We start from the raw sequence: 115,343 nt of genomic DNA on the forward strand, positions 1-115,343 counted from the left end.
TTGTTGATTGATGATGGTGATATCGTCACGGCTGGCGGGTTGATGGCGTGGACGGATTTGGGTCTGCGCCTGATCGCCCGGTTTATGAGTCCGGCACTTATGCTTGAAGTTGCGCGATTTTTCTTGATCGACCCCGGTGAACGAGCACAGAGTTTCTACAGTTCGTTTTCACCTAACCTGACCCATGGCGACAATGCGATCCTGCGGGCCCAGCATTGGATGCAGACGAATTACACCCAACAAGTAAGCGTTTCGGATATGGCGCGCCATGCACGGCTGGAACTGCGTACATTCGGGCGCAGGTTTCACACGGCAACCGGGGTCAGCCCATCTGAATATTTGCAGCAGCTGCGCATAGGGAAAGCCAAAGAGCAGTTGGAGTTGTCGATAACCAGCGTTGAAACGATAGCCCGGGACGTGGGCTATATGGACATATCTGCGTTTCGGCGCATGTTTCAGAAAACCGTCGGCTTGACGCCCGGCGAATACCGAAACCGGTTTTCGCCAGCTCAGCTACCCGAGACACCAGCGCGTGGAATGCGCGACGGTATCAACCCCATGGCATAAGTCCGCCGTATCCGGTACGCGCGCTCACGGTATGCGCCATGTGCGCCAATGTCGTCAGGTCATAAACTGGCAGTTTGAGCTCCTCCTGAATGCGGGCAGCGTAAGGCGGAAGGTCGGTGCATTCCAATACCAGAGATCGTATTTCGGGCGTGTCGCATTTCAGCCTGCGCGCGGCGTCCAGCACTTCGGCCTCGATCAGATCGGTGTCCATGCGGGTGCGCGTGTTGCGCAGGATCACCTCGGCAAACTCGCTGGTGTGTTCCAACCCCTGTACGGCCACAGGAATATCCCCTGCACCGACGCCGTCGAAATGGCGTTGTGTCAGCGCCGAGGCATCGGCGGTAATCACTCCAACAGGCGCGTTGGCTCCGGCCATGTGATAGGCCAGCGGCACCTGTATCAGGCTGGAGGCGAAGACAGGCACCGAAACGGCTGCGGCCAGCTCTTTCTGGAATAGTGCCAGAAACCCGCAACTGCCGGTAATGGCACGCACGCCTTCGGCCTCAAGCCGTTGTGCGCCCTTGATGAATGGATCCAACAATTCAGGCGTCGGGTTGTTCAGCAGTGTTGGCACTGTGATACCATCTATCATCTCGTACAGCACCGGGAACGGCAGGCTGGATGGGTTTTTGATATGCCCGGGAGGTTTGGGGAAATAGCTTTCCAGACACAAAACCCCGATGGAGGCGCCGCAGATATTCTGTCCACCCTGGTAGATCGGCATAGTGTGGTAATCCTTCTTCGAAACGGTGGCTTGCACGTGTTAAAACCGCGACAATGAATACGGGTCCAATGCGATATTGAGGCGTTGCCCTGACACCAGGTCGGCCACGAGCTCTCCGGTTTTTGGTGCCATCATCAAACCGTAATGGGAATGGCCAAAGGCGCTGAACAAGCCCTTGTGGCCTTCAACCGGACCAATTGCAGGCAAACTGTCGGGGAAAGACGGGCGTCGGCCCATCCAGAACTGCGTATCTGCAGTGTTCAGATCCGGCATCATTGCCCGCGCCTGTTCTGTCAGAAGCGACTGTTTGCGTGAATCTGGTGGCGCGTTGATGTTGCCGAATTCTGCCATACCCGCCACGCGCAGACCATCCTGCATCGAACTGGCAACCACTTTGGCGTCAACGTCCATCACCGAATTCTCTAAACTCGCCGAGGGAGTCGGGAATTGAACATGGTACCCGCGTTCGGCCACCAGCGGCACGGACATACCCAGAGGTTTCAGTAGCTCAGCAGACCAAACTCCGGCGGCCAACACGACGGTATCGGCCTGGAGAGTGTCTTGCGGAGTCGCCAATTGCCACTGCCCATCTTCTGTACGGGTTATCCTTGTGACTTCGGCCCGTACAAATTCAGCGCCTTGTTGGCGGGCTTTGTCGGCCAAAATCGCGCCAACCCGACCGGGAGAGGTCACCCGCGCTTGCCCTTTGATCAGAATGGCCGCTTTGAAATCCATGGATAAAGCGGGTTCAATCCGGCGCAGCTCCGGTCCGTCGATCCGCTCAAGTTGTCCGCCTTTTTCCTGCCGGATCAGATACCCCAGGTCATTCAGGTCAGCCTGATCCGGATGGCGAAAGGCATGGATGTAGTTGGAATCAACAATAAGGTCTTCATGCCCGGTATTCTGCAGGTGTCGACGGTAGAGCTCTATCGATGGTCGGCACAGCAATTCCATCGCATCCGAGATGTTGCGCACAGATTTCACATCTGATTTCTTCAGGAACCTCAGACCCCAGGGTATCATCTTGGGCCAGAAAGATGGCCTGACTGACAAAGCACTTTTGGGGTCCAGCAACATCTGGGGGATCGATTTCCAGATGCCGGGTGTGGCCTGCGGGATCACCGACCATGGTGAGACGACACCGGCATTGCCGAAGGAGGTCTCCTGTCCCGGTTCCCCCCGGTCGATCAGCCGGACGGCTATGCCGCGCTCCTGCAGGGAGAGCGCACAACATATGCCGACGATCCCTGCGCCGATAATGGTCACCTGTTCAGACATGTCAGGCCGTTGCTTGAGTTCGGGAACGGGCGATCAACTGTGTGACAATGACAGGTGAAGCCACCGCCAGTGCGATCAGGTCAGCTGTCAATGTAGGGGCCACAAATATGACCCCGGCAATGGCCATCAGGATGCGTGACACCATGTTGAGAGGTTGCAACCAGTAGCCGACAACCGCCGCTGAAAGGGCGATGACCCCGGCAATACAGCTGGCGGCGGTATAGGTGAATTCCCAAAAATCGAACCCAGTTGACGATACGAACAGCAAGACTGGCGCATAGACGAAAGCCATCGGCGCTATAACCTTGCCCAAACCTAGCGTAAAGGCGGACAGCCCGGTGCGGAACGGGTTGGAATTCGCAATCGCCGCCGCTGCATAAGCTGACGTGCAGACCGGAGGGGTAATCTCAGACACCACGCCGTAATATAGCACAAACAGATGGCTTGCGATGGGTGGGACACCCAACTGCGCCAGCGCGGGCTGAGCCACCGAGACAAGCATGATGTAAAGCGCCGTGGTCGGAATACCCGCCCCCATCAGGATGCAGACGATTGCAATGAAAACCAGCGAGATGAACAGTTGCAGGTCTTCCTTGGCAAACAGCTGAAAGCTGCCGAACGAGATCATATTGTATAGATCCGCCGCCAGATTGCCCGCGCCCTGTGTCACCATGAAGCCTATACGGAAGCCGATGCCGGTGGTGTTAATCACGCCCACTACGATGCCCACTGCCGCGGCAGCGGCGCCAACAGCCAGAGAATATTTTACGCCCAACTCAACGGCCTGCAGCATCTCGGGTACTTCGATTCGTTTCTGCGGGTTGAGTGTGGCGATCACCGATAGGCCGCACAGTATGGCAGTCATCGTCAGATCGAATCCACCATCCGAGTACTTCCAAAGCACGAAAGCAAGAAACGCCGCCGCGTAAACCAGAGTTGGCGGTTGCCTGAGGCGCGACATGCCCGCGATCACCGCAAGCGAGATACCGCAGAAGGCTGACATGAACGGCGTGTACCCGGTGAACAGTACGACCAGCAGGCCGATCAGTGGAACGATATTGGCCCAGCCTTCGGCCCAGACAGCCTTGAGCTGCGGCAGTTGCTCTTTGGCCAGACCTTTCAGGTTCAGCTTGCGCGCCATCAGGTGCACCACAGCGAAAACGCCGACATAGTGCAGGATGGCCGGGAAGATCGCCGCGATCACGATAGTTGTGTAGGGAACCTCAAGGAATTCGGCCATGATGAAGGCCGCGGCCCCCATGATCGGCGGCGTGATCTGTCCACCTGCCGAAGACGCAGCCTCGACACCGCCCGCAAAATGGCCGGGGTATCCAAGGCGCTTCATGTTGGGAATTGTCAGCGCGCCGGTCGAAACGGTGTTAGCCACCGAAGAGCCCGAGATCGTGCCGAAGAAGGCCGAGGATACCACCGACACTTTTGCCGGACCGCCGGTATAGCGGCCCGCCAAAATTGTAGCGTTATCGATAAAAAGTTGTCCCAGCCCGGTCCGCTGCGCGATCACTCCAAACAGGACAAAGTGGAACACGATGGTCGAAACGACCCAAAGCGTGACGCCATAGATACCTTCCTGAGGGAAGTACATTGACGATACGAAGGTTTTGAAGTTCACACCCGGATGCTGCAGCAACCCGGGGAAATAGGGACCCAGCAACGCGTATGAGATGAACACACAGATGATCAGCGGCAGTACCCAACCCAACGTGCGGCGTGCTATGTCCAGTACCAGCAGGATGATGACGACGCCCAGGAACACATCATAGTTGTTCGGGTTGCCCATGCGGAAGGTCTGTTCCTCGATCCCGAGAAACGGAATGCCGCGCCAGGCGAGACCCACGTAAAGCGCGGCCAAGATGCCAAAGCCCATGAAGACCAAATCGTAGAGAGGGATGTTACCGATGCGGAAGCGGCTGACTTTGAGAGCATAAAGGCTTTTGGCCCCTACAATCGGGATGGTGGCGTAAACGAGAATGAACAATAGGGACAGATAGATGCCCATATGCCAGTGGTCCGCAGGCAGGCCGAATCCAGCTGTGAAGAATTCATAGAATGCAAAGATCAGGGCGACGACGCGCAATACCTTGCCTGCAGAGGGCGTGACCTGCCGGACAGCGGCGCCCTCGTCGAACTGTTCTTCGATGGCCGCCAGTTCCTCGGCCGTCAGTTCGTGGTCATCAAGTTTCTGGGTCTCGGACATGATGGCCCCCCGATTTCGCATAATTCCAGAGTACGGTGCCCCGACCGGGGCACCGACGACATGTTTCAGTCAGGTGTGATTATTGAAGAAGACCGGCTTCTTTATAGAATTTCTCGGCACCCGAATGTAGCGGAACGCCCAGTGCTTCCACACCGTTCAGAGCAGTATCAGGCGTGATCTGCTTGCCCTTGGCGTGGCCGTTATCCAGCAGTTTGCGGGTGTTATCGTTCCACAAAGCCTTGGTAAGCTGATAGACCAGATCTTCGGACAGGTCCGATGACACAACCAGCATAGCGCTGACCGCTGGGGTCTTGGTTTCCGCGTCAATACCCTCGTAGACACCTCCCGGTATGGCCGAGGGGATATAGGCCGGAATGATCTCGTTGATCTTGGCCAGATCGTCGTCGCTGAAGGAATGCAGGTTCATGCCTTTGGTCGAAGACAGCTGCACCATGGCGGCAACCGGCCAGCCCGCCGCGTAGAAATATGCGTCCAACTGACCATCAGCCAGACGTTCGGCGCTCTGACTGTTGTTCAGCTCGGCCTCGTCCATGTTGTCACGGTTAACGCCCCAGGCGTCCAGCATTTGCAGCACTGCCACCTGAGTACCGGAACCCGCCTGTGCGATACCGACGCGCTTGCCTTCGAGATCACTCAGATCGTTGATGGTCTGACCCGCAGGCAGAACCAGATGCAAGTCTTCGGGGAACAGGTTCGCGACAATGCGCAGCTTTGGATGAGGTTTGCCTTCGAACTTGCCCTCACCCAGATACATCGAACGGGTTACGTCTGCAGCGGCCAGACCAGCCTCAAGCTCGCCGTTTTGCACAGCGGCATTGTTGAAGACCGACGCGGTTGTCGACTGTGCAATCGCGATCAACCCAGGCACGCCACACTGGCCACCCTCTTCGCAGGGGCGCGACCCCGGAGGGGCGGAAATCCCGTTAGCAATAGTCCCACCGATCGGGAAGTAAGTGCCTCCCGCGCCGCCGGTGCCAATGCGGAAAAAGGTTGGGTCCTGCGCAAACGCAGGTGCAGCCAGTGCACCCGCCAAAGCCAGACCCGTCAGGCATTTCATCAGTTTCATCATAAGCTCCCAGTTTTGGATCGTTGGATTCGGTTCGTCCGAACTCTGATCTGATCAGCCTAGGGAGAATTATCATAAATACAAATTTGTTATATTTAACAAAACGAAAGTTTTGCTTATACATAGAGAATGAACCTTACTCAATTGACCGTTTTTCGTGAGGTGATGGAGACAGGCTCTATCTCTCAAACTGCAAAGAAACTGAACCGGACGCAGCCCGCCATCAGCCTTGCGATCAAGAACCTGGAAAGAAGCCTTGGGCTGACGCTTTTTGAGCGCAAAGGACGGCGTTTGATACCGGTACCCGAGGCGCATTACCTTTTGGCTGAAACCACGGGTGTTCTTGACAGATTATCAACTATTTCCAGCACTATGCATGGGCTTCTTAAAGGGAGTTCCGGTAATTTGAACATTGCTGCCATGCCGGGGCCTTCCATATTTGCCTTCCCGAATTTCATTAGCCGCTCGGTTGGTGGAAACCCGGACATCCGGGTCACGCTGTCGACCCGCAGTTCGCCTCAGATAATGGAGCTGGCAGGTACTCAGAACATTGATTTCGGGTTCGCCGATTTCGAGCATCCGGTCGGAAAGAAACCACAGTTCTCAGCAGAGATTATCAGTGGAGATTGCTTTTGCGCGATGGACCGAGACAATCCACTAGCGCAAAAAAAGTCCCTGACAATTTCGGATCTTGATGGGGTGCCAATGGGCGGTCTGTACGACACCCACCCGTTTCAGAAGAAAGTGCAGCGTGCATTTCAAATGGTTTCGGCCACTTACAGGCCAAACGTGACGTGCCAGTATTTCCTTCCGCTCATTCCCTTTGTCGGATCGGGACAATGCTGCACAATTGTCGATCCTTTGACTGTCGCAACAGAACGAGAACTCAACATCTCAAACGACCGCGTCGTTTTCCTACCCTTCAAGGACCCGCTCAGATATGAATACGCGATTCTTTCCCCCGATCATCGTCCGCCTTCGCAATTGGCGTTGAAAATCAAAGCGGGTTGGAAGGCTGAAGTCGTATCGATGCTGGATCAGACCAACGCCAATCCCCGGACTGAGGACGTTTGAAAGAAACATGGCTGACTGAGTTGCTGCTAAAACGACAACCGGCAACACTCACTTGTCGCGTACAACAGAGGTTTCCAGAGCTGACTTGAGCAGTTGCGGATCAATCGGCTTGTAAAGAAGGGGCAGCTTGGCTTGCTTACACTGCTCGACAAGCTCAGGGGATCGATTGGCTGAAATTATGCATCCGGGCAGATGCCCAAATTTGCCCGTCAGAGCGCGCATGGCGTCAGTACCTGTTTTCCCGTTGCTCAGTTGATAATCGGCGATTACAAAATCCGGGAGTATACCGATTTCGCGCAGAAGATTCACAGCTTCGTCTTCGCCTTCGCATTCAAGAACTTCGACGCCCCAGGATTCGATGGTCATGGTTAAGGCGCTGCGCAGGTTTTCATCGTTTTCGATCAACAAGGCGATGGTGTTGCCAAGCACCTTGGAGCTTGGTTTTTGTGCCGCTGAGGAGCAGAGTGGAATCGCCGATTCCGCCTGCGCCAAAGGTACCTCGACCGAAAATCCTGTCCCCTTCCCTACTTCGGAGTGCAGATGGATTGGGTGTTGCAGCAACCCGCAGGCCCGTTCAACAATTGCAAGACCCAGCCCCATGCCTTCGGCGGCACTGGCATCTGAATGCAGGCGTTGAAATTCCTGAAACACAATGTCTTTTTGATCTGATGCAATGCCGATACCCGTGTCCCAGACCTCCAGGGCAACTGCGTTTTTGCGGTGCCTGACACCGACAAGAACTTTACCGGCATCGGTGTACCGGATCGCGTTTGACAGCAAGTTTTGCAATATACGCCGAAGATAGCTGGCATCGCTGGTGACCAGAGCCTTTGTGTCAACAAAACTCAAATCCAGACCTTTGGCCTGAGCAACAGGCCGAAAGGCGTCTTCCATCTGAGAGAAAAGCTCGCCTACGCACACCGTGGACAAGTGCGCCGTGGCCCGCCCGGAATCCAACTTCGAGATGTCCAACAAAGCTTCAAGAATGTGTTCAACGCTGTTCAGCGCGCTTTCGGCCTTTGCGGCCACGGTCTGAGCGTCACTTTTGCCCAAACCGCTTCCCAGTGACGCAACATAGAGTTTTGCGGCAGACAGGGGCTGCAGCAGGTCGTGGCTGGCGGCTGCAACAAAGCGCGATTTTGACGCATTCGCACGCTCAGCCTCGTTCAGTGCATCCGCAAGTTCCATTGTGCGCGACGCTACACGCTGTTCCAGCAATTCCTTGGCCTCATACAAGGCCTGAGCGGATTTTCGTTCTGCGGTCACATCGGTAAAAGAAATCACAAAGCCCCGGTCAGGCATTTCTTGGGCATAAACAGACAGAATTTTCGATCGCCCCCGATGCATCTGGAATTGAAGTGGGCGGCGATAGGTCTGCCGGATGACCCAATCCAGCAGGTCCGCTTCGGTGATCCCTTTCTGAAAGCTGATATTGGCGCTGAGGCGATTGGACAGGGTTTCAAACCGCGTACCCATCTGAAACTGCGTGATCGGAATGGCCAGAAGCTCACTTGCGCGGTTGTTCCAGCCGATCAGGCGGTGTTTGTTGTCAAATATGCAAACGCCCTGATCGATGTGTTCAAGTGTGGCGCGGATCAGTCTTGCTTTGTCATCGAGAATTCGATCCCTCTCCTGCCGTTCGATCCGCATGATATCCGTCACGTCGGTTTGCAGGATCACGGTGCCACCGTCGGGTGTGCGGTGTTCGGACACCTGCGACCATCGATTGCCTGCAAGACGGACATTGAACACCACGTGGTCGTCCGCATGCCGATCCAAGCGGCTTTTGGCCCAGTCCTTTGGGGTCATTGCCTCTGGCAAAGACAGGAACCCGGATTGGCTGACCAGTTCTACATATTCGATAAACCGCAAGCCGGGACTCAGTTTCTCCTGAATGTCGGGCATATGCAGGCCGAACCGGCTGTTACACAGCACCAATTCTTCGTCGCGATTGAAAAGGGCGAACCCTTCCTGCACTGTTTCGATTGCATTCGCCAAATCCGCCCGCGCCGCTTCGGTTTCCTTGTTGGCCTGCGCCAACCTGGCGTTGGAGTCATTCAAAAGCTCAAGTGCGCGTTCAAGGTCATCCGTTCGGGCACGGACCTCTTGCTCAAGCACCGCGGCCCGTTGAAACTGCGCATAGGCCGCGCCCGAGGCATCAGTGGATTCTTCGACCCGCCGCATCAGGGCCTCGACGATTTTCCTCAGCTTTTCATTCTGACGATCAAGCGAGTCTGAGGGATCTGTGAGATGCTCGATCATGCCTTACTCTTTCTCGGGAGGGTAAATCGCAACGCCGGTCAGGGTCTGGTTCACATGGATCGAGTTGTATTGTTCTCCGTAGGTCGAGAACCCGACCACGTGATTGTGCGACAGAATGTTCGAGATATCGCGCGTCTTCTGCTTTTCCTGTGCTTCCAGCCGACGAAGAATACAGTCACAGCCCAAAATGGTGTCGGGTTGCTGTTTCTCGGTCAGAAGGTCGATTTCTTCCTGCAGGTGTTCGACCATGTCCCGAGGTTCGGCCAATGTCAGAACCAAACCTTCATCGATGGCCGAGAAAAAGACCAGATCCCCGTTACCTGCCACCTGCTGAATAGCGCGGACATGGTGCTGCCCGCCGATTTGCACCACGACAGGATGCGCCGCGAATGTGAATGTCGTGAGTTGTTCCGGGTCCTTGCCGAGGATACGGGCATATTCGCGGGCAGCGGGTTCGGCATTGATTTCCTGAACGATGCGTTTGGCCGGGTCTGCCTTGGTCACCACCATGCGACGGGCGGCGGGGACGAGGTGATCGGTTTTGAACACTTTAATCGGGCACCGCGTTCGAACCTGTGTCAGTATGGCGGCATTGCTCTGTGCCTGCCCCTGATGCAGAACATAGGTGCGCCGGAACTGGGTTCCATCCCCTGCCGATCCACCGAACAACGGCACCGGCCCCAGGCCGACAGCCAATTCCGACGTCAATTCATCTTCTTTTGTCGATAACCCGTCAATCATCAAGAAGGTGAATTCATGGCCCCACTCGGGCGAGGTTCCCATCATTGCATTTCTGTTGTGGATCATCTCTTTGATGATGCTGTCGGCGTCAAAATCGTTCAGGTCCGGCACAAGAACCGTTCGTATGTCGAAATGGGATTGTGGCAGGCCGATCGCAACGATCTGATCCTCGCAGTAGCCACTATCCGCCAGTTCTCCAGCCGTGGTGCAGCCAACGACCGGAGTTGGAGCAAAGGCGTGTGCGGCTTCGGCAATCACGGCGGATGCATCTGCGTTCGGGCTGACAAAAAGAATGACAAGCGCAAGTGGACCATCACCCAGTTGGCGCTTGAGTGTCTCGATTGACTGTCCGGTGTCGTGTTGCGTAAAAGCCGTTTTAACAATGCCTGGCGCACGGGCCTGGACTGTTGCCGACCCGATTGCTTGGTCCATCGTGCCTCCTCCCTAAAAGCGCGATAATGACGTGAGAGTATGACGCTTAACCTTGGTCTTGCAAGACGCTGGCAAAGGATGCTTTTTTGGCGATCAAAACCGCCTGCGTTCGGCTTTGCACGCCCAGTTTCCGCATGATTGCAGTCACATGCGCCTTGACCGTTGTTTCCGCAATTGACAGGTCATAAGCGATTTGCTTGTTCAGTTTGCCTTCGCAGATCAGTTGCAGGATGCGTGCCTGCTGATTTGTCAGCGTCGCAAGGCGATTTACCGCGTCGCTGTGTTCGTCCTCTTCCTCTGCATCAATCAAAACGCAGCCTTCAGGCACAAAGACATCACCGGCATGAACTGTCTCAAATGCAGTACGGAACACGTCGCGTTGGCTGTGCTTAGGGACATAACCTGATGCACCGGCCTGTATCACCTGACTGACAACACGGTTGTCGGCCAGCGATGACACCACAATTACCGGAGCGTTCGCTGCAGCCTTCAAGCGGACAAGGCCATCCAAGCCGTCTACATCTGGAAGGTTAAGGTCCAGCATGACCGCATCGGGTTTCAGCCCGCTTGCCAGCAGATCCATCGCGCCCTCCAGCCGGTCTGCGGTGTGGATTTCTCCGATCTGGGCAACACTTTGCAGGGTCATAGACAAAGCGTCGCAAAACAACGGATGGTCATCAACGATCAGCACGTTTTCGAAGTCGTTTCGTGCGGCGGATTCAGCAAGCATTCGGTATAGCCTTTTGCGTTCAAATGGTCTCCAGCCTAACCAATCCTAGCAACGAAATAAAACCGCGCATACTGGCGGAAGGTCGTATAAAAACGCGCACCCGGATAGGGGCACGCGTCGGAGGTTTGTATTGTCCAGGGTTAATTCGCCGAAGCCAGTTCTTTTGGCAGGCGGAAAGTCCACAATGTGCCACCCTGGTTCAGGTAGTTGACCTTCTTGGCCACCTCACCGCCCCAAAGCGGAACAGCGCCGCCCCAACCGGAAATGATCGACACATACTGTTCGCCGTCCTGTTCCCAGGTTACAGGCTGCCCGACGATGCCCGAACCGGTCTGGAACGACCAAAGTTTCTCACCGGTTTCGTCGTCCAGCGCAATGAACTCGCCTTCGGGTGTCCCAAAGAACACCAGCCCTCCGGCCGTTGTCATCACACCTGACCAAAGCGGAGCGTCGTTCTTAAATTCCCACTTCCATTCCCCGGTATCCGGATCGATGGCCTTGAGCGAGCCGATGTAGTCTTCATAGTTGGGCTTGATGGTGAAGCCAGCGCCCAGATAAGCAGCACCTTTTTTGTAGGTGATCGGTTCGTTCCAGATATCCATGCCCCATTCGTTGGACGGTACATAGAAATTGCCAGTCCGCTGCGAGAAAGACATCGGCATCCAGTTCTTACCACCAAGGAAAGAAGGGGACGCAAAGATCACTTCACCCTTCTTGCCATCCGCCGCTGATGCCGGATCGCCAGGGCGGTTTTCTTCGACAAAGATCGGACGGCCGGTCTCATCGACGCCAGAGGCCCAGGTTATGTCTTTGACAAACGGATTGGCCGACACAAAGGCGCCATCTTCGCGGTTCAGAACGTAGAAGTATCCGTTGCGATCTGCGGTTGCGAAACGTTTGTTTCCTTCGCGATCGGTATAGGCAACGACCTCATTCACACCGTCATAGTCCCAACCTTCGCGCGGTGTGGTTTGGAAATGCCACTTGATGTCGCCGGTCTTCGGATCAATGCCGATACGGCTGGCAGCATAAAGATTGTCTCCGACATTCCCTTCGGTTGGTGTTCCTGCATTGCGCAGCCAAGAGTTCCAAGGCGCCGGGTTCCCTGCCCCGAAAACAAGTGTATCCGTATCTGCGTCATAAGAACCACCCAGCCAGGTCGCGCCACCACCGGTCTTCCACATGTCGCCTGGCCAAGTTGCGTTCAACTCGCCCGTCATGGTGCTTTCTTCACCGTTCAGCGTACCCATATGGCCTTCGATCACCGGGCGTTCCCACACCAGATCTCCGGTGTTTACGTCGCGCGCCTGCACGGCACCAACGATGCCGAATTCACCGCCGGAATTTCCGGTAATCACCAGCCCATCGACGATCAGCGGAGCAGCTGTATAGGAATACCCTGCCTTGTAATCCGCGATCTTGTCACGCCACACAACGTCACCGGTGTCCTTGTTCAAGGCCACAATTCGGGCGTCAAGCGTCCCGAAAATCACCTTGTCACCGTAAATGGCGGCACCACGGTTTACCACGTCACAACAGGGCAGGATGCCTTCGGGCAGCCGAGCATCGTATTGCCAAACCTCTTTCCCGGTCTCCAGATCTATTGCATACAGGCGCGAATACGACCCGGTGATATACATCATGCCGTCATAAATCAGCGGCTGGGTTTCTTGCCCGCGCTGTTTTTCACCACCAAGGCTAAACGCCCAGGCAGGCAACAGGTTTTTGACGTTGTCCTTGTTCAACATGTCCAGCGGGCTGTAGCGCTGCAAATGGCGCCCCATGCCGTTCGTCACAATCTGAGTTGTGATGGTTTGGTCGTTGGCCAGATCGTCCTCGGTAACTTCTGCATAAGCCGCGCCCGCTGCAATCACACTTGCGACCGTCGCCATGATAAACCGGTTCATCGGTGTCCTCCTTAGACTTGTGTCTTCCCTCCACGCCGAATCCCCGACAGGTCGGAGCTGTTGGCGTGGGTATTATTCGCAGGAGGGTCTATTGGTGAAATTGCACAATGGTCGTAGGGGGCAATTCACGGATTTCAACTAGTGTAACGCATCTTTTTGGGGCGTGGAAACAATGCAGAAAGCTATCGCGAGGGTTATTATTCTGGAGGGGCTCGTTCGTCTGCCTGCCAGCACCGATCCACTGTACGGACAGAAGCAGGTATTTCTGGTTTAAGATGCGAGAAGAAAATCTCCGATATGGTACATTAAGTTTCTCCTGTAAAGTTCTATTTATTATTGTGAAATCGACGCTTCTGCTGAACTGTTTACAGAGCATTTCTTGTCCTTGCACCCGTTTCGGTATTTGGAAGGGCCGGTCAAGCATTGGTGTCACATACCCCACCCATACGTGCCGCAGCTTCAGGTGCCAGCCGGTAATCTAACCGATCTGGAATACGATCTTTTGTTCATCCACAAAGACGCAACCGAATACGGCATCGTTATGTGGAGCGGGGTTTACTATCAGCTTCAGATCGAAGGTGATCGACTGATCGGACAGCTGCACGAGATGGATATGGGCTTGCTGGCAGTCCCGCCTGCTGAGGGCGAACTGAGGCCTGTCGCTGCCAGAGACACTCATGAAGCCGACCCAGACAGCAACTGGCTGCCACAGCCTGTGATCGAATAGCCCTACCGAGTTGAGATACTGCCCAGATAAGCCAATATGAAATCCTGCACTGTGCGATCTTCGATCCCGACGTGGCGCATTTTCGTGCCAGGCATGAAACCGTCGTTATCCTCCATCCATGCTCGCAGGGCGGCGGGCGTCCAGACGATCCCGGACCCGGCCAGTGCTTCGGAATACTCATATCCTTCAACAGTGCCTGCGGCCCGGCCCACGATATTGTCCAATGCTGGACCATAACTTGGATCGGTAGAATCCGGTGCGTGGCAACGGCGGCATTCCGAGAAATACAGGGTTTCCCCTGCTTGGACCTTGACCTTATCGAAAGCGCTTTCGGCACTTGCCGGCGGTGCAATGCAGATTTGTGCAGCCAGACCGAGGGAAAGAAAAATGTGTTTCATTTGGTCCTCCGACGTTTGCGCAAAGATACCTGTCGCACATCCGGAGCTGGCTTGACCTACATCAAGAAAATCGGAGCCGAGCCTTATCCTTTGGTCGTAGAAAATTGAAAAAAGTCAGCTTCAGAACAGAGGCGCATACTTCCGCTCATCCGCATCAGGGGTCACTTCGTTTGGATCATAGCCCGATTCCTGCAGCCGTATCGCGATTTTCAACCCGTGCTGAGCCGCCTCGTCGACATAGGCGCGCCCCAGTCTTTCGTCTTTCGCAACGCCATGCCCTCGTAGCAGATTGAGCCCATAGTTGAATTTGCCCACAGGATCCCCCAGATCAGCCGCGCGTTTGTCCCATTCGGCAGCGGCATCAGGATCGTAGGGACCGCCCAGTCCGTTATTGTCCAGTTGCCCCATCCAGGTCATTGCGCCGGTATAACCGGCCTCTGCACATGTTCTGAAAAGGTTACGTGCCATGTCATGACGGCCGGACTTCGTCATGTAATAGCCCGTCGCGCAGGTTGTCATATCGGTGACGCCGTTCTCGATATTGCGCATAACTTTGCCCCACCCCGTGTCCTGGGGATTGAGTGTGCCGTACTCGTCCTCAACCGTCTGCGCCGAAACGGCCGTCGCGAATAATAGTGCGATAGTGGCGATGCGGAACATGACAAACCCTCGGTCTCGTGCGCACATTAACGCATAAGGGTCAGGAATTCACGCCTGCCATGGTCGTAGACGCAATCATCCTTTGGGGCGTTTCATCCCGCGCGATGGATCATACCCCCAGAGCGCCATGCCCAGAAACACAGTTCCGGCAAAGATCGTCCATCCCAACGCCGATGCGTTGACCTGCCCGTAAAGGGCGAACCTGATCAACTCGACCGCGTGAGTGAAGGGATTGATTGCGCAGATATCGTGCAGCAGGGCTGAGCTTTCGGCCATTTTCCAAAGCGGATAAAGCGCGGAAGACAGAAAGAACATCGGGAAGATGACGAAGTTCATCACGCCCGCAAAATTCTCGAGCTGTTTGATCGCAGACGAAAGTGCAAGTCCAAGTGCACCCAACATCAACCCGCTGAAAATCAATGCAGGGAATACAAACAGATAACCAGCCAACGGCATGTCTATTCCATAGATCGCTGCTATTGCCAAAAAGGTATAAACCTGAAGGATTGAAATCGTCGTGCTGGCCAGCAACCGGCAAAACAGCAGCCACCAACGCGGCAAAGGGCTGGTCAGCAGCAGCCGCATTGAGCCCATTTCGCGGTCATACACAAGACTAAGAGAGCTTTGCATCCCGTTGAACAGCATGATCATTCCGCAAAGGCCGGGTACGATATAGATCTCGTAAGTGATGTAGGTTTGATACGGCGGAGTTATCGACAGCCCCAGCGCAGCGCGAAACCCGGCAGCAAAGACGATTAACCATACCAGCGGACGCACCAATGCCGCGACAAACCGGCTTCGCTGACGGACGAAGCGCAATGCCTCGCGGATAAGAATGGCGCGCAGCGCGATTAATCCGGCACTCATGTCGGTGCTCCGGTCATCGAAAGGAACACTTGCTGCAAGGGCTTTCCTTTTGTGATCTCAACACAAGTGCCCTGCTTAAGAAGGCGGCCACGATGCAGGATAGCGACTTGGTCTTCTGGCTCGATTTCGTCTGTCAGATGCGTGGCCCAGAGAACGGTCAATCCATCCTGAGCGGACAAATTATGTACGTGCCTGGTAATCGCACTGCGTGCAGCGGCATCCAGGCCGACGGTAGGTTCGTCCAACAGCAAAACAGACGGTGCATGGATCAGGCAGCGCGCGATTTCCAGCCGCCGCCTGTGGCCGCCGTTTAAGTCGCGCGCACGTTCGCGCGCGCGTTCAGCCATGTCCAGTTTTTCCAGAGCTTCGGCGATACGGGTCTCGGCCTTTCCACCGGAAAGCCCGTGCAGCGCCGCAAAATAGCTGAGATTTCGGTGTACTGTCAGATCCAGATCCAACGTGGGCTGTTGAAAGACCACACCTATTGTTGCCAGCGCCTGGCGCGGTTGCTTCGAGATATCAAAACCCGCGACTTCGATCGTTCCCTGCGCTGTGGTGAACAGTCGCGTAAGCAGGGAAAACAGTGTCGACTTACCTGCACCGTTAGGACCTAAAAGGGCGCAAAACGCGCCTTGCGGGACATGAAAGCTCACATCGTCAAGGGCGCGTTTTTCGCCATAGGCATAGCTGACATTTCGGACGGAAAGCCCTGTCACTTAATGGTAATCTCCAGCCGCTGCGTTTCCCCGGTACTTCCCGGAACCTTCAGATAGTATCTGCCGGGTTTGATCGCGACAAAGCCTATTTCCATCTCACCAGCTTCGTCGAACTCAACGGAATCCAGACCCAGGGGACGGATCTCAAGACCTTCGACGACGATTTCGTCGATCCAGATGGCCCGAAAGAACTCAGGCCCTACCAGAGCCAGTTCCTGACTACCGTCGCCCAGAATTTCGAATTCATAGTACGTGCCGGACTTCAATTTCCAAGGGGCCTCGGCCAAAGGCACACCTGCAGACAAAGTAATCGGCGGCAAGTCTTCCTTGTTTTTGGCTGAGAGAATGCCAGCAAGGCCAAAGCCGTTGTCATCGTCGTCATTATCTGCTGCCAATACGGTCGGTGAAAACACCACAGCCAGCATGGCAATCAAACGGGTTGGGCGGATCATTTCAAAGACTCCTCACCTTGCCTTAATTCGTCGGGCGGAAAGCTGCGCCCCAAGGGAAGCGCCCGACCTTGATCGTTTTGATGGGTTCACGTTTGGCGACGTCGATAACGGTCACATCCCCGGACACACCGTTTGTGGTGAACAACAGCGACTTGTCCGCGTTAAAATCCATGTGCCAGACACGACGGCCAACCAGGATGTAGTCTTCGACCTCAAAAGTTTCAGCGTTCACGACCGCAACGTGGTTTGAAGGACCCAAAGCGACAAAGGCGGTTTCATCCCCGTTCGACAACTCGAACCCGACGGGCTGCACCCGATCTGGATGGACGCCGTCAACCTCGAACTCGATTTTGGCCTTCTCGTTCTGTGTCGCAACGTCAAAAACAGTAATGGTGCCGCCGATTTCAGAGCTGACCCATAGCTCGGTTCCATCTTTGACAAACTCAGCGTGCCGAGGGCGCGAGTCCACCAGAGTGTTGGCGAACAACTCCTGCGTTTCAGTATCAATCCAATGAGCCATATTGGTGGTCTCGGATGTGGTAATCGCGGTCTTGCCATCGGGAGAGACCGCCATGCCTTCCGGTTCAATGCCCACGTCAATCTGGGCAATCACGGTCCGCAATTCCGTGTCAACGACGGTTGTGATCGCGTCATCTTCGTTGGCTATGTAGAGGTGCTTATCATTTGGATGTAGCACAAATTGTTCAGGGTCTTCACCGGAGGGCAGATCATGCAGGATTTCTCCGGTTTCGGGATCCATGACCTGTACAGCGTCGCTATCTGACGCGCAGATGTAGAGAACCGAGAAATCCTTGGAAAACGTGATCCCACGTGGACGTTCGCCGGTTTCAAGGGTTCGGATCACTTCCAGTGTTTCGATATCTATAACGCTGAGCGTGTCGTCCTTTTCGTTGCTGATCCAGATTTCATCCGCTTGGGCCAAAGTGCCAAGAGCCATTGCGGCCAGAAGAACAGCGAACCTCATCAGTTTTCCTCCTCAAAGGCCGTACATTGAGTCTCTGGTTCATCAAGGCCCAACGTGTCGAGTTCAGTGCGCTGATGCAGGAACCCATCTAACGGGGCCATCGCCACCACGGCGCGGTCGGTCACCAAAGGGATCGGCTGACGCAACTGACCGTTCCATGCCCGGAAACTCATGGCCCGGCCCTTGAAGCCTGCCAATTCGAATTTATCCGACAGGATGTACTCCTGCAGAACAGTAGGATCATCAGATTGCGTTCGGGTCACAGCCTCACCCAATGACCGAAACGCAGCCCATGCTGCGTAGTCGATTGGCCTCATCGATCGTCCTGCTTGATTGGCGAACCGGCTCTGTAACTGAACCGCCCCCCATTGCTCGACCACAGGCGACCATGCCACCGGTCGCAACCCTTCCGAACCCGCGACAGGCCTTGATTCCCACGTGTTGAACGGGATGTAACGGGCGAAGTCGTCCAGCTCATCGGCCACCAGCAAGATATCGTAATCTCCGAAATCTTGAGTAAAAAGCGGAACTTCTTGCGCTGCGTTACGCCTGAGGTCGGCGTCAAAGCGCCAGGTCTTTTCTGCCTGAAGTTCCAGCCCGAACTTTGCCAAAGACCGTTTCATAGCATCTGCAAAGGCCATGTCTGGCGGGTGTTCTCCGGTGATCAAAACCAGATCGTCCCAGCGCCGTTTGACCAGGAACTGTGTCAGAGCATCCGCACGCATCGCGTCTGTCGGTAAGGTGTGCAGCAGGTTGGAACGACAGGTGGCGTCTCTTAGGTCGCGATCGGCGGAAGAGACGTTGAACAATAGTGCCCCGGCAGCCTCCGGAAGGTCAGCAACCCCCAGTTGCGCCTGTGCCGGAGCGTCCAATATCAAGTAGGATGTCTCAGACAGAGCTTGTCGCGCCGCATCAAGCCAATCACCGTCTTTGGGGACTGTCGTGACCGTCAGTTCGTATTTGTGACCCAGAAACTTGGCCGTTGTCAGATTGTCTGCCAATGCCAGTTCAGCGCCTGCGGCACCCAAATCTTCGGGCACCGGATCAAGGTTGGATAAAACCGGTGGACGGTCAATCTCTTGCTGCAGATAGACAACAGACACCGCAACCTCAGCTACAGCAACCGCCGGGAACAGAACAAACGCCGCAAACATGTAAAATAACACAGCCAAGGTTGCTTCTCCTCCCATGCAACTCCAGTAAAATCGATCCTTGGTTGACATAGCCATTCGACCATAGTCGCAAGAAAGGACCCATCTGCAACCAAGGTCGAATTTCGCGACGATTCTCTCTGAGCTATGACCGGAGTAAGCATCAGAAGGAGGAGACGATGCGTCTTGGTTTTTACAGCACAGCGCTGGCCGCCCTGACCGCAGGTGGCATGGCGTTTGCGCACGGAGATGTCGCCCCGCAACCTGTGAATACAGATGCCTTGCCGGATGTGGGCGAGGAATGGCTGATCGAAAACCCATATCGCGATCAGGGTGAAAAGGTTTGGCAAGCCGCCATTGAGATTGGCGATTCAGGCTATAATCAAAACTGTGCGCGTTGCCATGGGTTGGGCGTGGTTTCTGGTGGTTTGGCGCCTGACCTGCGCTATCTCGAGGCGGAAGAATACGGTGATGAATGGTACATGGAACGGTTCCGCGAGGGTTACACGCAAAACGGGATCACCAAGATGCCGGCCTTCGGAGAACTATTGGGTCAAAAAGCCGCCTGGGCCATTCGTACCTATATAGAAACGCGACCCGATGATGGCGCGCTGGACGATCATAGTGACCGCCTGAAGGAAATCCGCGACCTGCTGGCTACCATGGCCGACGGTGGTGAAGGCGATGCGGCAGTCCTTCAATCTGAGCTCAGCGAGATTGCAAGCACTATTGAAACAGGATCGGGTGCCCCTGTGGCCGACAGCGTGGCCTTCCGCGCCGCTGTTCTGATCTCGGGCGACAGTCCCAATTTCGCGGAGGCAGCAGAACAACTGACAATTGGATTGTCTGCCGCGCAATAGAACGGCAGACTGAGGCATATGATCGGACGCATATTTTTTTTCTCCCTGTTGGCTGCCACTCTTTCAACTGGAATGGCGATGGCCAGATGCGAAGATCATGTGCCTCAACCTAAACCACAAAACACCAGCCGGGACATCGTGGGCGCCGATCTCGATACCATTGTCGAGCGCGGCTATATCGAATTCGCGGCCTATGACGATTTCGCACCCTGGTCCTATGAAAAGGACGGCAAGATACAGGGCGTGGATATCGATATCGGCACCTTGATTGCCGAAGAACTAGGTGTTGAGGCACGCTTCAATCTGGTGCCAGCGGGTGAAAATCTTGAGGCGGATCTGCGCAATTGGATCTGGAAGGGACCTTTGATCAATGGGCGGGTAGCGAACGTAATGTTGCACGTCCCTTATGACAGCGAGTTCGCCTGCCGCGTCGAACAGGTGGTTTTCACCGGGCAATACCATGACGAGGAGATAGCAATCGCGTATAGCCGCGATGCCTATCCCGATGACCCGCCAGTTCCCGCTTATTTTCGGTTCGACACCGTCGCGGTGGAGAACGATTCGATTGCCGATTTCTATTTGTCGGCATTTCCCGGCGGTCAATTGGCCCAAAATTTGCGCAGATATCCCACCGCTGCTGAGGCAATGCAGGCGCTTGCCGATGGCGAGACAATGGCGGCCATGGGACCGCGCGCCCAACTTGAGGCTGGTCTGACCCCGGCGCTGGACATCCATACCCCACCCCTGCCCGGCTTCGCAGTCAGCTCATGGACAAGTGGCGTGGCAGTTCATTTCGCCTATCGCGGCCTCAGCTATGCCGTTGACGATGCCATCTATGCGGCATTGCAGGACGGGCGCATACCCGCAATCTTTGAACGCCATGGCCTAACACATTCGCCGCCCGCGCTGCGTTGACTACACCCAAGGTCTAATAGGCAGGGTGGCGAACACCGCGTAGCGTAACGAAAAATACTTGGAGAAGTGAAATGGAACTCAGTGACAGCCGCGTCATCGCCGCGCCGCGATCCAAGGTCTGGGACTCGCTTTTGTCGGCAGAGGTTCTGAAAGAATGTGTGCCGGGATGTCAGGAGATGACAGGTTCAATCGAAGAAGGGTTCGAGGCCACTGTGGTCCAAAAAGTCGGCCCCGTTAAAGCGACCTTCAAAGGCGCGGTGACCCTTTCCGATCTCGTGGCGCTTGAAAGCGTGAAGTTATCGGGTGAAGGTAAGGGAGGAGCCGCCGGATTTGCCAAGGGCGCGGCCGACGTTACCTTGTCGGATGCCGCCGAAGGCACGCTGTTGACCTACAAGGTCGATGCGCGCGTCGGTGGCAAACTGGCTCAGTTGGGGGGGCGAGTCATCGATGGGGTTGCCAGAAAAATGGCCGATCAGTTCTTTGAGAACTTCCAGAATGCGGTCGAACCTCAGGATACACTCGAGCCCGAAGCCTCAAACGAAGGCGAGGCCGGGGAAGAAAAGAAAAGTTGGTTCAAACGCGTATTAGGCGATTGAACCTTTGGAATTCAGGGAGGAGAAAGTCATGAAGATTTCCATGACCGTGAACGGCAAAGCTGTGAGCGGAGACGTCGAGGGCCGGACATTGTTGTCCGGTTTTCTGCGCGATCATCTGTCTTTGACAGGGACACATGTGGGTTGCGATACCGCGCAGTGTGGTGCGTGTGTGGTACATGTGAACGGCGAAGCCGTGAAATCGTGCAACATGCTGGCCGCCGAAGCAGATGGCGCTGATGTTGGCACTATCGAAGGTCAGGCGACTGCGGATGGCTCGCTGAACGTAATCCAACAGGCCTTTCAGGATCACCACGGTCTTCAGTGTGGGTTCTGCACACCGGGGATGGTGATGAGTGCGGCAGCGCTGTTGAAAGAGAACCCGCGCCCGTCCGAGGCCGAAATCAGGAAGTATCTGGAAGGCAACCTGTGCCGCTGCACTGGATACCACAACATTGTCAAAGCGATCATGGCCGCATCCGGTCAGGACGTAGGCAGCATAGCTGCAGAATGATGCCACTGCGGGCGTAATGAACGCGCCCGTGGGATGAGTGAAGGATGCAGCAGCATCCGTTTATGGGAGGAGAACAAGCAATGCCCAAAGACAGTGGCATCGGAGCCAGTTCCAAGCGGCGCGAGGACGTGCGCTTTCTGACCGGAGCGGGCAATTACACCGACGACATCAATGTACATGGCCAGGCCTATGTGCATTTTCTGCGGTCCGACATCGCGCATGGCCGGATCAAATCCGTGGACACTTCGGCGGCCGAAGGCATGCCGGGCGTGGTCAAGGTGTTTACCGGCAAGGATTTCGAAGGCGTGGGCGGGATGCCCTGTGGCTGGGAAGTCACCGACAAGCATGGCGCGCCGATGCAAGAGCCGCCGCACCCCATTCTGGCGCAAGGCAAAGTGCGCCATGTGGGCGACCCGATCGCGGCCGTTGTGGCCGACAGCCTTGAACAGGCGCGCGACGCGGCTGAGGCGATCGGTGTGGATATCGAGGAACTGCCTGCCGTGATCGACATGAAGGCAGCCGCGCAGGATGGCGCGACGCTGGTCCATGACGATTTGAAGAACAACATCTGCTATGACTGGCAACTGGGTGAAGCGGACGATGCCAAGGTGAACGAGGTGTTTGCCAACGCGGCCCACGTCACCACTCTGGATCTGGTGAACAACCGGCTGGTTGCCAACCCGATGGAGCCGCGCGTCGCCGTAGGCGAATACAAGCGTGGCACGGATGAGTACACGCTCTTTACAACGTCGCAGAACCCGCATGTGATCCGCCTGTTGATGTGCGCCTTTGTTCTGGGCCTGCCCGAGCACAAGGTGCGCGTGGTGGCTCCGGATGTGGGCGGCGGCTTTGGCACCAAGATTTTCCATTATGCCGAAGAAGCGTTCTGCACCTTTGCCGCCAAGGCCTGCAACCGACCGGTCAAGTGGACCTCCAGCCGGTCCGAGGCGTTCATGTCGGATGCCCATGGTCGTGACCATGTCAGCAAAATTGAACTGGCGTTGGATGCGGACAATAATTTTATCGGTCTGCGCACCAGTACCTATGCCAACCTCGGCGCATATCTCTCGACCTTTTCAAGTTCGGTCCCAACCTGGCTGCATGGCACGCTGATGGCGGGCAACTACAAAACACCAGTCATTCAGGTGAATGTGAAGGCGATGTTCACCAATACGGTGCCCGTGGACGCCTATCGCGGCGCCGGTCGCCCGGAGGCAACGTTCCAGCTGGAGCGTGTGGTGGACAAGGCTGCGCGTGAACTGGGGGTCGATCCGATTGCCTTGCGCCGCCAGAACTTCATCACACAGTTCCCCTATGACACGCCGGTCGCGCTGACATACGACACGGGCAACTACGACGGGACGATGGACAAGCTCGAAGCCGCTGCTGATCTGGCAGGTTTTGCAGCGCGCCGCGCGGCAAGTGAAGCCAAGGGCAAGCTGCGTGGCCTTGGCATCAACTGTTATATCGAGGCCTGCGGCATCGCGCCCTCGAATATCGTCGGCATGCTGGGGGCCCGCGCGGGCCTGTATGATGCGGCGACCGTGCGGGTAAACGCCACCGGCTCTATCAGCGTCATGGTCGGCGCACACAGTCACGGGCAAGGGCATGAGACCGCCTTCCCGCAGGTTGTGGCCGACATGATCGGTATCGACGAATCGATGGTCGAGATCGTCCATGGCGACACCTCGAAGATTCCGTTTGGTATGGGAACTTACGGCTCGCGTTCGCTGGCGGTCTGTGGTTCGGCGATGGTTAAGGCAACCGAAAAGGTGATCGACAAGGCCAAGAAGATCGCCGCCCACCTGTTGGAAGCGTCCGAGGCCGATATCGAATTGAAAGACGGTCAGTTCAGCGTCGCGGGCACTGACAAATCGGTGGCCTGGGGCGATGTCACCTTGACGGCTTACGTCCCACATAACTATCCGCTGGAGGTGGAGCCGGGGCTGGAAGAAACAGCGTTCTATGACCCTGCTAACTTCACGTTCCCGTCCGGAGCTTACGCCTGTGAAGTCGAGGTTGATCCCGACACCGGTCAGGTCAGCATCGAGGCCTTCACCGCCGCGGATGACTTTGGCAACATCGTCAACCCGATGATCGTGGATGGTCAGGTCCATGGTGGCATTGGTCAGGGAATCGGTCAGGCGCTGCTTGAAAACTGTGCCTATGACGAGAATGGTCAGCTGCTGAGCGCGTCCTTCATGGATTACGCCATGCCGCGTGCTGATGATGTGCCGTTCTACGGGGTCGATCATTCCAGTCAGACGCCCTGCACGCACAATCCGTTGGGAGTGAAAGGCTGCGGCGAAGCCGGAGCGATTGGCTCGCCACCTGCGGTGGTTAACGCGGTTCTGGATGCGTTGAACTCAGGCGGCAAGTCGATCAATCACATCGATATGCCGGTAAGCCCGTCGCGCGTCTGGGCCGCGATGAACGGTTGAGTGGAGAGGGCGGACCGGGGGCCAGCCCCCGGACCCCCGAGATATTTTTAGCCAGATGAAGGGCGGATCCGCGCCTTTCGGAAAGGAAAAGCGAAATGTACAATTTCGAGTTTGAGAAACCCTCGACCATTGCCGATGCGGTTGCTGCGTTGGCAGCCGAGGATGCGCAGGTGTTGGGGGGCGGACAGACCCTGATCCCCACGTTGAAGCAGCGGTTGGCATCCCCATCCAAACTGGTGTCGATGAGCGGAATTCCCGAGATGCAGGGTGTTTGCATCGAGGACGATGGCTCTGTGTCGATCGGCGGGGCGACGCCGCACGCCACTGTGGCGCGCGAAGCGGCGGGGTCGTATCCCGCGCTTGCCGCACTGGCTGGTCAGATTGGCGATCCGGCGGTGCGCAACCGCGGGACCATTGGCGGTTCGGTCGCCAACAATGACCCTGCAGCCTGTTATCCGGCGGGTGTGCTGGGATCCGGGGCTACCGTTGTGACCAATACACGCCAGATTGCAGCCGATGACTTTTTCCAGGGAATGTTCACGACCGCGCTGGATGAAGGAGAGATTATCACCTCGATCCGTTTCCCGGTACCGCAAAGGGCGAACTATCAGAAATTCCTGCAGCCTGCGTCGCGGTTTGCGCTTGTCGGTGTTTACCTGGCTCGCTTTGCGGATGGTGTGCGCGTAGCCGTGACCGGCGCCAGTGAAGACGGTGTTTTCCGGTGGTCTGAGGCCGAACAGGCGCTGAACAAAGAGTTCCGTCCTGACGCCCTTATGGACATGCGCGTGAACCCGGCGAATATGATCGCTGATCTGCATGGCAGCAAAGAATACCGCGCGCATCTCGTTTCGGTCATGACCAAACGGGCGGTTGCAAACTGCATGTAGACAATTCTTAGAAGTAGTCGAAAAGCCTCGGTGTGAGCCGGGGCTTTTTATCACGATATATTGATTACTTTTCCGTTTGGTCGAACGCAGACAGCGGTGAATTCACCGGTGGCTTGCGCGAAGGTCGCCGCAATTTCGGCCTCCGTCGCATAACAAAAGGCCGTAGAAAGCGCGTCAGCTGTCGTACCATCCGGCGCCTGTACACTGACCGTTGACCAAAGCGGTTCGTTTCCACCTATCGGGTCGATAATATGAGTGCTGCCAGACCGAAGGCGCATTACCCCAGGACTGGACGTAGCGATGGCACGATCTGTCACTTGCGCTTTGCAGACGAGTCCATGCACTGGATCCGAAACACCCAATGTCCATTGCCGGCCACTTGCAAAATACTCTCCGATATTGACTAGGATCTTTTCCCAACCCGCACGTTGCAACGCCTGCGCGACCAGATCTGTGGCATAGCCCTGAGCAATTCCGTTCAGAGTTAACGCCTGGCCTTTCCCAAGTTGAATGGATGTGTCGGACAAATGCACTCTGTTCCATCCGAAAAGGGCGCGTGCGCGCTTGGCATCTTGCTCGGAAGTAGCGGACCAGAGCGGCTGAACTGTTGGATCGAAGCGCCCCTGTGTTAACGCGTGCGCGGTCCCACAGGCTTGTAACAGTTCAAGAAAAGCTGGGTCAGGGTTGACTAAGTATCCGGTTCGGTTGAGTTCAGATAAGGCCGAATCCGGGCGGTACAGGCTGAAGAGTGCTTCACAACCCGCCAGAATGTTTTGTAATTTGGCAATCGCAGGCCCTGCGTCTTTTGAGTTGGACTCCAGTGTCAGGCTGACTTCAGCCCCCATGGCGTAGCCCTGCCATCGGGTGGGTTGAGCCTGCGACGGTGAGGCCAGCGCGGCGGCAGAAATGGCCAGAAAGCGGCGACGGTTGATCATTCGGCAGCGACCTCCTTGATCTGACGGCGGGCCGCGACGATCAGGGGAACGCAGCGGTTGCGGTCGTCGTGAATGGCGACGCAGTCGAGACACTGAAAACACTCATCATACTGGATTTGACCGGTTTGCCTGATCGCGCCATATTTACATTTGACCTTACACAGCTGACAGGGTGAGCCGCATTCGGCCCGGCGCTCGATCCAGTCGCGACCACGGAGCAATCCGCCGATTGCAAGCAACGCGCCCAAAGGACAAACATATCGGCAAAATCCTTTGAACAAGACCATGCTCAGCACGAGCCAGAATGCGGCATAGGCAACATAATACCATTCGCGAACAAAGAAGGTCGTAATTGCTGTTTTGAACGGCTCAACCTCTGCTGCTTTATCGACCTGATCAGGTGCAGCAAAGACAACCACAAGCAGCGCTGCCAGAATTGCATATTTCACCCATTTCAGACGATTGTCCCATTTTTGCGATGGTTCGATCTGAGGAATGCGAAGGGCTTTACCGAGATAATGAGCAAATTCCTGAAGCGCGCCGAAAGGGCAGAGCCATCCGCAAAACAATCCCCTGCCCCATGCGATCAAACCCGCAAGTGTCACCGCCCAGATCAGCAAGGAGAACGGATCATAAAGCAGGAAGGAAAAACTGCCGCCATCCAATGCAGTACGCAAGGTTCCTAAAGCCGTTACGGTCGACAGTTGCCCCTGCCCCCACCACCCCACAAAAACCGTGACAAAGGCCAAAACGCCAAGACGTAATGGGGTGAACAGCGATTGGGCGGCTAAGGCATTCATTCGCAGTGCCAAACCAGCCAACAATGAAGTCAGAAACAGTCCCAGAATGATCAGGTCAGATTGGCGGTTTCGCAGCGCGTCAAGCCAGGGCGGTGCCGGAGAAATCTGATCTGGTCGATCAAAGAACCTCTCAGGAGTGATGTGTGAAACATCCATAGTGACAGAGCCTGTTTCAGGCTGGAACATGCCATGCTCGCGAACCGCAAGAACCTTTAGGACCCATTCCCGGGTCGGGTCGAAGCCCAACCGCCGGTCCGTGCGCAGTATCATGGCGACACCATCAGGCATGTCATCTGCCAACTCGACCAACAGATCGGCGTCCCGCAGAGCGACGGGCAGACCGCCCTGTTCCGCCGAAATCCAGTCGGGCGCAGTATTGCGGACGAAATCTTCGCTGACCAGGCCGTGGCGTGCCGTTTCGATCAACAGAATTGGCTCGTCATTGTCCGAGATTTCCATAAAGCTCTGCAGCTCTTCGTAGCTGTTGTCGGACAGAGCCGCACGAGCAATGGAATTTGGGCCCAGATCTACAATCCAGAGATCCAGGTAGGGGTCGTCGGGGTAATCCTGTGCTTGGGGATCGTCGTCTTCCCAAAGGGTGCCGTTGAACAGAGCGTCAACTTCCGCATTGGTGTAAACCTTGTGCGTGGCGATGCCCTTGTCGACCAGATCCTGCCAGTTGAGCTCTTCTTCGTAATCGCGGTTTGGAATAGCGGGCGGCGCGGTTGCCAATCCCAGCATTTTCTCGCGCGCGACTGTCAAAGCGGCGCCCATGACCGATTCATGCGCGATCCGCACACTTGCTGTCGCCTTTGTGACCCCATCCAGATAGACCAATGACGACCCGCTTGCTGCATCGCCGTACGGTGTGCCGACAACGATGGAATCCGAAATCGAAAGGCCCCCGTACTGCTCGAAAAAACTGTGAAACGGAGCCTCGCCCAACCCCGAAACGAATATTGGTTCGTTATGTTCAATCAGTTGTACGTCAAGAAAACGACCTTCAAGATCCAACACGATCAGCATGTTGATCGGCGCGCCGGAAAAGCCGGGCAATGGTGCTAGGGGCTCAGATTCAAAGACGTATCCCGCTTCTGTCCCGCCGGAGTTCAGCAGGCTGTAGACGCCGTTTTCGTTCAGCGCCTTTCCTAAAGAAAACGGCGCACGGATATAGGACTCGATGTCTTCACGCGGCAAAGGCTCGGCTAAAACCGTCAGGCTGCTGACCAGCAGTATCAGAATACTCAGAAGCACGCGCATGGTCGAAAGACTAACTTTCCGCCATCAAGTGGGACATTCGACGAAAGTCCTAAGCACCCAATCTACGACCCTAAGGCAGATGACATTTTGGAGCGCGAGGTCGACAATCGGTGTTGATCTTACGACCAAAGCAGCATTTTTTGATGCGGGTGCCAGTAGTAGGGTTCTAATCAACGTCAATCACTTTTGGGAGGATACCATGACCTGGAGCACACCACAGCTGAAAGAAGTGAACTGCGGTATGGAGATCAACATGTATTCTCCGTCTGAGGACGAAGGCCGCGAACACGAACGCGACCTGTTCTGATCAACTGAATTGAGCGGAGGCCCAAAGTGCGTTTTTTGGTTCTTGGGGCTTCCGCAGGTGGTGGGCTGCCGCAGTGGAACTGCGGCTGTCGGAACTGTGTGGATGCTCGCAAAGGAAACATTCCACCGTCCGGCCAGTCTTCATTGGCAGTCTCCCCTGATGGTGAACGCTGGAGTATCCTGAACACCTCACCCGATATCCGGCAGCAGATGCTGGACAATCGCCAATTGCATCCCCGCGCACTTCGTGACACGCCTGTTGCATCGGTTCTTCTGACCAATGGTGATATCGACCATATCGCCGGCCTGCTGAGCCTGCGAGAGCAAACTCCGTTCAGGCTGTTTGCGACCAAAGATATTCACGACGTTCTGTCGGAAAACCGGATTTTCGACGCGGTAAATCGTGAGAAGGTGGATCGTCAGTATATCGCCCTCGGTCGGGATTTTACCTTGCAAAAAGGCTTAAAGGCACGATTGTTCGCGGTTCCCGGAAAAGTGCCTTTGTTCATGGAAGGTGACACGGTTCAGACAGATATGATCGGGGAACAGACCGTAGGTGTGCGTCTGACGACCGGCGACAAGGTTGCTTATTACATTCCCGGTTGCGCACAGGTAACGTCAGATTTGCTGGATCAGGTTGCAGATGCGGATCAGCTGTTTTTCGATGGCACACTATGGGAAGATGATGAGATGATCCGCACTGGAACCGGCGTAAAAACGGGCCAACGGATGGGTCATATCTCGGTCAGTGGGCCCGAGGGTTCAATTGCGCAGCTGCAAGGCATTCATGCAGCGAAAACCTTTATCCATATCAACAACACCAATCCGATGCTGCAACCGGACGGGCCGGAGCGCGCCTTTGCGGAAAATGCCGGTTGGACCATCGCCTATGACGGGCAGGAGATCACGATATGAGCCGGGAAACTCTCGAATCCCGCCTGCGCCAGATTGGCGAGGAACGTTATCACGACAAGCACCCGTTTCATCACAAATTGCACAGCGGTCAGTGTACGGCTGACCAGGTGCGGGCCTGGGTGATCAACCGATGGGCTTATCAGGCAGCGATCCCGATGAAAGACGCCGCCTTCATGTCAAGATGCACCGATCCCGACATCCGCCGCGAATGGCGGTCGCGCATCGAAGACCATGACGGTGGTGTAGATGATGGCGGAGGCATCCGGCGATGGCTAAAACTGGCTGAGGCCGTAGGGCTGGACCCTGACTATGTCGCCTCGGGCCAAGGTGTATTGCCCGCCACGCAATTCGCTGTGGATGCATATGTGCATTACGTGCGCGAAAAGCCTTTGCTGCAGGCGGTCGCTTCATCCCTGACAGAGCTGTTTGCCCCAAAGATACATGAACAACGGATTGAAGGGCTGTTGGCTCATTACGACTTCGCCAATCCCGACAGTCTGTCCTATTTCCGCAAACGCCTGACCGAAGCCCCAAAGGATGTGGCTTTTGGTCTGAACTGGGTTCTGGATCATGCCGATACCCCAGAAAAAGAAGACATGGCCTGCGAGGCTTTGATTTTTAAAACCAACGTCTTGTGGGCACAGCTGGACGCATTGTGGGCGGCATATGTCGAACCCGGGCATATCCCGCCGGGCGCATGGACGCCGGGGGAAGGTATGAAATGACGCTGGAACTGCAAAACGAAGATCGCCCCTATCTGCCGCGTGGTGTGCGCATGCAGAAGGATGAGGTGCGCGGCCGAATGGTCCTGATGGCGCCTGAAAAGGTGATCGAACTGGATGACATTGGTGCTGCTATCCTGTCACGGGTCGATGGCGCAGCCCGTTTTAATCAGATCGTCGCAGATCTAGCAAACACCTACAACGCCCCGGTCGACGTGATATCGCAAGACGTTCAACAGTTTCTGCAAACCCTGCGCAGTCGGCTCTACCTGATGGTACAGACATGAACATCCCTGCCCCGATCGCCATGCTGGCTGAACTGACACATCGGTGCCCACTCAGCTGCCCCTATTGCAGCAATCCGGTCAAGTTGGAACAGAAAGAAACGGAGTTAGGCACTGAAGCTTGGACAGACGTTTTCCAGCAGGCACATTCAATGGGCGTGCTGCAGCTTCACCTGTCTGGTGGTGAGCCTGCGTCCCGACGGGATCTGGAAGATCTGACAGAAGCTGCTGCACGGATTGGGCTCTATACCAATCTGATCACCTCGGGCATCGGGTTGACCCCCAAGCGATTGGATCGACTTGAAGCCGTGGGGCTGGATCACGTTCAGTTGTCACTTCAAGGCACAAATGCCGTGCTGGCCGACAGAATCGGGGGCTATCGCGGCGGTTTTGATCGCAAGATGGTTATTGCGAAAGAGATCAGTGCAAGGGGAATCCCACTGACATTAAACGCGGTGATGCATCGGCAGAACCTGGACGACTTGGATCGCACGATTGAAATGGCAGTCGAGTTAGGTGCCCGCAGACTTGAAGTCGCATGTGTACAGTTTCATGGCTGGGCCATGTCGAACCGCACGGCTCTGCTGCCGACGCGTGAGCAAACAATGGCGGTCAAACAAACTGTTGCCGAGGCCGCGCAGCGTTTGCAGGGTGTGCTGGCCTTCGATTTTGTTCCACCCGACTATTATGCCGACTATCCAAAGGCCTGCATGGGTGGTTGGGGATCGTCAGGACTGAACGTAACGCCTAGCGGCACGGTATTACCATGCCATGCAGCACAGACGATTCCCCACCTGTCATTCGAAAATGTGCGTGACAAGTCACTGCTGGACATCTGGCGGAATAGCCCTGCGTTCAATGCCTACCGGGGAATCGATTGGTTGCCGGAACCCTGCCAAAGTTGCGATCGAAAGGAAATCGACTTTGGCGGATGTCGTTGTCAGGCGCTGGCCCTTGCAGGCGATGCCGCTGTCACCGACCCGATCTGCAAAAAGTCACCAAAGCACCAAGACGTGTTAAAAATTCTCGATGAACGGCAGTTCGGCAAGGAGCCAAACCTTGTATATCGCTCGTTCTAGCACCTTTTGATCCCCAGTTGATTTGCGGATATCTGCGCTCGATGCCGTACTGGCTAATAAAGGAGCAGGCCGCCCAAGTTGGACGGCCTGACCGGTTTTTTCTTGAGCTTCTGCCTTACTCAGCTGCCTGTGTGCTGCTGGAGGCGTGCTTGTCTCGCTGACTGTCGCGGAACAGTGCCTTGGCCAGCGAAACACACATCAGACCCATTACCATGGTGAACGGAAGCGCACCGATGATCATGGCATTGCGCAGCGCGTCCATTGGGTTGTTTTCGCCTGCTGCCAGGATCAGCGCACCGATCACTGCCGTCAGGATTACGCCCCAGATGATGCGGTGCTTGATGCCGGTTTCCTGGCTGCCACCGGACATAATGGTGTTCATCACCAGAATGCCGGAGTCAGCAGAAGTGACCAGGAAGGTCATGATCAGGACTACGCACATGACATTCAGCATAGACAGCAAGCCACCGTCGATCATATAGGACAGCGTCACGAACAGTTTGTTGGTGTTCGATGCGCCGATGATCGCGCCTTCGGCAGCGCCTGCCAGTTCCAGATCAATCGCAGTGCCGCCCAATACGGTCATCCATGCAAAGCAGACCAGCGCCGGTGCGAACACGCAGCCCAGAATGAACTCGCGAACGGTACGACCCTTGGAGATACGCGCCAGGAACAGCCCCACGAAGGGCGAGAACGCGATCCACCAGGCCCAGTAGAAGGTGGTCCAGCCTGCCTGCCAGCTAAACTGACGTCCCTGCTCACCCGCTGCATAAGCCGCGGCCAGAGTCGCTTCGTCCAGCTCGGCTGCCGCGCCTTCCAGACCACCTTTGAAGCCGTCAAAGCTGCCCCAGGCATTGGTCGCGCCACCCATCAGATCCGCCGCGTGTGCTTGCGCCTCGGCGGGCAGAGCTGCGGCAAAGCCTTCGGCCGACAGCGGACCATAGGCGTTAAAGCTGAGCGACAGGAAGTGCAGGATGTAATCGACCATCGCAGTGCCATAGGTGGTCATGGCAAATACAAACGAACCGAAGACCACGAAAGTGCCCAGCAAGATGATCGAAAGCACCAGATTCAGGTTTGACAGGTACTTAACACCACGCCCCACACCGGACACCGCCGAAATGATCGACAGGCCCATGATCACGATCAGGCCCGATATCAGACCAACCTTGCTCGGGGTCGGAACCTCGCCACCTAGATCCATGATCCACTGTATGCCGGTGATGGCATAGAGACCGTCGATGAACTGACTGACGCCATAGCCGATAGTTACGGACACGCCGAGGATCGTTGCAACAACACCCAGAACGTCGACCACGTGACCGAAGAAGCCGTTGACGAAACGACCAAACAGAGGTGTCAGCGCCGAGCGGATCGTCAGAGGCATATCACGCGTATAAGCGTAGTAGGCCAGCGACAAACCGGTTACCACGTAAATCGCCCAGGCGTGAAAGCCATAGTGCAGGAAAGTGAAACGGTAAGCGGATTGAACAGATTCAGGATCGTTTCCTGCAACGTCACCCGACAAAACCACAGGGTTCGACCCCCAAAGGCCCAGCGGCTCTGCCGTGGCGAAGACCATCAGGCCCACACCCAGACCAGCACCAAACATCATGGAAAACCAAGAGAAGTTCGAAAACTCAGGCTTTTCCCCAGGTGTTCCCATGATCCGGCGGCCTGTGGCGGGAATGATCGCAACAATGGCAAGGAAAAAGAAAAATATCCCGACAATGATAACGTAGAAGCTGTTGAAGATTTCAAGCAACTGGCCGTTCAGGCTACCCAGCGTGCTGTTCGCATTTGCAGGGAAAACCAGGGCCCAGAGGACCAGCCCGACCATGATGGCCTTACTGATCAGGGCAATTGGGACGCTGTAGTTTTCATAGAAACCGGAATCCGCCGTTTCTATTTCAACGTCCGTAAAAGGTTCGGGTATCGACATATTGCGCGTTCCTCCTTGAGTGTGCCGTTTTTTGTTCTTTAGAAAACAGTGCTGGAACACATCGCGCTGCACGGCGTGGACAATCATGCGCGATGTACAAACTTATGAAGAATTGTGGTCAGCCCAATTGTGGGCTTGCAGTAAAAACGCGTGCTCCCATTGCGTTACTTACTGCAGATTTCCTCCCAATTATTTACTGCCTGCCAACATCACCAGTCCTCGTGGTAAGTCGGCATGTCGTTGAACTTGATCGCAGCACCTTTAGCGGTGACTACGCTTCCAACTCGGCAAAACCTATATCAAGGGTGAAATGTCCTCACTTGAGAATCCGACACTTCAATCGCATGAAACGACCATCGAATTCACTCGTTTGCGATGTTAGCGGGAACAGTGTGAAACTGTGAATTGCGGTGTTCATGGCTCTGCCTACAGCTTTAAGACCAGTTTCCCGGACTTGGCCCGCGATACGCAGGTACACAGGAATTCGTGGGTTTCCTGTTCTTGCGGAGTAAGTATTCCGTCGCGGTGATCAACCTCACCAGACACGACGTCAACGATGCAAGACCCGCACAGCCCCTCGGAGCAGCCGAAATCAACCTGCACACTGTTTGCCTGCAAAACTTCGAGAATGGTTTCTTCCTTGCCGACCGGGTAGATCGCACCGGTTGACTGGATTTCTATCTGAAAATCGGCGTTTGGAGCGCGCTCGATATCTGTTGCGGCTGCAAATCGTTCAAAATGAATGGCTCCGCCGCGCAACGATGCTCCGGCTTCCAGAACAGCATTCAACATCTGTTCAGGTCCGCAGGTATACACATCCGCACCCATAGGCATCGATTGCATGACCGACGCCAGTTCAAACTGACCGTCAGTGTCGTCGCAATGCAAATGATACCATTCATCCAGTCCAAGTGTCCGGAACTGTGCGTCCATCGCAGCATATTCTCTTGACCGTACAAGGTAATAAACCCGGAAATCCTGCCCTCGGTTCAACAGTTCCCGCGCCATTGCAACCAATGGTGTCGCCCCAATGCCGCCTGCAATCAGTGTAACGTGCCGATCGTGACTCTCGAGTTTGAAATGGTTACGCGGCCCACCGATTTTGACGGTCGCCCCATCCTGCAATGCGTGCATGGCCAATGAACCACCGCGCCCCTCATCTTCACGTTTTACGGCGACGTTGATCAAGCGACCGTCCTGGCTCCAGCTCCACAGTGAATACTGACGCACCAGATCATCGGCCAGATGGATATCCACATGTGCGCCGGGTTCGAGGTTTGTGAAGCGGCCGTTAGCGGTTTCAAAGCAAAAATCGGACGTGTCCGGGCTCAGCTGTGTTTTACGCACAAGGCGGGCAACTTGAGTATCCATCACATGTCCTGTTCGTTCTCGATCGACGTCCATCCTGCACTTGATGGCAAACAGCAGGAAAAAAGATAGATTTCAATTGCAAAATTTCTCACATTCGGATGAATAGAACTCACCTCTGTTCCACAAGCAACGCAGCAGCCATGTCACGACGCCATTATAATCTTCCTCCGCTCACAACATTGTCGGCCTTTGAAGCCGCTGCGCGGCACCGCAGTTTCAAAGAAGCTGCGGGTGAACTGTCTGTTACGCCCGGTGCTGTCAGCCACCAGATAAAGGCGCTGGAAGGTGAACTGGGCGCGGCGCTGTTTGTCCGAAAGCATAGGGGGGTGGAACTGACCGAGGATGGCCAGGATCTGTTTGAAGCACTGGGCTCGTCATTCCTGCAGATATCAAAAGTGTTGGAAAAGATTCGCAGTGGTGATTCTGAGAATCAGGTGACGGTTGGGTCTACTACCGCTGTCGCCGCATTGTGGCTTTCTCCGTCGGTTATCCGGTTCTGGCAGGACCATCCGCACGTGAAAGTGAACCAGATGGCGCAGGACAAGGCGTTCACAGACAGACCGGATATCGACTTTTTCATCCGCTACGGTCGTGACGTGAACTCGCAGCTTGACCATACCAAGCTGTACCGTGACGTCCTGACGCCGGTGTGCAGCCCCGAGATGGCTGTGGAACTGAAAGGCGCCGGCATTGAAGACCTGGTCAAGCGACGCCTGATCCACCTTGCAACGCAGGACAACACCTGGACCACATGGCCATCCTGGTTTCACGATCTTGGATACTCGGGAATTGTGCCAGTGGAGTCGCGCGTGAACAGCTATGCTTTGGCATTGCAGGTGGCCCGAAAAGGGGCAGGATTGGCCTTGGGGTGGAAACGCTTGATTCAGCCCATGCTGACCTCGGGAAAACTTGTTGCGTTGGAAGACTTCAGCATACCTGCCCCGAACAATTTTTATCTCGTCGGGCGCCCGGACGACCAACTGACAGAAGGTGCCCTTGCGTTGAAGAACTGGCTGCTGGAAGAATTGTCCGAGGGCTCGGTTTAGCTTGCCTCAATTGGCCATTAGGTTTTTTGATATTGAATGATGCTGGCTCAACCAGCCAATGGAAAGCAACGTCAAACGCATTCCAAATTACTTAGGAGCAACCGATGAACAAGCATTCACCGCTTTCGTCTGTTCTGACCCCGGTAAACACCGCCAAGGGTCTTCCAAACGAGCATTACATCGATCCTGCAGTCTTCGCCGAGGAGCGGGATGCAGTACTGTTTACGAACTGGTCCGGCATCGGTTTTGGCAAGGACATTCCCGAAGCGGGCGACGCCTATCCGATCGACTTCCTTGGCATGCCGCTTCTGATGGTCCGTGACCGCGACGGTCAGATTGGCGTTTTCCAGAACACCTGTCGCCATCGCGGAATGATCTTGGTTGACAAACCGCAGAAAATCCGCGGCGCAATCCGGTGTCCCTATCACAGCTGGTGTTACGGCCTGAATGGCGAGCTGCGCACTGCGCCGCATGTCGGCGGTCCCGGACGGAACACGCATGAAGATCTGGATTTCTCGGAATTGGGCCTGGTCCGCATCCGCTCATATGTCTGGCGCGACGTTATCTTCGTCAATGTGGATGGTAACGCCCCGGAGTTCGAAGAGGTCCATGGCGAATTGATGGAACGCTGGAAGGATTTCGAACAGCCGATGCATCACGGCGGTGCGGGCGCGTCTGTCCGGCTGGAGCTGGATTCAAACTGGAAACTGGCAGTCGAGAACTTTTGCGAAAGCTATCACCTGCCTTGGGTTCACCCGGGTCTGAACAGCTATTCCCGTCTGGAAGATCACTACAACATCAATGAACTGGGCAAGTATTCTGGTCAGGGCACATACGTCTATCGCCAGTTCGAAGGCCAGGACGGCGAAAGACTGGATGACTTCCAGAACCTGAGCGATAAGTGGAACGAAGGCGCGGAGTACATCGTTGTGTACCCGAATACTTTGCTGGGCGTTCAGCGAGACCACGGCTTTGCCTTCATCATCGATCCGATCACCCATGAACGGTCGAATGAGCGGATTGAGTTGTACTACGCCAAGAAACCAGAAGACGCGCCCGAACACGAAGCGCTGCGCGCCAAGAACGCGCAACTTTGGAAAACCGTGTTCGAAGAGGATGTGTTTGTTGTTGAGGGTATGCAGAAAGGCCGCCACGGCGTCAAATTCGACGGTGGCCGTTTCTCGCCTGCGATGGATGGCCCAACGCACTGCTTCCACCACTGGGTGGCCACGCAGATCGAAAAGGCCCGTGCTGAGGCATGAGCAACTTTCTCAAGGACGGTCTGGCCAGAAACTTTCTGGCCGGATCGTGGGTTGACGGCGACAAAGGCGCGGCCATCGCTGTCGAGGATCCGGGCAATCTGGAACACGTTGCGGGTATCTATGCACATGATCTGGCGTGGGCGCACAGGGTCGCGCGCAAACTGCGGCCGGATCAGGTGTTTATCAATGATTGGTTCGCTGGTGGTGTCGGGAATCCGGATTCGGGCGCAAAAAAATGCTGGCAACACTGTACAATTACGTGGTGACCAAAAATATCGCGATTTCATTGAAAGGCCGAAGGTGAATCTGCAAGAACTCGATAAGCAACTGCTGCAGGCCCATGCGGATCACGATGTACCCGCGCTGATCCGACTGTACCACGAGGCGGCCGACCATGCTGAGCAACGTCAGGATCACGACGCGTCCTGTTTCTATCTGACGCACGCGTTCGTGTTCGCATTGGAACATGGTGCGCCCGAAGCAGATGAGTTGAACCGCAAACTGTATGAACGCGGTCGTGCCCACCGTTTGGCGTTCTGATGAAATCAGTGTAACTGGGTTATCGCTCGGGCAAAGAGACAAAGCATGACCCATTTTACCTTTCTATGCCTTGAAGATTTCCCGGTTGCTGCCCTGTCCATGGCCATCGACCCGCTGCGCGTCGCCAATGAGATCAGCCGCAGGAATGGTCTTGGCTGGACCGTCGTATCGGAAGATGGGCTACCGGTCATGTCCAGCTCACGCCTCAGCATCAATCCTGACAAGGCATTGTCCGAAGTGAATGAGACAGATGTGCTGTTGGTCTTTGCCGGGGCCTCTGCCCGGTTCAGGGATCGCAAGGCGTCGGGCGGCGCCCTTCGGCGCCTTCTGTCCCATGGTACGCGGATCGGGTCGGTCAGCGGCTCACTATTCGCGCTGGCGGAAGAGAAGTTCTTCGATGGCTACAGCTGTAGCGCACATTTCTGCTACACCGCTGCTTTGAAAGAGCAATTCGACAAAGTTACCCTCTGCGATACGCTGTACACCGTTGACCGCAACCGAATGTCTTTTGCGGGGACTTCGGCGGTTTTTGAATTCATGCTGGGTGTGATATCGGATCAGGTGTCTGATGCGGTTGCCGTCGAAACAGCCTGCTGGTTCCAATACGCGACCCTGCGCGATGCGGATACATTGCAGGTTTTGCCGGGCTATAGCAAAGATCAGACACGCAATGGTCTACCGCGCCCGGTTCGGCGGGCGATCGAGCTGTTCGCAAACAATATCGAAAACAAGGTCTCGATTGAGCAGGTCTCGAAACTTGTCGGGATGTCCATGCGGCAGCTGGAACGGCATTTCAAAAAGGAAACCGGGATCAGCCCCGGAGGGTACTATCGCAGGCTGCGGCTGGATGCGGCGCGGCAGAAGCTGCTTTATACCGACCAGTCATTGCAGGAAATTGCGCTGTCAGTTGGTTATGACAGCGCCAGTTCATTCTCAAGTAACTATCGGCGCGAATTTGGCCTGCCGCCCACGCAAGAGCGCAAGGAACGAAGCCGCGGCGCAAGACATGCGGCTTTGTCCTTTGGTCAACACCCTTCACAGGGCCTTGGCCACCTCGGTCAGCGCGTGGTGAACTGAAATCGCATAGCTGCGGGGCGCGTAGACCGAGAAATCCGTACCCGCCTCATTACAGCGCAACAGGCATCCCACATGATGGATTGCAGTGCGGTTAAAAGCTCCGGCCTGCATCTGCTCGACATCCAGAACTGTCAGGCGTTGCAGCAGGTCGATGCCACCCTGCCCGGTCACATCGATGCGTGTGAACACGTCCGATTGATCGGTGACGGACGCAATGCCAGCCAGTTCACTCGCCATCCTCCGGGCCAGCTCCAGTGGGCCGGCATAGGCTTCTTCGCAGAGGTATTGATCCGGACCCAGCCAATGCAGGCTGCTGGTTTCGCTCTTTTCCGAGTGCCCCGCTTCAGGGACTGCAATTCCACACAGGGATTGAAGCTTGGTCTTCACAGCCTCTTCCTGCCCCAGGCGGGCTGAGACGGATGCCAAAGCTACATCTTCACGTTCCTGAAAGGTCAGTGTACCGACCACGTCCTGCTTGGGTTCAGTGCCGCCAATGGCGGTCTTGGCAACAAAATCACGCACGGAGCCGTTCTCCTTCCGGGTCAACGAAATGCGCGCTGACAAGCGTCGCTTTGATGTTGGAGTCATCTACCGGGCTGACAATCTGCACAGTTTCGCCCAATCGCTGCACCCCACGTTTCACAAAGGCCAGGCCAATGCTGCTTGACAAGTGGGGCGAATAGGCTGCTGAGGTGACATAGCCCAGATCGTTTTCCGGCAGGTGCTGTGCACCTTCGTCAAACACGTGGCTGCCAGCCAGCACGGTATCGGCGTCACTGGCCGGCTGGATACCAACCAGCGCCAGACCGTCCGGATCCGAAAGAGCCTCACGCGCACTGAGGGTCGCACCGATACTGTCCTTCTTGGTTGACACCATGCGCCCCATGCCCAGATTGTGGGCGCTGGTGGTGCCGTTCAGTTCATTGCCGGTAGCATGCCCCTTTTCAATACGCAGCACGCCAAGCGCTTCGGTGCCATATGGAGTTATTCCCATTGGTTCCCCAACCTCCATCAGATGCCGGATCAGCGCGTCACCGTAGCGGGTAGGAACGGCCAGTTCATAAGCCAATTCGCCCGAGAACGATATACGGAACAGCCGCGCCGGGATTCCACCCGCAATGGTCACCTCTCCACACGCCATGAAGGGGTAACCCTCGTTGCTGATGTCAAAGCCGTCGTCCACGACCTTTTGCAGCAGCTCGCGCGACTTTGGTCCCGCTATGGCAAATTGCGCCCAGGCGTCGGTGGTCGAGATCATCTGCACATCCATATCCGGGAACAGGCACTGATGCACAAACTCCATGTGGCGATAGACACCCACCGCGTTGGCTGTTGTGGTGGTGACCACAAAGTGATCCTCGGCCAGACGCGCGGCAGTACCGTCGTCCATGGCAATACCGTCTTCGCGCAACATCAGGCCATAGCGAGTTTTGCCGACCGGCAGTTTGGAAAAGCCGTTGCAATAGATCTTGTTTAGGAACTCTGCCGCATCCGCACCTTGTACATCGATCTTGCCCAGCGTGGTCACATCGCAGATGCCGACACCGCTGCGGACCGCCAGAACTTCACGGTCTACCGAATGACGCCAATGGGTCTCACCGGCTTGCGGATACCATTGGGCGCGCAGCCACTGGCCGACCTCGACAAACACAGCGCCCTGTTCTTCGGCCCATTGGTGGCTGGGGGTCAGCCGCGTGGGTTTGAACTCTTTTCCGACCGAACGCCCGGCCCAGGCTCCCATCGCCACCGGCGTGTAAGGTGGCCGGAAGATGGTTGTGCCGGTTTCGGGAATGCTCTTGCCGGTGATCTCGGCCATCACGGCCAGCGCGCCGACATTCGCGGTTTTGCCCTGATCTGTCGCCATGCCCAGCGTGGTATAGCGTTTCAGGTGCTCGACGCTGCGGAAGCCTTCCTGCTCGGCCAGTTTGACGTCTTTGACAGTCACGTCATTCTGAAAGTCCAGCCAGGCGCGACCTTTGCCGGGCACATGCCAGAACGGCGTGATGCGGATCTCATCATCCTCACCTTTTGGTAGGTCGATCGGGCAAGCCTTGATCCCCAAACTGTCAAGCGCCGCAAGCGCTGCGTTGGTGCCCGAGGCGATAGCCCCAAAACTGGTCAGATTGCCAGCGGCAGCACCGGCAGCGACCATTCCTGTTGGCATCTCTGCCGGCGGAATAAAGGCTGCAAGCGGTTCGAACCATTGCGGGCGACCGCGCTGATGGCATGTCAGTTGGACATTCGGGTTCCATCCACCCGAAACGCCCAGACCGCTGACCTCAATCGGTCGGGTCTGACCATCGGCTAACTGCACGGTGATCGATTTCAGACCCAAACGGCCCTGCGCGTCGGTGACTTGGGCGCCTGCCAGCAATTCGCACTCGGCAATACGTGGCGCATCACTGCGCGGGTCGATCACAGCAACAACTTTTACCCCGGCTTTGATCAGATCCTGCGCAGCGCGGTGGCCTTCATCGTTGTTGGTAAAGAATGCAACGCGTTTGCCTGGCGTCACAGCCCAGCGGTTCGCGTAGGCCCGCATCGCGCCCGCCATCATGATGCCCGGGCGGTCGTTGTTTTCGAAGGCGATCGGGCGTTCAGTGGCGCCGGCACACAGCACCGAGTGTTTCGAGTAAATGCGCCACAGGATCTGACGCGGTTTGCCTGCTTCCGGCACCGCCAGGTGATCCGAAACCCGTTCGAGCGCACCGTGGATGCCGTGATCATACGCCCCGAATACAGTGGTGCGCGTCAGCAGGCGCACATTGTTCATCGACGCCAGCTCACCCAAAGTCTGCGCAACCCATTCAGCGTTCGATACACCCTCGAACCGGTCACAGTCCGACAGCAGGCGACCACCCATCTGACTGTCTTCATCGGCCAGAATAACTCGCGCGCCGGAACGTGCGGCTGTCAGCGCTGCGATCAGTCCCGAAGGACCTGCACCAATTACCAGCACGTCGCAATGCAGATAGCCTTTGTCGTAGATGTCGGGATCAGCTTCCTGCGTCAGGCTGCCCAGACCGGCGGCCTTGCGGATCATCGGCTCATAGAGCTTTTCCCAGAATGCCTTGGGCCACATGAAGGTCTTGTAGTAGAAACCGGCCGTCAGAAACGGTGAAAACCGATCATTGATTGACAGCGCATCGAAGGCCAGCGAAGGCCAGCGGTTCTGCGACGTCGCTTCGAGCCCATCGAACAATTCGATCGTGGTTGCGCGTGTGTTCGGCTCCTGCCGGTTGCCAGTGCGCAACTCGACCAGCGCGTTGGGTTCTTCCGATCCCGAGGCCAGTACGCCGCGCGGTCGGTGGTATTTGAATGAACGTCCCACCAACCGTACGTCGTTGGCCAGCAGCGCCGAGGCCAACGTGTCGCCCTGATAACCTTCATAGGATTTGCCATCGAAGGTAAAGCAGAGCTTTTTAGAGCGGTCAATCAGCCCGCCTTTCAAACGATTGTTCTGGGTCATTTTCCCCGTCCCGTCTTGCGGGCAACATCCCGCGCCAGTTCCGTTGCCAGAATTTCGTGGGTCAACGTGTTACGCGTTACGACCAACCACGAGCGGTCGCCTTGCTCGTGAAACCACAGCTCGCGATGGGTGCCAGCGGGGTTGTCACGCAGGTAAAGATAGTCGTGAAACTCATCCTGAGCCGTGTCGGATTGCCAGTTGGGCCGGTTGATCAGGCTCGCATCGCCGAGATAGGTGAATTCGGATGCATCACGCGGGCCAAGCAGTGGGTGATTTATGATCATGTCAGGGCCTCCTCAGTGCAGGTTGGGCTGTGCGCCCACGCCTTTTTCATCAATCATCCGCCCTGTTTTGAACCGGTCCAGGCGATAGGCGGTTGCAACCTCATGCGGTCGCTCAGTCGCCATCAGATGCGCAAAACAAAAGCCCGAGGCGGGCGTTGCCTTGAAGCCGCCATAGCACCAGCCGCCGTTGAAATAGAGGCCGTCAATGCCGGTGTGATCGATAAAGGGTGAGCCGTCCATCGACATATCCATCACCCCGCCCCACATCCGCAGCAGGCGCGCGCGACCAATCATCGGCATCAGAGACATGCCGCCTTCGGCCACATCCTCGACCACCGGCAGGTTGCCGCGTTGTGCATAAGTGTTGTAGCCATCGATATCGCCGCCAAAGACCAGACCGCCCTTGTCCGACTGGCTGACATAGAAGTGCCCGGCACCATATGTGATCACGCCGTCCAGTACAGGTTTCAACCCTTCTGACACAAAGGCCTGCAGCACGTGGCTTTCAATAGGCAGGCGCATCCCTGCCTGGGCCATCACACGACCGGAAGAACCGGCAACCGCAACGCCCACCTTCTTGGCGCCGATGTAGCCTCGCGTGGTTTCAACACCCAGAACCTTGCCGTTTTCGATGTGGAAGCCTGTGACTTCGCAATTCTGAATGATGTCGACGCCCCGCTGATCGGCCGCACGGGCATAGCCCCAAGCAACGCCGTCATGTCGCGCCGTGCCACCCCGTCGGTGCAACAGCCCGCCTTTGATCGGAAAGCGCGCATCGTCAAAGTTGAGGAACGGATACATCGCGCGAACGCCTTCGGTATCCAGTAATTCCGCCCCCGAGCCAGTGAACATCATCGCGTTGCCACGGCGGCGATACGCATCTCGCTGCGCATCCGTGTGGCAGAGGTTCAGAATGCTTCGCTGGCTAACCATCGCATTGTAGTTCAGATCCTGTTCCAGGTTCTCCCACAGCTTCAGCGACAGCTCATAAAAAGGCTGGTTGCCGTCCAGCAGGTAATTGGCGCGGATAATCGTCGTGTTACGACCGACATTGCCACCACCGATCCAGCCTTTTTCCAGAACGGCCACCCTTGCGGCCTTGTGTTCCTTGGCAAGATAGTATGCCGTCGCCAGACCGTGGCCTCCACCGCCGATCACAACAAAATCATAGCTCGATTGCGGCTCGGGATCGCGCCACGCGGGCTTCCAGCCCCTGTGCCCGTTCAGAACCTGCCGCATAATCGCGAGTGCCGAATACCGCATATGGATGTGTCCTTAACCCTTTGTGCGTCGATGCATCTTGAGGCACCTGGAAGGTCTCAGTCACGACGTAATCCGTCACGGAGTTTATCAGTTGCGACAATTTTCAGATTTGGGTTTAGCTGACTTCATTCGATCTCGAATTTTGTCGACATTGTCGATTGGACCGCGTTCGTGAAACAAACTGCGCGACTGGAAAACGCGCGAGATAGCAAAATGCGAACAGAAGCTCAGGCCGTCGTCATCGGCGGAGGTGTAATCGGGTGCTCGATCCTTTATCATTTGACTAAACTGGGTTGGTCGGATGTCGTTTTGTTCGAGCGGGATGAACTGACCTCGGGTTCGACCTGGCACGCAGCGGCCAACATCCACGGGCTGCACGACAGCACCAATATCAGCCGCATCCAGCACTATACGATGAGCTTGTATAATTCGCTGGAAGCTGAAACCGGGCAAAGCTGCGGTGTATTCCAGCCCGGCTCTCTATATTTGGCTCAGACCGAAGAGCGTGAGCATCAACTGAAGCTCCAGGCGGCCAAGGCCAAGCTTTACGGCATGAACTTCTATGAGATCAGCATCGAAGAAGCACAGAAGCTGAACCCTCTTGTCAATTACAGCGGCATCCGCTGCGTGATGTTCGAACCCGATGGCGGCAATGTCGATCCCTCGGGTGTGACCAATGCCTATGCGGTCGGCGCACGCCAGCGCGGGGCCGAGATACATCGTTTTACCCCCGTCACCGCGACAGAGCAGCAGGAAGACGGCAGCTGGATCGTCAAAACACCCAAAGGTGACGTCAGAACGCCATGGGTTGTGAATGCCGCGGGTCTTTGGGGCCGGGAGGTCGCGAAGCTGGCCGGGATCGACTTGCCGCTGCAGCCGACCGAGCACCAGTATTTCGTGACCGAAGCCATGACAGACGTTCAGGATCACGGCACCCGCCTGCCCTCGGTCTCGGACCGCGATGGTGAGTATTATCTGCGTCAGGAAGGCAACGGACTGTTGGTCGGCGCTTATGAGAAAAACATGAAATTCTGGGCCGAAGAGGGTACGCCTTTGGACTTCGCTCATGACCTGTTCCCCGACGATCTTGAGCGGATCGAAGAGAATATGATGAACGCCATCGAACGCCTGCCCGCCGTGGGCGAAGCGGGGATCAAGCGTGTCATCAACGGCCCGATGATCTGGTCGCCCGATTCGAACGTTCTGATGGGCCCGGTGCCCGAGGTTGATGGATACTTCTGCTGCAACGGTATCATCCCCGGATTCTCGCAATCTGGCGGTATGGGCCTGATGGCGGCGCAATGGATCATTGACGGCGAGACCGAATACGACATGTTCGCATGGGACCTCGCACGATTTGACAGTTGGGCAACCAAGGAGTTCACCAAAGCCCGCGTCGCAGACCAGTATGGCCACCGCTTTGCGATCCACTTCCCCAACGAAGAACGCAGCGCTGGCCGCCCCGCCCGTGTACGTCCGATTTATGAAACGCAGAAGGCCATGGGCGCAGTCTTTGGTCTGAACGCAGGTTGGGAACATCCTCTTTGGTTTGCTGACGCACCGGGTGCCAAAGACACCAACGGCTTCACCCGCCAGAATTGGTGGGCTCCGGTCGGTGAGGAATGCAAGATGCTGCGTGAGCGTGCTGGTATCATCGACATCTCGAACTTCGCCAAATATGTGTGCAAGGGCCTGGGCGCGGCGGACTGGTTGAACGCCGTCTTTGCCAACAACATGCCGAAAACCGTAGGCCGGTCCTGCCTGACCCCACTGATCTCGAAACGCGGCGGTATCGCAGGCGACTTTACCGTCACCCGTGTCGCCGAGGATGAGTTCTGGGTGATCGGTTCGGGTATGGCCGAACGATATCACAAGCGGTTCTTCAAGCAGGTCCCTCTTCCCGAAGGCACCACTTTTGAAAGCATGACCGAAGCGATGTGCGGTTTTAACGTGGCCGGCCCGAAGTCACGTGGTATTTTGCAACGCCTGACCAATACCTCGCTGGCGACCGAAGATTTCCCCTTTATGCGTTCCGCGAAGATTGAACTGGCGGGGATCGAGGCTCTCGCCCTGCGCGTGTCGTTCACTGGTGATCTGGGGTGGGAATTACACTGTGCCACCGAACATCAGGCACGGCTGTACGAGGCCCTGCTGGAAACTGGCAAGGAATTCGGCGCAGGCCCTGTTGGGGCACGAGCCCTGATGTCGATGCGCGTTGAAAAGGGCTATGGTTCTTGGAGCCGAGAATACAGCCCCGAATATTGGCCGCATGAGGTGGGCTTGGATCGGTTATGCAGGTTCGAGAAGGACTTCCTCAACAAGAGCGCCGCGCAGAAGGTTCTGGAAAATCCGGCCCGAGAGCAACTGGTGCTGCTGCATCTAGACGAGGCCGATATGACGGCTTCCAATGCTGACGCAACCGGAGGTGAACCTATCTTCAAGAACGGCGAAGGTATCGGCCGCGTGACTTCAGGCACCTACGGCTACACTGTGGGCATGTCGCTGGCTTTGGGCTACATCAAAAACGCGCAGCCGGGTGATGAGGTCGAAGTGATGGTGCTGGGCCGTCCGCACAAGGCTACGATCCTGCATGAACCTCCCTTTGATGCGGCCGGAAAGATCCTGCGGGCCTAAGCTCTCACCAGCAGGGGTTGAGCCAGCCAATACGGCTGGCTCTTTTCGTTTTTGAGGGCTTTCAGGTGTAGTATTCTAATGCATACTTAAAACGTGCAGAAAGTACCGGCGGCCAAAGAAGGGGTAAAGGCCTTTCAAATAAGGTTTCGAGCATAAGGGCGATAAAAAGCAGTGCTGCTTTTTGATGAATTTTACTCAACTGTAATCGAATTTTTGGGCTGTTGAAAACAATCGCAGCGCTGTCAGTTTGCGCCTCGGTAATAAGGCCATATCAAGGACCGAGGAGGAAATCCCGATGGCACAAGATCTCGTCGCTCAGCTGGATGACAAACTGCGTGCAAAGCGCGAATCCTTTGACAAATTGCCGGTGATCGATATCGCCGCGTTGCTGGACGGTAGCGACAAGCGGAAAGTGGCAAAAGATATTCGCTGGGCACTGTCGAATGCCGGGTTCATGTACGTAAAAAACCACGGTATCACGCAGAGTTTCGTCGATCAGGTTTTTGACATCACCCGCCGGTTTTTCGAACTGCCTATGGACGAAAAAATGAAGCTGCATGTCAGCAACTCGGACGTGGCACTGCGTGGCTATATCGAGCCTTTTGGCGAAAATACCGACCCGACAAAAACAAAGGACTTGAAAGAGTGCTTCGACATTGGCCCCGAGCGCGACGTTCTGGAAGGTCCATTCTTTGGCCCGAACCAATGGCCCCCCGCCCTGCCGGAGTTCCAAAAGCTTGTATATGCTTATCACGAGAAGATGGTCACACTGTCCAAGCAACTACTCGGTGGCATCGCGTTAAGTCTGGACCTGCCTGAAGACCATTTCGAAAACCTGATGCAGAACCCGATCAGCATCCAACGTCTACTGCATTACCCGCCGCAAAACGGATTGGTGGATGAAAAGATTATCGGCATTGGCGCACATACCGACTACGGCAACCTGACGATTCTGGCACAGGATGATGTCGGAGGCCTGCAGGTCATGAACCGCGAAGGCGACTGGGTCGAAGGCTCACCTATTCCCGGTACGTTCGTGATCAACATCGGGGACCTGATCCAACGTCTGACCAACGACGTGTATCTGGCTAACATGCACCGGGTGATCAACGCGTCGGGTCGAGAGCGTTACTCGGTCCCGTTTTTCATCGATGCCGATTATGATGCCGTTTTTTCACCACTTGAGTCGTGCATCTCGAATGACAACCCGCGTCGCTATGATAGCGTCACCTGCGGCGCACATAAGTTTGGACGCTTTGCGGCCAGTTACGCCCACCTCAAGCAAGACGTCGCATAAAAGAAAGGTTGCGCATCATGCCGATCGAATACATGACCGGGGTCCACCTGACGGGGCACGGCGGGATAGAGAAGCTGGAATACCGCACCGACATCCCGGTTCCAACACCAGGTGCGGGTGAGGTTCTCATCCGTGTGACCGCCGCAGGGATCAACAACACCGATATCAATACCCGGATCGGCTGGTACTCCAAGGCGGTCACAGCAGACACCGAGACCGGCGGTGCCGACGGATTTGATACAGTGAATGATGATGACGCAAGCTGGTCAGGAATTCCGCTGACCTTCCCGCGCATTCAGGGCGCCGATGCCTGCGGCTATATCGAAGCCGTAGGAGAAGGTGTCGATCCGGCGCGTGTTGGTGAGCGGGTTTTGGTGCAGACCATCCAGCCCCGCCGCGAGGCCGATCCCTTTTCCTGCATCACCTTCGGGTCGGAATGCGATGGCGGGTTTGCGCAGTTCGCTGTGGCAAAATCCGAATTCACCCATGCAATCGACTGCGATTGGACGGATGCAGAACTGGCTTCGGTGCCTTGCGCATACTCAACGGCGGAAAACATGCTGCACCGAGCATCGGTCGGGGCCGAACAGGTTCTGATCACGGGTGCATCAGGCGGTGTCGGCTCCGCTGCTGTACAGCTATGCAAGCGTCGCGGTGCATACGTGATTGCAATTTCCTCAGCCTCAAAAGCGGATGACGTCCGCGCGCTGGGCGCTGACGAGGTTGTTGATCGTGATGCCGATCTGGTGGCTACGCTGGGCAAGATGTCTGTAGATGTGGTGATTGATTTGGTGGCAGGTCCGCAATGGCCCGGCATGCTGGACGTGTTACGCCGGGGTGGCAGATACGCCACGGCCGGAGCCATCGCAGGGCCAATCACCGAACTGGATGTACGTACTCTGTACCTGAAAGACCTATCACTGTTCGGGTCCACCTACCAGGCGGATGAGGTATTTCCCAACCTTATCCGTCACATAGAACACGGAGAAATCCGTCCGACATTGTCGGCGACCTATCCGCTGAAAGACATCGCCCGTGCGCAAGAAGATTTTCTTGCGAAAAAGCACACGGGCAAACTGGTTTTACTGCCGCCAGAGGTCGGGGCATGAAGATCAAGACAATTGAGCTTTACCAAGTCGCTCTTCCCTATTCCGGAGGGGTCTATCTGCTGTCAGGCGGGCGTGAATACCGAAGTTTTGACGCCGGAATTGTCCGGATCGAAACCAACACAGGCCTAGAGGGCTGGGGTGAGAGTACACCGTTCGGCTCTACCTACATCGCGTCTCACGCGCGCGGTGTTCGGGCCGGGATCGAGGAGATCGCGCCTTATCTGATTGGCCGTGACCCGCGTCAGGCGGACCGGATCAACGACGCGATGGATGAAGCTCTGGTGGGGCACAACCACGCCAAAACCGCATTGGATATCGCTTGCTGGGACGTGTTCGGAAAGTCCGTCAATATGCCGGTCTGCGAACTCTTGGGTGGCTCTACTGGCAACAGGCTTCCGACCATATCGTCTATCTATGCAGGAGACCCGGACGATATGCGCCGCCGCGTCGCTGAACATCGTGCCATGGGGTATATGGGCCATTCCATCAAGATAGGTGCGTTGGACAGCGAAGGCGGTCCAGCACTGGATGCGGATCGGATCGCGACCTCACTGGCGGATCGCCAGCCGGGGGAGTACTTTATTGTAGATGCCAATGGTGGTCTCATTCCGGAAACTGCCCTGCGCATGTTACGGATGTTGCCGCACGGGCTGGATTTCGTGCTTGAGGCCCCCTGCTCTTCCTGGCGTGAAACGTTGTCTCTACGGCAAAGGTGCGACGTGCCGATCATCATCGATGAACTGGCGCAACAGGATCAGGACATCACCCAGATCGTCGCGCAGGATATTGCGGACGGAATCGGTCTGAAAATTTCGAAAGCAGGTGGCCTGACCCGTGGCCGGCGCCACCGCGATATCTGCCGATCGGCAGGATTGACGGTCAGCGTGCAAGACACTGTTGGTTCGACGATTGCTTTTGCCGGGATCGTTCATCTTGGGGCCACAGTACCCGAACGCTACTTGCGCTGTATTCTGGATTGCCGCGACATGGTCACACTCAAAACTGCCGAGTTCGACGCACCGGTGCGAAATGGGGGTGTCATCGTGCCGAAGGCACCCGGTCTGGGTATCGCCGTGGACCGGTCCGTTCTGGGCGAACCGGTTGCTGTCTGGTAAGCAGATCAGCCCGCAGGCTTATACGCAACTTGGCTGACATATGACATATAGCCAAAGAACCGGTTTTGCGACACGCGCGCTGCCGCTTCGGCTTTCAGAGCCGCAGCGGTTTCAACCTGAAGGACGCCTGTCTCGGCCATCCGGTCCGCACCCCGGTCAATGACTGTCAGAAAGTAAGTGGCGTCGCCTTCTGCCACATAGCCATGCCCTCGCCAGCGGCCCAACTCGAATCCGGAGCGGGCCAGAAGGCCGCCGATCTGACGCATGATCCAGAGGTTGGTCACATTCTGGTTGATCATGTACCGAACGAGCTGATCCAGAGGGTCAAAATCCGCGATTTGCGCTGATGCGGTGTCATAGTCTCCATCGCAAATAGCCAAAATCCCGCCAGGCTTCAAAATTCGATAGGCCTCGCAAATCACGTCTTCCGGTCCCGGAACGTGACACAACAACGTATGTGCGACCACAAGATCGACTGAGGCATCTGCCAACCCTGTTGCTTTGGCATCGCCAGATTCAAAACGAAGCCGATGATCCGCAGCAAAGGTCTTCTTCGCTCGTTCCACCATGATCGGAGAGGGTTCTATCCCCAATGCGGAGCTCGCCCCGGCCAATGTGACTAATTCTTGCGTGATATGACCGGTGCCCGATCCCAGCTCAACGGCAAAAGCACCGGCGGGTAAATCAAGGTCTGACAGGTAACCGGCTCGGATTTCTATCTGCGCAGGGTCCAGGCATCTTGCGTCGATTGCATCGGCGATGCGTTCCTGAAGTGCGTTATCTTGTGCGGCCAGGTCAGAATAAGGATCGGACATTATGCGCCTCCTCTCTTCAATGGGAAATCCTAGCGCGACTCCGTTAGTTCTGCCAAGCGCGCATTATCTGGGGCGGTGGATCAGCCTACCGAGGGATACCGGCGTTTGCTCAGAGGTTTGCGAAAGCTGCCTCAGCCACCAGTCTTACGCACGTTGGCTGCAAAACAATACCCAATGCCGTGCACCGTCTTGATATAAGTCGGCGCGGTTGGATCCGGTTCGATCTTCTTGCGCAACCGCAAAACATGCACATCAATTGTCCGGTCGCCGACCACAGTTTCCCGACCGCGTGCCTTATCCAGTAGTTGATCGCGCGAAAAGACAATATGCGGGTTTGTAACGAAAGCCTGCAACACGTCGAATTCGGTTGTGGTCAGCGGAGTTTGCTGCCCGCTGCCAGCGTCAGTTAGTGTCCGTTCGTTCTGATTGAGAATCCAGTTGCCGAAAAAGGTAAGCGGAACGTCCGATCCGGCCTGAACAGTTTGGGCACTGTCTGTGCGGCTCCTGCGTAGTACAGTCCGGATGCGTGCAAGAACTTCCCGCGCCTCGAACGGCTTGGTGATATAGTCATCTGCCCCAAATTCCAGGCCAACGACGCGGTCAAATATTTCGTCTCGGCCTGACAAAACGATAATCGGTATGTTCGAACTGACCCGCAATTCACGGGTAATGTCAAAGCCATTGCGTCCTGGCAGCCCGATATCAAGCAAAATCAGATCCACATCCGATTTTGTCAGAACAGCGTCCATGGCGTTCCCATCTGTCACGCAGGTCACCTCGCACCCTTGTTTTTCAAGATAGCGCTGCAGGAACGATGTGATCTGCGGGTCGTCATCGACGACAAGTATATGGTCTTTGACTCTCATTTTGCTCGGCCCAATAGGGTTGGTCAGGCTGCCAAGTTTTGTAGCCTCAATGGCTGACGCTGATAAGACATCGGCAAGGCGGGATTAGAACTTTAGCAATTCGAGGCCATGCCCTGCAGGCAGTTCCTCAATCTCTGCCGGTATGATTGCCAACCCGTCCGCCTGCGCCAGCAAAGCCACACGGCCGCTGTAAGACGGCGCCATCAGCCGCAACTTAGGACGGCCATCCGGCGAGGTGCCGTCAATCTGAACCGGGCGATATTCCTGCCGGCCCGCGCGGCGCTGCAGGGGTTCGGCCAGCACAGCCCGTACAGGTATCTGAGGCGTGTGATGAAGGCCTGCGCGGCGCGCCATCATCTGCGACCCAATTATCTGCCATGTGACATAGGCCGAAACCGGGTTGCCGGGCAGACCAACATACAGAGCACGCCCACGCCGCCCGAACATTATGGGTTTACCCGGCTTCATAGCCACTTTCATGACATCGGTTTTTCCACCGATCTCGCTGAACAGTCGCGGCATGTGATCTTCATCCCCAACGGAAACGCCCCCGGTTGTAACGATAAGGTCCGAGGTTTCGCACGCCTCGCGCAGAACCTGCTCCAGACGCGCCGGGTCATCTTCGACCGGCCCCCGGTCGTTCAATTCAATCCAGGGTTTTTGCAACAACGCCAGCAGCGTATATCGGTTCGAGTTGTAGATTTGCCCAGGACCAAGGGGTTCGCCCGGTTGGCGCAGCTCGTTGCCTGTCGAAAAGATTGTGACCTTCAGCTTTCGATACACCAGAACGTCACCGTATCCGGCTGACGCCAAGGCTGCCACCTCACGCGGTCCAATTTCGCAGCCGCGCCGCAGGATCGGGCATCCGGCACATAGATCTTCACCCGCCCGCCGGATGTGCTGGCCGGAATTCGGGCGGCGATTGAACCGAATTCTGTCGATCAGGAGATCGCAGTCTTCCTGCATCAGCACAGCATCGAAATCGGGTGGCACGGGAGCGCCCGTGAAGATGCGCAAAGCGCTGCCTTCGGGCGCATCATGGTCGCCGCAATCGCCTGCGGCCACACGCCCGGTAACGGGTAATTCGAACACCGGCCCGTCGCCGAGATCACCGGTCCGGATGGCATAACCATCCATGGCGGAGTTGTCGAAGGCAGGCATGTCGACCTTACTGGTGCAATCCTCGGCCAAAACCCGACCAATCGCCTGTTTCAGCGGCAAAGTCTCGGTTTCAGTGAGAGGATCGGCAACAGAAAGACCGCGCTTGAGGGCGTCATCGACAGTCAGATACATATGGGCGTGGCGGTCGCAGGCGCATCCATCAGCCATTTTGAGCCTCCAAATATGCAAAGAGTTCTTCAAACCCCGCCTGTTCTGCCTCGCCAAGTTTGGGCAGATAGGCCTTAGCCTCTTCCAAATTCGAGTTGGGGTCGCCAACGACCAGCAGCATGACCATGCCATGCCGACCATGTACGCGGCAACGGATGCCATAGACGCCCTCTTTCTCGAAGGTCAGATCCAGCTCAGGTTGACCGCGAATTTCAAAAGCACGCGCGCCGACAGGGATCATGCGAAGGATGGACGTTACAGTGTGCCGTCCCGTCGAGCCTTTGAAGCGCACTGTGGCTCCTGCGGGGACTTGCAGGAACTTGGGTTCAAATCGAAAGGCATGGGCCGGTGTGTCAGCGTTCAGGTCGATGATCTGATGGACAACAGCGACCTCGGGGATATCCTCGGCCTGTGCGGCGGGGGCAAAGACGAGCACCCCAACAAGGATTACCGCACATAGTTTCAGCAAAAAGTTCATCTGCCCCTCCGGAGTTCAGGCCGCCCGGCAGGAGTCCCCCAGCAGGTCAGCCAGCGCGCTGATCATCACCGGCCATTGTGCGCGACGGTTTTCGTCGCGCAGTTCAGCCAGCAATTGCCGGCCAATGGACACCACCGCAGGTGCGCTGTCATTGACATAGGTCACGATCCGCTGTTCGGGGTTGGCCATCAGGAAGGGCACAATAGCCGCCGCTGCTTGTTCCGGAGCAGTCTCTGAAAGCAACCGCATCGCAGCTTGCCGCACGGGGGCTGAAACGTCGTCCAACAGGCTGCGTGCTACATCCGGAGTTCCTTCCCACCGGGTAAGGATTTGCATGGCATCAATCCGGAATGCGGTATCGCCGGTTTTCACCATTGCCCGAAGCTTGCCCCGCAATGCGTCCTGCTGCGGCAGGTCGGTCTGCAGCAGTAGTTTGAGCGCTTGCAAGGACATGCCGGAGTCCGCGTGTGACAGCCCCTTGGTGATCAGATCGGTCAATTGGCTTTCTTCTAATTCTAAACCATGATGTGTGATTGCGACACTCAATGCCCCAAAGGCGTGCTGCGCAATCTCTGTCTCAGGGTCCTGGGTGATCTGCATCAACATGATCTGCATGCCTCTTACCTCACCCAACAGCCGGATGGCAGCGGAGCGGGTTTCGCGGTCCAGAGAATCGATGCTACCGTCCAGCGCAACATGGCGTCGTTTGGGGTTGCGGGTCGCTTTAGCGAGCAACGCCTGCTCGCGCGGGGTCAGGGGATGGACATCATTCTCTTGGGCCTCTTGCGTCATCTCGGCAGCGATGGCGTCATGGCCGAGTATAGCACCAAGGCTCGAGATCGGACCATTCTCGCCACCGTCTGCGACATTCAGGCCGGCCTCTTCCAGCGCGGCTATGTCGGTTTGTGGAGCTTCTTCTTCCACCTCCGCTTCCACGGCAACCGGCATCGGGGCCAAAGCGAAGGACAAGAGCAGCTCGCGCCCCTGCTGCTGATTCACATGCGGGCGGTCTGCATCGGTGAGAATCATCGCCAGCGACGCCAAAGACTTCAACCGCACCGACCGGAACGGAGACCTGCAGGCGCGCTGCAGCCATTCCGCCGCCTCAGGCAGAGGCGATTTAGCCAGAGCGTCGACAACGGCCCATTGGATGCGCTCGGCCTGGAGGTCACCCAAATCGACCGAGAACAGTGCGTTCAGGCGATCCGCCACCAATTTCGGCGCCAGAGCAGCCAGCAGGCCCAATGCCTGTGCAGACACTTCTGGTTGCTTACCAGTCGCGAGGAAATCCAGCACCTGCCAGCGAAGGTCTTCCTGATCGGCAATCGGGATGCTGCAATCCAGCCGGTCGATCAGGGCCAACTGCACCCGGGCGCCGGGATCACGCATCATGCGGTCCAGTAGTTCGGGTTCTGAAAAATGAGACAGGTTCAGTGCCGCGATTCGTATGTCTTCGACCGTATCGGTCAGGGCCTGCTCGACCAAATCGGAATTGTCGGGCATGAGTGCCTCATAGGCAATCAACCGAACTGCGCCGTCCTTTTCGGTCAACGCCTTGCGCAAAATTACTTCTACCTCGGGACCGCCAATTGAAGCCAATGTCCGTAGGGCGCGGTGACGCAGACGGCGATTTGAAGACTGCGCGAAAACGCCCAGCGTCGGCACCGCAGGTTGACCGATCTCACCCAGAGCCTCACAGGCGACATCGCCAAGCTCCTGCCCGTCTTCGTCCATGAGGGCCAGAACGATGGGTTCAATCGCAGCCTCATCGCCCACACGTCCCAAAGCCTTGATCGCGGCGATCTGGATATCCAGCCAGTCATCCCATTCGTCCTGATGCAGTTCATCCTCATCCCACGTGATGCCCTCGCCACGTCCGGTCACGAGAGTTCGCAGATAAGGCTTGGCGTCTTTGGATTTCAATTCCGCCAATGCGGTCACGCAGGCCAGTTTCACCTCGCCGCACGGGTCGTGGATCAGGTTCTCCAGTAACTGCGGCGCGGCATCGTGTACATCCAGCGCGCCCAATGCACGGGCTGCGTCCTGCCGGACATCTTCGTCGTCATCAAGCAACGCCTCGATCAAGACCGGACTGTCTTTTGCCCCGATTGCGGACAGCGCCTGAATAACCCGCAGACGGATCACGTCATAGTCGGATTTTGCGTAATCGGAGAACAGGCCGATGGCCTCATCACGTAGGACGGTATTGGTCTGAATGGTCATATCAAGCTGCCATGTTTGTGGTCGGGAGAGGTTGGGTGAACGTGGAAGACAGGTTTCCCAACCGAACCCTGCCTTCCAGTGAACCGGGGACGCCCGGCCCAAGGTCCCTTCTGCAGTGGGACCTGTCCCGGGGGGCGGCATGGCGACCGCCCCCCGGGAAGCCGTCATCAGGCAATGTCGCGCGGCGCAAAGGACATCGTACGGAACGAGGTCTTGTAGGGGCTTGGCCCCAGTTTCCGCAGCTTGGCGACACCCATCTTGTAGTTGTAGTTGCCGCTGATCCAGTCGACGATCCGGCCCTCAAGCGCATTTGCGGGCTGCTGCATGTGCAGGAAGTCCATATAAACAACGCTTTTCTTGATGGCGGGTGTGACCATGGCCACGGCGGTAATTGCCGCCTTGGTCAGTTCGATATGCCCGTTCTCCATCAGTTTCGAGAACTGGAAGTCATCGCCTTCTACTCCCAGCAACGTGGTCTTGTTACCCGGAACACGTTCAGAATAGACCATCACATAATCGCCGCTTTCGATACCACGCTCGGCCGCATCATCGGGGTGAATTTCGACCCAGTTTTCCGGCCAGCGCTGCACGATATACGGGCGGCGGCGGTCATCGAAACCGGACTGCCAGCGTTCGTTGATCCGGCCCGACGTCGCCCACAGCTCGCCTTCGTCCTTGTTGGGTTTCAGCCATTCCCAATAGTCCGAGAACAGGCCCCACGGCGATTTCTGGATGTTGCACTTGCCGGTTTGGCTGTTGAAGTGCGTCAATTTCTTGTTGAACACATCTTTGCCAGCTGCACCGGTATCAGGCAGCGTGCGGGTTGTGTCGTGCAGGCGCTTGGTTTCAATCAGCGTAACCCCATCGGCATCCAGCATGACCGGACACTGTACGCCATCGGTACCAAACTCGCGGACCTTCTGGTGCAGGCCTTTGCCTTCCTTTTTGGCCAGACGATACACCGCGTGAAAGTCCTTGCGCGACCCGCGGGTGAAGCGCACGGCCTCCTCCGCAACCTCATTCGAGTTCTGCCAGTCGAACCCGTCAAAGCCCATCCGCGTGGCAAGTTGGGCGATGATCCACCAGTCCGGCTTGGCGGCACCGGGAGCATCATAGAACTTCTGATACAGACGCAGGCGACGTTCGCCGTTGGCGCGCAGGAAATCCTCTTCGCCCCAGGTTGCTGCGGGGAACACGATGTCGGCGTAACGGTTGCCGATCGGATCCTGCAGATAGATGTCCTGATTGATCACCACCATACCGCCGCTGTCGGCGCGCGCCTTCAGCGTGTCGATCATCTCCTGCCTGTCGAAAGAGGCGATCTGGTGCGGGTTGCGGACGGTCAGTTCCTCGAACTTGTCGGCCAGTTGCTGACTGCCGCACATGGACTGAATCCAGGTGGTGCCGATCACGTGGGCCATACGTGTATGACCCGCGATCAGATATCGGTCCGTATCCATGGCGCGGCGACGGCGACCCGGCAGTTTCTCGGGCGATTTGTTGCGCGGGTATTTCCCGCCCTTCACGCCGCCGCGCTGGTGACCACCAGCTCGGCCAATGACCTGACCCGGACGCCCACCGCAACCACAGATGATGCCCAGAGCGGAAATCGCCTGTGTGTTGCCGGTGTTATTGGACCAGTAAAACCCTTTTTCGATCATGATCGAAGTTTTCGGGCGCGAGCCGTCATCCTTGGGTTTGGCGAGCCATTCGGCAGCTGTATAGATCTTCTGGACGTCGATCTCGGCCATGGCTGCGGCAGTCTCAGGCGCGAATTCGTCCTGCGACAACAGCCATTCTTTCCAGTCCTCGAACCCCTTGGTCTGGAACTTGCCCCAGGTCGTGCGCCACTGCCATGGCGTGTTCCGCGTACCCTGACCGAAGCCGGAGGAGCTTTCCCACTTGTTATTGACCCATTTCTTGATCCAGTCGCTGTCTTCCCAGCCATTTTCCACGATGACGCGGGCAATGGCGTTGACGACCAGAAGGTCGGTGCCGGGCAGAACGTCGATATGCAGGCCACCCATCTTTTCCGCATGGGCCACACCGGCAGACCGGCGCGGGATCAAATAGATTTCCTTCTGACCGTTCTGCATCCCCTTCATCATCCACTGGGTATAGAGGATGGTCTTGGTCTCATACGGGTCGGTGCCGCAGACCAGAAGGGTCTCAGCATCACGCCAGTCCTCATAGGAGGGGCCGAAATTGTCAAAGCCCGCATCCCGGAAACCGGGGGTCGAGGTCACGTCGGACGGCGTGTCATGGAACGTGAAGTTCGCGGTGTTGATATGGCGCAGCGCGTATTTCGAGATCGCATAGGTGTTCTCGATATACTGATAGCTGAAGGTCTTCACGCCATAAGCGTTGGTGCCGTGCTTAGCGATGACGTGGTTGCCCACCTCTGCGGCCACATCCAGCGCCAGATCCCATGGAACCGGCATCAGCGTACCATAAATTCGCATCAGCGGTGTCTTCAGACGGTCGCGTGTGGGGGTTTGCGGGTTATAGCATTTCTGCGCGATACACCCGCCCCGCAAGGAGCTGTCACCGTCGGTATTGACGGTCTGGTTATCCTTGTCCGGGATAATCACCACGTGGTGCGGCTGTCCCTTGTGCAGCACGATGTTGTGCTGGTTCGGGGCGACCCATGCACCCAAGGGTGCCACAGGAAAGTCCTCACCAAAGGCGTTTTCGTCCGCGCCGGGGCCGCCCGACTTGGCTGTTACAGGCCAACGATAGACTTTGTAACCGCAGGCCACGATGCAGTAGTCGCAAGCGGTCGAAATGACCTCAGCACCTTTGGGCGGCAGTGGGACGTTGGTTTCGGGTACGTAATACGGGGTTGCCATTGTCAGTCTCCCCTCCCCTTATGCAATGAGATTGTCGTAACGGCCGTAGATCAGGCCAAACATGCCGACGGCGTAGATATCGTCACCATCCAGCTCCAAAAGGACTTGCGGCAGCGACTGATACGCCTGGCCGGACACAAGTATGCCGTGTCGGGTCACATCGTAGGTTGATAGATGCAGCGGGCACGGGCCCAGCACTTTGTGATCCGCCTTGTAGGTGTCATAGAGCGATCCGCCCTGATGCGTACATGTCAGGTTGAACGCCACCACATCCTTTTGCGGGCCGATACCGCCACCGCATTCGGTACCGGTTTTGACCAGGATCGAATCCGAATAATCCCCCTCATCCGGGTAGTAGAATTCGACAGGCACATCCTGTTCCAGCTCGGACAGTTTGCCGATCAATTTGCGTGGATAGGTGGACACAAGCGCGGGCACCTGTTCGGCCTGACCGTGGCGGGTGGGCATGGCCACCATCACGGTAAAGGTTGTCGCGCCCGAGGCGAACAGAAACTGGCGACGGTTCACGGTGCAAGCCTTCTTGGCCTCGCCGGAACAGCTGCATCCGGTTGCGTTATGATTCGTCACAGCGCTCACTCCTCTGCTGCAACCGCAAGAAGCGGCTGATAGTCCGGCAGGTCAGGTTCCTCGATCAGGATTTCCTCGCCGGACAGGGATTTAAGGAAGGCCACCAGATCCGCCTTTTCCTGATCATTCAGACCAAGGGGCTGGATCAGCTGGGATTTGTTATCGGCGAACTCATTCTCGCCGCCGCCCTGATTGTAGAACTCGACCACATCCTCAAGCGTCTCTAGCATGCCGTTATGCATGTAGGGCTCGGTATAGAGGGTATAACGCAGGGACGGTGTGCGGAACTTGCCCTTGTCAGCCTTTTCCTTGGTGCGGAAATAGAAACCGGGGTCGTCCTTGGTGTGGCGATACATCTCTTCGGTCGAGCCTTTGGCATACAGCTCGTACCGGAAGGTGACTTGCGCCAGACCGTCATCCTGCCAACCATCGTAAGCGGGCACGCCGGTGTTGTAGTACTTCTCATCCGACAGCAACGCGCCGTTGTGACATTCGGAACATTGCGCCTTGCCGGTGAACAGCTCCAGACCGCGTTTCTGTTCTTCGGTCAGTGCCGCATCGTCCCCGCGCAGGTAGTTGTCGAAGGGCGTGTCAGTCTGAACGATGGTGCGTTCGAACGCGGCGATAGCCCGCCATGCGTTTCCGATGCGCGGCCACTGATCGCCGAAGACGTCGTTGAAGCGTTCAACGTACTCGGGCACGAAAGCCAGACGGGCCTCCATCATGTCGGCCTCGCCGTTACCGGCGACCGCTCCGCCAGCAGCGGATTTGGCCTGACTTTCAAGACTTTTGCTTGAGCCCGCCCAGAACAGCTTGCCGTAATAGGCCGAGTTCACGATGGTCTGGCTGTTGCGCCAGTGCGTTGTGCCAGGATAGCCGAACGAGATCGGGGCTTCGACGTCCCAACCCACCTCCGGCATGTGACAGGCCGAACATGGGGTTGATGGGTTGCCACCCAGACGCGCATCGAAGAACAGCATCTTGCCCAGTTCGATCTTGGCATCAGTCTGCGGATTGTCCAATGGGATGGGTGGTTCACCCAGAGCCACCAATGGCGCGTCCGAGTCGGGGTCTGCCCCGCCGATGCCGGTCTCGATTTCCATGCTGGTTTCCGCGACGGCCTGCGACCCAATGGCGGCAAACAGGGCAGCGGTGGCGATTGTGCCTTTAAGATAAGACGAAAGGTCTTTCATGGGTCCACTCCTCAGTTTGTCGCGTCTTGCCAGTTTTCGATCGGCGCATAGTCCGTATCGATCTGCTCGGCGACGAAGTCGGGACCGGTCAGCGGGTCGCCAGACAACGCCTCCAGGAAGGCCACCAACAGCGCTTGTTCAGTCTCGTTCAGGTTCAGCGGCTTGATGCGTGGATCCTTGTTTTCATCGTCGCCGCCACCGGAATTGTAGAAGGCCACCACATCCTCGAGCGTCGCCAGCGTGCCGTTGTGCATATAAGGCGCGGTATAGGTCAACTCGCGCAGCGTGGGGGTCATGAAGGTGCCGAAGGTGTCGGCGGTGTGGGTGCGGATATAGGCGCCCGGGTCGGCGCGCAGGTTCATATAGTTCGCGACGCCCAGGAATTTCATCATCGCCACAAAGGTGATGTGGCGTTCAGGGGTTTCCCAGATATCGGGGTTGTCACCCACACCGATATTGTGTGGCAGGTCGTCGGTGAACCGTTCGCCTGCGTGGCAGGAATTGCAACCGCTGGCGTTGAACAGCTCATAGCCCGCCTTTGCCTCGTCAGACATCTCGCCGGTATCGAACGGCGCTCCGCGAGAGATCAGCGTTTTCAGGTATTCCGGGATCGCGTTACGCACGCCGCCATTCGAGGGCTCGCCAAACCCGGCGGCTTCGAACATCTCGACATAAACCGGGTCCTGCTTGATGCGTTCCTGCATCAGACGCATGTCCATGTTCATCGAGTAGGTCTCAGTGATGCTTTCGCGGGTTACGTCGTTAAGGTTTGTGCCGATGCGCCCATCATGGAACCACGCAGCGCGCTTGGCGCTGTTGATCAGAGTCGGCACGTTGCGGAAATGCAGGTTGCCAGCATAAGCGTCCGACAGGGCCTGCCCGTCGGTGAAACCGTTCTCCGGTTGGTGACAGCTGGCGCAGGACAGCTCGGTATCGCCGCTGAGACGCGGATCGAAAAACAAACGTTTGCCAAGGGCCGCTTTGGCTGGGTCGAATTCTATGGCTTCGACCGGGCCCGGCTCCTGTGCCTGGGCCTGGTGAACCGGGAACGCAACGCCCATCGTCAGCAGTGAAACTGTCGACAGCGCCGAGAACCATGTTCTGGCTTTGGTCATCATCTAAATGCCCCTTTATCGCTGGTCCGGTCTCTCCGGATGGCGGGGGACCGGCACAGTGAACTTTAGAGGGCAGTTGTTTCGTAGCGATTTGACCTAAGTTAAATTTCGTGAAGAATTATTAACTTATGTTAAGAGCCTGAGGTCATCTGTGACCTGATGATCCGGGCAAGCGCTTGAACCTCCAAAGGTTTTTGCACCATTATCGGTGGCGTTCCGATAACGGAGACTTCGGCATCATCGAAATAGCTGCTGATCAGGATCGCGGGTAGATCCGATCGAACCGTGCGAACAGAGTCGATCAAATCTGTACCCAACAGACCAGGCATCATCAGATCACTGATCAGTATATCATAGTTTTGCGGGCTATCCAGAAACGCATCGCGCGCTTTCGACGGGTCGGAATAGGCCTCTACCTGATAGCCGTATCGCGTGAGCAGACGCCTTGTAACATAAAGGATGTTTTCGTCGTCATCCACCAACAGGACATGTTCCTCCCCGGCCACGGCCTCAACCTCTGCCTGATCTTCGGGGCCGAGTGCGGGCATCAGGGGATAAAACAGGCTGAAACATGTGCCTTTGCCGGGGTCTGAATGCAGCTCGACCCGACCGTGGCACTCTTCGACGGTGTCATGCACAATCGTCAGGCCCAAACCGGTGCCTTTGCCCACGGGTTTAGTCGAGAAAAAGGGCTGAAACACTTCCTCCTGCAACTCCTTTGACATACCCGGGCCGGTATCTTTGACATCCAATTGGATCACACCGATCGCTTCATCCGGCAAATCTTCCAGCTTGTCCCTGCTGGCCAAACCGATGCGCAGCGCAACTTCGCCAGGTCGGTTGGCCATCGCTTCAAACGCATTGTGGCATAGGTTCAGCAGCGTCTGGAAAAACAGGGTGTTGTCAAAATCAGAAAAAGCGGTTTCGACTTCAACCTCAAAGCGGGTCTCGACACTTGGCGGAGCGGACACACGTATCAGGTCCAACGCTTCCTGTGTGGCCTTGACCATGTCGCCCCGACGGGGGTTGCGTGGTTTCTGACGCGCAAATGTCAGCATTTTACGCACCAACGCCTGCGCGCGACGCGCCGCAATACGGATGTGACTGACCGAAGTCAGGATCTCGTCATTCCCGTCTGCATCCAGTTCGATCAGATCGGCATTGCCGGTGATGCTCATCAACACATTGTTGAAATCATGCGCGACCGAGCCTGCTAATATGCTCACTGCTTCCATTTTCTGCACCTGAGCGAATTGCTCATGGGTACGCCGGGTTTCGGTGATGTCTTCGCCGATACCGATGTAATGCGTAACCATTCCGTTCTGGTCGACCAGGGGGAAGATTGCGGTCGAGACCCAGTAATGACTTCCATCCTTGCTGAGGTTCCGGAAAACGCCGTACCAGCTTTGCCCGCGTTGGAGTTTCTGCTTCAAGTCGCTGTACGTCCCCCGCCCCGAATGACCGGATTGAAGGAATTTCGGTGTTTGCCCGTAAACCTCGTCCGCCTCATACCCGCTCAGGTCAAAGAACTTTCTGTTGGCGTACTCGATCTTCAGATTGGTATCCGTGATCAGGATCGAGGCCGGGCTTTGTTCAACCGCGCGTGCCAGCTTGCGTTCCGCGAGTTCTACCTGCTCGCGCAATTCGAGTTCAGCCTTGAGACGGCGATTGGCGCCTAGTGTTTTGGTGATCAGAAAGGTTGTCAGAATGGCAATAATGCCCACCACGATAATCAATCCAATCAGCAGGAAGGAAAAGCGGCGCACAAGCTGCTCACCGTCCGAAAACGCCTGTACCATGTCCGACAGGCTCTGATCCCGTTCTGCGATCCAGAGTCTTTCTAGTGTAGTTAAGGCTTCAAGCGCATCACTGTCATCAACCCGAACCAGTGTATCAATTTCTTCCGCGCCAAGGCCTGCTGCTATGCCGGCCTCGATCTTGGGAATATTGCCAACGTATTCGAGTGCGACACGTTCGATCCGCTGTAATGCGTCCAGTTCCACTGGGGACGGGGCTGCATTGCGATAGGTTTCGATCGTGGCCAGCAGGTTTTTTGATTGCCGCAGCAGCGTCGGACTATATTCCACGTCATGCCGCAAAACGTAGTTCTTGAAGTTGTGGATCAGCCCGCCATACCCAAAATAGCCGCGGATATCTGAAATCCAGTAACCGCGCGGCGTGGTTTCCACCGAGTAATCCTGCCAGACTTGGCGCATCTCACCAATACGGTTCGTGGTTTCCCGAGACATGTACAGAAACACCGACAGAATGAACGCAAGCGCAATGCCCATGGCGACGGCAATGCCAAGCGGCGCAGTTGGAGAATAATCCGGAGTCACGCCTGCAGTTGACAGGTTGGGGGTTCGCCAGAATGTCATCATGTCTACGGTCTGCTTTTTGTCACCTGAACTGCATCCTTGTTAGCTGGACATAACAAGATTTGCGAAGTGACCCATGCGCGGCAAATCGCTCCGGAGCCCAAGTTTCTACACAGGCAAAGCCGACCAGCACCAGAGGAGCTTGGGCGGAATCGACCATGAAAAACTGCAAGATCAAATGATTGAGCGGCTTTGTTAAACTATTTCCACCGAATGCCAGACGTTCTTGACCGTCATGTAATTGTCAAGCCCCTCGGTTCCGCCTTCGCGCCCGTATCCGCTGGATTTCACGCCTCCGAACGGAGTTTCGGGCATGGATGCTTCGAGTGTGTTGATCGACAGATTGCCAACTTCAACCTCATCGATCAGACGGTCGATATAATCAGCCCGATTGGTGAAAGCATAGCCGGCCAGCCCGTAGGGAACGGAATTCGCCTGTGCGATAGCATCACCCAACGAAGCCACCGGATTGATCACCGCAACCGGCCCAAACGGTTCCTCGCGCATGATCCGCGCCGATTCAGGAACGTTCAAAAGCACTGTGGGTTCAAAGAAATATCCCCGATCACCAAGCCGCGATCCGCCGGTGGCAAGGGTTGCCCCCTGTGCCACTGCGTCTTCAACCAGTTCGGTCAAAGCCGGCACGCGCCGGTCATTGGCCGTCGGGCCCATTTCAACAGTCGCTTCAAGCCCATTGCCAACGGTTGTGGCTTTAGCCCGCGCGACGAACCCTGCCGCATAGGCGTCAAATACATTCTCATTTGCGAAAAAACGGGTGGGTGAAGTGCAGACCTGACCGGCATTGCGCATTTTGCGAACCGCGCTGGAAACGGCTGCCGATTGCACATCCGTATCTTCGCAAACAATGACCGGCGCATGGCCGCCCAGTTCCATAAGCACCCGGGTATCATGTTGGGCCGCCAAAGTGGTCAAGTGCCGCCCAACGGTTGTCGAACCTGTAAAGGCTACCAGACGAACTGGGCCCCGCGGGATCAGATGGCTGGATATCTCGGACGGTTCGCCAAACACCAAATTCAGAACACCCGGCGGCAGACCTGCATCTTCGAAGGCTTTTGCAATGTGCAAGGCCCCGGCTGGCGTTTCTTCTGCTGCCTTCAGGATCACCGAACAGCCCGAGGCCAATGCGCCTGCGACTTTTCTGGCAGGTTGGCTCATGGGGAAGTTCCAGGGTGAAAACGCGGCGACAACGCCGATGGGCTGGTGATGCACTGCAAATTTGTGACCCTGAGCTGCAGGAATGATCCGCCCGTAAGCCCGCATCGCCTCGCCCGCATCCCATTCAAAGAACTCTGCCCCCCGGATAACCTCGAGCCGGGCCTGTTTCAGGGGTTTGCCATGTTCCAGAGTAATTGAGTGCGCGATTTCTTCCTGACGCTCACGCATAAAGGCCGCGGCCCGAAGGATCGTATCCGCACGTTCACGCGGAGAGGTGCGACTCCACAGTCGGAAGCCTTTGACTGCAGCCGCCAGCGCGTCGTCCAGGTCTTTCACTGATGCGCAAGGCAATCGACCGAGTTCCTCCTCGGTCGCCGGGTTGATAACCGGAATATCCCGGTCGGTTTTTCGCCACGTGCCGTCAATGAACAGGTTAAGTTCTGGATACATGAAACCGGCGCCTCCACTTGCCATGTTTTTGTGATCGCGCGATGCTGCGTATTACCTCAAGCGAATTGAACAAATACGGATATCAATTTGACGAATAGCTGGTTTGTTTATCCTGCGCTGCGCGATGCAAAGCTGTTTTGAAAGCCCGCCCCGCAGGCGACAGATCGTCATCTGCGCGGAAAGACACCCCTATCGGCCCCTGCCCGAACGGAACCGCCCAGGCCAGCTGGGCAAGGTGCCCGTTTTCGATATCCTGAGCGACGACTTCCGCGGGCAGAAGACCGATCAGGTCACGTGACTGCAACAATGCTCGGTTCGTCAGATAGGATACTGATTCAACCATGACCGGCGGTACATATTGTTGCTGACCTACAAAGAAGTGGTCAGCTTGACGCCGCAACGTGGTTTCTTGTGGTGGCAAAATCCAGCCGAAGGGTTTTGTCTGTGCAAATGTAACGTCCTGCCGGTCGGCCAGCGGATGCTGATTGCCAACAATTGCCAATATCTGATCCTCGAACAGCTTTTCCTGCCGGATCTTGTCACGATGACGGTGTGACGGCAGCCGCCCCACAACCATATCGATCTCACCCGACAGCAGCCTGGGCATCAGCACCTCGTTAGTCCCTTCGCTGATCTTGACCGCTACGTTCGGGCGGTCTTCCAGCAGCATCTCGATTGCCGCAGGCAAGAGGCTGGTTGACGCGGCGAGCAAAGTGCCGACCACGACGCGACCTGAATTTCCTTCGTTCAGATCATCAAGCTCCTGCGCGGCATTCGAGACCTGAGCAAAAATCAGTTTCCCGTGACGTATGAGAGTTTCGCCAAAAACGGTCGGCACCACACCACGATTGGTGCGCGTGAACAGTTTGACTTCGAAGTCCAGTTCAAGATCCTGAATCATCTTGGTGGCAGCGGGTTGAGAGATTCCCAGTTCCCGCGCGGCATTCTGGATGTTTCCATAGCCGCCCACGGCAACCAGCAGTCGCAGTTGGCGCAACTTCAGACGGGTCAAAGCACGATCAACGATGCGAGAGTGACGCGCAACCATGGCTACAACACAATTGGTTTGCAGAGCTGGTCCAGCTTAGACAGTACGCTCATGGCCGCAAGCGCCGAACTTCGTGGATTGTCGGGCAGCGCGGTGCCGCTGATCCGAAACTGAAAAGTGCCAAAATCGCCTTCGGCCTCGACCTCGTGAATATTCTTGTGGATCGTAGGGTCGGCAATCAGCCGAACCTGCGTTTCATCAAATCCAACACCCGCCAATGCCACTGCCGCCGCTACGTTGGCATTCTTGGGATATGCCAGTGCGGCCTCTCGCGCAGAACCCTGAAAGTGCGTTTCAGCAGCACTGATGCTATTTAGATCAAGACGGCATTCAGCCAGCGATCCTTTCCACCCCGCAGGAGGTTTGCGCCCCACATAGGTAACCGACTTGAGAGGCCCGACTGCCGCCGCACTCAGGCAATCCAAGCCGCCAATGGCGCCGCTTGCAAAATGCAAGCGCCCCCCACCCTTTCGCGCGGCACTGTTCAACCGATCAGCGACTTGCTGGTCCGCAAGTGCTCCGACAGAAACACTGATGATGTCCAGTCCTCGCGCCAATATGTCCGGTCCCAACCCCGCCAAAGCCTCGTGCCCGGCGCAATCAAGGACCATTTCGGTTCCGGTCGGCAGGTCCTCAACCGATACGACTGACAGAGGTGAACTGGGATCAACGCGATGCGGTCTGACCAGAATCGCACTCAATTGATGCCCATGCTCTGGCAAGGCACTCTGCACATATTGCGCAATTGCGCCGGTTCCGATGACTGCGATTTTCATACCTGAACTCTAGACCGGCGCTGAAAAAAACTGAATTGATAAGTTATTGCTATAATTTTTTCGGATATCCATTTCTTTGAAATTGCACTGGATAGACCTGCGTCGTTTGCCTTTCATGGGATCAACGCCACCGGTGAACCTCAGGAACGCGCAGACAATGAAGTACTCAAAACACGACGCGAAAGCCTACGCCCGCGAAAACATGACTGGGATTTGGGCCGCGGCTTTGAACCCTTTCAACGAAGATCTATCGCTGGATGAACCGGGGCTGCGTACCAACATCCGGCATTGGATCGACGATCTGGACATTCAGGGTCTTTTCGTCGCCGGCAAACAGGGCGAGTTCTTTTCGATGAACATCGAAGAGCGCAAAAAGAACTTCGAAGTCGCCGTAGATGAATGCGCGGGTAAGGCAGGGGTGATTGTCTCAGTCTCGGATCAGAACATGAATACGGCGTTGGAACTGGCACATCACGCCCAGGAATGCGGCGCGGATTACATCGTGGTTCACGCTCCCGTTTTAAGCTTTGTGCAAGATCGCAGCGAGGTTTTGTACCAGTATTACAAACGGTTCTGCGATGAGCTGGATATTGGTATTGCCATGTGGAGCCATCCTGACAGTGGCTATCTGATGCAGCCTGAAGAATGCGCGCGTATCGCGGATTTGCCGAATATCGTGGCAATCAAGTATTCGGTCCCACGTGAGATGTATGTGAAACTGACCCATATGGTGGGCGACAAGATCCACGTATCGACTTCGGCCGAGCATGAATGGCTGGACAATATCCTCGAACTCGATTGGAAGCTCTATCTGTGCTCCTCCCCGCCCTATCAGCTGCAAAGCAAGGTCGATCAACGGATGAACGAATACACGCACTTGGCGTTCGCCGGAAAGGCGGATGAAGCACGCCGGGTGTTTGACAGCCTCAACCCGGTTCGCGATGCAATGAAACGCACACGTCCGGCAGGCAAGCCAACGGCCTTTGGTAAGTACTGGCAGGAGTTGCTGGGACAGGTCGGTGGCCGCGTGCGCCCACCGATGCTCGAGCTGACCGACGCAGAAAAAATGATCATTCACAAAGCCTTCGGCGAATGCGGCCTGCGCGTCTGAACCGGCTGAATCCATGGCACTATAAAGAATTCTGATAGCTAGATGCTGATAATTTCTTTGCGGTTATGGAAAAACACGCCAAACTTTCCGGTAAAGGGAGTGGGACATGTCAAAACTGAAAGCGTTCAACTTTAAGGCCTGGATCGACGAGCATCGCCATCTGCTCAAGCCGCCCGTAGGGAATCGTCAGGTTTGGGAAGACGCCGATCTGATGGTCACTGTTGTGGGTGGTCCGAACAAGCGAACCGATTACCACGATGATCCGGTGGAAGAGTTCTTCTATCAGCTTGAAGGCGACATGGTGCTGAAAATCTATGACGGAGAGAAGTTCTATGATGTTCCGATCCGTGAAGGCGAGGTTTTTCTGCTGCCTCCGCATGTACGCCATTCGCCACAGCGCCCTCAGGAAGGCTCGATCGGGCTTGTGATTGAACCCAAGCGCCAGACCGGAGAGCTGGACGCCATCGAATGGTATTGCTTTGAATGCGGATCACTGGTGCATCGAGCGGAAATGCAGCTAAAGTCTATCGTTGATGACCTGCCTCCGGTTTATCAGAAGTTCTATGCCTCGGAACAAGACCGCACCTGCCCCGATTGTCAGGCTGTGCACCCGGGAAAGGAACCGCCCGAGGGCTGGGTCACGTTGTAAAACAAGATCGAACAGGGGAAGTAATGAGACATTTCGCAAAAATCGCCGCCTCTGCGGCTGCGTTGGCACTGGCGTCCGTGGCCGCTCACGCCGAAGAGTTTCGGTTGGGTCTGATCACACCGCCACCGCATATCTGGACCAAAGCCGCCGAAGCGTTTGGGGCCGAGTTGAATGAGGCCAGTGGTGGCGCACATTCGGTTTCGGTTTTCCCGGCCCGCCAGTTGGGGAACGAGGCCGAAATGCTGCAACAATTGCAGACCGGCGCGTTGGACATGGCCTTCATGACGGTGGCCGAGGTTTCCAACCGCGCGCCCGAGTTGGGGGCGTTCTATGCGCCCTATCTGGCAGATGACATCGGGCACGCGGGGCGCATCCTGCGATCTGATACGGCCAAATCCATGCTGGAACCCTTGCCGGGGCAGGTTGGTGTCGTGGGCTTGGGATATGGTATGGCCGGGTTGCGCCAGATCGTCAGCCGCGGCGAGGTTTCATCCGCCGACGATCTTTCTGGCCTGAAGCTACGGATCACGCCATTTACGCCCATTCTTGATTTCTACAATGCTGTCGGAGCTGCGCCGACGCCAATGCCTTTGCCTGCGGTCTATGATGCGCTGGCCAACGGCCAAGTCGATGCCATCGACATGGATGCCGAGTTGATCTGGGTTCTGAAATATTATGAACACGCAGATACGATCGTGCAGTCGGATCACATGATGTTCCCCATGGTTGGTCTGGTTTCGGCCAAGGTCTGGGCGGGTTTATCGGAAGAAGACCGGGCGATGATTGCTGAATTGATGGCCAAACATGTCGACAGCACCATCGACGCGTATGTTGAAAACGATGCCAAATGGCTGGAGCAGATCGAGGGTACAGGCAAGGCTTACAAGAAAGTCGATGCCTCGTTCTTTGGCGACGCGATTGAAGAGTGGAATGGGATCTGGTCCGAGAAGACCTCTTCCCTTGACGCTTTGCGGCAGACTGCGGCAGAAACAAAATAACGAAAACGACATGACGAAAAGGGCGCAGGTCCATCCTGCGCCCTTTTTCACGGGAGAACAGCGATGTTGTATCGGCTGTCGGCTGGCTTGGCGCGGGTCGAATTGTGGTGCGCCGCCTTTCTGGCGGTCTGCATAACGGTTTTGATTTTGCTGAATGTCGTGACGCGTACAGCGGGCAACGCCTTGTTCTGGGTCGATGAGCTGGCGATTTACGCAATGGTCTGGATGACATTTCTGGGGGCGTCTGCCGCTTTGCATCATCGCAGCTCAGTGTCGATTTCCATTGTTTCCGACAACGTGCCGGATCGCGCGAAGCGACTGATCCGCAAGAGTGTGGACGTGGTCGTGTTTGCCTTTTCCCTTGCGATGCTGTGGTTCTGTTGGCGCTGGTTCCTGCCGCTGGATATCGCCAGCAGTGGTTTTGACGCGGTGGCTTTCCAAGGTCAAACATTCAATTTCATATATGCAGAGCCAACACTAACGCTTGGCTTGCCGAAATTCCTGTTCTGGTTGGTGATGTGGCTTTTTGCGCTTGGCGCGACCCTGCATTCCACCATGCATTTGCTGAGTACTCCGGCGCAGGGGTCACAGCCATGAGCCCCATTGTCTTTCTGGCCACTCTGCTTCTGTCTGTGCCTGTAGCGATTGTGCTGGCCATCACGGCCATTTGGTACATCTGGGAAAGCGGAAACACGGTTCTTTATGACAGCTTCGCGCAAAAAATGTTCGGCGGTCTTGAGAACTACGGCCTGCTGGCCATTCCGCTGTTCATGTTGACGGGTGAGCTGATGAACGAAGGCGGTATGACCCGGCGCCTTGTCGCGCTGGCCCGGGTGTTTGTCGGCGGATTTCGCGGCGGGCTGGCCTATATCAACTTGCTGGCCAACATGTTCATGGCGGCAATCATTGGCTCTGCAACGGCGCAAATCGCGGTCATGTCGCGTGCCATGGTCCCCGCAATGGAAGAAGAAGGTTATGACAAGGGGTTCGCGGCTGCCACAACTGCGGCGGGCGGGCTTCTGGCTCCGGTGATCCCCCCGTCGATGATGTTTGTGATCTTCGGCGTTCTGGCACAGATTCCGATCGGCGACATATTCATTGCCGGGATCCTCCCCGGCTTGATCCTCGCCGCTGCTTTTGCGCTGGTCATTACCCTGATCGGGTGGTGGCAGCAGTTTCCGAAAGGGCAGTGGATGACGCGTACCGAAGCCATCCGGGCCCTGATCAATGCAGCCCCTGCCCTGTTGATCCCGATGTCGATCATTGGCGGTATTCTGTTCGGGATCGCCACACCAACTGAATCCGCCGCGATAGCATCCCTGATCGCATTTCTTGTGGGCTGGTTGGTATATGGAGACCTGAAACCGGGCAATCTGGCAGAGATGTTCAAACGCACTGCAGCCAATGCTTCGATGGTCCTTTTCATGATCGCCGCTGCCAGCGTGTTTGGCTGGGTCATCATCTATGAGGAAATACCACAGCAACTGGCTGGGTTGATCACGTCCGTCACCTCGGACCCGTTCGTGTTCCTGTTGATCGTAAACCTTGCGCTGTTGCTGGTAGGAATGGTGATCGATGGCATCGCCGCGATTATCCTGATCACCCCGATTTTGTTGCCTATTGCAACCGGTTCATACGATATCAGCCCCTATCAGTTCGGCATTGTTGCCTGCCTGAACCTTGTACTTGGGTTGCTGACGCCCCCAGTGGGCATCGGATTGTACATCGCCTCATCCATGAGCGGTACATCACCCGGTTCAATCCTGAAATCGCTTTGGCCATTTCTGATCGCGGTCACTTTGGTGCTGCTTCTGCTCAGCTATTACCCAAGCCTGTCAACGATGCTGATCTGAGTTGGACACGTTTTGCGGTGGCATACGGTTCCACGTATTGCGTCAGAAAACACGCTCAACTTATCAGTAGCTGTCAGCTAAACTGGCAGGAACACCGCCAACAGGTCACACACAAGGTTTTTCATGCTGCTCGACACTCCTATCTGCGATTTCGACTGGCAGGCCCCGGATTTCACGCTCAAGGACCCGAACGGTCAGTCTTTCACCATGTCCGATCACCTGCAATCAGGATTGCTGATCGCCTTCATCTGCAACCACTGCCCCTATGTCAAAACGATCACTGACCGGCTTGCACGGGACACAGACCTGCTGATGTCGAAAGGGATCGGGGTGCTGGCGGTCATGTCGAATGACTTTCGTGACTATGCAGAAGATACTCCGTCGAAGATGTTGGAATTTGCGAAGAATAACGGGTTCAACTTTCCCTATCTCGTGGACGAAGATCAGTCAGTGGGAAAGGCTTACGGTGCTGTTTGCACTCCCGATTTTTTTGGATTGAACGCGGATGGAAGGCTGCAGTACCGTGGCCGCCTGGATAATCTGAGCCGCGGCCAGACACGCGAGCGCGAACCCGAATTGGTCAATGCGATGCTGCAAATCGCTGAGACCGGGCAAGGCCCCCAGGATCAGATTCCGTCAATGGGATGTTCGATCAAATGGACACGAGGCTAGGTCATGGGGATCGCTTCATTGGACCATGTCAATCTGCGCACCACACGTTTGGACGAAATGATCGAATGGTATGACAACGTGCTGGGGATGCGGGTCGGCTCACGCCCGCCCTTCCCCTTTCCCGGAGCCTGGCTCTATATCGGTGAATGCGCCTACGTACATCTTGTTGGAGTGGAGGCCGAAGCCACGGGATCGGAGACCGAACTGAAGCTCGAACATTTCGCCTTTTCAGCAAACGGATTGGATCAGTTCGAAGCACACCTCAGAACAAGGGATATTTCCTATCGTCGCGTGGATCTGACGGCGGTCAACATAGTTCAGTTGAATGTCTGGGATCCTGACGGAAATCATATCCACATCGATTTTCCGTCTGATGAATAAATTCGAAAGTCTCCGAAACCGTTTCAGGTGAGAAAACAGTTGGTCCTCGATTTGAAGACTTGACCGGAGTTACCGGGTCGTCCTTGATAGCATTGTGTTTTCCCGCACTACGCTCGGGGTGGTCAGGTCGACCAAGGAAAATGGGGAATGCGTGACATCGCATCACCGCTGACATGCTTTGGGGTCAAATGGCTGAAGTAAAGGAATGGCTAATCAGGCACGGCTTGTCCAAGTATGTCGATGCCTTTTCTCGGCACGAGATCGAACTGGGTGATCTGACAGAGCTGAGTGACGACGACCTGGTCACCATTGGCTTGCCCCTTGGACCCAGGCGCCGTTTTCTGAAAGCCATACGGGAAGAAACCGGAGGGCGCGCAGGATCGCTTCGCACGGTTCAGGAACCCAACATCGTTGCTGAACGCAGACAACTGACGGTCATGTTCATCGACCTTGTTGGATCGACGGCCATATCGCAGAAGCTGGACCCTGAAGATCTGGCCGAGGTTCTGAGGCTGTTCAAAGAAACCTGCGCCGCTGCGGTTGCCGCTTTTGACGGTCATATCGCCAGTTACTATGGCGACGGTATCATGGTGTTTTTCGGGTTTCCGCATGCGCATGAAGATGACCCGGAACGCGCCATTCATGCAGGCCTTCGAATTGTTCGCGAAATTCCGGAAATCCGCTCGCACGCACATCTTGAAGTCCGCATTGGGATCGCGACTGGCCTGGTTGTTGTCGGTGACCTGCGCGGAGAGAAGATGTTCGAAGATGGCACGGCCATGGGCGAAACCCCGAACCTTGCCGCGCGGCTCCAATCGATGGCTGATCCAGGCACTATGATTGTCGCACCGACGACGCAGAAACTGGCAGGCGAAGCGTTCGAATATGTCCGCCGCGGAACCTTTCAATTGAAAGGATTTGCGAAAGAGGTTGAAGCTTGGCAGGTCACCGGCACCCGGCAGACTTTCAGCCGCTTCCTTGCGGCAGATGATGTCCGGATGAATTCTCTGGTCGGGCGGGCGTTGGAGCACGAAACCCTTCAAAGCAAGTGGACGCTGGCCCGCCGGGGCCATGGTCAGGTGGTGCTGGTCTCGGGTGAGGCGGGTATAGGAAAGTCCAGGCTGATCGAAGAGCTTCGCCGTACCATCCCGGACGCAAAACACCGACAGCTTCGATTTCAGTGTTCGCCCTTCCATGATGCGAGCGTACTGTACCCGGTTATTCGCCAAATGGAGACCGCGGCGGAACTGCGGGCCAATGACAGTGCTGGTGAAAAACTGAACAAGATCTCCAAACTCCTCGGTGATCCTTCTGAGCTTGCATTGAAACTGGCAGCGACGCTTTTGTCGGTCCCGTATGAGGACAGGCTTGGCCCGCTGGATCTGACGTCTGAGCAGATAATGAAGCAAACACTGGAAATGCTGGTCAATCATATGATTGAATCAGCACGGGAAACCCCGATCCTCTTGCTGTTTGAAGATGCACACTGGATCGACCCATCGACAAAGACACTGCTAGACCGGCTTGTGGACCGGATCGGGGACGTGCCTTTGTTGATTGTGATGAGTTTTCGCTCAGGTTTTGAACCGGGCTGGGAACGCGCATCCAACTTAATGCACGTCGCGCTCCAGCAACTGGACTTCGCACAGGTCAAAGAGATCGTGAACGGTGTCGCCAAAGGCAAAACCGTCCCGGACGAAGTTTATCATCTGATCGCCGCCAGATCCAACGGCGTTCCGCTCTACGTGGAAGAGGTGACGAAGGATCTGTTGGAATCCGATCTTCTGACAGAACGCGCCGATACCTATACGATGGACCGGTCCAATCCATCGCCTACTGTGCCCAAAACACTGCACGATGCCCTGATGGCCCGCCTAGACCGATTAAGCTCGGCCAAGGAAGTGGCACAGATCGGCGCTGTCATTGGTCCACAATTCTCTTATCCGATGATAGCAAGCGTTTCCCGTTTTGATGAACGTGCGTTGCGTTCCGGTCTGGACTTGTTGGTGGAGGCCGGAATCGTGATTGTCTCGGATTCAGAGCCTGAGGAAACATTCAGCTACCGCCACGCGCTTATTCGGGACACCGCTTATAACAGTCTGCTGAAACGCGAGAGGCGAACGCTTCATGCGCGTGTGGTCGAAGCGCTTAACAGTTTGTCACCGCATGACAATTCTACAGGTCCTGAAATTCTGGCTCATCATTACACGATGGCAGATATGCCTGATGAAGCGATCGATCAGTGGTATCTGGCCGGTCAGCGTGCCGTTGAACGCTCGGCCGGGATTGAAGCGTCCACCCAGTTGGGCCGTGCTGTTGCGTTGTTGGAACAGCAGGATGACTCGGTTGACCGCGACCGCAAGGAAACCAAAATCCAAACTTTGCGGGCTGGCGTTCTTCGCTCGACAGCGGGCATCGCGGCCGACGAAACGGGGGCTGTATATGCCCGGATTCGGGATCTGTGCAATCGGTTGGGCGAAACCGAGCAATTGTTCCCTGTGCTGAATGGCCTCTATGCATATCATCTGGTCCGCGGCGAATACGACCTTGCCAAAGACGTCGCGGCACAACTGTTGGAACTGTCCACGCTGACCGAAGAAACGCACCACACTATGATTGCTCACCGGGCCATGGGCGCCGTCTTGTTGCATATCGGTCACCAAGAAGCCGCCTACGATCATCTACGGCAGGCGTTGCACTTGTATGATCCTCAGCAGCACAGCCGTCTTGCCTATGTCTATGGAACGGATCATGCCGCCATTACATCGTGCTTTTTAAGCATAACGGTCTGGTTGCGCGGGGAACCGGATCGCGCACTTGAGATTCAGCATCAGGCAATCTCGGCAGCAGAGGAACTGAATCATGCACATAGTCTGGCTCAGACCCTGACGTATCTGTGCATGCTGCACCTGTTGCGGCGTGAACCTGAAAAGGTTTACGACGTTGTTGCCCGTCTTCAAGAATTGGCGACCAAACATACCTTCCCGTTCATGATATTGACGGCGAATGTCTGGCGTTGCTGGGCAGACGCGCAGATTGCGCCTGGCCCTGATGCAATCCGTGCAATGCGCGAGGCTTCTGAAGCCTGGTGGGCCAGCGGAGCAGGAAACTACAAGCCGGTGTTTCTGACAGCCCTTGCCGAAGCGTCACTGAAGACGAACGAACCGGAGGCGGCACAGCGCCTGCTGGATGAAGCACGTGAACAGCAGCTACTGACCAATGAAGGGTGGGCCCAAGCGGAAACAGATCGGATACAGGCGTTGGTGCGGTCAACGGACAAACCTGCTGAGGATCTGTTCGCTGACGCCCTGAAAACCGCGCGCGGACAACAGGCAAGGATGTTCGAGCTGCGAACTGCCGTGAATTACGTGCAAACCTGCGGCCGCTTTGGCTGTACTCCGGCCTCGGCACTGAATCTTGGGGAAATTCTGGATGCGATTGTCGGTGGCGCGCAAACCCGCGATGTCGCGCAGGCCATGTCGCTGCTCAATCAGGCAAAAGTACCGTAGTAGCCTTTCCTGGCCTGTCCGGAGGCCAATAGCCCTCTATCTGTCCACTCTTCCTGAAGATACGGACGTGCGATGCGCCCCAACTTCAACTCGATTGCAACTCGTCTTGATACCCGAACAACGCCGGTTGTCCGCCCGTGTGCAGCAGGACAACTTTCTGGCCTTTGCGGATGACGCCTTGTTCAAGCAACCCAAGAAGCCCAGCAAAGGTTTTGGCAGAATAAACAGGGTCAAGAAAGATGCCTTCGGCGCACGCCATCAGGGTCAGTGCCTCGCGGGTTGATCGCCCAATCCGTCCATATCCAGGTGCCAGGGCGCCGTCCCAAGTGTGGACGTCTTCCATGACCAAAGCAGGGTCGAAACCCATCATGTTTGCCAGCCGTCCCAAGACCTTTTGCAAACGCATATGCTGCTGGTTCCGATCACGGCGAACGCATATGCCATAGACTGGTGCATATTGCCCGACCAGACGCAATCCGGTCAGGAACCCGCCATGAGTTGACCCGCTGCCGGATGGCACCACAGCTACGTCAAAATCGCTCATCTGCGCATGCAATTCAGCCGCCCCCACCACATAACCCAATGCCCCCAAAGGAGGATGATCGATGCCCAGATGGATCACATATGGTTTTCGCCCCTCAGCAGCCAGTTGATCGGCGCGTTCGTGAAGAGCGTTATCGGCGCCGGCCTCGTCCTCGCCCATGGGGTAACTCATGTGCTCAGCGCCTAGAAGCTGCGCCAGAAGAACATTACCGGATTGATGGTAGTATTCTCCCATACCCGCCACACGTTCTTCCAATTGAAGGATGGAGGACATGCCCAGTTTTGCCGCCGCCGCGGCCGCCGTGCGTACAAAATTGGATTGGACAGCACCTGTGATCAGGATGGTGTCCGCCCCCTGCTGTAGCGCCTCACCCATATAAAATTCGAGCTGACGGGTTTTGTTCCCTCCGAAGCTCAGCCCGGTCAAGTCGTCGCGCTTGATCCACAGATCCAGCCCCAGTTGATCAGACAGGCGCTCGAGCCGTTCAACCGGAGTGACCGATGTCATCAGCCTCGCGCGGGGAAAGTCTGAAAGCGCCTCGTCTATCATTTTTTCAGTGCCCTCATATTCATGCCCGCGACCCGTGCCGAAGGGTGGCACTATTGGTGAGGATAGAGAGGTTACCACCAGCGCGCAAAGGCTGGTCGCGCGCAATTTACCGCACACAGGTTGGAAAGACATTGCGCTTGGAAACAATCAGGCCTATCGGTGCGCCCCGCCGGTCGCAGCCTACCCGGCTAACAAAACAAGGACTGAAAAAATGAAAACTGCTTTAGTCTGCTCCGGCGGACTGGATTCTGTGTCTTTGGCCCATGTATTGGCGGCCGAAGGCAACCTGTCACGGCTGATCTCATTCGACTACGGCCAGCGCCATACCAAAGAGCTGGACTTTGCAGCCAAATGTTCCGAACGGCTAGGCGTACGGCATCATGTGATCGACCTGCGCTCGGTGGGGGCGTCGTTAACCGGGTCTGCTCTGACCGACGATCTGGACGTGCCAGATGGGCATTACGAAGAAGAGACCATGAAGGTCACCGTAGTTCCCAACCGCAACGCAATCATGCTGGCCATTGCTTATGGCATCGCAGCGGCGAATGGCGATGATGCGGTGGCGACAGCCGTACACGGGGGTGATCACTTCATCTATCCCGATTGCCGCCCTGGATTCACTGACGCCTTCGATTCCATGCAACGGGCGGCGTTGGACGGATACGCGGATATCTTGCTGCATGTTCCTTTCGTGCATCGCTCCAAGTCCGACATCGTTGCCGAAGGGGAACGGGTGAAGACACCTTTTGCCGAGACCTGGTCCTGCTACAAAGGCGGCGACCTGCATTGCGGGCGCTGCGGTACCTGTGTCGAGCGGCGCGAGGCGTTTGATCTGGCTGGAGTCAACGACCCTACCGCATACGAAGATCCCGATTTCTGGCGCCAGGCTGTGGAAAGGAAGCAGGGCTGATGTACCGAATTACCAAGGAATTCCACTTCTCGGCCTCGCACCAATTGACTCACCTGCCTGACGATCACCAATGTGCACGGCTGCATGGGCATAATTACATTGTCTTGGTTGAACTGGCATCAACCGATCTGAACAATGATGGGTTTGTGCGGGATTACCATGAGCTGAAACCGCTCAAAGCCTATATCGACGACGCTTTCGACCATCGGCACCTGAATGATGTTCTGAATTGCGTGACCACCGCAGAGAACATGGCGCGCCATTTCTATGATTGGTGCGCCGCACGCTGGCCTGAAACAGCTGCCGTGAAAGTGTCGGAAACACCCAAGACATGGGCCGAGTACCGCCCATGACCTTGCGCATTGCCGAAATCTTTGGACCCACCGTTCAAGGCGAAGGCGCATTGATCGGCCAGCCTACAGTCTTTGTCCGCACAGGTGGCTGCGATTTTCGCTGTACGTGGTGTGACAGTCTGCACGCCGTCGACAGCGCCTTTCGCCACAACTGGCGAGCCATGGACACAGACTCTGTCTGGGCCGAGGTCGAACGTTTGTCTGGTGGACGCCCCCTGACAGTGTCGCTGTCTGGAGGCAATCCGGCCATACAGGATTTTGCCCCTCTGATCCGACGCGGAATGGAAGCCGGCTATACATTTGCCTGCGAAACCCAGGGGTCGGTGGCCAAGCCATGGTTCTCTGAACTGGATATGCTGGTGCTGAGCCCGAAACCACCCAGCAGCGGCGAGGTGATGAATTGGGACGCATTTGAATTGTGCCTTATGGTGCGGCCCTCGCAGACCGCGCTGAAAATCGTGATCTTTGATGACGCTGATTTTCAATGGGCGCAAAATGTTTCTGCACGCTATCCCGGTCTGCCCTTGTATCTGCAACCCGGCAACCCCGAGACCGATCCTGATCTGCCAGTCGATCTTCATCAGGCGACCGGACGGCTGGAATGGTTGATCGACAAGACCCTCAGTACCGGTTGGTATACCCCTCGTATCCTACCCCAGCTTCATGTGCTGGTCTGGGGCAACAAACGCGGCGTCTGACCAGAAGGAGACAGACATGAGCGACATCTATAGCAATCTTACTCAACTGGGCGGTGACACTGTCCTGCCCACCAACCCCGATGAAGCGGTTCTGGAACGCGTTCAGAACCCGCAATCTGATGTGGATTACAACGTGCGTTTTACAGCGCCCGAATTCACCTCTCTCTGCCCGATGACCGGCCAGCCGGATTTTGCGCATCTGGTTATCGATTATGTGCCGGGCGATTGGTTGGTGGAAAGCAAATCCCTGAAACTGTTCCTGGGGTCCTTCCGCAATCATGGTGCATTCCACGAAGACTGCACAATTTCAATCGCCCGCCGTTTGCAGGAGTTCCTGAACCCCCGTTGGTTGCGCATCGGAGGGTACTGGTATCCGCGCGGCGGTATTCCGATCGATGTGTTCTGGCAAACCGGCCCGCTGCCCGATGGTGTCTGGATACCCGATCAGGGCGTCCCACCCTATCGTGGGCGCGGTTAGTTCTTTCGTTACAGTGTCTGAAACGCCGCGAAACCTGAACCATTCAAAATGCAATGACTGCTCGTTCGGATTTCGCAGTCGGGAGCAATGACATGATTGCTCCCGATTTCGCCTTTCTCACCCGTATGTTTTTTGAACAGGTTCCCAGCGCATTGCTGTAAAGCCACTACAAAAGAAATACGTCGTCTTCCAAGACGGTTGAGGGCTCTGAATGTTCAAGTGTCAGGCTTTCGTAGTCAGGAACTCCATCCCATGCCTTCAAGCTATTGGACGCAAGTTCAGTGGCTTCCACGATGCCAGGATCATCAAATTCCAATTCGGGCAGATGCTCGCCCAGATTTGGAATGAACGAGATAACATCCGTCTCTGCATCCAGGTCCAAAACGCCGTCTGCGACGGTTTTTTGCTGCGCACCCGGCGCCTGAGAAACTTTGGGCTCGGCATAACCAACAGTTCCGCTGCCATCGATATCCCATTGATAGAAATTTTCCACATCGATTACGTCGCCGACAGTCCTATGAGATAGATACCGGCCCTGATCATCCACTGTCCATTCGGTGTAGGTACGGCCCGGACCTTGCCAAAGAACCTTGTATCCGGTGCCATCCGATTCAACATGGATGGCTTGCCATGCGGCATAGCTTTGCGGCCCAACATCCACACCGTTCAGGCTTATGCCAATACTTCCATCGATCAGATACTGACCCTGACTCGCCTCGGACAACGTGTTTGATCCTGCGGTTTCGATCGAGGTGACGAAGTGACCAACACGACCGTCATTATCCAGGTCAACGCCATAAAACGCTTCGACATCCCGTACATCGGTTAATCGGGTGTGTGAATCGTATTTCCCATTAGAGTCGAGCGTCCAGTCCGAGAACTGGCCATTGGCGTTTTTCCAAAGCACACGATAGCCGCCGGTCGTGGCTTCGACTTGAACAGCAGTCCAGCCCGGAATACTGCCTGGGCCGACATCAGCTTCGTTGAGGTTTATGCGGATACTTCCGTCGATTAGGTAATGGCCCTGACTCGCCTCGGACAACGTGTTGGATCCTGCGGTTTCGATCGAGGTCACAAAGTGTCCGACACGACCGTCATTATCCAGGTCAACACCATAGAAGGCTTCAACATCCCGTACATCGGTCAACCGGGTGTGCGTGATGTAATTGCCGTTAGAGTCGAGCGTCCAGTCAGAGAACTCACCACTGGCATTTTTCCAAAGCACACGATAGTCGCCGCCTGAGGCTTCGGCGTGAATAGCGTCCCAGCCTGGAATGCTCTCTGGGCCGACTTCAGCGTTGTTAAGTTTGACCCTCACACTGTTGTTGATCTCATAATATCCGTGTGTCGATCCAGTTAGGGATGCCGAACCAACAGATTCAACAACTTGTGTCAGATGCCCGATTGTTCCGTCGTTGTTCAGATCGGCGTTATAAAACACCTCGCGATCCACAAAGTTGCTCAAACGACTATGGGAAATGTACCGCCCAAAGGCGTTTACAGTCCATTCTGTATACGCGCCATTTGCGCCTTCCCACAGGATTTTGTAACCACCACTTGCGGCTTCGGCATGTATAGCTTGCCAATTGCCAAATGAACTATCCCCAACTGACTGGTTGTTATAGATTACGGCAATTTTCGAAACCGGGTTGCCGAGGACGTAAACTCCTTGCTCTGCATGGCGCAGTGCGGTTCCGGTTGTCTCAATATCAACTATCGCGGTGGCAGAGGTAAGCTGCGATTGAGTGTATTTCGTCGATGTACCGCCAGAGAAACCAAAGTGCTCGACATCGTCGAATATTGTGAATGTCTCTCCCATTGCGACATCGTAGATCTCAAACCGCGATCCTAGATCCGAGACCAGATAACCGCTTAGTGCGTTTGAAAAATTCACAGTGTCCCAGCCAGAACCGCCAGAGAACGAACCGGAATTCCTTATGACGTACGCTGTGTCATTTCCGCCCTCACCGAAAACAGTGTCTGAACCAGTGCCGATCGCCAAGTGGATGACATCGTTATTGTCCCCGCCATATATGGTGTTGTCGTTTTGTCCATTCGAGACTGAGTAGATTGTATCATTACCAGCATTGCCGCGCAGAACGTTCGCTGCCGCGTTGCCGGTGATGAGGTCGTTGCCTGACCCTCCAGAAGCGTTTTCGATAACCACGCCATTCGCAATCGTGAAACCGCCTTTGACACCATCCACATATGAGACCCTGCCACCGCCAGAGTTGCTGTAGTCCAACGTTGCGATACGCAAGTCAATCACGGCGTTGTTGCTGCCGGTATGTTGAATCGTGTCAACTCCGCCAGTGTCCCAGATTGACTGATATCCGACACCTTTCGAATTTGACCCGGCGAGAGAATAAACAGAATTGCTCGAATTTGTGGTTGTATTCGCACCATACATTGCCTGCAGCGCGGCGATGTCCAGCGCTCCGAATCCGGTCGCGCCACCGGAATTCGCGTTAATAGGCAAATGACCGTCTCGTTGTGTCCAGCCATCATTATAAGACATCACTGTGAAGATGCCCTGGTTCAGGTCGCCTGTCCCGTATGAGTAGAAGGGGCTTGTCACTCCATTCATTATCGTTGTGTTTAGGCTCGTGTCATGCGGATGACCCAGGCCAAGCGCATGTCCCAATTCGTGCAGAATTGTTGTGAAGAAGAACCCCCCGGGGTCGCCATTGCCGGACGTAGCGCTCCAATAATCGATATTGAACGCGCCTTCTGAAGGGTAAAGCCAGGGTCCCACGTGATGACCCAACGTAGAGTTGGACCCGAAATATGAGCTTGGTGCGATGTACTCGACCAGATCAGCTGAAAAGGAGTTGAAGGTTTCCACAAACTTTATGTTTGCGACGGATTCGATGACCGCAAGCGCAGCTCGGAAATCTGCCTTGTAAGCGTTGGACCACCCATAAGTACCTGCTTTTTGTGCAAAATTATAGGTGATGGTCGTTGTCGTATTCGGGTTGCCGTCACCATAGGCACGTGTGCCTTGAATAGAACTAAGGGGGGAGGAGGAAGATGGCGGAGAGATATAAGTGGTCATTTTGCGGCCTTAGCGGACATGTCTAATACAAGCGCTCAATTTACATGTAAGTTTGTCAAGTTCGTGGCAAAGCAGCCCGTATTATTCGTCTTAGGGATGAACTGTATCAACATGTATTTTTCGAAAGAAAACAATACCTCAAAGGATATCGTTCGATGCACTCGTCAAATTGTAAAACGAATGTGGCACTGCCCTGCTCAGGTGTCCAATCACAGTCTTGCCGGCAGAAAACTTGGCAGTCAGGTTGTTTGGAACCGTGCTCTATTTGCTACACAGATTCCGTAGAAAAGCGATGTGCCTTACCATCCGGGTCTTAAGTATCAGCCGCCCATCAACTTTCCCTCTGGACGTGTCCGCATGAGATTGTCGTGGCTACAAAAAACTTTTTACATAAGAAATTCGGACCAGCACACGTGGCTGATCCGAAAAACAGATATGGCGAACTGCTGTTTTCAGCAAAATCGAAGTTATTTCAACGAGCGTTCAACTTCTTCTCTGAATTCACCCCGCTCGAGTCTGCGCAGCAACCGCTTAAGCCCTTTCCACTCAGAAATGCGGAAAGGATGACGTATAAGCTGACGTCTCCAGTTCTTTTCAGCGGGAAGTTCCGCCCGTTCTGCCAACATCTGGATTCGTTTTGGTGAAAGCAGTCGATAAAGCAGAAGAACGCCTTGATTTTGCTCAGGCTCAGGCTCAGGGTGTTCTTCGACGGTCCCTTCAAGTCTACGTTCAGCAGCATTGAGCAAATAGGTCAGTTCTTCGACACGGAAATTTTGCTCACGCGCATCTGCCCTGGCTTTCTTCAAAGCCAATCTGAGATCATCAAATTGCCCTTGGGGGTTTTTGCTAGCCTGACCCTTGATCTGAGATACATTTTCCAGGGTTTCTAATCTCGATTGAATTTGAACGGTTTTCGCTCGCTGCAACCTATTGATCATCGGCCACGTTGATTCATAGTAACCTTCGCCGCTGTAAATCGCATCGGGAAATCGAACCGGAGGCTGGCCTTCAGATTTAGACGCAGTCATGATCATCGTTTCCCCAAACATATTTGAGTCAACGCCTAAAAACTCGCCGATCTGGTAAAGATCCGTAATAGTTTCACGTTCTTCATATGCATCCATTGTTCTGAACGACGTCATTTGGAACCCTGCCGCGCGCAGGACAAGAGACGCCATGAACGGTGTATATTCTAAAGAGTGCCGGGGCTCATGGGCCAAATCCGGACTGTAGAACCAATAGGTCCAGGGTGGCATCCCGGCAATAAACTCACCAAGCGTTTTGTACGACACGCCATTTGGCACGGAAAACACCAGCGTCCCATCGGGTTTAATTAGGTCTCTCAGGCGGCACAGCACGCCGGATGGATCATGGTCAACATGTTCCAGTACTTCCAAGCAGATTGCGGTGTCAAAACTCTCTGCAATTGGCCATTGATCTTCCGTCAGGTTGAAATGGAAAACTTCGATTTCAACACTGTCTTCTCCGATTGCCAGGGTCTTGCTGGACGTGATCTCGCCACTTTCCAACGGCATTTCCGTTCCGACAACCTTGCGATACCCGAGGTGTCGGATCGCCCACAATCCGAAATAGCCATAACACCCGACATCTAGAAAAGTCGCGTTTTCGTGAGACGCCTTGGGGATGACCGTCAGAGTCTCGATCAGCCTCTTTCGGTGCCCGTTCAGATATTTGTGCTCAACGCTGCCGTCCTCGACTGCTAAAAGCGTCTCTCCGACAATGCTCTGGGCCTCATCTCGTGTCAGGTAATCGCCCTCGGTGGGTGATACCGAAACAGCTTGCAGCTGCGCAAACGCCTCGTTTGCAATGTGGGACTGCATGTCGCGGATGTCATTCTTCATAAAGGAGCCTCGTCGTAATTTCGCTTGGCTCGAGCTGAGGATATTCTTGAACCGCGCGCAGGTAGGTTTCTTTGGCTTTTTCTTTTTCGCCAATTGCCAAGTAGTAGAATCCCAGCGTCAATATCATGATCCACCGGTTTTCGTCGTAGAAGGTCCTCGAAATTAGATCTTCCAGAAGCTTGACGTTGGTTTCAGCGTCATAATACCACGACTCGTCCTGTCCGAAGCGTTCCTCGATCACTTTTGGGGTAATCTCACGGAGAAGGCGGAATGTGACGCTGCCTCCCCACTTCATCTCGGCTTCCAGTTTGAAGAAGTCATCCAGCTTCATCATCGAGAGATGGATGTGCGGATGAAACTCGTGAATGAAATCCTGCTGAAGCACCAGACCGTCTGGTATCAAACGAGGAAAGAACGTTCTCACAACGTAATCTGTCACGGGAAGCGCTTTACACAAATCGACTCCAAGCACTTCGATAGGCTCTTCAAAGGTGTAGCCGGACTTCATTACGTCGCCGGGGAACACTTCCAGGAACTGCGCGTTTTCCGCCAGTTGTTCACGAAATACTTGTTCGAAGCTTCCCCCGACGGAAAACTCCTTGCCCGGGAAATTTCGTTCCAGGTGCTCAAGTATATAACCTTCGCCAATAAAGACATAGTCTTTGTCAATAAGGATATAGTCTTCATCAATAAGGAAGAGATCGTATACCTTAATCAGTTTGCGAAGCGCCGGGTCATCATCGTTAAAGTTCGGATTGTCTTTAAGGCCTTGCACCAGATGATAAGTAGTGCCCCCGACAAAACAGCCGCCGTCAACGATTGTTCCCAGCCCACGATAGGTTCGCCCTGCATCATAATACACAGCTTTATCAGCTTCGGTCAGCATACACGGATAGTTCTTCGCCGAGTCATCAGTGCATTCGCGATACCGGTTCAATAGTCCATTTGCCTTGGCTTCGTTGTCATTGAACAGACGAACCATTGGGTCATTTGACGAGTGGTCTACTTCTTCCAGGTCTTCTGATATGGGTTCGCCAAACATTGCACGATTATACTGATTGAGAGTTTCCTTTGGCAGCGCGGAAAGCACGTCGAACAAAAGTCTCCCCGAAGGATCAAACCGTTCCAGCAATTCCGTTAAGTGTCGAACAACATTCACAATAACATCTTGATCCGTAACAACCTCGGCGTCATTCAGGATGCAGCCGAGATAAGTACAGATTTCCCTGAGTTCTTCAGGAGAGACAGAGTGACTTTCGATTTTCAACGTTGCCTGTTGAGCTGTCAGAAGGGACGCAAACCCGATCTCTTCTTCCAAACCAAACCGGGTCAGCATTTCTTTGAAGTGCTTCCAAATATTGACGAGGTCTATCGACTTTGCGGCAGACCAAGCAGTGTTTGAGATACTCTCCGGCCGATACCGATAGTTTACAATCGGTTGTTTCAGATAATGTACCTTGTTGGCCAGATAACAGAGCATTGGAACAATGCCCACGTCTTCGTGTGCGCCCACTGGGAAATCCAGTTCGAAGTTCTTGAACAAGTCCGCCTTGAACAAGTACCCCCAGGCGCGCATGGGCAAGTAGCCCGATTTTCTCTGCCCAAAGGTTGCCCGAAACGCACCAGTACCGGAGTATTTCGAACTGATAACTGCCCCAGAGCCTCTTTCCAAAACTGAATCGTATGGTTCAGCTTCCTGCCCACTGGAGAACTTGTTCGCCCGGCCGGTTACAACTTCGCTGTTTGTTGCGCGCGCAGTATTGACCAAGTCCCGAATTACAGAGTGGCCGGCAAGAATGTCGTCGGCATCAAGGAAGAAGATGTATTCGCCGCTGGCGCCATCAACGCCTGCATTTCTGCTTTTGCCCAGGCCACGATTTTCTGAATTCGTAAGCACCTTGACACGGTCGTCGTCTATCGATGCACGTTCAATAATTGCAGCGGAACCGTCAGTCGAGGCGTCATCAACAAGTATGATTTCAATCGAAGGATAATCTTGTTCCTGAAGACTGCTAAGGCATTCATCAAGGTAGTCCTCCATATTGAAGACTGGTACGATCACCGAAACCTTAGGAAAGCTGTTTTCTATCCGTTCACGCTCTTCAGGTTTTCGAAGCCAAAGCTCCCCTCCCATAGTATCGAGGTCGTACCGGGAGTGTTTTTCGAGCGCTTTTTGGTAATGCTCATTCGGCTCTTCCCCAAAAGCCCAGGAATTCACCGCCACGTCAAAGTTGGACCGAAACGCTTCGACAATCTCGCTTGCTGTCTTGAAATTTGAAAACGAACCGTCTTCATTTCCCGACAGGTTGTAGACATAGTTCACTATACCGTCGGCGTGCGTGTTTGGGATCCCATCACGCTTGAGCAGCTCCGCAAGTTCTTCTGGGCTGTGCGTAAGATGTGCCCAGTTCGGTATCGGGTTACGTTCCGAATCCGAGAAACTGTACATCATCTCCTTGCCGCTTTTTGACCCTCCAGCCGCAAATCTGGTACGCATTTCGTCGTCATTGTCTTCGGGGTTAAACCATACGTGGTGGCCAATCGAACCACCCCACATTGGGCATCCCTGCAGATAAATGACACCGTCCGGGGCTAGAAAACGCTTACATGCATCTGACACACTTTTAAAATCAGGAATGTGTTCAAGGATAGCGATACCATAGATCAGGTCGAACCCGCCTTCTTCCAGATCCAGTTGCCCCATGTCTCCAACTTCAAACGTCAAACCTGCGGGCAGCGGCTCGTCGCTTTTCAAATCCACCATGTTTGTCGCGACAACACTTTCGGCACCGTTTTCAAGAAAAAGACGTGCACTGATCAAATGAAAATCGCTGCCAATCTCAAGAACACGTTTCCCATTGAGGTCGACACGTTCAGCAACCGTTTTGAACTGCTCGAAATGGTAATCCGCAGCGATTTGGTCGATGTAAGGCGTCGACCGGATCTCGACCTCACGAGGTTTAGGCGGCCAATCCTGCTTTGGCGGGATGAAAAGTGCTTCTTGGGAGCTTGGGCCGATCAACTTCGCTACAGCAGTTTTGTTCCGCGCGGAATACGCGTCATAGACATCCCTGCTTTCTTTTTCAGCATCGGTCACAAGTGATCGATCCAAAGCCAACTCGGCAACCACCTCTGCCAATTCGCCGATGGTCTCTGCGGAATGGTACCGACTATTGCTGCCAAACCCAACGGCGCCAGCTGCAGTGCTAAGCAACGGCATACCATAAGCCATTGTCTCCAGGCTTTTGATTTTGAGGCCTGTTCCGCCACGTTCGGGGTTTATTACGATATCACATTCGGCAAAAAACGTGTTCAGATCCGGCACTTTTCCCATCAAATGCGGATTTGCTTTTTTAAGAGTTTCCTCGTCAATAAACTTGTCCAACTGCTCGCAGATACCGCCAGCCAAAATGAATTCGCTGTTGTCACACAAGCCTGGCTGCTTGGCCCATTCGGCCATGAAATCTCCCAGGTTCTCTTCGTTAACCCAGTTTTGAGATCCAAAGTAACCAATCCGAAGCTTTTCGCCGGGCCGTTTTCTGGCCTTTGGGAAAAGCGGTAAGACTGGTGAAACGACCACTACTTTCTCGGGATCGTCAACAATTTCTTTGAAATAGGCCGCTTCCTCGGATTGCAAAGCAATAACGGAATCCGCACGTTCGCAGGCCAATGCTTCACCGCCTTTGGTCAAGCTCATCCAAGCCGATTCTGACAAGCCTTGATCCAGCAGGTGGCGGTTACGATCCTCAAACCGGTCATGGGTCAGCAAAACTTTGTGTGTATATGCCGCAACCCTGTCGAACACGGCAGACAGGAACGCATAATTCACAAATGCAATGTCATACGAAAATCTGCGCGTCAGCTCGGACACTTCATTCAGCAACTCAGGGCCACACCAATCGTCCACGTGAACGTTCTGACCGTTCCGATTCCAGCCGACCAGATTCGAATTGATTGGGACTTCTAGGTAGAAATCGCACAATTCACGCGCTGCTTTCCGCATTTCCGGCGTAACCGTACCCTCGGCGTCACCGGCATAAAACAACAGGTGAATTCGATATCCGGCAGAACGAAACTGCTCCAACCAATCACGCATGAGCCTGGAGTTTCCTTCAGGCTTCCATGGATGCATATACGTTACGAAAAGCACAGTTCGATCACTGTCGAAATCGTCCCGCATGGAGGCTTTCAACGCCTGGAAATCGCTGCTGGACGATTGGTTGTCGAACCAGATCTGAGCATCCTTTTTCTGAAAAGGAAACCTGCGACAGACATCGGAATAAGGGTAATACTCGACTGTATCCTGAAGGCCGAGTTCCTGAACTTCGTTCCAGACAAGTACAGCTGCATTGTGATCCCTAAAGCCAGCCAAAGCCAGTTTCGAGGTTCGGCCATTGTCCTTCATGTCCTTCAGAACCGACAACAATTCTAGGATTTGTTTTGAACCTTGTGACAGGTTGATGTCTGCACCGATCATGCGAACCTTCTGACCATCAGCTTTTTGAGAGATTTGGGTCACGCTGCTGAATGCCTCCAACCATTAGTATTGTTGCAAATTTGTTCGACTTAACTGCCAAAAACACGTTTTTGACTTACTTTGCACTTTCTGAGGTGGGTAACTGATCTATCGCTCTCAGATCCACTTGCAGCAACGGCTGCGTAATAATCAGATTCGAAGTGAATTAGCAACGTCTTGTCGGAACAACAGGTACCTTTGCGCTTATGCATCCGCGCGGCTGGGGATCTGTTAACCAGGCCCTGCTCAACATCAGTGTATCAAGTATGTTTTTGGCGGATTCGGCTATCGGAGCTACACCAGACCATCGATCAAATGCACCCTGCGAAACTGCAGTTTCAATGGAATGGCAAACCTTATCTTGCCGCTCACCGTCGGCAAGGTGTCACTTCTCACTCGGATCGCTTTCGGCGTAGTTACGCAAAACATCCATGTCAGCGATATCGGCGTGGTTCCTGTCGATCTTGACACCTATGGGTTTCAACCGCGAAAAAGCCCGGCTCAGGCTTTCAGGTTTCATTCCCAGACGTCCGGCGATCAACATCTTGTCGTAGGGCAGTTCCACCTCGCACTGGCCGGACTCACAATCGCACAGGTTCAGCAGGAACTCCGCAACGCGTTGTGCCCCTGTCTGCGCCTTCAGCTGCTCCAGTTGCGCCACCAGAGAATGCAGGTGCGTAAAGGTGGCCGCCAGAATCGATACGCCGATTTCCGGGTCTTCCTTCATGAGTGATAACAGCACCGGACTGGGGATGTGCATCACTTCGCAGGACGAAACGGCTTCGGCTGACACTGGATATGGCACATTGCGCAGTGCAACGGCCTCACCAAAGCTTTCGCCGCGGGTAAAGACGCTCACGACGGCCTCGGCTCCTGTCGGAGAGATACGAAACAGCTTGACCCAACCCGCCAGCACAACATGGACGGCCTTGGCTTCTTCCTCTTGTAGGAAGATTGTCTCGCCACGGTCATATTGCCGCCAAATGGCCTGCCGCAGCAAGGTATCCACGTGTTGATCCGGCAGGCTTCGCAGAAGCAGAGACTGTCGCGCAATCGCCTTTTGTGCCTCGTGTGACATGAAGGCACTCCTTTTTCATCCATTCCGGGCGATCGCCCGGGAAATCATCCCCAATGCCCTGCTATGCCAAAGCCAGCGCGGCTGTGCCAGCCTTTTTCTTGGAGCACAACTTGACAATTGTCATGTCACGCGGCCCCTCGCTGCCCTAGGTTCGGCTCACAGCCAGTTATCCGGGGAGCATGTCAGATGGATTTCGAGCGATTTTTCAGCCAGAGCCTCGACACTTTGAAAGATGAAGGGAACTACCGGGTTTTCATCGACTTGCAGCGGCGTTGCGGGGCTTTTCCGAATGCGCGCCAAACCGATGGGCCTGTGCAGAGGGATGTACGGATCTGGTGTTCGAACGACTATCTGGGCATGGGGCAGCATCCTTCTGTGGTCGCAGCCATGCATGACGCTCTGGACCGTTGCGGTGCCGGAGCGGGCGGGACTCGTAATATTTCAGGCACCACGCATGACCACGTTCTGCTTGAGGCCGAGCTAGCCGATCTGCACGGAAAAGAAGCCGCGCTTCTGTTTACTTCGGGCTATGTATCGAACTGGGCGGCGTTGGGAACGCTGGCCGCGAAGGTCCCGGGTCTGATTGTTTTCTCTGACGCGCTAAACCATGCCTCAATGATTGAAGGCATCCGCCACTCACGGGCGCAGAAGGTGATCTGGAAGCATAACGACCTTGAGGATCTGGAGGCCAAACTGGCCGCCGCTGACCCGAACGCACCCAAGATGATCGCCTTTGAATCGGTCTATTCCATGGATGGTGATATCGCACCGATCAAAGAGATTTGCGACCTGGCCGACAAGTATGGCGCGATGACGTATCTGGACGAAGTTCACGCTGTTGGCCTCTACGGTCCGCGTGGGGGTGGCATCGCCGAACGCGAAGGCCTGATGCATCGTCTGACCGTTATTGAAGGTACGCTTGGCAAAGCATTTGGAGTGGTTGGCGGATATATCGCAGCCTCCGCAGCACTGTGCGACTTCGTACGCAGCTTTGCCAGCGGCTTTATCTTCACCACCGCCCTGCCCCCTTCGATCGCAGCCGGTGCCGCCGCATCGATCCGGCATCTGAAGCAATCAAGCGCAGAGCGCGATCTGCAGAAGGCCCGTGTGGCACAGGTGCGCGCCCGTCTGGATGCAGAGGGTATTCCGCATCTGCCCAACCCCAGCCATATCATCCCGGTCATGGTGGGTGATCCTGTGAAATGCAAATTCATCTCGGATACGCTGCTTGAGGAATTCGGCATTTACATCCAGCCGATCAACTATCCCACCGTTCCCAAAGGGACTGAGCGTTTGCGGATCACACCGTCACCGGTCCACACAGATGAGGACATCGAACATCTGGTTGGTGCATTGTCCGCTCTGTGGCAACGCTGCCAGATCGCGCGGATACCACAAGCCGCTCAATAACCAAAGCACCCCTTTGCTTGGAAACCTGCCGCCCTTCGGGGCGGCTTTTTTTGCTTCAAACCAGGTAAAGAACAAAGATTATTGCGGAAAATCCCGTCAGAACCATTGTGAACCCACGTAGCCAGCCAGGGCTTTCCGCCAAATCCAGATAGTGCTTCAGGATCATGCGGGCCTTAATCAGCGCCAGCAACAGGATGCCACCAGCAACGACTTCGCTTGGCGCTTGTATCAGTGTGAGCAGGGCAGATCCGGCGCTGAGCGCCAGGAGTCCAAGCCACGCTTGGGTCAGAGCGTTCAGTGGCCGCTGGCGGGAGTATTTGGCCAATGATGGAGGTTGGGGCATCTGTCTCATCCCAGCAGGTAGATCACCGGGAACAGCATGATCCAGACCAGGTCGACCATGTGCCAGAATTGCGCGCCCGCTTCGATGTTGCCAGGGTCATCGCGCCATGCGACCAGCAACAGAATTCCAACCCCGGCCAGTACATGCGCGGCATGAAAGCCGGTCAGCAAGTAATAGAACAAAAAGAACGGATGGGTTTCGTAACTAATCCCTTGCGACGCCTTATCTGCGTATTCCGCGCCCTTTATCACCAGGAACAAAACACCCAGAATTGCGGCAAAGACCAACGCCAAACGGGCCAACGAACGTTGCATGTTTCGCCGCCAATGTAGCGCCCGTGCAGCCAGATAGCCGGATGTCACCAAAACCGCAGTGTTCAATGCCGCGCCTGTGCGATGCAGATGCGACTGCGCCTCGGCAAAACCTGCCGGATCAGTCAGACGCACACCCATGAAAGCGATCATCCCAGCGCCAAAAACCAGCAGCTCCGAAATGATCAGAACCCACATCAGGAACTCGCCCGGAAGTTCGTCGATCAGTGAGGCATCGCTCATGCGCCGACCAGCTGGCGGTAGATCTGCGGCAACGCCATAGTCAGACGATGCGGATCTGGAATGACCGCGAAACCACCTTGCCCGAACATACGTGGAAACCAGCTTTTGCCAGTTTTGTCGATGGTGACACCGAACACTGATTGCCCGGCCCGACGCGCTTCGCGTACGGCCATGCAGGTGTCTTCGATTCCGTGACGTCCCTCGTAATGATCCAGATCGTTTGGCTTACCGTCCGTGATGACCAGCAGCAACCGGCGTTTACGGGACTGGCTGGCCAGATCGGCCGAGCAATGTCGGATTGCGGCGCCCAACCTTGTGTAGTGTCCGGGGCGCAGCGACGCGATGCGCTGTTCAACCTTGGTCCCCATCCGCTCGTCAAATCGTTTGCATTGCTGCACATAGACGCGCTGGCGTTTCAGCGAGCTGAAGGCATGGATGGCGAAATCGTCTCCGCAAGCGTTCAGGCCCCAGGCAAGCGCGGCAAGCGCCTCTCGCTCAATGTCGATCACGGCGCGGCCTGTTACAGCGCTTTCAGTCGAGCGGCTGACATCCAGCAGGATCGAGACCGCCAGATCGCGGGCCTCAGGCCGGGACTGCATCCAGATACGCTCGGTGCCTTCGCCATTGGCGCAGCGGTCTACCTGTGCCCGAACGGCGGCCTCGACATCCAGTTGGTCGCCATCCAGATGGCCACGGGTCATAACACGCCCCGGGCGCAGCGCTTCAAACTGCCGTTTGACGGCACGGATGCGACGGGCGGTTGCTGGATCTTTGCCGAACTCGGCGGCATCATCGCGGATATCGGCATCCGAGAGCAGAACGTTCACGTGATCCGGCAAGTACCGACCTGTCCGAACGTCCCATTCGGGATAAAGAATACGGCCTGACAGGCGCTCACGGTTGACGTCCTCGGGCGCCAGATCGAGGTGAAGCTTCAGCTTGGTGGGCGGAGCTTTGGAAATCTGCCCAAGACCAATCTCTTCCTGATCGTCGGCGGCCTTTTTCGCGTTGTCGGGATCATCATCGTCGATTCGACGGTTGATGTTCAGGAACTCAGCCCAGCTGAGGATGGCTTCGAACTTGTGCAGAATGAAACTGTCGCTGCGCTCGGCCTGATCCGATTTACGGCGGCGGGCGCGGTGGGTTTTCTCACCGGATTCTTCTGGCGGGCCGTCGGTATCCGGGTTTTCAACTTCGTTATGTTCCGAGAAGCCAACTGCGCGGAGTTCGGGCCACAGGGGGACCGGCCGCATCGGCTGATAGCCGCGTGGGGCAATCAGGTCGTCGTCCAATGCCAGAAGCTGTTCGGCCTTTTCCGACAGCGGATGAAGGTCACCCAGCTTATGTCGGATCAGCTCTTCGACAGCAGCCTCGACGGGCGGAAGGTTGGGAATGTCGCGTTGGTGCAGTACGCCCTTGCAAAGTTCGGTGTAAAGCGGGCGCAGACCGGGAGCGTTTTCCAGTGTCGCCTCGACCATTCTCTGCGCCGCGATCAGCGTGCGCAGGTCGGCGCGCAGCGGATCGTCTTCATCAATTCGAGTTCCGGCATGGGCAGCAGTGGCTGCCAGCCAAACATAGAGCGCTCCGTTTGCTTCACGCGCGGGGAAGACGGCCAGCCGATCAGGCAGGCGCAAGACCTCGCCATCAAACGATGCGCGCGGCATCAGCTCCACCTCGGTCGCCAGACGACGGCGCCAGCTTAGGCGGTGATGCGAAACCTCGGGTGAGACCGGGCGCAATTCTACGCCCGGGCTACCCCCAAGTCCTCGAAAGAGGACTGCCAGCCGCCCCGCGACCTCAGAGAGGTCGACCGCGGCTCCAACATGCACCTCAGGTGCATCGAGACGGCTGGCAAGGGTGTGCCACAGTTTCCCGATCGTTTCTTCGGGTTCCCATGGCTCAAAATCGATCCTGACCATCGGCCGGCCTCACCCAAAGACGGCTGTGACAAGATCGAGGAGCCCGCGTTTGATGTCCTCGTCATCGGTCAGAGGTTCAACCATAGCGGCAAGGATGGCGCGGTCGGTGGACATGCCCTGTGCGATAAGTGTCGCGGCATAGACAACCAGACGGGTGGAAACGCCTTCCTCAAGATCCTGACCCTTGAGCCCGCGCAGCTTTCCTGCCAGGCGGACCAGCGGTTTGCAGCGCTCCAACGGCAGGCCACTTTCCTGTGCGACAACTTCGGCTTCCATTTCGGGTGACGGGAAGTCGAATTCAACCGAGATAAACCGTTGGCGGGTCGAGGGTTTCAGGGTTTTCAGGATATTCTGGTAACCGGGGTTATATGAGGCGACCAGCATGAATCCGGGTGCGGCTTCAAGCTCTTCGCCGGTGCGGTCGATCGGCAGGATGCGCCGGTCATCAGTCAGTGGGTGCAGAACGACGGTAACGTCCTTGCGGGCCTCGACCACCTCGTCGAGGTAGCAAATCGCGCCTTCGCGCACCGCGCGGGTCAGGGGGCCATCGACCCAGACTGTTTCGCCACCCTTCAGCAGATAACGACCAATCAGATCGGCTGCGGCCAGATCGTCGTGGCAGGCCACTGTATAAAGCGGGCGGCCAAGTTTTGCTGCCATGTGGGCCACAAAGCGAGTTTTGCCGCAGCCTGTCGGGCCTTTCAGCAGAACCGGCAGATCGTTGTTGTAGGCGGCGGTGAACACATCGCATTCATCGCCCTGGGCGAGGTAGAAGGGGGCGTTCGCCGCCCCCTCTTTCAGTTTCATGGAGCCATCCATATCCATCACTCCGCAGGGGTTTCAGCTGCGCCGGGTTCAATGATCTCTTTCCGGGGAACCCAGATCGAGTAGATGAACAGCAGCGCACCCAGAACTACAACCAAGCCAGAGCCAAGGCGCATCCAATAGAAGATCGCAACCTGATCCTGCACATCCATGAAGTAGTCTCCGACCACCCGCTGCATGTGGGTTTGAACAGTACCGGCAAAAGTCAGCACGAAGGTCATGAAGACCATGCCGCTGGTCATCAGCCAGAACGAACCCATATTCAGAACCTGATTATAAGGATCACGGTTCTTGAGGATCGGCATCGCGTAGCTGAAGATCGCCAGGTTGAGGCAGACATAGGCACCATAGAAGGCCAGGTGACCGTGCGCCGCAGTAATCTGCGTACCGTGGGTATAGTAGTTCACCCCGTGCAGCGTGTGCAGGAAGCCCCAGATACCGGCACCAAAGAAGGCCAATGTGGCACAACCCAGCGACCACAGCAGAGCGGCCTTGTTGGGGTGATCACGACGGCCTTTCCAGACCATGACGAAGGCAAAGGCCATCATTGCGAAGAACGGGATCACTTCGAGGCTCGAGAAGATCGAACCGATCCACTGCCAATACGCAGGCGTACCGATCCAGTAGTAGTGGTGGCCGGTGCCAAGGATGCCCGAGAACAGCGCCGCAGCGACGATGACATAAAGCCATTTCTCGACCACCTCACGGTCAACACCGGTCAGCTTTAGCATCAGATAGGCCAGGATCGAGGCCATGATCAGTTCCCACACGCCTTCAACCCACAGGTGGACAACGTACCACCAGTATTGCTTGTCCAATGACAGGTTGCCCGGGTTATAGAACGCAAACAGGAACAACAGCGCCAGACCCCAAAGACCCAACAACAGGATGTTGGTGATTGCGGTCTTCTTGCCTTTCAGAACGGTCATCGACACGTTGTAAAGGAAGATCAGCGCGGCCACGACGATGCCAGCCTTGACCCATTTGGGCTGCTCAAGGAACTCGCGCCCCTCTTTGCCCAGCAGCCAGTTTCCTTCGAACAGGTTGAACACATAGGTCACAACCACACCCAGCGTGCCGACCACAAGGATGATCAACTGCAGATAGGCCAGCTTGGGCGAATGGATCTCGCGTTCAGCCTCTTCCGGGATCAGGAAATAGGCGGCCCCGAAGAAGCCCAGAATAAGCCAGACGATCAGAGAGTTGGTGTGCAGCATCCGCACGATGTTGAACGGCAGAAGCTCACTCAGGAAGTTGGGGAATACATAGATGAAACCGGCCAGAAGGCCGCCGATCACCTGTATCGCGAACAACGCCATGGCTACCGCAAAGTAGGCATAGGCGATTTTTTGGGATTCGTATTTCATTGCTCCGTTCCCTTTCTCAGCCTGCCTCATTGGGCGGCCAGCCCTGTGCGTCGATATTGTCCGTCCAGATCAGGAAGTTGGCCAAGTCACGGAGTTCTTCGTCGCTGAGGTTGAAATTGGGCATTTGCCGACGACCGGGAATGCCGGTCGGTTGTGCTTCCATCCAGCCCTTGAGGGACTCAAAGGCTGATTCCGGGTCGTCCAGCACGCCCCAGCGTGTCATCACATTGCCGACTTCAGGGGCAAAGTAGGCCCCTTCACCCAGAATCGAATGACAGTTAACACAGGCGTGTTTTTCCCAGACATGTTTACCCCGAACCACACTGTCATCAAGCTTCGCGGCATTTTCGGAATTGACGATATACCAGTGGGAATGGGCCGAAAGGGCCAAAAAGATGAGAATGAAGAACAGTGACCCGCCATAAAAAATATTGCGGGCCATGCTCTTTGTCATGACGTCTCGCATTGCGCTCTCCTTTGCGCAGATTAGCTAGTGTCGGCAACATGACGTGCGGGTCACAGGGCCGCCTTAACGAAAGTCAAGACCTGTCACGAGATCAACCGGATGGTTCAGAACTGAGCGATTTAGACCGGCCAGTCGCCGGGAAAAGAAGATATGTAAATCAATTTGCGAATAGCATTGCTGTTTTGAGTGTTCTCTCCATGATATAGCCTTCAAATTGCCGCAAGTTTGTGCCAAGCGTTATGAAAGGAAGGAAAGTCACCGTATTTTCCTTTGTATGGGTTAGATTTCAGGTGCCACGGTAGCGCCAATGGTCAAAAGGTACGAGTATGGCAAACTATTCCTATATTGGTTACGCCCTGGGGGTTATCACGGTCGATTTTAACGCGGGACCTGATTTCATTACTCTTGACGCCAATTTCGACCCTGACACGGATCGTCGAATATTTGATGTAAACGACGCAGCCGGTGGGACGATTCTGAACGGGGCGAACCCACTGCCCGATACCGGCACGGTTTTCAATGGCGACCGCTTCAACGACGAAAACGGTGACGACGCCACGCAAACCGGTGTGGTGACTAGTCTGGACGGATCAACCATTTTTGACAGCGGGGACATCTATCTCGAGGAATCTTATTCCCTGACCAATCCAACGGGCGGAACGATCAATGTGTTTCGGGTCGAAGTTGAGGGCAGACCGGTAGGTTACATCACATCCGAACCTCTGGTCCCGGGCCTCACCTATACTTTCCAGGTCTCGAACGTCACGCCCACCAACGCCCCTGACACTACAGACCCCACCGCAATTGTCGATGTGCCGTGCTTTGTTGCTGGAACACAGATCATGACTCCGACCGGTCCAACACCGATTGAGGATTTGAAAGTTGGTGATGTCGTTGTCACGGCAGATAATGGACCACAAAAAATACGTTGGATCGGTGCGCGCCATCTGGACCAGAAGACGCTTCACGCACGCCCCAAGCTGAAGCCCATCCGGATCAAGGCCGGTTCACTGGGCGATCAGTTACCCCAGTGCGATCTGTTTGTGTCACCACAACACCGTATGCTGGTCCGATCCCCGATTGCCGTCAGAATGTTCGACGCCAAAGAAGTTCTTGTTCCTGCTCACATTCTTGTCGGCGTTCCCGGCATTTCAATTGCAGAAAACGCCTGTGCGGTGACCTATGTCCATCTTTTGTTCGACCGTCATGAGATCATCTATGCAGAAGGCGCACCTTCTGAAAGCCTGTTTACCGGCGCGCAGGCCTTGTCCAGCGTTCACCCAGACGCACGGGCTGAAATTCTTGAACTGTTCCCTGAATTGGATCAGCCCAGTTACGTTCCGCTTGCGGCACGACAGATTCCGGACAAAGGAAAACGTGCCCGCGCATTGATCCACCGCCATATCAAGAATGAGCGGCCTCTGATCGCCGGCAGATAAGTTCCGCCTGAAAAAATTCAGGTTTGTTTCGCGGCACGGGGACCGGTCAAGGCAGGCCACATGGCGAACAGATACAGCCCTGTTGCGGCGATCCAAAATCCATCCGCAGCCAACATTGCCGTCATGTAACTGCCTGCCAATCCGGACCCCAGCCATCGAATGAGCGCCGCAGCGGCCATCAGCCCATAAGCAATCACCATGGGTGTTGGAGCGACAAGGGGGCGTCCGCTATGGCCCAAGGCTGCCCGGCTCATGACAGCGAGAGTCATGCCTCCAACACACCCGATGCCCAGAACATGAAGCGCGCCGATCTCATTACCCATTCCAATGGCAGCCAACCCCCATAGAATCAGACCAAAGGCCAGCATCCCGAGGCCCAGGTGCAGGGCGATCAGGATCGGTTGACGCAGAGCCCATCCGGTTCTCCAACGCGCCATGCGCATTAGCTGAACACCACCGAGCACAAGAGCAATGATTCCCGGTACCAGGCTAACATCCAGTGTCAGCACAAGCAGGGGCAGCAGCAGTGCCAGAATCATCGCCGCCTTATCCAGCCATGTCACGGATACCGGCCATGTCACCTCGGGCTGACCCGCTCGTTTCATTGCGTTGCGTGTAAAGGCGGGTGTGATCCGGCCACCCAAAATCGCAATCATCGAACACAAGGTCAAAAGCCCTGCCCGGACCCCGGTGTTCAGCGTATTCACGGTGACGCCCATCCATTCCAGGTGAACCATCACATTTGACGCCAGAATCAGAACCAGAAGATACAGAAATACCATATTCTGAGGCTTAGGCCGACGGACCAGTTGACTGGCAATCTTCAGCGCCAAAATCGGAACAAAACTCAGGTCCACGAATGCAACAAACAAGGGTGATAACGCGCCGGAAAACCAGACCGCCAAACGCCCGGCCATCCAGATCAATGCAACAAGCGTTATAAAACGGGCCCGCGCCTCGGGCGCACCAGTCCAGTTTGGCACAGCAGTCAGAAAGAATCCCCCCAAAGCGGCCGTCGCATACCCAAAGATCATCTCATGAGCGTGCCACATGACCGGAGGCATGGCGTAGCTTTGTTCCATATACGGCAATAGCCCGTCGAGCGACGCCAACCACACGCCCCAAGCAACTCCCGCAAACACACCGTAAACGCCCGCCGAGAGGAAAAAGACCCGGAACCCTTCACTGAAAACGCGTGCGATTACAGCTGACATGCCTGCTCTCCATAGCTTTTTCTGCCTTTGAGCAATGTGTAGTTCTTACACGACACGGCGCCCTTAACCGAAATCAAGACAGGACTTAAACATGTGTGAAAAACACAAGTTTTTTTGGTGATTTTGATCCGGGATTTCTGCCCAAAGTGCCCAGACTTCACCCTTCCCGTTGACTTTGGTCAAGGATAACATCCTCGTGATGTTTCACTCTCGGTAACGCCTCACCACGCATATGGAGAGTGATCATGTCACTTGGAATCAGCTACAACAAAACTGGCCGCGCCTTTGGGGTCGGTTTGGCAATGCTGCTGGGCAGCGTCGCTGCGCCAACCTTTGCCGAAGAGCCAACATTAAGCGACGAAGCTTTTGAGTCGTCCAAGCAGCTCTATTTTGAACAATGTGCAGGCTGCCACGGCGTTCTGCGCAAAGGCGCCACCGGCAAAAGCCTTGAGCCACACTGGAAGAAAACCGCAGCCGACGGCACTGTGACCGAAGGCGGCACACTTCAATTGGGTCAGGAACGCCTTGAAAAAATTATCGCATGGGGAACCGAAGGCGGTATGAATAACTTCTCGGACATCATGACCGAGCAGGAAATCAAGGATATGGCGACCTACATCCAGATGGAGGCCCCCAAGCCACCTGAGATGTCGCTGGAACAGATGATGGCGACCCGCAAGGTCTATGTCGAAGAAGAGGACTACCCGACAGAGCCGCTGCACGGCCGCAACTGGGAAAACTTCTTCGTCGTCATCGAGCGTGACGTAGGTAAAGTCGCCGTTATCGACGGTGACACCAAAGAAGTGCTGACACACATCCCGACCGGTTATGCCGTCCACGTTCTGAAAGCATCGGAGCACCACAGCATTACCGAACCGGAACATCCTGGCCGCTTCTGGTACACGATGGGCCGCGACGGCAAGATGACCAAGATCGACCTCTGGCAAAAGCCCGAGAACATGTTGGTTTCCGAAGTCAAGATTGCCTATGACGCGCGTGACGTGGCCGTTTCCGGCGACGGCAAGTACGTCATCGGTGGTGGTTACTGGCCGCCGCACTTCGCTATCGTTGACGCCCAAACGATGGAACCGGTGAAGGTTGTATCGACGCGTGGTGTGAACGTGGACGGCGACTATGTAGAAGAAGCCCGCGTGGCCGCAATCTACACCACGCCGAACGAACCGACCTGGATCGTTGCAATCAAGGAACTGGGCCAGCTGTGGCAGGTTGATTATACCGACCTGGACAACCTGCGGATCGACAAGATCGACTCGGCCAAGTTCCTGCATGACGGGTTCTTTGACCCGACAGGCCGCTATTTCCAGATCGCCGCAAACGCGTCGAACAAAATGGTGGTTGTCGACACCGAAACCCACAAACTGGAAGCAATGATCGATACGGCCGCGTTGCCGCACCCCGGTCCGGGTGCCAACTGGGTTGACCCGAATTGCGGCCCGGTTGCAGGTACGACCCACCTTGGCGTTGGCACCGTGACAGTCTGGGGTAACGACCCCGAGAACCGTCCGGACGATGCCTGGAAGGTCTGCTACGAAGTGGAAACCGACGGCCCCGGCCTGTTTGTCCGTACCCACCCGAATTCGGATTACATCTGGGCTGACCAGACCAAGCATCCGGAACCGGAAGTGCAGCAATCGGTGCAGGTCATCTCGAAAGAGACCGGTGAGATCGTGAAAACCATCCAGATCACCGAAGACGAAGGCAGTGCTGCCGTTCACTTCGAGTTCAACGCGGATGGCACCGAGGTCTGGGTTTCCAAGTGGAACCTGTCAGACTCGCTGGAGCCCAACGGGCAGATCGTGATTTTCGACGCCAAGACGCTGGAAGAAATCGGCCGCATCGAAGGGCTGTTTGCTCCGACAGGCAAGTTCAACGTCTACAACCGTTCGAACCACGTCACCTGACGAGCTCGCAATCATCATCGGAAAGGGCGGGCCCCTCGCCCGCCCTTTCCTCGTTTGAGACATCAGCCAAACTCACCGGCCTGCCACCCAAGGCCAGACAAGACAGCCAAAACGGAGCCCGGATATGACCTCCGAACCGGATAAGAAAAAACCGATCTGGCGCCGGTATTTCCTTTGGGGAATGCCTGTGGCCGGCATCGCCGCGGCCTTTGTCGGCGGCATCATCTTCTGGGGTGGGTTCAACACCGCCATGGAAGCAACAAACACCAAGGATTTCTGTATCTCGTGCCACGAGATGCGTGATTTCGTCTATGAGGAATATACCGGCACGATCCATGACGTGAACCGATCGGGCGTAGGAGCCGTCTGTTCCGACTGCCACGTGCCCAAAGACTGGACCCATAAGATGATCCGCAAGATCAAGGCGTCCAAAGAGCTGTACGGCAAGATGGTCGGCACCATCAACACACGTGAAAAGTTCGAGGCCAAGCGCGTGCATCTGGCCATGAACGAATGGGAGCGGATGAAGAAAACCGACTCTCGCGAATGCCGTAATTGCCACGATTTCGAATCTATGATGCCCGAGTTCCAGAAACCCCGCGCGCGTCAGCAGCACCTGAATGCGATGGAAATCGGCCAGACCTGTATCGACTGCCACAAGGGTATAGCGCACTCGGATGCCCGTGACCGCGCTGATGAGGAGTATCTGGAAGAACTGGAAGCGCCGAATCCTGCCTTTATCCGCCCGATTCCACCGGAATACATGGCCAGCCTTGCAAAGATCGAAGCCAAGGAAGCTGCTGAAGCCGAGGCTGAGAAAGCCGCCAAGATGGCTCAGCAAGAAGCTGTACAGGCCCAGATCGCAGCGGCTGTCGACGCAGCGGTTGCCGAAGAGCGCGCCAAGGCAAGCGGTGAAGAAGCCGCAGCACCCGCAGGCTCAGGCGGTGGCAGCGATGTCGGTGGCAACATCGACTGGAATGCCGTGGCTAGCGCGGATATGAAACTGTTCTACCCCGGTCAGGCCTCATTTGAGTGGGTGCAGAACGGAAAATTCCACGGCGGCGCCCGTCCGCTGACCAAGGGCGGCGATCAGTGCTCGACCTGTCACGCCAAGGAATTGGACGCAATCGGCAACAAAATTGTTGCGGGTGGCGATCTGGAACCGACGCCGATCCCTGGCAAGCGTGGTGTGATTGATGCAACCATACAGGCAGCTCATGATGATGAGAACTTGTACATCCGCATGCAATGGCCTGATGCTGGTCACAACCCGGTACCATTTGTCGACGGCGGCAAAATGGATCCGGAAAACCAGATCAAAGTCGCCATGATGATCACAGGCACCGGTATCGAGCTGGGTGATCAGGTAGGCTGCTGGGCGTCCTGCCACGCCGACAACACCTACATGCCCTTCGCACCCGAGGCAGATGCGATTGCCGCCAATGGTGATGTTGCGGGACGAATGAGCACGCAGGACACCGTGACCAAATACATCAGCGAAAGTCGCACGGATGTTGAGGTCAAAGGCCGCCGTGGCAAAGCTCTGGGTGGCTGGGACAAGTTGCAGGCCGCAGAACAGATCGAGCAGTATCTGGCCGACGGCACCTATCTTGATCTGATGCGTGTCTACGCCGACGGCAGCGCCACCAACGGCTATCTGCTGGAGCAGCGCGTGGTCAACGATGGCGAAATCGCCGCGTCGGCCGAATTGTCCGGCGGTATGTGGACTGTGGTCTTTACCCGCCCGCTGAACTCTGGCGCGCCCGGTGATGTGCCATTGGAAGCAGGCCAGACCTATACTGTTGGCTTTGCCATCCACGACGACTTTGCTGCTGCAAGGTTCCACCATGTGACGCTGAATACCAGTCTGGCGCTGGATGACGACAGCGCGTTCATCAACGTGGTAAAACAATAACGGGTCGGGGCCGGTTCATCCGGCCCCAACATTTTGGAAAGGAGACATGGACCATGAAACCCCAACGCCTTCTTCCTGTGCTGCTGCTTCTGGCCGCGCCCGGCTGGTCGGATGAAGCCACCGAAATCTGCGCCGAGGCCGAAGAGCGCTATGTCGAGCTGTTCGGTCAACCCTCGTCCGCTGTAGAGGACGCTGAAGTGGTATTGATGTACAAATACAATTTCTGCCCGTTCGAGTTGACGGTGAAGGCAGGCACAACTGTCCGGTGGGTGAATGTCGACAAACGCACCAGCCATTCAGTTCTGTTGAAGGACGGTAGCGAACCTGAAAGTGATCGTCTGTTCCCTGAGGAATCCGTTGAAATGACTTTCCTCGCACCAGGCCCACAAGACTATCTGTGCGGTCCACATTGGGAGACGCAGAACATGATCGGAATGATCACCGTCGAACCCTGAAACAAGGTAAGATACAGGCATGAAGAAGGAGCGCGGGGGCAAATCCCGCGCTCCTTAACTTATGTCAAGGAGGTTGGTTTTGGATTGGGCCAATCTCCCCTCATGACACGCCCGGCTCACCCAGCAACGTCATGCAAACGCAGCGGATCTGCGTGGAGATGCCGGGTTTCGAAGACTTTCAGACCAAGCGAGTTTGCACATGAGCGGTAAGGTTTTTCTGATTGGCGCAGGCCCCGGCGATCCCGAACTGATGACCCTGCGCGCACTGCGGATGCTGCAAGAAGCAGATGTCGTGGTTTATGACCGGCTGGTGTCCGCCGACATTCTGAATTTGCACGCGGAAGGCGCGCGGCTGATCCCTGTCGGCAAAGCCCCCAAATGCCACACCGTCCCGCAGGACCGCATCAACGAAATTCTGCTCGAAGAGGCCAGCGCAGGTCACAGGGTTGCCCGGCTGAAAGGCGGCGATCCCATGATCTTTGGTCGCGGCTCGGAAGAGGCTGCTTACCTGGTGGCCCGCGGTGTTGCCGTGGAATACGCGCCGGGCATTACGGCAGCCCAGGGGGCATCTTGTTCGACGGGTGTCCCGCTGACCCATCGCGGACTGGCGACATCGGTACAATATGTCACCGGGCATCGGCAGGCAGACAAGGTGCTGGATTTGGACTGGAAACGTCTGGCCGATCCGGACTCGACGCTGGTGGTGTACATGGGCGTTGCCAACATAGGTCAGATCGCCATGGGCTTGATGACCGAAAACCTGCCAGGATCGACGCCGGTTCTGGCAGTGGGCAAAGCCACAACACCTGAAGAGCGACGTCTTGTGTCGCGGCTTGACCAGCTGTCCACGGATGTACGTGCTGCCGAGCTGAAGGCGCCAACGCTGTTTATTATCGGCAAAGTGGTTTCGCTCTATGCCGAACGGCCTGTGGCAGAGATACTGGAACAGGCCCATGGCTAAGCTCGGAAAAAGAGAGCGAGGAATTAGCCCAACGCGGGCGGAAAGGACGCCGGCGCGCTCGGGATGGGCGGCGCGAACCAGTCTGACCATCGCGGTTCTGGCCGCGACCTCCGCTTTCGCGGCTGATGTCATCGACCCCGATACCCTGAAAAGACTTGTGCATCAGGATTGCGGCTCCTGTCACGGCTTGTCCCTGAAAGGTGGTCTCGGCCCCGACCTGCGCAGTGAGACACTTGAACATTACGACGCGGACGTTTTGACCAGCGTCATCCTCGACGGCATCCCTGACACGGCGATGCCCCCTTGGCGGCCCCTGATCAGCGAAGAAGAGGCCGAGTGGATTGCCCGTTACCTGCTGGAACAGGAGGCACAATGAAACATTTCATCCTTGGTCTGGCGGCCACACTGATGATGACCACAGCTCAGGCTGAACCTACCGCGACAGGCGACCTTGGCCTCGTCATCGAACGCGCCAAGGGCTCGGTTCTGCTGGTAGATCAGTCCGACCGTGCAGCTCTGGCCCGTATCGAGGGATTGGGCGACCTGTCTCATGCTTCTCTGGTCTATTCACCCGATGAACGCTTTGCTTACGTCTTTGGCCGCGACGGCGGGTTGACCAAGGTCGATATCGTGACCCGTCAGATTGTGAACCGCGTTGTGCAGGCCGGTAACGCCATTGGTGGTGCGATCTCGGACGATGGTACGCTTGTGGCTGTGTCGAATTATGAACCCGGTGGCGTTCGCGTGTTTGATGCGGACACCCTGGAAATGGTCGCAGACATCCCGACCGACAGCAAAACCATCGGTCTGGTCGATGCGCCGGGCCGGCGTTTCGTTTTCACGATGTGGGACACAGGCGAAACCTGGATTGCCGATTTCGCAAAGGGTGCACCAGAGATCACCAAGATCCCTGACATGGGCAAGAACCCCTATGACGCGCTGATTACCGCCAACGGCCGTACCTACATTACCGGTCTGTTCGGCGAGGACGGCCTGACCGCGCTTGATCTGTGGTCCGAAACCCCCGAACCGATCCGTGTACTGCCCGATTACGGGCGTGGGCAGGAAGAAATGCCCGTCTACAAGATGCCCCATCTGGAAGGCTGGGCGCTGACTGGGAGCGAGTTTGTTCTGCCCGCCGTTGGCCATCACGAGGTTCTCTGGATCGACGCGGACACCCTGACCGAAACCGGACGCACCAAGACCCATGGCCAGCCGGTCTTTGCCATGGCACGCCCTGACGGGCGACAAGTTTGGGTGAATTTCGCCCATCCGCTGAACGATACGATTCAGGTGATCGACAGCGTCAGCAAAGAGATCATCCACGAATTCAAACCCGGCCCGGCCGTATTGCACATGGAGTTCACACCGCGCGGGCATGAGGTTTGGATCAGCGTACGCGACGCCAACAAAGTCATGGTTTACGACACGCATAGCTTTGAAAAACTGCGCGAGATCGATGCAGATAGCCCGTCGGGCATTTTCTTCACTGCTCGCGCCCACAGAACAGGGCTGTAACGGATGCAACATATTACGGACCCGATCGACCGCCGTCTTCTGGATGAGTTTCAACGCGATTTTCCGGTCACCGAACGACCGTTTCAGGTTCTCGGAAACGCACTCGGGCTGGACGAAGCCGAAGTTATCCATCGCCTGTCCCGGATGCGCGCCACAGGCCGCATCACACGAGTTGGTGCAACCATCACGCCCGGCGCGGTAACGGCCAGCACTCTGGCTGCCGTGTCGGCTCCGGAAGATCGGTTGGAGGAGGTCGCTGCGCTGATCGACGCTGAACCCGGCGTAAATCACAATTATCAACGCGAAGATGCGTGGAACCTCTGGTTTGTTGCGACAGGGCCGGATCGAGCGCATGTCAATGATACCCTTGCGCGGATCAGTCGGTCCACAGGATTGCAAGTGCTGGATTTGCGGCTGGTACGCCCTTTTAACGTGGATCTTGGTTTTCGCATGACCGGCGGCATCAAAAACGTGCCCACAGCGCGAAAGGTCGATGCATCGGTGATGCGCGAAGGTGATCGTTGCCTGCTGCAGACGCTGAGTTCCGGGTTGACGCTGGTCACGGAACCTTACGCGGCTCTGGCCCGTTCGTTGAACAGGGATGCTGCCGACGTGATGGAGCGGGTCGTTGCTTTGCATGCAGCCGGAATAATTTCGCGTCTTGGCGTCATCGTACGTCACCGGGCGCTTGGCTGGTCAGCCAATGCGATGGTGGTCTGGGATTTGCCAGCAGAGCAGATTGACACCGCCGGTCCCGCTTTGGCCGCCTTCCCCGGAGTGACTTTGTGTTATGAGCGTAATCCGGTTCCTGATGTCTGGCCCTATCGCCTGTATTCCATGATCCACGCCCGTGCCCGAAACGAGGCTTTGGATATTTTGGCCGGTGCAGTTGCACTGCCCGAACTGGCCGGAGCACGAAACAAGGTCCTGTTTTCAACCCGCTGCTTCAAGCAAACCGGTGCGCTAATAAAGGCCAAGGAGGTCGCCGCATGACGCTGGACCAAACTGACCGAGCAATTCTGAATCGTATGCAGGACGATCTGCCACTGACTTCGCATCCTTACGCCGCGGTGGCAGAAGAGCTTGGCCTGCCCGAGGCCGAATTGCTGTCGCGCCTGACGCGCATGAAGGAAGACCGCGTTATCACGCGCTTCGGTCCGTTTTTCGACGCTGCCGCCATGGGCGGGGCCTTCTGCCTTTGCGCCATGGCCGTTCCAGCCGAGAATTTCGAGACCGTCCTGACCAAAGTCAATGCGCATCCCGAGGTGGCGCATAATTATGAACGCACGCACCGGCTGAACATGTGGTTCGTGCTGGCCACCGAAACACCCGAGGGGATTCAGGCCGCTGCCGATGCCATTGAACGGGAAACGGGGATTACGGTTCTCTGTTTCCCCAAACTTCAGGAATTCTTCATAGGCTTCCGGGTGGCGGCATGATCGACGCAACAGACAGACAGATAATCGAGGCGCTGCAGGGGGGGTTGCCCCTGACCCCGACCCCGTACGCTCAGGTTGCCAATGATCTGGGGTTGCAGGAAGCTGACCTTCTTGAGAAGCTGTCATCTCTCAAAGCGCGCGGTGTGATCCGCCGCATTGCTGCCGCTCCCAATCACTACAAACTCGGCATGGCCTCGAACGGCATGACGGTCTGGGATGTAGAAGATACCAGCGTCACCAAGCTGGGCGCACAGATCGGTGCCCTGCCCTTCGTGACCCATTGCTACGAACGCCCCCGGGCATTGCCAGACTGGCCGTACAACCTGTTCGCTATGGTGCACGGCGTCGACAAGGCCGAGGTAGAAGAAAAACGGGCCGAAATCGCCACGATCCTGGGTAAGGCCTGCCGGGCCAAAGATATCCTTTATTCCACGCGCATTCTGAAAAAAACCGGTTTGCGCCTGAAGCAGAAAGGCTGAGACATGTTCCGCCTGACCGAATACATGCACCAGTTGGTTAAACCGACGCCGGTGCGCAAACGCCGCCCCGGTCCGGTAAAGCCGGTTGTGATCTGGAATCTGACTCGGCGTTGTAACCTGAAGTGCCGCCATTGCTACACCGTCTCGGCGGATGTCGCGTTCCCGGGTGAGCTCAGCCATGAGCAAGCCATGGTAACCCTTGAGGATCTGGGCCAGTTTCGCGTCCCGGCCCTGATCCTCTCGGGTGGGGAACCGTTGGACCGGTTCGATTTCTTTGACATCGCGACACGCGCACGCGAACTGGTACCAATGCTGGCATTGTCGACCAATGGTACACGGATATATGACGAAACCGCTGACATGATTGCTGACGTGGGCTTCAACTATGTCGGCATCTCGCTGGACGGGATTGGGGCCACGAATGACTGGTTCCGTGGCGTCGAAGGCGCCTTTGCCGACGCCCTGCGCGGCGTGCGCGAATGCAAGAAACGCGGTATCAAGGTCGGCCTGCGGTTCTGTCTGACCGAAGGCACACAGCATCATTTGCCTGACTTGCTGCAACTCTGTGATGATGAAGGCGTCGACAAGTTCTACCTGTCTCACCTTGTCTACGCCGGGCGCGGCGATAAGAACCGGGGTGAAGATGCCGAACATCAGCGTACTCGCAAAGGCCTGGATCTATTGCTGGAGCGTGCGTGGGAAGCCGCTTCGGGCGGCCGCCCGCTGGATATCGTGACAGGAAACAATGACGCCGACGCGGGGTATTTCCTGAACTGGATTCGCGCGCATTTCGACGCCGAAAAAGCCGCACATGTGCGCGAACATCTGGCCGCATGGGGTGGAAATTCCAGCGGTTTGGGCGTCGCAAACATCGACAATCTTGGCCGGGTCCATCCGGACACATATTGGTCCGATTACACGGTCGGTAATGTAAAAACCAAAACGTTTTCCGAACTCTGGACCAGCGATGATCCGATGCTTGCCATGCTCCGCACGCGCCCACGCCCGCTGAAGGGACGCTGTGGTGCCTGCGAGTTGAAGGACGTTTGCGGCGGCAATACTCGCATCCGTGCCTTGCAGTTGACCGGTGACCCATGGGCCGAAGACCCAGCCTGTTACCTGTCAAACGAAGAAATCGGTGTGGATGACGCAGGAGAGCGCCTGCAGGTCACACCGTTCCGAGGGAAAAGCCATGATCCGGCGCATCAATTCTTTTAAGACATTCACATTCGGTACTTTGTGCTCCGTGTTACTGGCGGGAACCGCCTGGGCGGACGCCCAGGCGGACTATGCCGAACACTGCGCCTCTTGCCACGGTGAGAACCGGCTTGGCGGAGTTGGCCCTGCACTGATCCCAGAGACACTCAAACGCATGCGCGGGCCCCGAGTTGCCGCAGTGATTGCCGAAGGGCGCGCAGCGACACAAATGCCTGCCTTCTCTCATGAGCTGGACGCTCTGCAAATCGAAGAATTGGCGGGCTGGTTAAAATCGCCATTGGAATCCGACCCTGAGTGGGGCGAGACCGATATTATGGCCAGCCGAATTCTGGACGAGGAATATGTGCCGGTGGATGCGCCCGTCTGGTCCAGCGACCCGATGAACATCACTCTGGCCGTCGAGACCGGGGATCACCATGTCAGCGTTCTGGACGGTGACACATTCGAGGTGCTGGATCGTTTTGAAACGCCATTCGCCGTTCATGGCGGACCGAAGTTCAGCCCGGACGGACGGTACGTCTTTATCATGTCCCGCGACGGTTGGGTTCAGAAGTATGATATTTGGGCGCTAAAACAGGTAGGGCGCGTACGCGCGGGCCTGAACAGCCGCAATATCGCGATGTCAGGTGACGGCAAATGGGTGGCGGTGGCGAATTATTTGCCCAACAGCCTGACATTGCTGTCGACCGATGACCTTTCAGTTGCAAAGGTGATTGAAGTCAAAAGCAAAAAAGGCAACCCAAGCCGCGTTTCAGCCGTGTACCAAGCCCCCCCGCGTGAGAGCTTTGTTCTGGCGCTGAAGGACGTGCCCGAGATTTGGGAAGTGTTCTACGGAGCCAACCCGCCACAATTCGGGCTGGGTCATGATTTCCGCATCGAAGGCCAATTCAAGAACCCCGACCCTTTCCCTGTGCGCAAGATCACCACGCCTGACTATCTCGACGATTTCTTTTTCGACCAGAGCTATGAATATGTCATGGGGGCGTCCCGCGATGGCAAGGGCGGGCAAGTGATTGATCTGGTGATTGGGCACAAGGTGGCCGATCTGGATCTGCCGGGGATGCCACACCTGGGTTCGGGCATCACATGGAAGCATGGCGATACATCCGTGATGGCGACGCCACACCTGACCGATGGCACCGTTTCGGTGATCGACATGGAAACCTGGGAAACCGTCAAACGGATCAAGACCGAAGGCCCGGGGTTCTTCATGCGCAGCCATGAGAATTCGCCTTATGTCTGGGCGGATGTTTTCTTTGGTCCCAATAAGGACGCCATGCACGTCATCGATAAGCAAAGCCTTGAAATCGTAAAGACTCTGCGCCCCGCTCCCGGAAAAACCGTGGCCCATGTGGAGTTTACCAAGGACGGCAGTCACGCTTTGGTTTCGATTTGGGAAGATGACGGCGCGGTGATCGTTTATGACGCGCAGACGCTGGAAGAGGTCCGCCGCCTGCCAATGCGCAAACCTTCGGGGAAATACAATGTCTGGAACAAGATCACCTTCTCAGAAGGAACCAGCCACTGAGGATAAATGGCCGGTCTGGAAACTGGCTGTTTTGCTGTACCCGGCCACGGCGCTGACCGTGGCCATCAACCTGTTTTTGCTTGGCCTGATCCTGCACAGCGCCGGGTTCGGCGCAATTGAACCGGTTCCCGCAATCCTGTGGTCGATTCCACTGGGAATTCCAGCAACTTGGCTGGCTGGCCGGTGGGTGCGCAGATTGATGGACGAGGCCGACGAATAGGTGCAATTTTTCAGGCACCTGACCTAAGTCAAGTCTCCGCCTGAGAGAATCCCATAGGGTTCGGGAAAGCTTGCCGAGTTGGATTCTCAATGCCTGCCTTCCGCCCTCCGCATAACCTGTTTGATCGCGTGTCCCGCGCGGTGTGCGGATTGGTGGGCATATTCCTGTTGCTTTTGCAAATGCTTGGCCCGGTGCTGGCGAGTCCCGGGGATAGCATGTGGATTGAGATCTGCTCGGAGGCAGGGGCGGTCTGGGTCGAAGTGGACCTTGAAGAAGGCACCGATGACCCGACCGCGCCCTGTCCGAAATGCGCCGACTGCGCGCTATGCGCGGTGACCGCGGCAGCACCGCTGCCCGACCTGCCGCTGCTGGCACGCGCCGAAAATGCACAGATTGTACCTGTTGCAAACAGGGATCTGTGTACTTTGTACAACTCAAAGCGACTGTGGCCCGAAACCCGAGGGCCCCCGTTTGCGACCCACGAAGAATCTGAACGCGCCCCGCGCGCGTCCATGGCGTTCACCCAAGTAATCGGAGGTGCGCCGTGGTCGTAAGTCGCGCAATCCATTTCCTGCTGGCTTTCACTCTGTCCTGCCTGATGGCGATCAGCGCCCATGCCGACAGCCTGGCCAGTTTCCTGCCCGACATTGAACCTGCCGATCTGGCCCCCGGCGCGGATGCTTTTGGTCCGGTACGGGACGACGTGAAAGTCGCCCCTGTGCTGAAAGGCGGCGAGACCATTGCTTGGGCCTTCCTGACTTCTGACTTTGTCGGCACGACGGGTTATTCAGGAAAACCCATCCACGTGGTTGCCGCTATAGATGAAGATGCGGTGCTGACCGGGGTACAACTGGTCAAGCATTCCGAACCCATCGTGCTGATCGGCATCCCCAATTCCCGCATGGTTGAACTGACCGAAGGCTACGCCGGGCTCGACCTGAAGGTTGAAGCCGAAACCGGGGGCGAGGGGCACGACCTCGACATTATCTCAGGCGCGACCGTCACGATCATGGTGATCGACGACAGCCTTGTGCGTGGCGGCATCAAGGTGGCGCGTGCGCTGGGTTTGGGGGGGTTGTCCCCGTTGCAGGCTGATGGACCAAAGCGCGAAATCGATATGGCGAAGAACGCCATATATGACTGGTCGACCCTATCAGGTGACGGCTCTATCCGACGGCTGACGCTGGATGTAGGACAGGTCAATGCCGCCTTTGAGGCAACCGGCGATCAGCGTGCCATCAAACGCCCCGAACCGGGCGAGCCTGATGACACCTTCATCGACATGCATATGGCGCTGGTCTCGGTCCCATCGATTGGCAAGTCGCTGCTGGGTGAAGCTGAATACCAGAATCTGGTGAACCGTCTGGACGAAGGCGAACAGGCCATTCTGGTGCTGGGCCGTGGGGCCTATAGCTTCAAAGGCTCGGGCTATGTACGCGGCGGCATTTTTGACCGCATTCAGCTGATCCAGGGCGACAACTCGGTCCGCTTCTTTGACAAGCAGCAAGAGCGGCTGGGCAAAGTCGCGGCCCCTGATGCGCCGAGTTTCACCGAACTGGACATCTTCAAAATCCCCGCTGAGGCCGAGTTTGACCCGGCTGAACCGTTCCGCCTGCAACTGCTGGTGCAGCGGGCCGTTGGGGCGGTTGAGAAAACCTTTCTGACCTTCGATCTGGGCTACAAGCTGCCCGAGCAGTATCTGCTGCCCGTCACCGCCCCGGCTGTAGTGGACGACGCAACCGGAGAAGCGGCGGCCAAAGCCGCCCTGTGGCAGCGTATCTGGAGAGACCGTACCGTCGAGATCGGTGTCCTTGGCGTCATGCTGCTGGTGCTGACGGCAACCTTCTTCTTCCAGTTCCACGCGACGATGAATGCACGTGTCTTCTACTGGTTCCGCATCGGCTACCTGACCATGACACTGTTCTTCATCGGCTGGTACGCCAATGCTCAGTTGAGCGTCGTGAACCTGATGGCGTTGGCGGGCAGTCTGCGCACGGGCTTCTCATGGGATGCTTTCCTGCTGGACCCGCTGGTCTTTATTCAATGGTTTGCCGTGGCCGCCGCCCTGCTGTTCTGGGGTCGTGGAGCCTATTGCGGCTGGTTGTGCCCGTTTGGGGCGCTGCAGGAGTTGACCAACAAGGTTGCGCGCGCGCTGAAAGTTCCGCAATGGACTCTGCCCTGGGGTCTGAACGAACGGCTGTGGCCCGCAAAATACATGATTTTTCTCGGCCTCTTCGGTCTGAGCTTTGTCTCAATCCCACTGGCAGAAAAATACGCCGAGATTGAGCCGTTCAAGACCGCGATTATTCTGAAATTCATGCGTGACTGGCCGTTTGTGGTCTTTGCGCTGCTCCTTCTGGGGATTGGGCTGTTCATCGAACGGTTCTACTGCCGCTACCTCTGCCCGCTGGGCGGAGCGTTGGCGATCCCCGCCCGTATCCGCATGTTCGACTGGCTGCGCCGCTACAAGGATTGCGGCGCCCCCTGTCAGACCTGCGCCAACGAATGCCCCGTTCAGGCGATCCATCCAACCGGTGAGATCAATCCGAACGAGTGCGTCACCTGCCTGCATTGTCAGGTGCTCTACCAGTCCGAGGACAAATGTCCCGTCGTTATCCGCCAGCTGAAGCGGCGGGCCAAGACGGGGTCGGTCCAGATGAAGACCCCACTCGGACAACCACCGGCGAACCATCCGAACGCCAAACCGCAATCCGTTTCCTAAAAAAGGAGGAACGATCATGTCGGAACAAGACAACAAACTGAACATCACCCGCCGCGGGATGCTAGGCGCCACCGCCACAGGTGCCGTGCTGGCAGGGACCGGTCTGGGCTCGACCCTGATGACCGCGAAACAGGCCAGCGCTGCGGCGAATGCCAATCTCGAACCCGGTGAATTGGACGAATACTATGGCTTCTGGTCCTCGGGTCAGACCGGCGAACTGCGCATCCTGGGCTTCCCGTCCATGCGCGAGCTGATGCGAGTGCCGGTATTCAACCGCTGCTCGGCCACCGGCTGGGGTCAGACCAACGAGTCGCTGAAGATCATGACCGACGGTCTGCTGCCGGAAACCAAGGAATTCCTCGCCAAGCGCGGCATGAAAACCTATGACAACGGCGACCTTCACCACCCGCACATGTCGTTCACCGATGGCACCTATGATGGCCGCTATCTGTTCATGAACGACAAGGCCAACACCCGTGTTGCCCGCGTGCGCTGCGACGTGATGAAATGCGACAAGATCACTGAGATCCCGAACGCCAAGGCGATCCACGGTCTGCGTCCGCAGAAATTCCCGCGCACTGGTTATGTCTTTGCCAACGGCGAAGATGAAACACCGCTGGTCAACGATGGCAGCGTTCTGGATGATCCGTCGCAATACGTGAACATCTTCACCGCGCTGGACGGCGACACCATGGAAGTGGCGTGGCAGGTGATCGTGTCGGGGAACCTCGACAACACCGACTGCGACTATCAGGGTAAGTACGCCTATTCGACCTCGTACAACTCGGAAATGGGTATGAACCTGGCCGAGATGACCGAGAACGAGCTGGACCACGTCGTTGTTTTCAACCTCGCGGAAATCGAAAAAGGCATCGAAGCCGGCGATTATCAGGAGCTGAAAGGTGTCAAGGTTCTGGACGGCCGTAAGGGTCAGAACAAGAAATACACCCGTTACATCCCGATCCCGAACTCGCCGCACGGCATCAATACCGCGCCTGACGGCAAGCATGTCTGCATCAACGGCAAGCTGTCGCCG

100 protein-coding genes (2 of these 100 cut by a window edge) are annotated in these 115,343 nt (G+C 56.0%); 52 read left to right on the plus strand and 48 right to left on the minus strand.

Features of this window, described 5'->3' with window-relative positions:
• A protein-coding gene (locus tag ACR0K5_RS14205) for a GlxA family transcriptional regulator (RefSeq protein WP_480630304.1) crosses the window boundary here: on the plus strand, positions 1-567 show its 3' portion. It extends 423 nt beyond the left edge of the window; the window shows 567 of its 990 coding nt (coding positions 424-990); the start codon falls outside the window, past its left edge; the stop codon is at positions 565-567.
• On the opposite strand, the gene ACR0K5_RS14210 is transcribed toward ACR0K5_RS14205, so the two are convergent.
• The 4 genes from ACR0K5_RS14210 to ACR0K5_RS14225 form a co-directional block, all read right to left on the minus strand.
• Complete coding sequence (locus ACR0K5_RS14210) at positions 551-1,291, minus strand: aspartate/glutamate racemase family protein (RefSeq protein ID WP_480630305.1); 741 nt, start codon at positions 1,289-1,291, stop codon at positions 551-553. The genes ACR0K5_RS14205 and ACR0K5_RS14210 overlap by 17 nt on opposite strands.
• A gap of 39 nt (positions 1,292-1,330) precedes the next feature.
• Entirely contained in the window at positions 1,331-2,569 is a 1,239-nt protein-coding gene (locus ACR0K5_RS14215) for an NAD(P)/FAD-dependent oxidoreductase (protein ID WP_480630306.1), read from the minus strand.
• Between the two features lies 1 nt (position 2,570).
• A complete protein-coding gene (locus tag ACR0K5_RS14220) occupies positions 2,571-4,784 on the minus strand; it encodes a TRAP transporter permease (protein ID WP_480630307.1) in 2,214 nt (737 codons plus the stop codon).
• A 79-nt stretch (positions 4,785-4,863) separates the two neighbouring features.
• Positions 4,864-5,871: a TAXI family TRAP transporter solute-binding subunit gene (locus tag ACR0K5_RS14225; protein WP_480630308.1), complete on the minus strand. Its 1,008-nt coding sequence runs from the start codon at positions 5,869-5,871 to the stop codon at positions 4,864-4,866.
• Positions 5,872-6,000: 129 nt separating this feature from the next.
• On the opposite strand from ACR0K5_RS14225, the gene ACR0K5_RS14230 reads away from it, so the two are divergent.
• Positions 6,001-6,945 carry a LysR family transcriptional regulator gene (locus ACR0K5_RS14230; protein WP_480630309.1) on the plus strand — a complete coding sequence of 315 codons (945 nt, stop codon included), beginning with the start codon at positions 6,001-6,003 and terminating at the stop codon, positions 6,943-6,945.
• A 48-nt stretch (positions 6,946-6,993) separates the two neighbouring features.
• Here ACR0K5_RS14230 and ACR0K5_RS14235 read toward each other — a convergent pair whose 3' ends face one another.
• From ACR0K5_RS14235 to ACR0K5_RS14250, 4 genes are all read right to left on the minus strand, one after another.
• Positions 6,994-9,207, minus strand: coding sequence for a hybrid sensor histidine kinase/response regulator (locus tag ACR0K5_RS14235; protein ID WP_480630310.1), 2,214 nt, complete (start codon positions 9,205-9,207; stop codon positions 6,994-6,996).
• 3 nt (positions 9,208-9,210) lie between these two features.
• Complete coding sequence (locus tag ACR0K5_RS14240; RefSeq protein WP_480630311.1) at positions 9,211-10,380, minus strand: FIST N-terminal domain-containing protein; 1,170 nt, start codon at positions 10,378-10,380, stop codon at positions 9,211-9,213.
• Between the two features lie 46 nt (positions 10,381-10,426).
• On the minus strand, positions 10,427-11,110 hold the full coding sequence (locus ACR0K5_RS14245) for a response regulator (protein WP_480630312.1): 684 nt from the start codon (positions 11,108-11,110) through the stop codon (positions 10,427-10,429).
• Between the two features lie 140 nt (positions 11,111-11,250).
• Complete coding sequence (locus ACR0K5_RS14250) at positions 11,251-13,017, minus strand: PQQ-dependent methanol/ethanol family dehydrogenase (protein WP_480630313.1); 1,767 nt, start codon at positions 13,015-13,017, stop codon at positions 11,251-11,253.
• Positions 13,018-13,465: 448 nt separating this feature from the next.
• On the opposite strand from ACR0K5_RS14250, the gene ACR0K5_RS14255 reads away from it, so the two are divergent.
• Positions 13,466-13,744 carry a hypothetical protein gene (locus tag ACR0K5_RS14255; RefSeq protein ID WP_480630314.1) on the plus strand — a complete coding sequence of 93 codons (279 nt, stop codon included), beginning with the start codon at positions 13,466-13,468 and terminating at the stop codon, positions 13,742-13,744.
• Between the two features lie 2 nt (positions 13,745-13,746).
• Here the strand turns inward: ACR0K5_RS14255 and ACR0K5_RS14260 are convergent, their stop codons facing one another.
• The 7 genes from ACR0K5_RS14260 to ACR0K5_RS14290 all read right to left on the minus strand — a co-directional run bounded on the left by ACR0K5_RS14260 (position 13,747) and on the right by ACR0K5_RS14290 (position 18,988).
• On the minus strand, positions 13,747-14,142 hold the full coding sequence (locus tag ACR0K5_RS14260) for a c-type cytochrome (RefSeq protein WP_480630315.1): 396 nt from the start codon (positions 14,140-14,142) through the stop codon (positions 13,747-13,749).
• A 120-nt stretch (positions 14,143-14,262) separates the two neighbouring features.
• On the minus strand, positions 14,263-14,802 hold the full coding sequence (locus ACR0K5_RS14265; RefSeq protein ID WP_480630316.1) for a tetratricopeptide repeat protein: 540 nt from the start codon (positions 14,800-14,802) through the stop codon (positions 14,263-14,265).
• Between the two features lie 75 nt (positions 14,803-14,877).
• Positions 14,878-15,669 (minus strand): ABC transporter permease, encoded by a 792-nt coding sequence (locus ACR0K5_RS14270; RefSeq protein WP_480630317.1) that lies wholly within the window; start codon positions 15,667-15,669, stop codon positions 14,878-14,880.
• Positions 15,666-16,385, minus strand: coding sequence for an ABC transporter ATP-binding protein (locus ACR0K5_RS14275; RefSeq protein WP_480630318.1), 720 nt, complete (start codon positions 16,383-16,385; stop codon positions 15,666-15,668). The genes ACR0K5_RS14270 and ACR0K5_RS14275 overlap by 4 nt, the downstream gene beginning before the upstream one ends.
• Positions 16,382-16,810, minus strand: coding sequence for a hypothetical protein (locus ACR0K5_RS14280; protein ID WP_480630446.1), 429 nt, complete (start codon positions 16,808-16,810; stop codon positions 16,382-16,384). Before ACR0K5_RS14280 ends, ACR0K5_RS14275 begins: the two co-directional genes overlap by 4 nt.
• A gap of 49 nt (positions 16,811-16,859) precedes the next feature.
• Positions 16,860-17,822, minus strand: a complete 963-nt coding sequence (locus ACR0K5_RS14285; RefSeq protein ID WP_480630319.1) for a YVTN family beta-propeller repeat protein — start codon at positions 17,820-17,822, stop codon at positions 16,860-16,862.
• Positions 17,822-18,988, minus strand: a complete 1,167-nt coding sequence (locus ACR0K5_RS14290) for an ABC transporter substrate-binding protein (protein WP_480630447.1) — start codon at positions 18,986-18,988, stop codon at positions 17,822-17,824. Before ACR0K5_RS14290 ends, ACR0K5_RS14285 begins: the two co-directional genes overlap by 1 nt.
• Before the next feature lie 164 nt (positions 18,989-19,152).
• Between ACR0K5_RS14290 and pedF the strand changes: the two genes are divergently transcribed.
• The 6 genes from pedF (at position 19,153) to ACR0K5_RS14320 (ending at position 25,183) form a co-directional block, all read left to right on the plus strand.
• Positions 19,153-19,833: a cytochrome c-550 PedF gene (gene pedF / locus ACR0K5_RS14295; RefSeq protein ID WP_480630320.1), complete on the plus strand. Its 681-nt coding sequence runs from the start codon at positions 19,153-19,155 to the stop codon at positions 19,831-19,833.
• Positions 19,834-19,905: 72 nt separating this feature from the next.
• The gene (locus ACR0K5_RS14300) at positions 19,906-20,748 is read left to right on the plus strand and encodes a substrate-binding periplasmic protein (RefSeq protein ID WP_480630321.1); all 843 of its coding nucleotides are present in this window, start codon (positions 19,906-19,908) and stop codon (positions 20,746-20,748) included.
• A 71-nt stretch (positions 20,749-20,819) separates the two neighbouring features.
• Complete coding sequence (locus ACR0K5_RS14305; protein WP_480630322.1) at positions 20,820-21,344, plus strand: SRPBCC family protein; 525 nt, start codon at positions 20,820-20,822, stop codon at positions 21,342-21,344.
• Between the two features lie 28 nt (positions 21,345-21,372).
• Entirely contained in the window at positions 21,373-21,855 is a 483-nt protein-coding gene (locus ACR0K5_RS14310) for a (2Fe-2S)-binding protein (RefSeq protein WP_298850083.1), read from the plus strand.
• A gap of 80 nt (positions 21,856-21,935) precedes the next feature.
• Positions 21,936-24,296, plus strand: a complete 2,361-nt coding sequence (locus ACR0K5_RS14315; RefSeq protein ID WP_480630323.1) for a xanthine dehydrogenase family protein molybdopterin-binding subunit — start codon at positions 21,936-21,938, stop codon at positions 24,294-24,296.
• A 95-nt stretch (positions 24,297-24,391) separates the two neighbouring features.
• A complete protein-coding gene (locus ACR0K5_RS14320; RefSeq protein ID WP_480630324.1) occupies positions 24,392-25,183 on the plus strand; it encodes an FAD binding domain-containing protein in 792 nt (263 codons plus the stop codon).
• A gap of 50 nt (positions 25,184-25,233) precedes the next feature.
• Here ACR0K5_RS14320 and ACR0K5_RS14325 read toward each other — a convergent pair whose 3' ends face one another.
• Positions 25,234-26,118, minus strand: a complete 885-nt coding sequence (locus ACR0K5_RS14325) for an FAD:protein FMN transferase (protein ID WP_480630325.1) — start codon at positions 26,116-26,118, stop codon at positions 25,234-25,236.
• Positions 26,115-28,178, minus strand: a complete 2,064-nt coding sequence (locus ACR0K5_RS14330; protein WP_480630326.1) for a 4Fe-4S binding protein — start codon at positions 28,176-28,178, stop codon at positions 26,115-26,117. Before ACR0K5_RS14330 ends, ACR0K5_RS14325 begins: the two co-directional genes overlap by 4 nt.
• Positions 28,179-28,377: 199 nt before the next feature.
• Here ACR0K5_RS14330 and pqqA point away from each other — a divergent pair, with 199 nt between their 5' ends.
• The 5 genes from pqqA to pqqE are packed head-to-tail and all read left to right on the plus strand — an operon-like array spanning position 28,378 to position 31,484.
• Complete coding sequence (gene pqqA, locus ACR0K5_RS14335) at positions 28,378-28,485, plus strand: pyrroloquinoline quinone precursor peptide PqqA (protein WP_480630327.1); 108 nt, start codon at positions 28,378-28,380, stop codon at positions 28,483-28,485.
• 26 nt (positions 28,486-28,511) lie between these two features.
• Positions 28,512-29,399 (plus strand): pyrroloquinoline quinone biosynthesis protein PqqB, encoded by an 888-nt coding sequence (gene pqqB / locus ACR0K5_RS14340; protein ID WP_480630328.1) that lies wholly within the window; start codon positions 28,512-28,514, stop codon positions 29,397-29,399.
• Positions 29,396-30,124, plus strand: a complete 729-nt coding sequence (pqqC, locus tag ACR0K5_RS14345) for a pyrroloquinoline-quinone synthase PqqC (RefSeq protein WP_480630329.1) — start codon at positions 29,396-29,398, stop codon at positions 30,122-30,124. The genes pqqB and pqqC overlap by 4 nt, the downstream gene beginning before the upstream one ends.
• A complete protein-coding gene (gene pqqD, locus ACR0K5_RS14350) occupies positions 30,121-30,408 on the plus strand; it encodes a pyrroloquinoline quinone biosynthesis peptide chaperone PqqD (RefSeq protein ID WP_480630330.1) in 288 nt (95 codons plus the stop codon). Before pqqC ends, pqqD begins: the two co-directional genes overlap by 4 nt.
• A complete protein-coding gene (pqqE, locus tag ACR0K5_RS14355) occupies positions 30,405-31,484 on the plus strand; it encodes a pyrroloquinoline quinone biosynthesis protein PqqE (protein ID WP_480630331.1) in 1,080 nt (359 codons plus the stop codon). Before pqqD ends, pqqE begins: the two co-directional genes overlap by 4 nt.
• 115 nt (positions 31,485-31,599) lie before the next feature.
• Here pqqE and ACR0K5_RS14360 read toward each other — a convergent pair whose 3' ends face one another.
• A complete protein-coding gene (locus tag ACR0K5_RS14360) occupies positions 31,600-33,426 on the minus strand; it encodes a BCCT family transporter (protein WP_480630332.1) in 1,827 nt (608 codons plus the stop codon).
• A 426-nt stretch (positions 33,427-33,852) separates the two neighbouring features.
• Complete coding sequence (locus ACR0K5_RS14365) at positions 33,853-34,797, minus strand: PDR/VanB family oxidoreductase (RefSeq protein WP_480630333.1); 945 nt, start codon at positions 34,795-34,797, stop codon at positions 33,853-33,855.
• 140 nt (positions 34,798-34,937) lie between these two features.
• On the opposite strand from ACR0K5_RS14365, the gene ACR0K5_RS14370 reads away from it, so the two are divergent.
• The 5 genes from ACR0K5_RS14370 (at position 34,938) to ACR0K5_RS14390 (ending at position 38,722) form a co-directional block, all read left to right on the plus strand.
• Positions 34,938-35,843, plus strand: coding sequence for a LysR substrate-binding domain-containing protein (locus tag ACR0K5_RS14370; protein WP_480630334.1), 906 nt, complete (start codon positions 34,938-34,940; stop codon positions 35,841-35,843).
• A 104-nt stretch (positions 35,844-35,947) separates the two neighbouring features.
• A complete protein-coding gene (locus tag ACR0K5_RS14375) occupies positions 35,948-37,105 on the plus strand; it encodes an aromatic ring-hydroxylating oxygenase subunit alpha (RefSeq protein ID WP_480630335.1) in 1,158 nt (385 codons plus the stop codon).
• Positions 37,102-37,371, plus strand: coding sequence for a hypothetical protein (locus ACR0K5_RS14380; RefSeq protein ID WP_480630336.1), 270 nt, complete (start codon positions 37,102-37,104; stop codon positions 37,369-37,371). The genes ACR0K5_RS14375 and ACR0K5_RS14380 overlap by 4 nt, the downstream gene beginning before the upstream one ends.
• Positions 37,372-37,405: 34 nt before the next feature.
• On the plus strand, positions 37,406-37,645 hold the full coding sequence (locus ACR0K5_RS14385) for a hypothetical protein (RefSeq protein WP_480630337.1): 240 nt from the start codon (positions 37,406-37,408) through the stop codon (positions 37,643-37,645).
• Between the two features lie 45 nt (positions 37,646-37,690).
• The gene (locus ACR0K5_RS14390) at positions 37,691-38,722 is read left to right on the plus strand and encodes a GlxA family transcriptional regulator (protein WP_480630338.1); all 1,032 of its coding nucleotides are present in this window, start codon (positions 37,691-37,693) and stop codon (positions 38,720-38,722) included.
• On the opposite strand, the gene ACR0K5_RS14395 is transcribed toward ACR0K5_RS14390, so the two are convergent.
• Genes ACR0K5_RS14395 through ACR0K5_RS14410 form a run of 4 tightly spaced genes read right to left on the minus strand, consistent with a single transcriptional unit; the run spans position 38,681 to position 43,738 of the window.
• Complete coding sequence (locus ACR0K5_RS14395) at positions 38,681-39,244, minus strand: sarcosine oxidase subunit gamma (RefSeq protein WP_480630339.1); 564 nt, start codon at positions 39,242-39,244, stop codon at positions 38,681-38,683. The genes ACR0K5_RS14390 and ACR0K5_RS14395 overlap by 42 nt on opposite strands.
• Complete coding sequence (locus tag ACR0K5_RS14400) at positions 39,237-42,191, minus strand: sarcosine oxidase subunit alpha family protein (protein ID WP_480630340.1); 2,955 nt, start codon at positions 42,189-42,191, stop codon at positions 39,237-39,239. The genes ACR0K5_RS14395 and ACR0K5_RS14400 overlap by 8 nt, the downstream gene beginning before the upstream one ends.
• Positions 42,188-42,475, minus strand: coding sequence for a sarcosine oxidase subunit delta (locus ACR0K5_RS14405; protein ID WP_480630341.1), 288 nt, complete (start codon positions 42,473-42,475; stop codon positions 42,188-42,190). The genes ACR0K5_RS14400 and ACR0K5_RS14405 overlap by 4 nt, the downstream gene beginning before the upstream one ends.
• Positions 42,476-42,487: 12 nt before the next feature.
• Entirely contained in the window at positions 42,488-43,738 is a 1,251-nt protein-coding gene (locus tag ACR0K5_RS14410; RefSeq protein ID WP_480630342.1) for a sarcosine oxidase subunit beta family protein, read from the minus strand.
• A 213-nt stretch (positions 43,739-43,951) separates the two neighbouring features.
• Here ACR0K5_RS14410 and ACR0K5_RS14415 point away from each other — a divergent pair, with 213 nt between their 5' ends.
• The 4 genes from ACR0K5_RS14415 (at position 43,952) to ACR0K5_RS14430 (ending at position 49,893) form a co-directional block, all read left to right on the plus strand.
• On the plus strand, positions 43,952-46,372 hold the full coding sequence (locus ACR0K5_RS14415; protein ID WP_480630343.1) for a GcvT family protein: 2,421 nt from the start codon (positions 43,952-43,954) through the stop codon (positions 46,370-46,372).
• Positions 46,373-46,667: 295 nt separating this feature from the next.
• Entirely contained in the window at positions 46,668-47,669 is a 1,002-nt protein-coding gene (locus tag ACR0K5_RS14420) for an isopenicillin N synthase family dioxygenase (RefSeq protein ID WP_480630344.1), read from the plus strand.
• Between the two features lie 17 nt (positions 47,670-47,686).
• Complete coding sequence (locus tag ACR0K5_RS14425; RefSeq protein ID WP_480630345.1) at positions 47,687-48,778, plus strand: alcohol dehydrogenase family protein; 1,092 nt, start codon at positions 47,687-47,689, stop codon at positions 48,776-48,778.
• Positions 48,775-49,893 carry a mandelate racemase/muconate lactonizing enzyme family protein gene (locus tag ACR0K5_RS14430; RefSeq protein WP_480630346.1) on the plus strand — a complete coding sequence of 373 codons (1,119 nt, stop codon included), beginning with the start codon at positions 48,775-48,777 and terminating at the stop codon, positions 49,891-49,893. The genes ACR0K5_RS14425 and ACR0K5_RS14430 overlap by 4 nt, the downstream gene beginning before the upstream one ends.
• Before the next feature lie 5 nt (positions 49,894-49,898).
• On the opposite strand, the gene ACR0K5_RS14435 is transcribed toward ACR0K5_RS14430, so the two are convergent.
• From ACR0K5_RS14435 to ACR0K5_RS14495, 13 genes are all read right to left on the minus strand, one after another.
• Positions 49,899-50,708, minus strand: a complete 810-nt coding sequence (locus ACR0K5_RS14435) for a class I SAM-dependent methyltransferase (protein WP_480630347.1) — start codon at positions 50,706-50,708, stop codon at positions 49,899-49,901.
• Between the two features lie 131 nt (positions 50,709-50,839).
• Positions 50,840-51,574 carry a response regulator gene (locus ACR0K5_RS14440; protein WP_480630348.1) on the minus strand — a complete coding sequence of 245 codons (735 nt, stop codon included), beginning with the start codon at positions 51,572-51,574 and terminating at the stop codon, positions 50,840-50,842.
• A gap of 84 nt (positions 51,575-51,658) precedes the next feature.
• The gene (locus tag ACR0K5_RS14445) at positions 51,659-52,903 is read right to left on the minus strand and encodes a molybdopterin molybdotransferase MoeA (RefSeq protein ID WP_480630349.1); all 1,245 of its coding nucleotides are present in this window, start codon (positions 52,901-52,903) and stop codon (positions 51,659-51,661) included.
• Complete coding sequence (locus tag ACR0K5_RS14450; RefSeq protein WP_480630350.1) at positions 52,896-53,381, minus strand: plastocyanin/azurin family copper-binding protein; 486 nt, start codon at positions 53,379-53,381, stop codon at positions 52,896-52,898. The genes ACR0K5_RS14445 and ACR0K5_RS14450 overlap by 8 nt, the downstream gene beginning before the upstream one ends.
• Before the next feature lie 15 nt (positions 53,382-53,396).
• Positions 53,397-55,604, minus strand: a complete 2,208-nt coding sequence (locus ACR0K5_RS14455; protein ID WP_480630351.1) for a HEAT repeat domain-containing protein — start codon at positions 55,602-55,604, stop codon at positions 53,397-53,399.
• A gap of 167 nt (positions 55,605-55,771) precedes the next feature.
• Positions 55,772-58,453, minus strand: a complete 2,682-nt coding sequence (locus ACR0K5_RS14460) for an arsenate reductase (azurin) large subunit (RefSeq protein WP_480630352.1) — start codon at positions 58,451-58,453, stop codon at positions 55,772-55,774.
• Positions 58,454-58,471: 18 nt separating this feature from the next.
• Positions 58,472-59,041: an arsenate reductase (azurin) small subunit gene (locus tag ACR0K5_RS14465; RefSeq protein ID WP_480630353.1), complete on the minus strand. Its 570-nt coding sequence runs from the start codon at positions 59,039-59,041 to the stop codon at positions 58,472-58,474.
• Between the two features lie 5 nt (positions 59,042-59,046).
• The gene (locus tag ACR0K5_RS14470) at positions 59,047-60,234 is read right to left on the minus strand and encodes a cytochrome-c peroxidase (RefSeq protein ID WP_480630354.1); all 1,188 of its coding nucleotides are present in this window, start codon (positions 60,232-60,234) and stop codon (positions 59,047-59,049) included.
• 11 nt (positions 60,235-60,245) lie between these two features.
• On the minus strand, positions 60,246-61,349 hold the full coding sequence (locus ACR0K5_RS14475; RefSeq protein ID WP_480630355.1) for a cytochrome-c peroxidase: 1,104 nt from the start codon (positions 61,347-61,349) through the stop codon (positions 60,246-60,248).
• A gap of 131 nt (positions 61,350-61,480) precedes the next feature.
• Positions 61,481-63,730, minus strand: a complete 2,250-nt coding sequence (locus ACR0K5_RS14480) for a hybrid sensor histidine kinase/response regulator (protein ID WP_480630356.1) — start codon at positions 63,728-63,730, stop codon at positions 61,481-61,483.
• Positions 63,731-63,922: 192 nt separating this feature from the next.
• The gene (locus tag ACR0K5_RS14485) at positions 63,923-65,353 is read right to left on the minus strand and encodes an NAD-dependent succinate-semialdehyde dehydrogenase (RefSeq protein WP_480630357.1); all 1,431 of its coding nucleotides are present in this window, start codon (positions 65,351-65,353) and stop codon (positions 63,923-63,925) included.
• An 82-nt stretch (positions 65,354-65,435) separates the two neighbouring features.
• Positions 65,436-66,401: a LysR family transcriptional regulator gene (locus ACR0K5_RS14490; protein WP_480630358.1), complete on the minus strand. Its 966-nt coding sequence runs from the start codon at positions 66,399-66,401 to the stop codon at positions 65,436-65,438.
• Between the two features lie 2 nt (positions 66,402-66,403).
• Positions 66,404-67,177: an aspartate dehydrogenase gene (locus tag ACR0K5_RS14495; RefSeq protein ID WP_480630359.1), complete on the minus strand. Its 774-nt coding sequence runs from the start codon at positions 67,175-67,177 to the stop codon at positions 66,404-66,406.
• Positions 67,178-67,334: 157 nt separating this feature from the next.
• Between ACR0K5_RS14495 and ACR0K5_RS14500 the strand changes: the two genes are divergently transcribed.
• From ACR0K5_RS14500 to ACR0K5_RS14535, 8 genes are all read left to right on the plus strand, one after another.
• Positions 67,335-68,288 carry a dihydrodipicolinate synthase family protein gene (locus ACR0K5_RS14500; protein ID WP_480630360.1) on the plus strand — a complete coding sequence of 318 codons (954 nt, stop codon included), beginning with the start codon at positions 67,335-67,337 and terminating at the stop codon, positions 68,286-68,288.
• A gap of 106 nt (positions 68,289-68,394) precedes the next feature.
• Entirely contained in the window at positions 68,395-68,937 is a 543-nt protein-coding gene (locus tag ACR0K5_RS14505) for a 3-hydroxyanthranilate 3,4-dioxygenase (RefSeq protein WP_480630361.1), read from the plus strand.
• Between the two features lie 23 nt (positions 68,938-68,960).
• A complete protein-coding gene (locus ACR0K5_RS14510) occupies positions 68,961-69,935 on the plus strand; it encodes a TRAP transporter substrate-binding protein (protein ID WP_480630362.1) in 975 nt (324 codons plus the stop codon).
• A 63-nt stretch (positions 69,936-69,998) separates the two neighbouring features.
• Positions 69,999-70,532 (plus strand): TRAP transporter small permease, encoded by a 534-nt coding sequence (locus tag ACR0K5_RS14515; protein WP_480630363.1) that lies wholly within the window; start codon positions 69,999-70,001, stop codon positions 70,530-70,532.
• Entirely contained in the window at positions 70,529-71,788 is a 1,260-nt protein-coding gene (locus tag ACR0K5_RS14520; RefSeq protein WP_480630364.1) for a TRAP transporter large permease, read from the plus strand. The genes ACR0K5_RS14515 and ACR0K5_RS14520 overlap by 4 nt, the downstream gene beginning before the upstream one ends.
• A 123-nt stretch (positions 71,789-71,911) precedes the next feature.
• On the plus strand, positions 71,912-72,460 hold the full coding sequence (locus ACR0K5_RS14525) for a thioredoxin family protein (protein ID WP_480630365.1): 549 nt from the start codon (positions 71,912-71,914) through the stop codon (positions 72,458-72,460).
• A gap of 3 nt (positions 72,461-72,463) precedes the next feature.
• Positions 72,464-72,841, plus strand: a complete 378-nt coding sequence (locus tag ACR0K5_RS14530) for a VOC family protein (RefSeq protein WP_480630366.1) — start codon at positions 72,464-72,466, stop codon at positions 72,839-72,841.
• 188 nt (positions 72,842-73,029) lie between these two features.
• On the plus strand, positions 73,030-76,350 hold the full coding sequence (locus ACR0K5_RS14535; RefSeq protein WP_480630367.1) for an ATP-binding protein: 3,321 nt from the start codon (positions 73,030-73,032) through the stop codon (positions 76,348-76,350).
• Between the two features lie 85 nt (positions 76,351-76,435).
• Here ACR0K5_RS14535 and ACR0K5_RS14540 read toward each other — a convergent pair whose 3' ends face one another.
• Positions 76,436-77,401 (minus strand): D-cysteine desulfhydrase family protein, encoded by a 966-nt coding sequence (locus ACR0K5_RS14540; protein ID WP_480630368.1) that lies wholly within the window; start codon positions 77,399-77,401, stop codon positions 76,436-76,438.
• A 253-nt stretch (positions 77,402-77,654) separates the two neighbouring features.
• Here ACR0K5_RS14540 and queC point away from each other — a divergent pair, with 253 nt between their 5' ends.
• From queC to queF, 4 genes are read left to right on the plus strand one after another with little or no spacing between them, the layout of a single operon-like run.
• A complete protein-coding gene (gene queC / locus ACR0K5_RS14545) occupies positions 77,655-78,353 on the plus strand; it encodes a 7-cyano-7-deazaguanine synthase QueC (protein ID WP_480630369.1) in 699 nt (232 codons plus the stop codon).
• A complete protein-coding gene (gene queD / locus ACR0K5_RS14550) occupies positions 78,353-78,706 on the plus strand; it encodes a 6-carboxytetrahydropterin synthase QueD (RefSeq protein ID WP_480630370.1) in 354 nt (117 codons plus the stop codon). The genes queC and queD overlap by 1 nt, the downstream gene beginning before the upstream one ends.
• Positions 78,703-79,404, plus strand: a complete 702-nt coding sequence (gene queE / locus ACR0K5_RS14555; RefSeq protein WP_480630371.1) for a 7-carboxy-7-deazaguanine synthase QueE — start codon at positions 78,703-78,705, stop codon at positions 79,402-79,404. Before queD ends, queE begins: the two co-directional genes overlap by 4 nt.
• A gap of 16 nt (positions 79,405-79,420) precedes the next feature.
• The gene (gene queF, locus ACR0K5_RS14560) at positions 79,421-79,882 is read left to right on the plus strand and encodes a preQ(1) synthase (RefSeq protein WP_480630372.1); all 462 of its coding nucleotides are present in this window, start codon (positions 79,421-79,423) and stop codon (positions 79,880-79,882) included.
• Between the two features lie 166 nt (positions 79,883-80,048).
• Here queF and ACR0K5_RS14565 read toward each other — a convergent pair whose 3' ends face one another.
• The 4 genes from ACR0K5_RS14565 to ACR0K5_RS14580 form a co-directional block, all read right to left on the minus strand.
• On the minus strand, positions 80,049-82,937 hold the full coding sequence (locus ACR0K5_RS14565) for a M10 family metallopeptidase C-terminal domain-containing protein (RefSeq protein ID WP_480630373.1): 2,889 nt from the start codon (positions 82,935-82,937) through the stop codon (positions 80,049-80,051).
• Between the two features lie 467 nt (positions 82,938-83,404).
• Positions 83,405-84,799 carry a class I SAM-dependent methyltransferase gene (locus tag ACR0K5_RS14570; protein ID WP_480630374.1) on the minus strand — a complete coding sequence of 465 codons (1,395 nt, stop codon included), beginning with the start codon at positions 84,797-84,799 and terminating at the stop codon, positions 83,405-83,407.
• A complete protein-coding gene (locus tag ACR0K5_RS14575; protein WP_480630375.1) occupies positions 84,789-89,318 on the minus strand; it encodes a glycosyltransferase in 4,530 nt (1,509 codons plus the stop codon). The genes ACR0K5_RS14570 and ACR0K5_RS14575 overlap by 11 nt, the downstream gene beginning before the upstream one ends.
• Before the next feature lie 382 nt (positions 89,319-89,700).
• On the minus strand, positions 89,701-90,393 hold the full coding sequence (locus ACR0K5_RS14580) for a Crp/Fnr family transcriptional regulator (RefSeq protein WP_480630376.1): 693 nt from the start codon (positions 90,391-90,393) through the stop codon (positions 89,701-89,703).
• Between the two features lie 186 nt (positions 90,394-90,579).
• Between ACR0K5_RS14580 and hemA the strand changes: the two genes are divergently transcribed.
• A complete protein-coding gene (gene hemA, locus ACR0K5_RS14585; protein ID WP_480630377.1) occupies positions 90,580-91,803 on the plus strand; it encodes a 5-aminolevulinate synthase in 1,224 nt (407 codons plus the stop codon).
• Between the two features lie 55 nt (positions 91,804-91,858).
• Here the strand turns inward: hemA and ACR0K5_RS14590 are convergent, their stop codons facing one another.
• Genes ACR0K5_RS14590 through ACR0K5_RS14615 form a run of 6 tightly spaced genes read right to left on the minus strand, consistent with a single transcriptional unit; the run spans position 91,859 to position 97,277 of the window.
• On the minus strand, positions 91,859-92,146 hold the full coding sequence (locus tag ACR0K5_RS14590; protein ID WP_480630378.1) for a cytochrome C oxidase subunit IV family protein: 288 nt from the start codon (positions 92,144-92,146) through the stop codon (positions 91,859-91,861).
• 5 nt (positions 92,147-92,151) lie between these two features.
• The gene (locus tag ACR0K5_RS14595) at positions 92,152-92,700 is read right to left on the minus strand and encodes a cytochrome c oxidase subunit 3 (RefSeq protein WP_480630379.1); all 549 of its coding nucleotides are present in this window, start codon (positions 92,698-92,700) and stop codon (positions 92,152-92,154) included.
• Entirely contained in the window at positions 92,697-94,619 is a 1,923-nt protein-coding gene (locus ACR0K5_RS14600; RefSeq protein WP_480630380.1) for a nitric oxide reductase activation protein NorD, read from the minus strand. The genes ACR0K5_RS14595 and ACR0K5_RS14600 overlap by 4 nt, the downstream gene beginning before the upstream one ends.
• A gap of 9 nt (positions 94,620-94,628) precedes the next feature.
• Positions 94,629-95,438: an AAA family ATPase gene (locus ACR0K5_RS14605; protein ID WP_480630381.1), complete on the minus strand. Its 810-nt coding sequence runs from the start codon at positions 95,436-95,438 to the stop codon at positions 94,629-94,631.
• Positions 95,439-95,443: 5 nt separating this feature from the next.
• Positions 95,444-96,811: a cbb3-type cytochrome c oxidase subunit I gene (locus tag ACR0K5_RS14610; RefSeq protein ID WP_480630382.1), complete on the minus strand. Its 1,368-nt coding sequence runs from the start codon at positions 96,809-96,811 to the stop codon at positions 95,444-95,446.
• Between the two features lie 16 nt (positions 96,812-96,827).
• Positions 96,828-97,277, minus strand: a complete 450-nt coding sequence (locus ACR0K5_RS14615) for a c-type cytochrome (RefSeq protein ID WP_480630383.1) — start codon at positions 97,275-97,277, stop codon at positions 96,828-96,830.
• 326 nt (positions 97,278-97,603) lie between these two features.
• On the opposite strand from ACR0K5_RS14615, the gene ACR0K5_RS14620 reads away from it, so the two are divergent.
• Complete coding sequence (locus ACR0K5_RS14620) at positions 97,604-98,716, plus strand: Hint domain-containing protein (RefSeq protein WP_480630384.1); 1,113 nt, start codon at positions 97,604-97,606, stop codon at positions 98,714-98,716.
• Between the two features lie 17 nt (positions 98,717-98,733).
• Here ACR0K5_RS14620 and ACR0K5_RS14625 read toward each other — a convergent pair whose 3' ends face one another.
• Positions 98,734-99,930 carry an NnrS family protein gene (locus ACR0K5_RS14625; RefSeq protein ID WP_480630385.1) on the minus strand — a complete coding sequence of 399 codons (1,197 nt, stop codon included), beginning with the start codon at positions 99,928-99,930 and terminating at the stop codon, positions 98,734-98,736.
• Between the two features lie 245 nt (positions 99,931-100,175).
• Between ACR0K5_RS14625 and ACR0K5_RS14630 the strand changes: the two genes are divergently transcribed.
• The 15 genes from ACR0K5_RS14630 to nosZ form a co-directional block, all read left to right on the plus strand.
• Positions 100,176-101,852 (plus strand): cytochrome D1 domain-containing protein, encoded by a 1,677-nt coding sequence (locus tag ACR0K5_RS14630; protein ID WP_480630386.1) that lies wholly within the window; start codon positions 100,176-100,178, stop codon positions 101,850-101,852.
• Positions 101,853-101,976: 124 nt separating this feature from the next.
• Entirely contained in the window at positions 101,977-103,767 is a 1,791-nt protein-coding gene (locus ACR0K5_RS14635; RefSeq protein WP_480630387.1) for a NapC/NirT family cytochrome c, read from the plus strand.
• 53 nt (positions 103,768-103,820) lie between these two features.
• Positions 103,821-104,222: a cupredoxin domain-containing protein gene (locus ACR0K5_RS14640; protein ID WP_480630388.1), complete on the plus strand. Its 402-nt coding sequence runs from the start codon at positions 103,821-103,823 to the stop codon at positions 104,220-104,222.
• A 199-nt stretch (positions 104,223-104,421) separates the two neighbouring features.
• On the plus strand, positions 104,422-105,183 hold the full coding sequence (cobA, locus tag ACR0K5_RS14645) for a uroporphyrinogen-III C-methyltransferase (protein ID WP_480630389.1): 762 nt from the start codon (positions 104,422-104,424) through the stop codon (positions 105,181-105,183).
• Complete coding sequence (locus ACR0K5_RS14650) at positions 105,176-105,559, plus strand: c-type cytochrome (protein WP_480630390.1); 384 nt, start codon at positions 105,176-105,178, stop codon at positions 105,557-105,559. The genes cobA and ACR0K5_RS14650 overlap by 8 nt, the downstream gene beginning before the upstream one ends.
• A complete protein-coding gene (locus tag ACR0K5_RS14655) occupies positions 105,556-106,701 on the plus strand; it encodes a cytochrome D1 domain-containing protein (protein WP_480630391.1) in 1,146 nt (381 codons plus the stop codon). The genes ACR0K5_RS14650 and ACR0K5_RS14655 overlap by 4 nt, the downstream gene beginning before the upstream one ends.
• 3 nt (positions 106,702-106,704) lie before the next feature.
• A complete protein-coding gene (ahbB, locus tag ACR0K5_RS14660; protein WP_480630392.1) occupies positions 106,705-107,694 on the plus strand; it encodes a siroheme decarboxylase subunit beta in 990 nt (329 codons plus the stop codon).
• A complete protein-coding gene (locus tag ACR0K5_RS14665; RefSeq protein ID WP_480630393.1) occupies positions 107,691-108,140 on the plus strand; it encodes an Lrp/AsnC family transcriptional regulator in 450 nt (149 codons plus the stop codon). The genes ahbB (ACR0K5_RS14660) and ACR0K5_RS14665 overlap by 4 nt, the downstream gene beginning before the upstream one ends.
• Positions 108,137-108,619 carry a siroheme decarboxylase subunit beta gene (gene ahbB / locus ACR0K5_RS14670; RefSeq protein ID WP_480630394.1) on the plus strand — a complete coding sequence of 161 codons (483 nt, stop codon included), beginning with the start codon at positions 108,137-108,139 and terminating at the stop codon, positions 108,617-108,619. Before ACR0K5_RS14665 ends, ahbB (ACR0K5_RS14670) begins: the two co-directional genes overlap by 4 nt.
• A gap of 3 nt (positions 108,620-108,622) precedes the next feature.
• The gene (nirJ, locus tag ACR0K5_RS14675; RefSeq protein WP_480630395.1) at positions 108,623-109,837 is read left to right on the plus strand and encodes a heme d1 biosynthesis radical SAM protein NirJ; all 1,215 of its coding nucleotides are present in this window, start codon (positions 108,623-108,625) and stop codon (positions 109,835-109,837) included.
• On the plus strand, positions 109,812-111,365 hold the full coding sequence (locus tag ACR0K5_RS14680; RefSeq protein ID WP_480630396.1) for a cytochrome D1 domain-containing protein: 1,554 nt from the start codon (positions 109,812-109,814) through the stop codon (positions 111,363-111,365). Before nirJ ends, ACR0K5_RS14680 begins: the two co-directional genes overlap by 26 nt.
• On the plus strand, positions 111,322-111,585 hold the full coding sequence (locus ACR0K5_RS14685; protein WP_480630397.1) for a hypothetical protein: 264 nt from the start codon (positions 111,322-111,324) through the stop codon (positions 111,583-111,585). The genes ACR0K5_RS14680 and ACR0K5_RS14685 overlap by 44 nt, the downstream gene beginning before the upstream one ends.
• Before the next feature lie 89 nt (positions 111,586-111,674).
• On the plus strand, positions 111,675-112,139 hold the full coding sequence (locus tag ACR0K5_RS14690; RefSeq protein ID WP_480630398.1) for a DUF2946 family protein: 465 nt from the start codon (positions 111,675-111,677) through the stop codon (positions 112,137-112,139).
• Between the two features lie 44 nt (positions 112,140-112,183).
• Complete coding sequence (locus ACR0K5_RS14695; RefSeq protein WP_480630448.1) at positions 112,184-114,307, plus strand: 4Fe-4S binding protein; 2,124 nt, start codon at positions 112,184-112,186, stop codon at positions 114,305-114,307.
• 16 nt (positions 114,308-114,323) lie between these two features.
• Positions 114,324-115,343, plus strand: partial view of a TAT-dependent nitrous-oxide reductase gene (nosZ, locus tag ACR0K5_RS14700; protein WP_480630399.1) — the 5' portion only. It continues 888 nt past the right edge of the window; only the first 1,020 of its 1,908 coding nucleotides appear in the window; it begins with the start codon at positions 114,324-114,326; its stop codon lies off the right edge, out of view.

This window comes from Ruegeria sp. AB9 (assembly GCF_056542585.1).

Excerpts from the sequence above, each read along its gene's own strand:
- ACR0K5_RS14330 (WP_480630326.1), bottom strand. The coding sequence starts at position 28,178 with ATGCGCGTGCTTCTGAGTATTCTGATACTGCTGGTCAGCAGCCTGACG.
- nirJ (WP_480630395.1), top strand. The coding sequence starts at position 108,623 with ATGTTCCGCCTGACCGAATACATGCACCAGTTGGTTAAACCGACGCCG.
- ACR0K5_RS14625 (WP_480630385.1), bottom strand. The coding sequence starts at position 99,930 with ATGTCAGCTGTAATCGCACGCGTTTTCAGTGAAGGGTTCCGGGTCTTT.
- ACR0K5_RS14215 (WP_480630306.1), bottom strand. The coding sequence starts at position 2,569 with ATGTCTGAACAGGTGACCATTATCGGCGCAGGGATCGTCGGCATATGT.
- ahbB (WP_480630392.1), top strand. The coding sequence starts at position 106,705 with ATGCAACATATTACGGACCCGATCGACCGCCGTCTTCTGGATGAGTTT.
- ACR0K5_RS14595 (WP_480630379.1), bottom strand. The coding sequence starts at position 92,700 with ATGAGCGATGCCTCACTGATCGACGAACTTCCGGGCGAGTTCCTGATG.
- ACR0K5_RS14415 (WP_480630343.1), top strand. The coding sequence starts at position 43,952 with ATGCGAACAGAAGCTCAGGCCGTCGTCATCGGCGGAGGTGTAATCGGG.
- ahbB (WP_480630394.1), top strand. The coding sequence starts at position 108,137 with ATGATCGACGCAACAGACAGACAGATAATCGAGGCGCTGCAGGGGGGG.
- pqqA (WP_480630327.1), top strand. The coding sequence starts at position 28,378 with ATGACCTGGAGCACACCACAGCTGAAAGAAGTGAACTGCGGTATGGAG.
- ACR0K5_RS14360 (WP_480630332.1), bottom strand. The coding sequence starts at position 33,426 with ATGTCGATACCCGAACCTTTTACGGACGTTGAAATAGAAACGGCGGAT.
- ACR0K5_RS14400 (WP_480630340.1), bottom strand. The coding sequence starts at position 42,191 with ATGACCCAGAACAATCGTTTGAAAGGCGGGCTGATTGACCGCTCTAAA.
- ACR0K5_RS14635 (WP_480630387.1), top strand. The coding sequence starts at position 101,977 with ATGACCTCCGAACCGGATAAGAAAAAACCGATCTGGCGCCGGTATTTC.
- ACR0K5_RS14285 (WP_480630319.1), bottom strand. The coding sequence starts at position 17,822 with ATGAGGTTCGCTGTTCTTCTGGCCGCAATGGCTCTTGGCACTTTGGCC.
- ACR0K5_RS14280 (WP_480630446.1), bottom strand. The coding sequence starts at position 16,810 with ATGCTGGCTGTGGTGTTTTCACCGACCGTATTGGCAGCAGATAATGAC.
- ACR0K5_RS14580 (WP_480630376.1), bottom strand. The coding sequence starts at position 90,393 with ATGTCACACGAGGCACAAAAGGCGATTGCGCGACAGTCTCTGCTTCTG.
- ACR0K5_RS14640 (WP_480630388.1), top strand. The coding sequence starts at position 103,821 with ATGAAACCCCAACGCCTTCTTCCTGTGCTGCTGCTTCTGGCCGCGCCC.
- ACR0K5_RS14300 (WP_480630321.1), top strand. The coding sequence starts at position 19,906 with ATGGCGATGGCCAGATGCGAAGATCATGTGCCTCAACCTAAACCACAA.
- ACR0K5_RS14430 (WP_480630346.1), top strand. The coding sequence starts at position 48,775 with ATGAAGATCAAGACAATTGAGCTTTACCAAGTCGCTCTTCCCTATTCC.
- ACR0K5_RS14620 (WP_480630384.1), top strand. The coding sequence starts at position 97,604 with ATGGCAAACTATTCCTATATTGGTTACGCCCTGGGGGTTATCACGGTC.
- pqqD (WP_480630330.1), top strand. The coding sequence starts at position 30,121 with ATGACGCTGGAACTGCAAAACGAAGATCGCCCCTATCTGCCGCGTGGT.
- ACR0K5_RS14525 (WP_480630365.1), top strand. The coding sequence starts at position 71,912 with ATGCTGCTCGACACTCCTATCTGCGATTTCGACTGGCAGGCCCCGGAT.
- ACR0K5_RS14260 (WP_480630315.1), bottom strand. The coding sequence starts at position 14,142 with ATGAAACACATTTTTCTTTCCCTCGGTCTGGCTGCACAAATCTGCATT.
- ACR0K5_RS14600 (WP_480630380.1), bottom strand. The coding sequence starts at position 94,619 with ATGGTCAGGATCGATTTTGAGCCATGGGAACCCGAAGAAACGATCGGG.
- ACR0K5_RS14320 (WP_480630324.1), top strand. The coding sequence starts at position 24,392 with ATGTACAATTTCGAGTTTGAGAAACCCTCGACCATTGCCGATGCGGTT.
- ACR0K5_RS14410 (WP_480630342.1), bottom strand. The coding sequence starts at position 43,738 with ATGCGGTATTCGGCACTCGCGATTATGCGGCAGGTTCTGAACGGGCAC.
- pqqE (WP_480630331.1), top strand. The coding sequence starts at position 30,405 with ATGAACATCCCTGCCCCGATCGCCATGCTGGCTGAACTGACACATCGG.
- ACR0K5_RS14245 (WP_480630312.1), bottom strand. The coding sequence starts at position 11,110 with ATGCTTGCTGAATCCGCCGCACGAAACGACTTCGAAAACGTGCTGATC.
- ACR0K5_RS14310 (WP_298850083.1), top strand. The coding sequence starts at position 21,373 with ATGAAGATTTCCATGACCGTGAACGGCAAAGCTGTGAGCGGAGACGTC.
- ACR0K5_RS14450 (WP_480630350.1), bottom strand. The coding sequence starts at position 53,381 with ATGAACTTTTTGCTGAAACTATGTGCGGTAATCCTTGTTGGGGTGCTC.
- ACR0K5_RS14540 (WP_480630368.1), bottom strand. The coding sequence starts at position 77,401 with ATGACATCGGTCACTCCGGTTGAACGGCTCGAGCGCCTGTCTGATCAA.
- ACR0K5_RS14610 (WP_480630382.1), bottom strand. The coding sequence starts at position 96,811 with ATGAAATACGAATCCCAAAAAATCGCCTATGCCTACTTTGCGGTAGCC.
- ACR0K5_RS14590 (WP_480630378.1), bottom strand. The coding sequence starts at position 92,146 with ATGCCCCAACCTCCATCATTGGCCAAATACTCCCGCCAGCGGCCACTG.
- ACR0K5_RS14520 (WP_480630364.1), top strand. The coding sequence starts at position 70,529 with ATGAGCCCCATTGTCTTTCTGGCCACTCTGCTTCTGTCTGTGCCTGTA.
- ACR0K5_RS14230 (WP_480630309.1), top strand. The coding sequence starts at position 6,001 with ATGAACCTTACTCAATTGACCGTTTTTCGTGAGGTGATGGAGACAGGC.
- ACR0K5_RS14235 (WP_480630310.1), bottom strand. The coding sequence starts at position 9,207 with ATGATCGAGCATCTCACAGATCCCTCAGACTCGCTTGATCGTCAGAAT.
- ACR0K5_RS14680 (WP_480630396.1), top strand. The coding sequence starts at position 109,812 with ATGATCCGGCGCATCAATTCTTTTAAGACATTCACATTCGGTACTTTG.
- ACR0K5_RS14570 (WP_480630374.1), bottom strand. The coding sequence starts at position 84,799 with ATGAAGAATGACATCCGCGACATGCAGTCCCACATTGCAAACGAGGCG.
- ACR0K5_RS14370 (WP_480630334.1), top strand. The coding sequence starts at position 34,938 with ATGTCACGACGCCATTATAATCTTCCTCCGCTCACAACATTGTCGGCC.
- ACR0K5_RS14460 (WP_480630352.1), bottom strand. The coding sequence starts at position 58,453 with ATGGCAACCCCGTATTACGTACCCGAAACCAACGTCCCACTGCCGCCC.
- ACR0K5_RS14565 (WP_480630373.1), bottom strand. The coding sequence starts at position 82,937 with ATGACCACTTATATCTCTCCGCCATCTTCCTCCTCCCCCCTTAGTTCT.
- ACR0K5_RS14695 (WP_480630448.1), top strand. The coding sequence starts at position 112,184 with ATGGCGATCAGCGCCCATGCCGACAGCCTGGCCAGTTTCCTGCCCGAC.
- ACR0K5_RS14470 (WP_480630354.1), bottom strand. The coding sequence starts at position 60,234 with ATGAAAGACCTTTCGTCTTATCTTAAAGGCACAATCGCCACCGCTGCC.
- ACR0K5_RS14250 (WP_480630313.1), bottom strand. The coding sequence starts at position 13,017 with ATGAACCGGTTTATCATGGCGACGGTCGCAAGTGTGATTGCAGCGGGC.
- ACR0K5_RS14380 (WP_480630336.1), top strand. The coding sequence starts at position 37,102 with ATGAGCAACTTTCTCAAGGACGGTCTGGCCAGAAACTTTCTGGCCGGA.
- ACR0K5_RS14535 (WP_480630367.1), top strand. The coding sequence starts at position 73,030 with ATGGCTGAAGTAAAGGAATGGCTAATCAGGCACGGCTTGTCCAAGTAT.
- ACR0K5_RS14210 (WP_480630305.1), bottom strand. The coding sequence starts at position 1,291 with ATGCCGATCTACCAGGGTGGACAGAATATCTGCGGCGCCTCCATCGGG.
- ACR0K5_RS14505 (WP_480630361.1), top strand. The coding sequence starts at position 68,395 with ATGTCAAAACTGAAAGCGTTCAACTTTAAGGCCTGGATCGACGAGCAT.
- ACR0K5_RS14500 (WP_480630360.1), top strand. The coding sequence starts at position 67,335 with ATGAAGTACTCAAAACACGACGCGAAAGCCTACGCCCGCGAAAACATG.
- ACR0K5_RS14390 (WP_480630338.1), top strand. The coding sequence starts at position 37,691 with ATGACCCATTTTACCTTTCTATGCCTTGAAGATTTCCCGGTTGCTGCC.
- pedF (WP_480630320.1), top strand. The coding sequence starts at position 19,153 with ATGCGTCTTGGTTTTTACAGCACAGCGCTGGCCGCCCTGACCGCAGGT.
- ACR0K5_RS14455 (WP_480630351.1), bottom strand. The coding sequence starts at position 55,604 with ATGACCATTCAGACCAATACCGTCCTACGTGATGAGGCCATCGGCCTG.
- ACR0K5_RS14375 (WP_480630335.1), top strand. The coding sequence starts at position 35,948 with ATGAACAAGCATTCACCGCTTTCGTCTGTTCTGACCCCGGTAAACACC.
- ACR0K5_RS14495 (WP_480630359.1), bottom strand. The coding sequence starts at position 67,177 with ATGAAAATCGCAGTCATCGGAACCGGCGCAATTGCGCAATATGTGCAG.
- ACR0K5_RS14420 (WP_480630344.1), top strand. The coding sequence starts at position 46,668 with ATGGCACAAGATCTCGTCGCTCAGCTGGATGACAAACTGCGTGCAAAG.
- ACR0K5_RS14630 (WP_480630386.1), top strand. The coding sequence starts at position 100,176 with ATGTCACTTGGAATCAGCTACAACAAAACTGGCCGCGCCTTTGGGGTC.
- ACR0K5_RS14480 (WP_480630356.1), bottom strand. The coding sequence starts at position 63,730 with ATGATGACATTCTGGCGAACCCCCAACCTGTCAACTGCAGGCGTGACT.
- ACR0K5_RS14650 (WP_480630390.1), top strand. The coding sequence starts at position 105,176 with ATGGCTAAGCTCGGAAAAAGAGAGCGAGGAATTAGCCCAACGCGGGCG.
- queF (WP_480630372.1), top strand. The coding sequence starts at position 79,421 with ATGAGCGACATCTATAGCAATCTTACTCAACTGGGCGGTGACACTGTC.
- queD (WP_480630370.1), top strand. The coding sequence starts at position 78,353 with ATGTACCGAATTACCAAGGAATTCCACTTCTCGGCCTCGCACCAATTG.
- hemA (WP_480630377.1), top strand. The coding sequence starts at position 90,580 with ATGGATTTCGAGCGATTTTTCAGCCAGAGCCTCGACACTTTGAAAGAT.
- ACR0K5_RS14485 (WP_480630357.1), bottom strand. The coding sequence starts at position 65,353 with ATGTATCCAGAACTTAACCTGTTCATTGACGGCACGTGGCGAAAAACC.
- ACR0K5_RS14665 (WP_480630393.1), top strand. The coding sequence starts at position 107,691 with ATGACGCTGGACCAAACTGACCGAGCAATTCTGAATCGTATGCAGGAC.
- queC (WP_480630369.1), top strand. The coding sequence starts at position 77,655 with ATGAAAACTGCTTTAGTCTGCTCCGGCGGACTGGATTCTGTGTCTTTG.
- ACR0K5_RS14605 (WP_480630381.1), bottom strand. The coding sequence starts at position 95,438 with ATGGATGGCTCCATGAAACTGAAAGAGGGGGCGGCGAACGCCCCCTTC.
- cobA (WP_480630389.1), top strand. The coding sequence starts at position 104,422 with ATGAGCGGTAAGGTTTTTCTGATTGGCGCAGGCCCCGGCGATCCCGAA.
- ACR0K5_RS14305 (WP_480630322.1), top strand. The coding sequence starts at position 20,820 with ATGGAACTCAGTGACAGCCGCGTCATCGCCGCGCCGCGATCCAAGGTC.
- ACR0K5_RS14405 (WP_480630341.1), bottom strand. The coding sequence starts at position 42,475 with ATGATCATAAATCACCCACTGCTTGGCCCGCGTGATGCATCCGAATTC.
- ACR0K5_RS14445 (WP_480630349.1), bottom strand. The coding sequence starts at position 52,903 with ATGGCTGATGGATGCGCCTGCGACCGCCACGCCCATATGTATCTGACT.
- ACR0K5_RS14655 (WP_480630391.1), top strand. The coding sequence starts at position 105,556 with ATGAAACATTTCATCCTTGGTCTGGCGGCCACACTGATGATGACCACA.
- ACR0K5_RS14475 (WP_480630355.1), bottom strand. The coding sequence starts at position 61,349 with ATGACCAAAGCCAGAACATGGTTCTCGGCGCTGTCGACAGTTTCACTG.
- ACR0K5_RS14265 (WP_480630316.1), bottom strand. The coding sequence starts at position 14,802 with ATGTTCCGCATCGCCACTATCGCACTATTATTCGCGACGGCCGTTTCG.
- pqqC (WP_480630329.1), top strand. The coding sequence starts at position 29,396 with ATGAGCCGGGAAACTCTCGAATCCCGCCTGCGCCAGATTGGCGAGGAA.
- ACR0K5_RS14440 (WP_480630348.1), bottom strand. The coding sequence starts at position 51,574 with ATGAGAGTCAAAGACCATATACTTGTCGTCGATGACGACCCGCAGATC.
- ACR0K5_RS14490 (WP_480630358.1), bottom strand. The coding sequence starts at position 66,401 with ATGGTTGCGCGTCACTCTCGCATCGTTGATCGTGCTTTGACCCGTCTG.
- ACR0K5_RS14225 (WP_480630308.1), bottom strand. The coding sequence starts at position 5,871 with ATGAAACTGATGAAATGCCTGACGGGTCTGGCTTTGGCGGGTGCACTG.
- ACR0K5_RS14315 (WP_480630323.1), top strand. The coding sequence starts at position 21,936 with ATGCCCAAAGACAGTGGCATCGGAGCCAGTTCCAAGCGGCGCGAGGAC.
- ACR0K5_RS14365 (WP_480630333.1), bottom strand. The coding sequence starts at position 34,797 with ATGGATACTCAAGTTGCCCGCCTTGTGCGTAAAACACAGCTGAGCCCG.
- ACR0K5_RS14515 (WP_480630363.1), top strand. The coding sequence starts at position 69,999 with ATGTTGTATCGGCTGTCGGCTGGCTTGGCGCGGGTCGAATTGTGGTGC.
- ACR0K5_RS14325 (WP_480630325.1), bottom strand. The coding sequence starts at position 26,118 with ATGATCAACCGTCGCCGCTTTCTGGCCATTTCTGCCGCCGCGCTGGCC.
- ACR0K5_RS14270 (WP_480630317.1), bottom strand. The coding sequence starts at position 15,669 with ATGAGTGCCGGATTAATCGCGCTGCGCGCCATTCTTATCCGCGAGGCA.
- ACR0K5_RS14530 (WP_480630366.1), top strand. The coding sequence starts at position 72,464 with ATGGGGATCGCTTCATTGGACCATGTCAATCTGCGCACCACACGTTTG.
- ACR0K5_RS14425 (WP_480630345.1), top strand. The coding sequence starts at position 47,687 with ATGCCGATCGAATACATGACCGGGGTCCACCTGACGGGGCACGGCGGG.
- queE (WP_480630371.1), top strand. The coding sequence starts at position 78,703 with ATGACCTTGCGCATTGCCGAAATCTTTGGACCCACCGTTCAAGGCGAA.
- ACR0K5_RS14435 (WP_480630347.1), bottom strand. The coding sequence starts at position 50,708 with ATGTCCGATCCTTATTCTGACCTGGCCGCACAAGATAACGCACTTCAG.
- ACR0K5_RS14510 (WP_480630362.1), top strand. The coding sequence starts at position 68,961 with ATGAGACATTTCGCAAAAATCGCCGCCTCTGCGGCTGCGTTGGCACTG.
- ACR0K5_RS14240 (WP_480630311.1), bottom strand. The coding sequence starts at position 10,380 with ATGGACCAAGCAATCGGGTCGGCAACAGTCCAGGCCCGTGCGCCAGGC.
- ACR0K5_RS14690 (WP_480630398.1), top strand. The coding sequence starts at position 111,675 with ATGCCTGCCTTCCGCCCTCCGCATAACCTGTTTGATCGCGTGTCCCGC.
- ACR0K5_RS14685 (WP_480630397.1), top strand. The coding sequence starts at position 111,322 with ATGTCTGGAACAAGATCACCTTCTCAGAAGGAACCAGCCACTGAGGAT.
- ACR0K5_RS14615 (WP_480630383.1), bottom strand. The coding sequence starts at position 97,277 with ATGCGAGACGTCATGACAAAGAGCATGGCCCGCAATATTTTTTATGGC.
- ACR0K5_RS14220 (WP_480630307.1), bottom strand. The coding sequence starts at position 4,784 with ATGTCCGAGACCCAGAAACTTGATGACCACGAACTGACGGCCGAGGAA.